Origin of the sequence: Pseudomonas sp. SIMBA_068, from assembly GCF_046534705.1 — a bacterium.
GTDB lineage: Bacteria > Pseudomonadota > Gammaproteobacteria > Pseudomonadales > Pseudomonadaceae > Aquipseudomonas > Aquipseudomonas putida.
Genome location: NZ_JAWRYI010000007.1, coordinates 171,812 through 287,154, shown reverse-complemented (window position 1 = coordinate 287,154; position 115,343 = coordinate 171,812). Strand labels below are relative to the sequence as shown.

Genomic DNA, 115,343 nt, shown 5'->3' with positions numbered 1-115,343 from the left:
CTACCTGTCCGGCGGCGGCGTGGCCGCAGGCTCGCTGGGCTTGCCGGACCTGGGCATCACCGGCCTGGACGACGTGCTCACCGATGTGCGCCGCATTACCGACGTGTGCGACGTGCCGTTGCTGGTGGATGTCGACACCGGCTTCGGTGCGTCGGCCTTCAACGTCGCCCGCACCGTACGTTCCATGAGCAAGTTTGGCGCTGCTGCCATCCATATCGAGGATCAGGTGGGCGCCAAACGCTGCGGCCACCGTCCGAACAAGGAAATCGTCAGCCAGCAGGAAATGGTCGACCGCATCAAGGCCGCTGTCGATGCCCGTAGCGATGACAGCTTCGTGATCATGGCGCGTACTGACGCCTTGGCCGTCGAAGGCCTGAACGCTGCCCTTGATCGCGCCGAGGCCTGCATCGAGGCTGGCGCCGACATGATCTTCCCGGAAGCCATCACTGAACTGCAGATGTACAAGACGTTCGCTGATCGGGTGAAGGCGCCGATTCTGGCCAACATCACCGAATTCGGCGCCACGCCGTTGTACACCACCGAAGAGCTGGCCTCGGTCGACGTGTCGCTGGTGCTGTACCCGCTGTCGGCGTTCCGTGCCATGAACAAGGCCGCCGAGAACGTGTACACCGCGCTGCGCCGCGACGGCACCCAGAAAAACGTGATCGACACCATGCAGACCCGTATGGAGCTCTACGATGCCATCGGTTACCACGCCTTCGAGCAGAGCCTCGACGCGTTGTTTGCCCAGAAGAAAGGCTGAGCAACACCCCGAATTAGCCAGAATAAATCCATAACAAATTCAAGAAAGGAGAAACACCATGGCCGAAGCGAAAGTACTCAGTGGCGCAGGCCTGCGTGGCCAGGTGGCCGGCCAGACCGCACTGTCGACCGTTGGCCAGGCCGGTGCCGGGCTGACCTACCGGGGTTACGACGTGCGTGACCTGGCGGCAGGTGCCGAGTTCGAAGAAGTCGCTTACCTGCTGCTGTACGGCGAGCTGCCAACCCAGGCCGAGCTGGCCGACTACAAGCTCAAGCTCAAAGGCCTGCGTGACCTACCGCAAGCATTGAAGGAAGTGCTGGAGCGCATCCCGCGTGACGCCCACCCGATGGACGTGATGCGCACCGGTTGCTCGGTACTGGGTACCCTGGAGCCCGAGCTCACCTTCGAAGCCCAGCGCGACAAGACCGACCGCCTGCTGGCGCTGTTCCCGGCAGTGATGTGCTACTGGTACCGCTTCACGCACCATGGCGTGCGCATCGATTGCACCAGTGACGAAGACACGCTCGGCGGCCATTTCCTGCACCTGCTGCACGGCAAGAAGCCGAGCGAGCTGCACGTCAAGGTCATGAACGTGTCGCTGATCCTGTACGCCGAGCACGAGTTCAACGCCTCCACTTTCACCGCCCGCGTTTGCGCCTCGACCCTGTCCGACCTGTACTCCTGCGTCACCGCTGCCATCGGCTCGCTGCGCGGCCCGCTGCACGGCGGTGCCAACGAGGCGGCGATGGAGCTGATCGAGCGCTTCCAGAGCCCGCAGGAAGCCACTGCCGAGCTGCTGCGCATGCTGGAGCGCAAGGACAAGATCATGGGCTTTGGCCATGCCATCTACAAAGAGTCCGACCCGCGCAACGAGGTGATCAAGGGCTGGTCGAAGCAGCTGGCCGACGAAGTGGGGGACAGCGTGCTGTACCCGGTTTCAGAAGCCATCGACAAGACCATGTGGGAGCAGAAGCGGCTGTTCCCCAACGCTGACTTCTACCATGCCTCGGCGTACCACTTCATGGGTATCCCGACCAAGCTGTTCACCCCGATCTTCGTCTGCTCGCGCCTGACCGGCTGGGCGGCGCATGTCTTCGAACAGCGTGCCAACAACCGCATCATCCGCCCGAGCGCCGAGTATGTCGGCGTCGAGCAGCGCCAGTTCGTGCCGATCGAGCAGCGCTGAAACCGAACCTGTGGGGTGGCCTGTTCCGGCGATGAGGCCGGAACAGCCAACACAGGACAGCAATTAGAAAGCTATCCACGACCGTACCGTGACCGAGCCTGATAACGATATGAACACAGCATTCCGCAAGCACCTTCCAGGCACCGACCTGGACTACTTCGATGCCCGTGCGGCGGTCGAGGCGATCAAGCCCGGCGCTTACGACGGCCTGCCTTACACGTCCCGCGTGCTCGCCGAAAACCTGGTGCGCCGCTGCGACCCGGCCACCCTCGACGCCTCGCTGGGCCAACTGATCGAACGCCAGCGCGACCTCGACTTCCCGTGGTTCCCGGCCCGCGTGGTGTGCCACGACATCCTCGGCCAGACCGCGCTGGTCGACCTCGCCGGCCTGCGCGATGCCATCGCCGACAAGGGTGGCGACCCGGCCGCCGTCAACCCGGTGGTGCCGGTACAACTGATCGTCGACCACTCGCTGGCAGTGGAGTGCGGTGGCTTCGACCCGCAGGCCTTCGAAAAGAACCGGGCCATTGAAGACCGCCGCAACGAAGACCGCTTCCACTTCATCAACTGGACCAAGAAGGCGTTCAAGAACGTCGACGTGATCCAGCCGGGCAACGGCATCATGCACCAGATCAACCTGGAGAAGATGTCGCCTGTCATCCACAACGACCGCGGCGTGGCCTACCCGGACACCTGCGTCGGCACCGACAGCCACACCCCGCATGTCGACGCCCTGGGCGTGATCGCCATTGGCGTTGGCGGCCTGGAAGCCGAAAACGTGATGCTCGGCCGCGCTTCGTGGATGCGCCTGCCGGAAATCGTCGGCGTCGAGCTGACCGGCAAGCTGGCACCGAACATCACCGCCACCGACCTGGTGCTGGCCCTGACCGAATTCCTGCGTAAACAGAAAGTCGTCGGCGCCTACCTTGAATTCCACGGCGAGGGCGCCCGCGCGCTGACCTTGGGTGACCGCGCCACCATTTCCAACATGGCCCCGGAATACGGCGCCACCGCCGCTATGTTCGCCATCGACCAGCAGACCATCGACTACCTGCGCCTGACCGGCCGCGAAGAGCAGCAGGTCAAGCTGGTGGAAACCTACGCCAAGGCGACCGGCCTGTGGGCCGACAGCCTGGGCGGCGCTGTCTACGAGCGCACCCTGAGCTTCGACCTGTCGAGCGTGGTGCGCAACATGGCCGGCCCGTCCAACCCGCACGCTCGCGTGGCTACCACCGACCTGGCAGCCAAAGGCATTGCCGGCAGTTGGGAAGAGGTGCCGGGGCAGATGCCGGACGGTGCGGTGATCATTGCCGCCATCACCAGCTGCACCAACACCAGCAACCCGCGCAACGTGATAGCCGCTGGCCTGATTGCACGCAATGCCAACAGGCTTGGCCTGGCCCGCAAACCGTGGGTCAAGTCGTCGCTGGCGCCAGGTTCCAAGGCTGTGCAGCTTTACCTGGAAGAAGCCGGGCTGGAGAAGGAGCTGGAGCAACTCGGTTTTGGTATCGTCGCCTTCGCTTGCACCACCTGCAACGGGATGTCTGGCGCGCTGGACCCGGTGATCCAGCAAGAAATCATCGACCGCGACCTGTACGCCACCGCCGTGCTGTCGGGTAACCGCAACTTCGACGGGCGTATCCACCCGTATGCCAAGCAGGCCTTCCTGGCTTCGCCGCCGCTGGTGGTGGCCTATGCCATTGCCGGCACCATCCGCTTCGACATCGAGAAGGATGTGCTGGGCGTGGTCGATGGCAAGGAAATCCGCCTCAAGGACATCTGGCCGAGCGATGAAGAGATCGACGCCGTGGTGCGTGCCGCGGTCAAGCCAGAGCAGTTCCGCAAGGTGTACATCCCGATGTTCGCCATCGAGGAAGACCGCGGGCCGAAAGTGGCGCCGCTGTATGACTGGCGCCCGATGAGCACCTACATCCGCCGCCCGCCGTATTGGGAAGGCGCGCTGGCCGGTGAACGTACCCTGCGCGGCATGCGCCCATTGGCGGTGCTGCCGGACAACATCACCACCGACCACCTGTCGCCGTCCAACGCCATCATGCTCGACAGCGCCGCCGGTGAATACCTGGCGAAAATGGGCTTGCCGGAAGAGGACTTCAACTCTTACGCCACCCACCGCGGCGACCACCTGACCGCCCAGCGTGCCACCTTCGCCAACCCCAAACTGTTCAACGAAATGGTGCGCAAGGAAGACGGCAGCGTGAAGCAGGGCTCGCTGGCGCGTATCGAGCCGGAAGGCAAGGTGACCCGCATGTGGGAGGCGATCGAGACCTACATGCAGCGCAAACAGCCGCTGATCATCGTGGCCGGCGCCGACTACGGCCAAGGTTCGTCCCGCGACTGGGCGGCCAAGGGCGTGCGCCTGGCGGGTGTCGAGGCCATCGTCGCCGAAGGCTTCGAGCGCATTCACCGCACCAACCTGGTGGGCATGGGCGTGTTGCCGCTGGAGTTCAAGCCAGGCACCGACCGCAAGACCCTGGGCCTGGACGGCAGCGAGACCTATGACGTGCTGGGCGCACGTACGCCACGGGCGACCCTGACGTTGGTGGTTACCCGCGCCAATGGCGAGCGCCTGGAAGTGCCGGTGACCTGCCGCCTGGACACCGCCGAGGAAGTGTCGATCTACGAAGCGGGCGGGGTGCTGCAGCGCTTTGCCCAGGACTTCCTCGAAGCGACCGCCTGAGCATGAACGGGGGCCGCTTTGCGGCCCTTTCGCGACACAAGGCCGCTCCCACAGCGTCACGCGATCCCTGTAGGAGCGGCCTTGCGCCGCGATGGGCTGCAAGGCAGCCCCAGAGGCCATATGCATTTCAGACAGGACAGCACATCAATGGCACACGTACCGCAAATAAAAATCCCCGCCACCTACATCCGTGGCGGCACCAGCAAAGGCGTGTTCTTCCGCCTGCAAGACCTGCCCGAGCAGGCGCAGATCCCCGGCCCAGCCCGTGACGCACTGCTGCTGCGGGTAATCGGCAGCCCCGACCCCTACGGCAAGCAGATCGACGGCATGGGCGGTGCGACGTCCAGCACCAGCAAGACCGTGATCCTGTCGCAAAGCATCAAGCCCGGGCACGATGTCGACTACCTGTTCGGCCAGGTCAGCATCGACAAGGCGTTCGTCGACTGGAGCGGCAACTGCGGCAACCTGTCTGCTGCGGTCGGTTCGTTCGCCATCACCAGTGGCCTGGTCGACCCGGCGCGCATTCCGCGCAACGGCATCGCCACGGTGCGGATCTGGCAGGCCAATATCGGCAAGACCATCGTCGCCCAGGTCCCGATCACTGAAGGTGAAGTGCAGGAAACCGGCGACTTCGAGCTGGACGGGGTGACCTTCCCGGCGGCCGAGGTGCAACTGGAATTCCTCGACCCGGCGGCCGACGACGGTGACGACGGCGGTGCGATGTTCCCTACCGGCAGCCTGGTCGATGACCTGGAGGTACCGGGCGTCGGCACCTTCAAGGCGACCCTTATCAACGCTGGCATCCCGACCATCTTCGTAAACGCGGCGGATATCGGCTACACCGGTACCGAACTGCAGGACGCCATCAACGGCGACCCGCAGGCGCTGCTGCGTTTCGAGACCATTCGTGCTTATGGCGCCGTGCGCATGGGCTTGATCGACAATGTCGACCAGGCTGCCGGGCGTCAGCACACACCAAAAGTGGCGTTCGTTGCGCCACCGAGCACCTACACTGCGTCCAGTGGCAAGGTGGTACAGGCAGGGGATGTCGACCTGTTGGTGCGGGCCTTGTCGATGGGCAAGCTGCACCATGCCATGATGGGTACGGCGGCGGTGGCGATCGGCACCGCAGCGGCCATTCCGGGCACGCTGGTCAACCTCGCCGCTGGCGGGGGCGAGCGCAGCGCTGTGCGTTTCGGCCACCCTTCGGGCACCTTGCGGGTCGGGGCCGAGGCGCGCCGGGTGGAGGGTGAGTGGACAGTGACCAAGGCAATCATGAGCCGCAGTGCTCGCGTGCTGATGGAGGGCTGGGTTCGCGTGCCTGGCGATAGCTTCTAAAGCACCACTGGCGCTCGGCTTTAGTTCGTTGGGGCTGCACAGCAGCCCCGGCAATTCTGAAGGGAGCTGGATATGAGCGCCAACGTAGACCTCAACGACCGCCCGGACTACGACCGGGTGTTGCAGACCCTGGCCGACTACGCCCTCGGCTACCGGGTCGATTCCGCCGAAGCCCTGGCCACCGCGCGCAACTGCCTGATGGACACCCTCGGCTGCGGCCTGCTGGCCCTGCGCTTCCCCGAATGCACGAAACTCCTCGGCCCTCAGGTAGAGGGCACGCTGGTGCCCAATGGCGCCCGTGTTCCCGGCACCGCCTACCGCCTCGACCCGGTCAAGGCTGCCTGGGACATCGGCTGCACGGTGCGCTGGCTGGACTACAACGACACCTGGCTGGCCGCTGAATGGGCTCATCCCTCGGACAACCTTGGCGGCATCCTGGCCGTGGCTGATCACCTGTCGCAGAAGCACGTCGCAGCGGGTGAGGCGCCGCTGCTGATGCGCGATGTGCTTGAGGCAATGGTCATGGCCCATGAGATCCAGGGTGTGCTGGCACTGGAAAACTCTTTCAACCGTGTCGGCCTCGATCACGTGATTCTGGTGAAGGTGGCCTCAACCGCCGTGTGTGCCAGGCTGATGGGGGCCAATCGCGAGCAGATGCTCTCGGCCTTGTCCCACGCCTTCGTCGACGGCCAGGCCCTGCGCACTTACCGCCATGCGCCCAACGCCGGTTCTCGCAAGTCCTGGGCGGCGGGCGATGCTTCCAGCCGGGGCGTGCGCCTGGCCGATATCGCCCTGCGCGGCGAGATGGGCGTGCCGGGCGTGCTCACGGCGCCGCAGTGGGGGTTCTACGACGTATCGTTCAGTCATACCAACAAAGACTTGGCGCTCAAGCCTGCCGGGCAGTACGAGCTGCGTCTGCCTCAGGCCTTGGGCAGCTATGTGATGGAAAACGTGTTGTTCAAGGTCAGTTTCCCTGCCGAGTTTCATGCCCAGACCGCCTGTGAGGCGGCAGTGACCCTGCATCCACTGGTGCGCAACCGTCTGCATGAAATCGACCGCATCGTGATCACCACCCAGGAGTCAGCGATCCGCATCATTTCCAAGAGCGGCCCGCTGGCCAATGCTGCCGACCGTGACCACTGCTTGCAGTACATGGTGGCGGTACCGCTGATCTTCGGCCATTTGGTGGCAGAGCACTATGAAGATGCTTTCCATGCCCACCACCCGAGCATCGATCGCCTGCGCGAGAAGATGGAAGTGGTGGAAGACCTGCGCTTCAGTCGCGAGTACCTGGAGCCAGACAAGCGCTCGATCGCCAACGCGCTGCAAGTGTTCTTCAAGGATGGCAGCAGCACTGACCAAGTGGTGGTGGAATACCCGATCGGGCATCGGCGGCGGCGAGGGGAGGGCATACCGTTGCTGGAGGCCAAGTTCAGGGCAAACCTGGGGACGCGTTTTGCCCGTCAGCGGTGTGCGCAGATTGTGGAGGTGTGCAAGGACCAGCAGCAGCTGGAGGGGATGGTGGTGCACAGGTTTGTGGATTTGTTTGTGATCTGAGGTTGCCTGTACTGGCCCAATCGCCGGCAAGCCAGCTCCCGCAGGTACTCCAAAGTTCTCAAGACCTGTGGAGTACCTGTGGGAGCTGGCTTGCCGGCGATTGGGCCGGTACAGGCTAAAACAAAAAGCCCCGGCATCGCTGCCGGGGCTTTCTTTACTGCCTGTAACTCAGCTTAAGCCTGAACCACCGGGATCTTGGCGTTGGCTGCCGCTTCGCGGAACTCGGCGATCTGGTCGAAGCTCAAGTAGCGGTAAACGTCGGCAGCCATGCTGTCGATGTCTTTCGCGTACTGCATGTACTCTTCGACGGTCGGCAGCTTGCCGATGATCGAAGCGACAGCAGCCAGTTCGGCCGATGCCAGGTACACGTTGGTCGCGTCGCCCAGACGGTTCGGGAAGTTACGGGTCGAGGTGGAGACCACGGTCGAACCGGTCTGCACACGTGCCTGGTTACCCATGCACAGCGAGCAGCCTGGCATTTCCATGCGCGCACCGGCCTTGCCGTAGATGCCGTAGTAGCCTTCTTCGGTCAGCTGGTGAGCATCCATCTTGGTTGGCGGAGCCAGCCACAGACGGGTAGGGATGCCACCCTTGACCTTCTCCAGCAGCTTGCCGGCAGCGCGGAAGTGGCCGATGTTGGTCATGCACGAACCGATGAACACTTCGTCGATCTTCTCGCCCTGTACCGAAGACAGCAGGCGGGCATCGTCCGGGTCGTTCGGCGCGCAGAGCACAGGCTCTTTGACGTCGGCCAGGTCGATTTCGATGATTTCAGCGTACTCGGCATCGGCGTCAGCCGACAGCAGCTCAGGGTTGGCCAGCCAGGCTTCCATGGCCTGGGCGCGACGCTCCAGGGTACGTGGGTCGCCGTAGCCTTCGCCGATCATCCAGCGCAGCAGGGTGATGTTGGACTGCAGGTACTCGGCGATGGCCTTTTCCGGCAGCTTGATGGTGCAGCCGGCAGCGGAACGCTCGGCCGAGGCGTCGGACAGCTCGAATGCTTGCTCGACGGTCAGTTCGTCCAGGCCTTCGATTTCCAGGATGCGGCCGGAGAAGGCGTTTTTCTTGCCCTTCTTCTCGACGGTCAGCAGGCCCTTCTGGATGGCGTAGTAAGGGATGGCATGTACCAGGTCACGCAAGGTGATGCCCGGTTGCAGTTTGCCCTTGAAGCGCACCAGGATCGACTCTGGCATGTCCAGCGGCATGACGCCGGTGGCGGCGGCGAAGGCCACCAGGCCGGAACCGGCCGGGAACGAGATGCCGATCGGGAAGCGGGTGTGCGAGTCGCCACCGGTACCGACGGTGTCAGGCATCAGCATGCGGTTCAGCCAGCTGTGGATGATGCCGTCGCCTGGGCGCAGCGACACGCCGCCACGGGTGCGGATGAAGTCTGGCAGGGTGTGGTGGGTGGTGACGTCGATCGGCTTTGGATAAGCCGCGGTGTGGCAGAACGACTGCATGACCAGGTCGGCAGAGAAGCCCAGGCACGCCAGGTCTTTCAGCTCGTCGCGGGTCATCGGGCCAGTGGTGTCCTGGGAACCGACGGTGGTCATCTTCGGCTCGCAGTAGGCACCTGGGCGCACGCCCTGGCCTTCTGGCAGGCCACAGGCACGGCCGACCATTTTCTGCGCCAGGGTGAAGCCCTTGCCGGAGTCGGCAGGCTGCTCTGGTTTCTTGAACAGGTCGGAAGCACCCAGGCCCAGCTCGGCGCGGGCTTTTTCGGTCAGGCCACGGCCAACGATCAGCGGGATACGGCCGCCAGCGCGGACCTCGTCCAGCAGCACTTCGGTTTTCAGCTCGAAGTTGGTGACCAGCTCGTCGCTTTCGTGGCGGCGTACTTCACCTTTGTACGGGTAAACGTCGATGACGTCGCCCATGCCCAGGTTGGTGCAGTCGAATTCGATCGGCAGGGCGCCGGCGTCTTCCATGGTGTTGTAGAAGATCGGGGCGATCTTGGTGCCGAAGCAGAAGCCACCGGCGCGCTTGTTCGGCACGTACGGAATGTCGTCGCCGAAGAACCACAGTACCGAGTTGGTAGCGGATTTACGCGAGGAACCGGTACCTACCACGTCACCTACATAGGCAACCGGGAAGCCCTTGGCCTTGACGGCTTCGATCTGTGCCAGCGGGCCGACCGAACCAGGCTGCTGCGGCTCGATGCCGTCGCGGGCCATTTTCAGCATGGCCAGGGCGTGCAGCGGGATGTCAGGGCGCGACCAGGCGTCCGGAGCAGGCGACAGGTCGTCGGTGTTGGTTTCGCCTGGCACCTTGAACACGGTCAGGGTGTACTTCTCGGCGATGGCCGGGCGGGCGGTGAACCACTCGCCGGCAGCCCAGGAGTCCAGCACGGCCTTGGCGTGAGCGTTGCCGGCCTTGGCTTTTTCGGCCACGTCGTGGAAGGCATCGAACATCAGCAGGGTGTGCTTGAGCTGTTCGGCCGCGACGGCGCCCAGTTCGGCGTCATCCAGCAGTGCGACCAGCGTTTCGATGTTGTAGCCGCCCTGCATGGTGCCGAGCAGTTCGGTGGCGTGCTTGCGGTCGATCAGAGGCGACTGGGTTTCGCCCTTGGCAACAGCAGAAAGGAAAGCAGCCTTGACGTAGGCAGCTTCGTCGACCCCTGGTGGTACGCGGTTGGTGATCAGGTCTACGAGGAAGGCTTCTTCGCCGGCCGGCGGGTTTTTCAGCAGCTCGACCAGGCCTGCGGTTTGTTCGGCGTTCAGCGGCTGGGGCACGATACCCAGGGCGGCACGCTCTTCGATGTGTTTGCGGTAGGCTTCAAGCACAGTTATTTCCCTCATCAGTGGTCCCTAAAGGGGGTCCGGGACGCTTATCCAGCATTCGATGCACCCATGCGCTGCCACGGCTTTGTGGGCCGCCCAGCCAGAGTCGCAAAGAATCCTTACAGAAGCTGCTTTCAAAGTTTTACGCCTGCAGAACGGGGAGCTGATGAGGGCTGGCGCGGGCATGCGAGGGATGCATGGCCCGGGCCAACGCCGTTCTACCGGATTAACTGTGCTCGTGACGCTTTGAAAACAGCTTCCAACGGACATTGTTGCCTTTGAAAAGGCCGGATGATTCTACGGCAAAAAAAGCCCGAAAGTAAGGCGCAGAAGATGACTTTAACGAGTGACCCTGGTTAGACAAAGGGCTAACATGGGCCCGTGTTCCTCCGCCAAACTGTTGTTTTTCATGTCCAACAAGTCCATCAAGACCCCTTGCGTCGGCCTGTGCTCCACGGTTTACGGAGACACGGTGTGCCGTGGCTGCAAGCGTTTCCACCACGAGGTGATCAACTGGAACGGCTACGACGACGCGCAGAAACGCGCGGTGTGGCTGCGCCTTGAGCAGTTGCTGGTGCAGGTGATGATGGCCAAGCTGGAGGTGTTCGACAAAAGCCTGTTGCGTCAGCAACTGGAGCAGCGCTCCATCCGCTTTGTCGAGCAGCAGTCGGAATATTGCTGGGCTTACCAGCTGATTGCCCGCGGGGCGCGGATGATCCGTGACCTGGAGGCCTACGGCATGGTGCTGCTGCCGGAGTTTCGCGACTGGGAACTGCCGCAATTGCGCGATGCCATCGATCGCGAGTTCTTCCTGCTTTCAGAAGCGCATTACCAGCGCTACATCGCCCCCAGCTTCCTGCGCGATGCCATGGGCAGCACGCAGGGCCAGTAGCGCGGGCGAATCAGTCGCCGGTATATTCGCAACCGCTGGTGCAGGTTTCGTGGATGCGCACTTTCGACAGTTCCGGCATCAGCGGCTTGACCTGGTCCCAGATCCACTTGGCGATCACTTCGCTGGTGGGGTTCTCAAGGCCCGGGATGTCGTTCAGGTAGTTGTGGTCCAGTTGCTCGTAGATCGGCTTGAAGATCGCCTTGACCTCGGCGAAGTCGCGGATCCAGCCGGTGTGCGGGTCGAGCGGGCCGGTCAGGTGCAGGCCGACCTTGAACGAATGGCCATGCAGGCGGCCACATTTGTGCCCTTCAGGGACGTGGGGCAGGCGGTGGGCCGATTCGAATGTAAATTCCTTGAAGATTTCCACGCTGTCTTAACTCTGTGTGAATCAATAATGCGCGCATTCTACCAGCATGGCCGTTACAAGGCTTGCAGGCGTTCATGCAGCCGCCCGGTGGCGACCAGCTCCAGCAACTCGTCGCCCAGGCGCTGGCTTTCAGCGATAGCCTTGTACCAATAGCGCTTGCGGCCTGGCGCATCACCCATGAAGCGCTTGAAGTCGTTGCGGTCCGGCAGCTTGCCGTAGGGCAGGGCGGCCAGGTACTGCGGCGAAGGGGTCATCAGCAGCACGTTCTGCAGGCGGGTGGCATCGCCTTTGCGCCAGGGCAAGGCTTTGTCGAACCAGCCCGGTACCACCTTGTCGGTGAAGTGCGGGTACAGCACCAGGTCGTCGCCGCGATAGGGCAGGTCGAGGTGGTAGTCCAGCAGGCCGCCGTCGCGGTAGGTGCCAGCGCCCACGCCGGGGATGTCTTTCACACCCTGCATGACCATGGGGATCGAACCCGAGGCCAGCAGGGCGTGGCGCAGGTTGGCCAGGTCCAGCGGCAGGTAGCGTGAGGGGAAGTCGGTCAGTGCGTCGAGCGGCGGCGTGGCGCGCCCATCGTGCAGGATGATGCGCTCGAAGTGGCGCGCCAGGCGCGAACGGCCGAGCAGGTTGCTGGCCACCACCGAGCCCAGGCCCAGGCCCAGGCGGCCACGATGGTCGTGGGCAAGCTGGCCATGGCTTTTCACTACCAGGATATTCAGGTGATAGTGCGGGTTGGCCAGCAGCTGGCCGTCGCGGCCCTGCAGCAGGTCGTCGAGCATGCGTTGGCAGCTGTGGCTGATTTCGGCCGGGGTGGCGCCCTTGGCGAAATCCAGTTCGGTGTACAACTCGCCCAGGCGACGCAGACCCGCGATGGGGTCTTCGAGGCAGGCGCTGGCGAAGCGCCAGGCACCGATCGAAGCGCCAATCAGGGCGCGCGGGCGCGGTGCCGAAGGCAGCCACTCGCCGAACAGTGCCAGGTCCAGGCCCTGGATACCCAGCGGCTTCGGGCCACCGGCCGCACCTGGCAGCACCCCGACATCGGCCGCCTGCAGGCCGCGCTCGCGGATGAGCCGCAGGGCACGGTCACCGGCCTTGAAGGTGAGGGCAGGGTACTTGATGTGTATGGCGCTCATGGCGGATCTCTTGGGTTTGTAGGAGCAGTCTTGTGCTGCGAAAGGGCCGGTACAGACTACACAACTGTTGTGCCTGCACGGGCCCTTTCGCAGCACAAGGCTGCTCCAACAGGAGGCCGAGTCTGGCTGGCGGTGTAACTGCGCTATCATGCCGCCAGCTGTTTTCAGGTTGAATTAAGGACCGGTGGTTAATCTTAACCCCGTAGACAACTTACACAGTTCTCAGGAGAGAAGAACGATGAAAACCTTGACTGCCCTGTTCGCCGCCGCCGCCCTCGCCCTGGGCGCCAATGCCGCTTTCGCCAAGGATGTACAGCCTGACGAAGTGGTCAAGCTGGTCAACGCCAAGACCATCAAGTCGCTGGACGAGCTCAAAGCCACCGCCGTGGCCAAGCACCCCGGCGCCACCGTCACCGACTCGGAGCTTGAAGACGAGTACGGCCGCTACATCTACAAGGTCGAGTTGCGCGACACCCAGAACGTCGAGTGGGATGTTGACCTGGACGCCAAGACCGGTGAAGTGCTGAAGGACGAGCGGGACAACTGATGATCCACTTACCGCGGCCGGCGCGCTACCTCGCGCTGGCGCTGCTGGCCGTGTGCTCCCTGGCCGCAGCCCGCGACCTTGACCAGGACGAAGCCCTGAAGCTGCGGCAGAAGGGCGTCATCCTGCCGCTCGAGCAATTGCTGGAAACCGCCCTGGGGCGTCACCCTGGGGCGCGCCTGCTGGAAGCCGAGCTGGAAGAAGACGACGATCGCTACGAATATGAGGTCGAACTGCTGACGGTTGAAGGTGTGGTACGCGAGATCAAGCTCGATGCCAGCACCGGCGCCCTGCTCAAAGACGAGGAAGACGACTGAATGCGCCTGTTGCTTGTCGAGGACAATGTACCGCTGGCCGATGAGCTGACCGCCGGCCTGCAGCGCCAGGGCTATGCCGTGGACTGGCTGGCCGACGGCCGCGACGCGGTTTACCAGGGCCAGAGCGAACCCTACGACCTGATCATTCTCGACCTTGGCCTGCCGGGCTTGCCGGGCCTGGATGTGCTGGCCCAGTGGCGTGCTGCCGGCCTGGCCACGCCGGTGCTGATCCTCACCGCCCGCGGCTCGTGGGCCGAGCGCATCGAGGGGCTGAAGGCCGGGGCTGATGACTACCTGAGCAAACCGTTCCACCCGGAAGAGCTGCAATTGCGTATCCAGGCATTGCTGCGCCGTGCCCGGGGCCTGGCCAACCAGCCGAAACTGGAGGCAGCGGGGCTGCACCTGGATGAAAGCCGTCAGTGTGTGAGCCGTGACGGCATGGATGTGCAGCTGACCGCCGCCGAGTTCCGGCTGCTGCGTTACTTCATGCTGCACCCGCAGCAGATCCTGTCCAAAAGCCACCTGGCCGAACACCTTTACGACGGCGAAACCGAACGGGACTCCAACGTGCTGGAAGTGCACGTCAATCACTTGCGGCGCAAGCTGGGCCGCAGCGTGATCGAGACCCGGCGTGGGCAAGGGTACATTTATGCAGGGAGCGCCGAGTGAAGTCGATCCAGGCGCGCCTTAGCCTGGGCCTGGTGGCGGTGCTGGTGGTGGTCGGCGTGGTGCTGGCGCAACTGACCTTGTGGCTGTTCGAAGCTGGCCTGCAACGCTACCTGGAAAACGGCCTGCGCAAGGAAAGCGAGAACCTGCTGGTGGCGTTGGTACGTGGGCCGTCCGGCCTGCAGCTGGATGAGCGGCGTATTTCGGCGGCCTACCAACGGCCTTTTTCCGGGTACTACTTCCGCATCGATTTTGACAAAGGTACCTGGAGGTCTCGTTCGCTGTGGGACCTTGACATGCCCAAACCATCGGCGCCCGGGCTTTCCGATAGCCATGAACTCGGCCCGGAAGGGCAGCAACTGCTGGCCCTGCGCGCCGACTACCGGCGCCTGGGCCAGGACATTTCGATCAGCGTGGCACAGGACTATTCGCCGGTGCGCGAAGGTTTCCGGCGCATGCAGCAGATCGGCCTGGGCATGGGCCTGGTGGCGCTGATTCTGGTTCTGGTGCTGCAGCGCATCACGGTTACCCGCTCGTTACGCCCGCTTGAGCGGGCACGCCAGCAGATCGCCCAGCTGCAGCAGGGCCAGCGCTCGCAGTTGGATGAGCAGGTGCCCAGCGAGTTGGCGCCGCTGGTGGGGCAGATCAACCACTTGCTCAGTCATACCGAAGACAGCCTGCGCCGTTCGCGCAATGCCTTGGGCAACCTTGGGCATGCACTCAAGACGCCGTTGGCGGTACTGCTGAGCCTGGCCTCCAGCGAGCGCTTGAAGGACCTGCCCGAAGTCCACGCGCAGATGCGTGAGCAACTGGAGCAGATCCAGCAACGGCTGGCACGCGAGCTGAACCGTGCGCGGCTGGCAGGGGATGCGCTGCCGGGCGCGCAGTTCGACTGTGACGCCGAGTTGCCGGGGTTGCTCGGGACATTGGGCATGATCCACGGCGAGGGCCTGCTGCTGGCAAGTGATGTGCCGCCCGGGCTGTTATTGCCATGGGACCGCGAAGACTTCCTGGAGCTGCTGGGCAACCTGCTGGACAACGCCTGCAAGTGGGCAGACAGCGAGGTGCGCCTGGGCATTGAGCCCAATACCGAGGGCTTCCAGCTGTGGGTCGATGACGATGGCCCAGGCATCCCTGAGAACCAACGGCTGCAGGTGCTGGAGCGGGGCTCGCGGCTGGACGAGCAGGTGGACGGGCATGGGTTGGGGTTGGGCATCGTGCGCGATATCGTCGACGCCTGGGGCGGGCGACTGGCCTTGGAAGAGAGCCCGCTGGGCGGATTGCGTGTGAGCATCGACCTGCCGCGCAAGGCTCGGTAATGCCGGGGCCGCTGTGCGGCCCATCGCGACACAAGGCCGCTCCCACAGGTGTGCCCAATCCGCCGAGGCCGTATCAGTACTGCAAGAAAATTGCAGTACAGCCGCAGTTTTTTGAATTAGCCCAATTTCCCTCCACCCGGCAAAATCCCTCTCACGAAACCCTGCGGTTTCCATCTCTCCATGGAAGGAGCCCCTTGGGTATTGCACGCGCAATACGAGGCCCAGGCCAGCTCGGCTGGGCTTTCTTTTTAATCTGAAAAAACCAAAGACCCCGATTACCCAATGTCTGCCTCGCGTTCCGAAAACCACCTGCAGCGCCTGTTGCCGGCGCCCCTGAATACCTCTCCAAAAGAATGGTTGCGTGCCGGTATCGGTGCGTTGCTCGGTCTGTTCCTCGCTGGCTGGCTGACCAGCATGGCCTATGGCCCCGGCATCGCCTTGCACCTGCTGGGCCCGCTGGCGGCCACGGCAGTACTGGTGTTCGCCGTGCATTCCGGCCCGTTGGCCCAACCTTGGCCAGTGCTGGGCAGCTACGCGCTGGCCGGCGCGGTCGGCCTGGCCATGCGTCAAGGTTTCGGCCCGGAGCTGTGGGTGGCCGCAGCGGCCCTGGGCGTCTCGATCCTGGTGATGTGCCTGCTGCGCTGCCTGCACCCGCCGGGTGGCGGGGTGGCAGTGAGCGCAGTGCTGGCTGATTCGGGGCTGACCGCCATGGGCGATCACCTGCTTGAGCCCATCCTGCTCAACGCGCTGATCCTGGTGAGCGTGGCGGTGCTCTACAATCGCCTGACCGGTGTGCGCTACCCGAAAGGCGTAGCGCCGCGCAAAGATGTGCACCATACCCACGACCCCCTGCCCAGTGAGCGGGTCGGCATCCGTGGCGAGGACCTGGATCAGGCCCTGGAAGAGCTGGGTGAGTTCGTCGACGTCACCCGTGACGAGCTGGAACGCATCATCCTCGCCACCGAGCAGCACGCCCTGCAGCGCAGCCTTGGCGGTATTACCGCGGCTTCGGTGATGTCGCGCGATGTGCAGTTCGCCACGCCCGAAACCACCCTTGAGCAGGCCTGGAAAATGCTAGCCAGCCACCACCTGAAAACCCTGCCGGTATTGCAGCAGGGCAAGCTGGTGGGCATCGTCAGCCTCAGCGACCTGGTCGGCCCGGCCATGCAGCGTGGCCGCTTCAGCTGGCGCGGGCTGTTCGGCCGCAAAGCGGTACGCATGGAGCAGGTGATGAGCCGCCGGGTGGTCAGTGTCAGTAGCCAGCATCCGCTGGAGCGCCTGTTGCCGCTTCTGTGCGAGCAGGGCCTGCATTGCCTGCCGGTGCTCGATGCCGGCAAGCTGGTGGGGGTAATCACCCAGACCGACCTGATTGCTGGCCTCAAGCGCCAGCTGCTCAGCAACGGCGAGGCTTCAGATAACCGGGTCCCAGCGTTGTGACCAGTCGCTGGCGCCGGCGGCTACCAGCCGGCGCAGGATGGCGAAGGCCTGTTGCAGGGCTTCGCTGTCGCGTTTGCGTGGGTACACCAGGAAGGTCGGGTAGGTGAATTCCGGCGCCTGCGGCACCCGTTCGAACACGCCGCTGTCCAGGTACGCCTGCACCACCCGCGTGCGGAAGTAACCGCTGCCGCCCTGGTCGAGAATAAACTGCAAGGCCAGAGGGCCCAGGTTGAAACTGAGCGCCGGGCGGGCGCAGTCGGGCAGGGCGGCATCGTGCTGGCGGCGAAAGGCCTCGCCCCAGTCGATGTAGATGTAGGGCTCTGGCTGGTCGACCCGGCGCACGCGGATCAGCTTCTCTTCCATCAACTGTTCCACCTGCAGGCCCGGCCCGTAGGTCGGCTGGTACACCAGCGCGGCGTCCAGCAAACCCATCTCGACCTTGCGCAGCAGCGACTCGCCGTCACTTACCTCGCTGCGGATGGCATGGCTGGGCAGCTCACGGTGCAGGGCACTGATCCAGTCAAGCATCATCGGGTTGCCCAGGCTCACTTCTCCCCCCACATGCAGCACTTGCTGGCAGCCCTCGGGCAGCGGCAGGTCGCGCCGCGCCGCTTCCCAGGTTTGTACCAGCTGGTTGGCATAACTGACGAATGCTTCGCCGTCGCTGGTCAGGCTGGCGCCGTTGCGGCTGCGCACAAATAGCTGGCAGCCCAGTTGCTGCTCCAGGCGCTGCACTCGGGCAGTAATTGCCGTCTGTGACACGAACAGGCGTTCGGCGGCGGCGACCAGGCTGCCGCAACGCACGATTTCCAGGAAGGTTCGGGCCTGATCGATATCCATGGGCTGCTCGGTGGCTGAAGGGTGGCCTATTCTAGAGGCTTTGCACCGTTATGGGGCGCTTTTGCGTTGTCTGCAAATTTGCAGGTCGGTTGTGACTTTAGTCCCATGGCGGCGCGGGTGTAGCGGTCCATACTCAGGTTTCGCCCTTCAATAACAACAAGTACCGGGTTCCCTTCGATATGAGCTACCAGCACAGCTACGCCCATTCCATTTCCGACCCTGCCGCTTTCTGGGCGGAACAGGCCGCGCACCTGGCCTGGCACCGCAAGCCTGCCCTGACCCTGCAAGACAATGCCGACGGTACCCACCGCTGGTTCGCCGATGGCCGTCTGAACAGTTGCTACCTGGCCCTCGACCACCAGATCGAGCTGGGCCGTGGCGAGCAGGTGGCGCTGATCTACGATTCGCCGGTCACCGGCGTGCAGCAGGCCTACACCTACAACCACTTGCGCGACGAAGTGGCGCGCCTGGCCGGTTTGCTGCGCCAGCTGGGGGTGGAAAAGGGCGATGGGGTGATCATCTACATGCCCATGGTGCCGCAAGCGGCCATGGCCATGCTGGCCTGCGCGCGGATTGGCGCGGTGCATTCGGTGGTGTTCGGCGGCTTCGCCGCCAACGAGCTGGCCCTGCGCATCGATGACGCCCGGCCCACGCTGCTGCTGACGGCATCCTGCGGGCTGGAATTCGACAAGGTGATTGCCTATAAGCCGCTGGTCGACCGCGCCTTGCAGCTGGCCCGGCACCAGCCGCGCAATGTGCTGGTGCTGCAACGGCCGCAGGCGCAGGCGCAGCTGCAGCCAGGCCGCGACCTGGACTGGCAGGTAGCCTTGGTCGGCGCCCAGCCGGTAGCACCGGTCGAGCTGGATGCCGGCGACCCGCTGTACATCATGTACACCTCTGGCACCACCGGCAAACCCAAGGGCATCGTCCGCGAAAACGGCGGCAATGCCGTGGCGCTGTGCTATGCCATGCGCCATATCTACGGCATGCAGGCCGGAGACGTGTGGTGGGGCATTTCCGATGTGGGGTGGGTGGTCGGCCATTCGCTGATCGTCTATGGGCCGCTGATGAGCGGCTGCACCACGGTGTTCTACGAAGGCAAACCGATCCGCACGCCGGACGCCTCGGCTTACTGGCGGGTGGTGGAGCAATACAAGGTCAACGCGCTGTTCTGTGCGCCCACCGCGATGCGTGCCATCCGCAAGGAAGACCCGGAGGGCGAGCTGATCCGCAAGCACGACCTCAGCTCGCTGCGCCAATTGTTCCTGGCGGGTGAGAAGCTCGATTCCAGCACCCATGAATGGCTGGAGCGGGTCAGTGGCAAGCCGGTGCACGACCACTGGTGGCAGACCGAAACCGGCTGGCCGGTCACCGCGCCCTGCGTGGGGCTGGACGGCAGTGCGGCGAAACCGGGCTCAAGCAACCGGGCGGTTCCGGGCTATCACGTGCGTGTGGTGGATGACGAGGGCCATTTGCTGGGCCCTAACCACCAGGGCTCGATCGTCATTGCCTTGCCATTGCCGCCTGGGTGCAGCCAGACCCTGTGGGGCGATCACGAGCGTTATTTGCAGGCTTACCTGCGCACTTACCCGGGGTATTACCACACGGGTGACGGTGGCTTTCTGGATGATGACGGTTTCGTCTACATCATGGGGCGCACGGATGACGTGATCAACGTCTCTGGCCACCGGCTGTCCACGGGCGAAATGGAGGACCTGGTGGCCTGCCACCCGGCGGTGGCCGAGTGTGCGGTGATTGGCGTGCACGATGAAATCAAGGGGCAAGTGCCGTTGGCGCTCATTGTGCTCAAGGACGGCGAGGGCATTGCCGAGGCGCAGTTGCTGGTAGACCTGGTGGGCAGCGTGCGCGAAGCGATTGGCCCGCTGGCCTGTTTCAACCGGGTTCGGCTGGTGAAGCGGCTGCCCAAGACCCGCTCGGGGAAAATCTTGCGCGCGGTGCTGCGCAAGATTGCCGACGGGCAGGACTATGTACCGCCTTCGACTCTGGATGACCCGGCGGTGCTGGGGGAAATCGAGGCGGTGCTGGCGGATTTGCCCAGGGCGGGTTGATATTTTGACCATCAGGCCGGGGCGGGCAATGCAGTGCTAAGGGGCTACCTGGTGCAGTTGCCCCAACCGGCTGCGGGTACGCATCAGGTCGGCAAGCGGCCCGCCCAGGCTCTCTTCCAGCGGCCGCTTACCAACCACTGTCACCTGTCGGTCCTGGTCATACAGCACATCTACCAGGTTGACGAAGCGCTGCTGCGCCGCCAGCGAACACTGCGCCAGGTCATCCAGCCCATCGATGATCCATTCATCGTACTGCTGCGCAAGCGCCAGGTAGTCGATCACCGCCGTGGCCTTTTCGCACAAGTCGTCAAAGCCAAGCACCACCCGCCGGCCATCGATGGCCAGTGCGCGCAGCGGGCGGTTGTTCACTTCAAGCATTACCGGCTGCTCGTCCGGCATGCCCAGTGCCTGGCGCTGCGCTGCCGTCCCCGGCCATACATAGTGGCCTTGGGTAAACCGCTGGTGCTCGCGGTTGGCCGGCAAGCTGCGAAAATCGGTGTCGCCACCCACTTCCAGAACCTGCATGCGCCCGTTGATCAGGCGGATCACCGGCAGGAAACGCTCGTGGTACAGCGGGTTGGGCAGCAGCCCTTCGGGCGCGTAATTGGAGGTCACCAGCAGGAACACGCCGCGGACGAACAGGGCGTTGAACAGGCGGGTAAGCAGCATGGCATCGCCGATGTCATGCACGTGGAATTCGTCGAAGCACAACACCTGGCAGCCACCTACCAGTTCGTCGAGGGTTGCGCCCAGCGCATCGTCCAGCGCCCGGTGGCGGTGCATGCCCTGGTGCAGGCGGGCAAAAAAATCATGAAAGTGCAGGCGGCGCTTGGCTTCAACCGGCACCGCCTGGAAGAACCCGTCCAGCAGCCAGCTCTTGCCGCGCCCCACCGAACCGTACAGGTACAGGCTGCGTGGCTGCCCTTGTTCGAGCAGTGCCAGTTGTTCGGCCATGCAGTGGATCACCCGTCGCTGGCCGTCACTCAGCTGGTAACCGCGGCTTCGGGCTTTGTCCTCGAACCAGTCGAGCAGTTCGCTCTGGCCGGCGGGGGCGCCGCGCAGGCGCTGGCCAAGCTGGCGCAGTGGGGCAGGGATCCAGGCAGACAAAAGCAAAGCTCCTTGGGCGATGACGGGGCAGCGCGCAGCTTGCCCGAGGGCAGCCATTTTGACTAATACAGAAAGTGATCGGCAATGATCACCTGATGCGATAGGTCTGGCTGCACACCTGCATTGCCTAGGCTTTACGTTCCAGTTGGCGCTCGATCATGTATTTCACCGCCAGGCGGCGCTCCTTGAGGTGGCGCAGGTCTTCGTCAACAAAGTTGCCCGCCGAGATCGATTCGGCGGCCAGCACCTGGTTGTCGATGTCCATGTACTCGTCCAGCAGCCGGTCCAGCGCTTTGTCCTGCTGGCGGCGCTGCTGGACGATTTCGCGCGGGTAGTGCAGGTCCTGGTACAGGTCGTGAGAGACAGGCATGGGGTCCTCCTTGGTGAATGCAATTGGCTCAATAGATTGGAAGGGAGGAATGCGATTGTGTTGAAGCGAAGCGGGGGGAAAGCGACGGATGGTCACTGTATAAACCGCTGAAATGACTAACTCGCTGTTTTTTGACAATTTTTTTTCATCAGGGGGTTCACAGATCAAAACTTTGTTGTTAAAGTGCCGCGCATTCCAAGACAACAACCCAGTTGTCACTCAGTTGGAATTGTCAGAGCAGCGAATGCTGCATCCGATACAGGGGCGTCGCCAAGCGGTAAGGCAGCAGGTTTTGATCCTGCCATGCGTTGGTTCGAATCCAGCCGCCCCTGCCATTTTCCAGTTTCAAACGTATATCGCCCGGTGCTTAGAAAGATAAGCGCTGGGTTTTGTCGTTTCCGTATTTTTGATTCCGTCACACGATTCTTGCAGGAGCGGCCTTGCCGGGCCGCTCCTGCAAGGGTTTTGCTTTCCCGAATTACCCGGCAATGCCCAGCATCTCGTTCAGCACCCTGGCGAGTTCATCCGCTTGCGCCGGCTTCTGAACCACCACGCTGCCCGGCAACTCCAGCCCCTGCAACTCCGCATAGCCAGTCAGGAACACCACCGGCAAGCGCGGGTACCGTTCGCGTGCCGCTAGCGCCAGTTGCGCGCCGTTGAACTCGGGCATGGCGAAATCGGTAAGCAGCAGGTCGATCTCGTCGTCCAGCAAGGCCAACGCCTGTTCGCCGCTGTGCGCCTGACGCACTTGGTAGCCATATTGGCGCAACACATCGCCAAGCAGGTCCCGCACCAGATGGTCATCATCCACCAGCAATACCGTGCGGTTGCGGCCGCTGTCGCTGACCGGCTGGCCGAGCGTCGGGATCACCGGCTCGCTCACGATATGGTCCTTTACGGCGGGCAAGTACACCGCCACCTGCGTGCCGCGGCCCGGGGTGGTATCGATGCGTACACCACCCCCGGACTGCTTGGCGAAGCCGAACACCTGGGCCAAGCCCAGGCCCGAGCCCTTGCCGATGTCCTTGGTGGTAAAGAACGGCTCGAACACCTTGGCCAGCACGTCTTCGCTCATGCCGCAGCCGGTATCGCGGATGCTCAGCATCACGTACTCGCCCGGGTCCGGGTCTTCCGGGCGTTGCGGGCGGTTGTCAATGCGGGTGTTGCGGGTGGTCAGGGTCAGCTGGCCGCCGTCAGGCATGGCATCGCGGGCATTGATCGCCAGGTTGAGGATGATCATCTCAGTCTGGGTGGGGTCGGTCAGTGCGTGCCACAGGGCCTGGTCCAGGTCCAGGCGCACCGAGACGTTGCCACCCAGTGTGCGGCGCAACAGCTCTTCCAGGCCGGCCAGGGTCTGGTTGAGGTTGAGCGCTACCGGTTCCAGGCGCTGGCGGCGGGAAAATGCCAGCAGCTGCGAGGTCAGCTTGGCGCCACGCTCGCCCGCCTCGCGGATGTGGGTGAGACGCGTACGGGCCTTTTCCAGGTTGGCCTTGGCCAGGTCGCGCTCAAGAAAGCTGGCGCCGGTAAGGATCACCGTCAGCAGGTTGTTGAAGTCGTGGGCCACGCCAGCGGTCAGCTGACCGACTGCTTCAAGTCGCTGCATCTGCTGCAGCGCCGCCTCGATGCGTTCGCGTTCGTTGATCTGTTCGCGCAGGCGGGCGTTGGCTTCTGCCAGGCCCAGGGCGGCTTCGCGCTCGCTGGTGATGTCGCGTGCCACCACATACAGCAGGGTGTCTTCCGGCACCACCACCCACGATAGCCAGCGCTGCTGGCCGCCGGCATGCAGGATGCGGCCGACGAAACGTACGCTGGTACGGCCATGGGCGAGGGCAGCCAGTTCGGTCAGCAGCAGATCCTGGTCGGCTTCGGGCAGCAGATGCAGCAACGACGACTGGCTCAGGCGCTCGCGGGAGAAGCCCAGGCTGGCTTCCCAGGCGGGGTTGAGTGCGACTGGGGTCAGGTCCTTGTTCAGCACGGCCAGCAGGTCCTGCGACAGCTCCCAGGCACGGTCGCGTTCGCGGGTGCGGCGTTCGACCCTTTCCCCGAGCATCTCGTTGAGCTGACGCAGCGCCTGGGTGGCCAGGCGCTGGGTGTGGATGTCCTGCAGCACACCGGAAAAGCGCACGCACTGGCCATCGACGAACTGGCTCTGGCCGCTGCTGAGCAACCAGCGCGGCTCCAGGCCGTTGGGTTGCGCGATGCGAAATTCGACGCGGTAGCGGCCGCCGCTTTCCGGGCGCATGGCGTATTCCACCGCCTCACGCACCATTGGCAGGTCATCGGGGTAGATGCCACCGAGGAACACCTCAAGGCTCATTTCGGTGCTGGTAGGCAGGCCGAACAAGGTCTTGCAGCGGTCGTCCCACACCAGCAGGCCTTCCTGCGGGCGCAGGTCCCAGGTGCCCATGCCGGCGGCGTCGATGGCGATACGTGCCCGCACCTCGACGTCGATCAGAGCCTCTTCGGCGCGGCGCCGGCGCTGGCGTTCCTGCACTTCGGTCAGTGCCCGGCGTACCGCCTTGGGCAGCAGTGGCAGGTTCTTCTTCAGCACATAGTCGGTGGCGCCCAGGCGGATCATTTCCACCGCGTGCTCTTCGCCGTAGATGCCGGAGAGGAAGATGAACGGAACGTCCGGTGCCAGGCGTTGGGCAACGGCCAGCACCTCGGTGCCAGACGACCCCGGCAGCACGCAGTCGCACAGGATCAGATCGTAGCGGGCCTCGCGCAGGGCATGGTCGACACCCACATGGTCGAATACCAGCTGGGACTGCACATGCAGCCCGCTGCGCTCCAGGCGCATCAGGGTAAGCTCGGCGTCCATCGAGCTGTCTTCGACCATCAGTAGTTTCAACGGCGTTTGCTGCATCGTTGCGGCGGCCTCAGTTGCTACCGCGACGATTCAGCCGCAGTGAGCCGGGTGGCGGTTCGTTAAGCACTGCCCAGAATACCCCGAGGTCAGAGATGGCGGCGACGAATTCCTTGAATTCCACCGGCTTGACCACGTAGGCGTTGACCCCGAGTTCATAGGCGCGCAACAGGTCGGGCTCCTCCCGCGAGGAGGTCAGCATCACCGTGGGTATGCTGCGCAGTTCGGCGGTGGCGCGCACTGCCCTGAGCACTTCAAGGCCGTCGACCTTGGGCAGCTTCAGGTCTAGCAGCAAGACGGCGGGGTTGCCGTCGTCGCGGTCGGCATAGGTGTTGCGGCGCAGCAGGTAGTCAAGTGCCTCGGCGCCGTCGCGCAGCACGATGACCTCGTTGGCCAACTGGCTGCGCTCCAGGGCCAGCAGGGTAAGTTCCAGGTCCCGGGGGTTGTCTTCGACCAGCAGGATGGGTTTGAGCATGATGGTAGCGGTGCCTCAGGTAGCAGTGTTTCGGGGGAGTGTGAAATGGAAGCTTGCGCCCTGGTCGATCTGGCCTTCGGCCCAGACCCGGCCATCATGGCGCTCGATGATGCGGCGCACACTTGCCAGGCCAATCCCTGTGCCCTCGAAATCTTCCATGCGGTGCAGGCGCTGGAATACGCCGAACAGCTTGTTGGCATAGGCCATGTCGAAGCCCACGCCATTGTCGCGGATGCAGATCTCGGTTTCGCCAGGATGCTCCACGGCACTGATCCCGATGTGGGCAGGGGTACGGCCGCGTGTGTACTTGATGGCATTGGCGATCAGGTTGTGCAGGGCCATGTTGATGAACGCCGGGTCGCCGATCACCTTGGGCAGCGGGGCGATGTCCCAAACGATTGCGCGGCCTTCGTAATCGGGGGCCAGTTCGCTGCGAATGGCCTCGACCAGCGCGTTAAGGTCTACGTCGGACAGGCGCAAGGCAGAGCGGCCCATCTGCGAGAAGTTGAGCAGGTTGTCGACCAGGCTGCCGGCAAAGTGCGCGGCTTCACCAATGTGCTGCAAGAACCGCTTGCCGCGCTCGGTCAGGCCCTGGCCTTCCATTTCACTCAGCAGTTCGGTGTAGCCGGCGATGTGCCGCAGAGGCGCGCGCAGGTCGTGGGAAACACTGTAGGAAAACGCTTCGAGCTCCTTGTTCGAACGGCGCAAATCACCCGCCAGCTGTGCCAGTTCTTCGGCTTTGCGCAGGACTATGCCAAGCACGGCGGTGCGCAGTTCCAGCACGCCGTCGATCACTAACGGGTCCCAAGGCTCGCTATAGCCGCGCAGCTCTTCCTGCCAGCGTTCGAAACTGTGCCGTGGGTCGAGGTTACCCTGCGGCCCGACCTGCTTGGTCGGCTGGCCCGCCCAGTTCACCGTGCGCACCTGTTCGGGCCGGAACCACAGCAGGTAGTGCGAATGGATCTGCGAGATGGCCACCGCCAGAACACCACCGGCGTGGGTGGCCAGCTCGGGCAGGTCAGTGATGTCGCGGCGCACGTTGTCACTGTGGAATACAGTGTCTTCGCCGCGCTGGCCAAGCCAGTGCACCAGCGCGGTCACCTGGGCTTCAGGCGGGGTCTGGCCGATCAGGTCACAGCGTTCAGCCGAGATTACTGCGGCGCCTTGGGCGTCGGCAAAGGCCAGCAACACCTGGGGCAGGTCGCGCAGGCCGTCACTGACGCTGTCGTGGTCGGCCATGGACGAGATCATGCGCACGATGTGTTGGCGCAACGCCAGCAGCTTGCGCGTGCTGGCGTGGGACTCGCGGGACTCGATCTGCAGTGACAGCACACTGGCCAGCAACTCGCAGGCCGTGCGTGTACGCAGGTCCACCGCACGTGGCTGTTGGTGGTGGCAGGAAATCAGCCCCCACAGCTCACCGTCGACCACGATCGACAGCGACATCGAGGCCAGTGTGCCCATATTGCGCATGTACTGCAGGTGCACCGGCGACACACTGCGCAGTGCGGCAAAACTCATGTCCAGTGCCTTGCCGGTGCGCGGGTTGATGACCGGTAGCAGGGGCGAGGGCTGGTAGTTGGCATCCTCGATCACGCGGATGCGGTTGACCCGGTACAGTTCGCGCGCCTGGCGCGGGATGTCTGCAGCCGGGAAGCACAGGCCCAGGTAAGCGGGGTAGCCTGGGTCGGCGGACTCGGCCAGTACCTGGCCGTTGCCCTCGGCATCGAAACGGTACGCCTTGACTCGGCCAAAACCGGTGATGCGCTTGAGCTGCAGCACCGTTTGCTGCAGCAGGTCTTCGAGGCTGCTGGCCAGCTGCAGGCTGCCGACAAAGCTGCGCACGAGCGGGTAATAGTCACCTTGCCCGGTCAGTTCCGGCGACAGCCGAGGGGGTTCGAATTCGGCAATCAGTACTTCGTCGTGGCCGTGCACCAGCAAATGCAGCGGGGTGCTGTACGGCGCACTTTGGCGCAAGCGCACGTCACCGATGTGGAAGGGGAAGACTTCATCTTCGGGCAGCCTTGCGAGCTGCGCGTGCAGGTCAAAACCGTCGCTGACCAGGTTGGCGAAGGGGCAACCGATCAGTTCACGAGCTGGCAAGCCCAGCCAGTGCTCGACGTTTTCACTGGCCTGCAGCACGCAAAGGTCGATGGCGTCCAGCACCAGCAGAAAGCCGTGGGGCTGGATGCTACTCGGCACGTGGATCGGTTCCCGGGCACAGCGCTCCATGGCTTCTGCCAGCGTGGTGTCTGCAGTCATCAATGAAAACGCTCCTGTCATGTCCGTCCATGTATGGCATTGGCGCCCGGCGCTGGAGGAACGTGGTTCACCCTACCAGAAACCAGGCACATTTACCGGCCCTCGGCCATTGGAGGCACGGAGGTGGCCTGGGGTTCTGCGCCGTTCCGGCTTTTTTTAACGCGGTGCTATCGCTTTATCGCTAATACCAAAAAACGGCTTGGGGCCACCACGGTTGCACTGCCTCGCTGCTACGCTCTGTTCAGGACGTTTCGACAAGGATAAAAAGGTGACGGAGCGCTTAATGGCCGCGTTGTTGGGCCTGTTGTTCAGCGGCAGTACCGTGGCAGCGGATTTTCTCGTGGAAGTGCGTGTGCTGGTGCAGCGCGGTTGCATGCTGGTCAACCAGACCCGCGACGCGGGAGCCCAGGCCCTCGGACGCATTGATCTGGGCACGGCGGCACGCCTGGACAGCCCCGGCGCACCGTTGAGCGGCGTTCTGCTAAGCCAGCGCCCACCGCGCCTTGAGTGCAACCCGGACACCCCTTATCAGGTGCGCGTCGATGGCGGCCAGCATGGTGGCGTCGGCGAGCTGCGCTACCTGGCCAGCGACGACCACACGGCTAGGCCCATCCCTTATCGCTTGTACCGCGACGCTGCCTGGCGTGAGCCGCTGGCGGTGGGGGTCGCCCAGTCGGCGAGGGTACCGAGCAGCGGCTCGGTCGAGCTGCCGTTGTACGCTCGCATCGACAAACTGGCCTGGGTGCCGAATGCAGGGGTTTACGCCGACCTGCTCAAAGTCACGGTCACCTGGTAGGGACGCCACCATGCACAAGGACGCCACGCCATGAACCGCACTTCGATACTGTTGCTTACCCTTGGCCCGCTGCTGGTGCCCGGTGGTGTGGCGCATGGCAGCACCACCGGGTTTATCCAGGCGCGGTTGGTGATCAGCGCAGCCTGCCAGATCAGCAGCGACGACACGCAACCGGCTGTGCTGGGCAACCCGGGGCTGCTGGACTTTGGCGAGCGTGGCCCGAACTGGGACCAGCCGCTGCGCAGCCGGGTTGACGAAGCGGGCGGCGCGGGCTCCCTGCAGATCAGCTGCACGCCCGAAGTAAGGGCCTTCAATGTGCGGATCAATGGCGGCCTGAATGGCGACGACGGCGTGCGCCGGCTGAGCAACGGCCGGGAGCTGATCCCTTATCAACTGGCGGTCGACCCGGGCGGCAACAGCCGCTACGCCATCGGCCAGGCGCGTGCTTTCACCATCAACAGCACCCAGCAAGTACCAATCCCCATTTACGGTGTGCTGGTGGCGCAACCGCGCGCACTGCCGGCCGGGCTGTACAGCGACACCCTCAGAGTGACCCTGGACTGGTAACCACGCAAGGAGACCCCGATGCGACCGAACCTTTCATGCTGCATGCTCGCAGGTCTGGGCCTGGCACTGGCTTCCCAAGCCCAGGCCGCCACGGTGACCGGCAGCATCAACTCGACCCTGACGCTGATCTCGGCGTGCCAGGTAAATGGGAGTTCTGGCACGTCGGGGCTCAACTTCGGTGCCTTGAACTTCGGTACCCAGGATGCCTTGTTCGTCACCGCCAATGCCCAGGTGCTGGGAGGCGGGGGCGGTGCCATGAGTATCCTGTGTTCGGCGGGTACGGTACCCGCGATCAAAGTGCGCGCAGGCCTGCATGACGGCCAGTCGAGCGGTGGCACGCGTGCGCTCGCCGATGGGGCCGGCAACTTTGTGCCGTATGACCTGTACACCGACACCGGGCGTACGACGCTGCTGGCCATCGACGGCACCATCACCCTGCCCACCAGCACTGGCGTGGCCCAGACCGTCAACCTTTACGGCAAGGCCGTGGGCAAGGCGGGCCTGCCCGCAGGGGTCTACAGCGACACGATTTCGGTCGAACTGTCGTTCTGAGCCATGCGCGGCTGGCTGGCGGGTGGGCTGACCGGAATCGGCATGCTGTTGGCTGCCCCGTTGGGGGCGGTGACCACCAGTACCTTCACGGTAACGGCGCAGATTGTCGCCGGGTGCCTGGTGGTGGGCGGTGTCAGCAGTTACGGCACGCTCGATTATGGCTCGCAGTCGGCACTGTCCAAAGCGTTGCTCAGCACCTCGCTGGGTGGCTCGACAGTGACCTTCCAGTGCACGCCGGGCGTGGCCATGAGCATGAGCGTGGACGGCGGGCAGAACAGTGCCAGTGGCACACGCAACCTGAAACGCACCAGCGGCACGCAAGTGCTGGCTTACCAGTTATACCGGGACGCGGCGTACAGCCAGGTCTTGGGGATCGGCCAGAGCGTGGCCGTGAGCTATTCCGACCCGACGGCGATCAAGCTGCCGGTGTACGGGCGAGTCCAGCTGACCGGCGTGCTGCCGGCAGGGACCTACACCGATGTGGTGCAAGTGACGGTGACCTGGTGAAGGCCAGCGCACCAAAGACAAGTGTCTAAGGAGAGCTGCATGCGGGCAGGCGCGAAGTGGGCGCATGGATTGATCGGATTGTTGTGGCTGGCAAGCCTGCCGGCCGGGGCGGCCACCTCGGTGCTGATCTGGCCGATCGACCCGGTGCTGGAGGCCGACCAGAAGGCCGGTGCACTGTGGCTGGAAAACCGTGGCACTGAGCCGGCCAATTTGCAGGTACGGGTATTCGCCTGGCGCCAGGGTGATTACCAGGAACAGTTCCAGGCGCAGCGCGAGATCATCGGCAGCCCGCCGGTGGCCAACATTGCCCCCGGGCAGAAGCAGCTGATCCGCCTGACCCGTACCGGCCCTTCACCTGCCGGCCAGGAGCAGGCCTACCGCATCATCATCGACGAGATCCCGCCCGCCATCCCGGTCGACAAGGCCGAGCCCGGCGCTACTGCGGCCATCCGTTTGCAGATGCGTTATTCGGTGCCGCTGTTCGTCTATGGCGAGGGGCTGTTGGGCAAGGCCGACCCTGAAGGCAAACGCAATGCCGAAGGCGTGGGCAAGCCGCAGCTCAGCTGGCGGCCGGTGACGGTGCAGGGCAAACCTTACGTGGAACTGCGCAACACAGGCCCCGTGCATGCGCGGCTGACCGATGTGGTGGTGCAGCAAGGCAGCCAGAGCAAGCCACTGGCCGAAGGCCTGCTGGGTTATGTGTTGCCGGGCGCCAGCATGCGCTGGCCTACTCCCGTGGCCTCCACCAGCGGCAGCGTGCTGAAGGGCAGGATCAATGGCCAGAGTGCAGCGGACGCCATCCGCCAGGGCCAATGAGTCAACGACTGTATACAGTGCAGGGGCCAAGGAGGACCCGGCAATGGTTGGAAACCGTGTGTGAAATGGCTCTCGGCGACGACGCGCCGCTGGTGCCTGGGGCTGGTCATGACCAGCCCTGTGCTGGCGCTGGCCGACGACCTGCCCCCGCCGCCCACGGAGATGTCCGCCATCGCCGACGCTACCCTGTACCTGGACCTGGTGGTGAACCAGATGCCCAGGGCTGAACTGGTGCCGGTGCAGCAACGGGCCGGGCAGTTGTACCTGGGCAGCGACGTGTTGCGGGCAGCCGGTATCTCGTTGCCGGGCAATCCCCAGGGCGAGGTGGCCCTGGAAAGCATCGCAGGGCTGCACACCGACTACGACACCCAGAACCAGCGCCTGCTGCTGCAGGTGCCGCCGGCCTGGTTGCCAGACCAGCAAGTGGGTGACCGCAACCTGTACCCGGCCAGCGATGCGCGCAGCAGTTTCGGCGCCTTGTTCAACTACGACCTGTATCTGAACGACACCGATGAGGGCGGCACCTACCTGGCCGCCTGGAACGAGCTGCGCCTGTTCGACAGTTGGGGAACCTTCTCCAGTACCGGGCAATGGCGCCAGTCATTCACTGGCGCACAGGCGGACGATACCCGCCAGGGCTTCATGCGTTACGACACCACCTGGCGCTTCACCGACGAGCAGCGCCTGCTCACCTACGAAGCCGGTGACTTCGTGACCGGCGCCTTGCCCTGGAGCAGTTCGGTGCGGGTTGGCGGCCTGCAAGTGTCACGCGACTTCGCTGCACGCCCCGATCTGGTCACTTACCCGTTACCGGCGTTCGCCGGCGAAGCTGCGGTGCCGACCTCGCTCGACCTGTTCATCAACGGTTTCAAGTCCAGCACCACCGAGCTGCAGCCTGGGCCGTACACCCTGACCAACGTGCCGTTCATCAATGGCGCGGGGGAGGCGGTGGTGGTCACCACAGACGCCCTTGGCCGGCAGGTGTCGACCACCTTGCCGTTCTATGTCACCAGCAGCCTGCTGCAGAAGGGCCTGTCCGATTACTCGGTGGCCGCCGGTAGCCTGCGCCGTGATTACGCGGTGCGCGATTTCAGCTATGGGCCCGGGGTTGCCTCGGGCAGCCTGCGCTATGGTCTCAGCGACATGTTCACCCTGGAAACCCACGCCGAAACTGCCGAATCGCTGATGCTGGGCGGCTTGGGCGGCAACATGCGCCTGGGCAACTTCGGCGTGCTCAACGCCGCCCTTGCGCAAAGCCGGTTCGACGGTGACAAGGGCCACCAGGTCGCCTTGGGTTATCAGTACAACAGCCAGCGCATTGGCTTCAGTTACCAGCGCCTGCAACGCCACGGCGACTACGCCGACCTGACCCGGGTGGACTCCCCGGACATGCAACTGAGCAAAAGCAGCGAACAGGTCACCCTCAGCCTCAACCTGAACGAGTACGGCAGCATCGGCGCCGGTTACTTCGATGTGCGCGCCGGTGACGGCACGCGCACTCGGCTGATCAACCTGAGCTACAGCAGGCCGCTATGGGGCAGCAGCAGTGTGTACCTGTCTGCCAACCGTGAAGTGGGTGACAGCCAGTGGGCCGTGCAGGCGCAGCTGGTGATTCCGTTCGACCTGCACGGAACCCTGGCCCTGGGCATGGAGCGCAGCAACGAAGGCGAAAGCCTGCAACGAGTTAACTACAGCCACGCCGTGCCGGTAGGTGGCGGTGTTGGTTACAACCTGGGCTATGCCGCAGGCAGCGACCGCGATGACTACCGCCAGGCCGACGTCACCTGGCGCTTGCAGTCGGTGCAGTTGCAGGCCGGTGTGTATGGCAGCAGCGGCGCGATGACCCGCTGGGCCGACGCCAGTGGCTCGCTGGTGTGGATGGATGCCGGCGTATTCGCCGCCAACCGCATCGACGATGCCTTCGTGGTGGTCAGTACCGGCGGTTACGCCGAGGTGCCGGTGCGCTACGAAAACCAGGATGTCGGCCGCACGGATGCCAAGGGGCACTTGCTGGTGCCGTACAGCAGTGGCTATTACCGCGGCAAGTACGAGATCGACCCCATGGACCTGCCACCGGACATCCTTGCAGCGGAGGTGGAGCAGCGTGTGGCCGTGCGCCGGGGTAGCGGCTACTTGCTGGAGTTCCCGCTCAAACGCGTAATGGCGGCCAGCATCGAACTGGTCGATGGCAACCAGCAAGTGCTCAAGCTGGGCAGCCGTGTCACTCATGAAGAAAGTGGCAGCCAGGCCGTGGTGGGCTGGGATGGCCTGGTGTATCTGGAAAACCTGGCGGCGCACAACCGCCTGCTGGTGGAGCTGGAAGGTGGTGGCCATTGCGAGGTGACGTTCGATCTGCCTGAGGCACAAGGCTCGATCCCCTTGGTCGGCCCCTTGGTGTGCAAATGAAGGCCTGGTGGGGCGGGGTGTGGGCGTGCGCCGTGCTGCTGTGTGCGGGCCCGGCCTGGGCCAAGTGCACGTCAGTGGCGACTTCGGCAGCGGCATTTGGCTCGCTCAACTCGACCCAGGTACGAACCACGGTGCAGACGGCTTCCAGTGCCAACTCGGGTTTGCAGTGCAACGGCTCGGTGCTGAGTGTGCTGAGTAGTACCGATTCCTTCGTGGTGAAGATCACCTCGGCCACCAACGGCCTGGTAGGGCCCACCGGAGATGTCATCCCTTACACGCTGTATGCCGACGCCACCACTACCTATCCGATCACGCGCGGCACGGGCTTCGAATTCAGGACCACCGGCATCCTCGACTTGCTGGGGCTGCTCAACGGTACGCCCAAAGCCGTGCCGATCTACATGCGCACTCAGATCAACGCCAACGTGGCGGCGGGGCTCTACCAGGAAACCCTCAATGTCGAGTGGACATGGAAGTACTGCGATGGGATTGGGTTAGGCGGCATTTGTATCGGGACTGACCAAGGCACGGGCACCAAGCCGCTGACGGTGACCCTGACGGTGACCAACGATTGCCAGATCACCACACCCAACATCAGCTTCGCCAGTGCGCCTGTGGTGGCAGGGTTTGGCACGGTGAGCCAGGGCATAAACGTGTCGTGCACCAAGGGCAGCAACTACACGGTGGGGCTGGATGACGGGCAGAACGTGTCGGGCGGGCGGCGACGGATGAAGTCGTCGGCCAACAACTACCTGGCCTATGACATTTTCAAGAGCGCAGGGGTGGTGCGTTGGGGTTCATCGGGGGCTGCCAGGCGTTCCAGCACGGATGCCGACGTAAACCCCGGTGCGGGTACCGGCACGGGTAGCCAGGTGTTCAACTACAACGCCAAAGTCTATACCGACCAGCCTACGCCGCCGGCAGCAACCTATTCCGACAGCGTGATACTGGATGTGCAGTTTTGACTGAACCCCATGCCTACCACGGTCCCCCTGTAGGAGCGGCCTTGCCGGGGCGCCGGACCGGCCGGATGGGCTGCGCAGCAGCCCCAGGATGGCAGACCCAGCACAGATTGCCGGGGCCGCTATGCGGCCCATTCGCGGCACAAGGCCGCTCCTACAGGGACCGCGTGAGGCAGGGCTCAGCGCAAATCGTCCGCCATTTTTGACAGGGTCTCCAGCACCGCCCCCGCCAGCGCCTTCGAACGTGCACCCGACCACCCGGTTACCGGATCGGGCGCGTCGTCGTGGTCCTTGAACGGCATCTCCAGCGTCAGCGACAGGCAGTCATGGGCCATGCCCACGGCATTGCACGCCAGCGTGGTGTTGGCCTGCCCCGGCTCATCACGTGTGTAGCCATACTTCGTCTGGAAGTCCGGCGTAACGCTGCACAACGTACTGCGGAACTGCTCCTCCAGCTTGGCCAGCCGCGGCGTATAGCCAGGGTTGCCTTCGCAGGCCGCCGTGAACACATGCGGGATTTCCTCATCCCCATGCACGTCGATAAACGCGTCCACCCCATATTGCTTCATCTGCGCCTGGGCAAAGAACACCTCCGGGCTCAGCTCGACACTAGCATCCTGCCAGGCTCGGTTGAGGTCTTTGCCCTTGAAGTTGGTGCGAAGGTGGCCAAGGAATGCGCCATCGGGGTTCATGTTGGGGATCAGGTACAAGTCGGCTTTAGCCAGCAGTTGCTGAACGACGTCATCGTTCGCTTGCAGCCGATCGATCACACCCTCCATGAACCACTCGGCCATGTGCTCGCCCGGGTGCTGCTGGGCGATCAGCCACAGCTTGCGCTTGCCTGCGCCACCGTTGCCGGCGCGCAGCAGGGGGATGTCGCGGCCTTGCACGCTGCGGCCATGGGCCAACAGCTCGACCCCTTCGATTTGCTGGGCACGTTCGATCAACTGGTTGTGGCGCGCGCGTGGGTAGGGCTCGAAGTAGGCAAACCAGATCTGCTCCTGCTCGGCCTTCACTTCAAAGGCCAGTGCCTTGCCATCGAACTGGCTGGGCACACGGAACCAAGTGTGCTGGTCGTAGGAGGCCACGGCGTTATAGCCGGCCCAAGCGTTCTTGTAGGAGGACTCGCTGGCGTTGTCCAGGCTGAAGCGATGAACCTGACCGGGGGTGAGGCCGCTGACCTTGAAGTGGAACCACTGGAAGTGGCCGCTGTGAGTGTCCGGGCGGATGGCCAGGTGCACCTGGGCAGGGTTGCTGGCGTCCAGTACCTGGATGTTGCCGGAATCGAAAGCGCAGTCGATCTGCAGGGGGGATAGCGTCACGGTCATGTGCCGGGCTCCTTTGCGGGCGTTGTTGTAGGGGTACTGTACACGGCTTGGCAGGTTCGCTGCCTCTTTAACGCGGTTGTCATACGGGCATGGCAGCATCCGGGTCCCCCTTTGCACAGGTGAACCTACAGTGCATTCCGGCATGACCCGCAAGCCGTTCATCCTCCGCTCTCGCGACATGCGCAGCGATGACTTTGGTGCTTTGTTCACCCAGATGTTCGGCAACCTGTATGCCGACATGCCGCCGCTGGCCGAGGGCATCAGCATTGGCGGCGTATATGGGCGCTTTGAAGGCATGAGCGTGCGACGCCTGCAGTATGGTGGGGATTTCAGCATCACCCTGCCCACGCCACAGGACGAGATCACCTTCGTGCTGTCTACTGCTGGCAAGATCATTTTCGATCACCGAGGCGAATCGGTTGGTGATGCCCAGGTGGGGCTGGCGGTCGACAAACGCGATATTCGCACGGTGCGCTTTGCCGAAAACCATGCCCAGTGCGGCATGTCGATACACCGCGGGTTGTTTGCCGAGCGCCTGTCCCTGTTGTTAGGCCAACCCTTGGCGGCACCGGTGTGTTTTGCCCCGGTGGTGGACCTGGCGTTGCCGGTGTTCCAGGGCATACGTGCGTTGCTGGAAATGGCCACCGGTACGCAGTTCGACCAGCTGATCAATACCGGCGTGCTGATGCCGACCCGCCTGCAGGAAATGATGGTGGATGCGGTGCTGGAGGCCTGGCCGCACAACTATAGCGATGCCCTGCGCAGCCCTGCGCCCGGGTTGGCGCCGCGCCATGTGAAGCTGGCGATGGCGTACCTGCACGAGCACCCGGCGCGCTTGGTCAGTGGCACCGAGCTGGCGGGGTTGGCCAATGTCAGCCTGCGCGCCTTGCAGGATGGCTTTCGCCGTTTTGCCGGGACCTCGATTGCCGGGTATCAACGGCAGGTGCGGCTGGAAAGTGCGCGCCAGGTGCTGGCGCGCGGGGAGGGCGGGTCGGTGGCCGAAGTGGCCTTGAGCCATGGGTTCAGCAACGCGGGGCGTTTTGCCCAGTACTTCCAGCAGGCGTTCGGAGTAAGCCCGTCTGAATTACGGCGCAGTGGTTAGCGCTGCCGGGCACCGGCAAAGCCGGTGCCAGCGGTTACAGGATCAGAACGCGTAGCTGGCCTTGAGGCTGCCACTCACCCCGTGGCTGTCGCCTCCGCCCATCGCCGCCACTTCGCCGCCGACACTCAATGCACCCAGGTTGGCCATCAGGCTCACCCCGCCAGTGAACTGATCGCGGTTGTCAAATGCCGCACGTTGCTCGATATCCAGCCCCAGCAGATGCCCCCGGCTATCCACCTGCTGATCACCCAGGGCATGCTCGTAACCCACTTCCACTCCCGGCACCAACCGCCAGCTGCCTACCGGAATCGGCGCGAACGACGCCTTGAGGTTGGCCACCGCACTTCGACGGGTTTCTTTCAGGTCGTCCACTTGCAGGGCCAGTTCGCTGCCTTTCTCGGTGAAGCCGTTCAGGTCGACGTGGCTGACCCGCACGCCAAGGCTTGGCTCCAGCACCACGCCATGGGTGGGCAGGCGATAACCCAATGCCAGGCTGGCACCCGCCAGGGTGCCGTGGCTGTCACCTTTGGCCGTGCCCAGGCCGCCGCCCAGTTCGCGCTTGCTGGAGTAGTCGAGCCAGCCGCCGCTGATGACGGCATCGATGAACAGCCCGTGCTCCAGGCTCCCCGGGGCAAAGCGTGCCCCCAGGCTGAGGAAGGTCAGGTCAGTGTCGGCCTCGCCACCGGCACCGCCCACATTGCCGCGGTTGTAGCCAAAACCGGCATGGCCGCTGAGCTGTTTGGAGAAGCGCTGGGTCATGCCCACCATCAACCCTTGGCTGTGTTCGTTGCTGCTGGCCGCATGGGCTGAGCCGTCAGTGCCCAGGTAGCCGGCCAGCGCCGTGCTCCACAGGCGCGCCTGGCCGACCTTGACGTTGCTGGCGTCGGCAAAGGGCGAAGCCGCGCGCGTGACCATGGCGCCTTGGCGCAACAGGTAGCTGGCGGCATCCGCGTGCACCTGGCCGCCAACCGTCGAGGTCACGCCGCCGAGTGTGCCGGCATCGATGGCCGATTGCAGGTAGTAGTTGTAGGCGCTGTAGCTGCCCGACAGCGAAGTGTCCTGCAGCTCACGCAACAATTGCGCGCCGGCGGCAGCGTTGCCCAGCAGGCCAGCCTCGCCGGGCAGGGAACCATAGCGCACCATCTTGCCGCGCAGCACGTAGATCGTTTCCTCGCTCAGGCCCAGGCCCTGCTTGAGGTAGTTTTCCATGTTGCCGTAGTCGGCGCTGATTTCATCGAGGCCAGCCTGCAGGTAGCTGGCTTCGACCCCCAGTAACGGTGCATAGATTTCGGCCATGCTCGCCGGCATCGCCGCCAGGGTGGCAGCCACTCGGGCGGCGGTGTAGTCGTTGGTTGCCAAGTAGTTGCTCATGATGGTGGCCTCGTCCACCCCGGCGATGCTCAGCAGCACCGCTGCCGTCCAGCCGGTGCGGTCCTTGCCCGCAGTGCAATGGAACAGCGCCGCGCCATCGGCAGCGGCCAGTTCGTTGAACAGCACGGCAAACTGGCCACGCATGCCGGCGTCATTGACGAAGGCGCGGTTGGTCTCCTGCATCATCGCCCGCGCCTGTTCTGCGCTGCTGAAGGAAATATTGGTGATGTTGGAGCCCGATGTGGTGCTGCCAATGATGTCGATGTTGGTGTAGCTGGCGCTGTCCGGCAGGGTATCGGGGGTGCTGGCTGTTTCGCTTGGGGTGCGCAGGTCGTACACATCGCCGATACCCAGGCCATTGAGGGTAGCCAGGTCGGCGGCGATCGGGGTAAGGGCATTGGAGCGGTAGAACACGCCCGCCCGCATTGTGCCGTCATGGCTGGTGGTGTAGGCACTGGTGGTGCCGGCAATGTCGCGGAAATTGTCCATGCCGGCCAGGCGCGGGGTGTCGAGCGCTTCGGCAGCGTGGGCGGTGGAAATGGCAAGGGTGAGCAGGGACAGGGAGCAGAGCACACGTTGCAGCACGGATCAGGCCTCAGGCAGTGGTTTGGGCTGTCTACTGTCCTGGAGCAATATGAAACTGAATGTTACAGGTTGCAGTGATGTGTAAAAGCTTGCGCGATCTGTCCTGTTTTTGCGTGTTCTGTCCGGCGACAGGGGCGCAAAGCGCTCCCATCATCACCCACTGGTTACGACGAGGATTATTCGCGCTCAATATTTTTTGCATATTAGCTTATTACTTTAATCACTTTTATTTATTTGATGCGGCCCGCTACATTCGCAGTTCTTCCAACCTGCAAGGAACTGCGGATGTCCATTCGATCTCGCCTGCTGCTGCTCGCCGCTGTCACACTGCTGGCCACACAGGCATTTGCCAGTGACCGCCTGACCCTGCGCATCGGTGACCAGAAAGGCAATATGCGCGCCCAGCTGGAGGCCGCCGATGCCCTGCGCGACCTGCCTTACGACATCCGCTGGGCAGAATTCCCCGCTGCCGCGCCGTTGGCCGAAGCACTGAATGCCGGCGCGATCGATGCCGGCATCATCGGTGATGCGCCATTGCTCTTCGTGCTGGCCTCCGGTGCGCCGGTCAAGGCCATTGCCGTGGACAAGTCAGACCCGTATGGCACGGCGCTACTGGTGCGCCCTGATGCTGCGCTGCACAGCGCGGCCGACCTCAAGGGCAAGCGCATCGCCACTGGCCGTGGCTCCATCGGCCATCACCTGGCGCTGAAGGCGCTGGATCAGGTCGGGCTCAGCGAAAAAGACGTGGAGTTCCGCTTTCTCGGCCCGGTCGACGCCAAGATCGCACTGGCCAATGGCTCGGTGGACGCCTGGTCGACCTGGGAACCCTACACCGCGCTGGCAGAGCTGAGCGGCCAGGGCAAGGTGCTGGTTAATGGCCGCGGGGTGTCCAGTGGCAACAGTTTTCTGGCGGCCACCGACAAGGCGCTGGATGACCCGGCGCGCAAGGCCGCATTGCAGGATTACCTGGCCCGTTTGGCCGCCGCCCAGGTCTGGGCGTACCAGCACCTGGACAGCTATTCGCAAACCCTGGCCGCGATCATCGGCTTCCCGCAGGACGCTGCCCGGCTGCAATTCGAGCGCCGCCAGTTGCGTTGGCAGGCCATCGACGCGAAGACCATCGGCGAACAGCAGGAAACCGCCGACTTCTACCACGCCCACGGCCTTATGAACCAACGCCTGGACGTTGCCCCGACCTTCGCCACGGGCTTTACCGTGCCCGCCACTGACTCGCTGGCCCAACATTGACCTGGAGACACCCCATGCTGCACCGTAGACATCTGCGTCACCTGGCCCTGGGCCTGCTGCTCGGTGGCCTGCTGCCGTCGCTTGCCAACGCCGAGCAGACCCTGCGCATCGGTTACCAGAAATCCTCCACCCTGCTGACCCTGCTCAAGGCCCGTGGCACGCTGGAGCAGCGCCTGCAGGCCGAGGGTATCCGCGTCAGCTGGCACGAGTTCCCCAGCGGCTTGCCGCTGCTGGAGGCGCTTAACCTGGGCAATGTCGACCTGTCTGCGGATGTGGCCGACACCGTGCCGGTGTTCACCCAGGCGGCCGGTGCCAAGCTCACCTATTTTGCTCGTGAGGCGCCATCGCCCTCGGCCCAGGCCATCCTGGTACCAGCCAGCTCGCCGCTCAAGACCCTGGCCGACCTCAAGGGCAAGCGGGTGGCGGTGACCAAGGCGGCGGGTAGCCATTACCTGTTAATCCAGGCCTTGGCCAAGGCCGGCCTCAGCTTCAAGGACATTACCCCGGCGTACCTGATCCCGGCCGATGGCCGGGCGGCGTTCGAGAATGGCAAGGTCGATGCCTGGGTCACCTGGGACCCCTACGTGGCCAGCGCCCAGCGCCAGCAGAATGCGCGCGTTCTGGCTGATGGCAGCGAGCTGGCGAGCTACCAGCGTTACTACCTGGCCGGCAGCGATTACGCCAAGGCGCACCCTGAAGTGCTGCAGCAGGTGTACCAGGCGCTGCGCGAGATCGGTGCCTGGACCAAAGCCAACCCCGCAGCGGCTGCCCGGGTGCTGGGGCCGCTCTGGGGCAACCTGGACAGCGCCACGGTGCAGCAGGCCAATGGCCGACGCAGCTATGACGTGCAGCCGGTGCAGTTGGACAACCTTGGTGAACAACAACGCATTGCCGATGCCTTCTACCGCGAAGGGTTGCTGCCCAAGCCGGTGGATGCGCGAGCGGTGACTGTATTCGAGCCCAAGGCTGCTGACTAAGGCTGCCCTGCAGCCCGTTCGCGACGCAAGGCCGCTCTTACAGTTGATCGCGGTGAAAGATCAATACCCGGCTCGCTTCAGAATCATCGCTCGTGCCTGGCCATCCAGCGCAGCAATGCAGCGATCGGCACGCTGCGGTGAGCCTCGTGCCGGTACGGTTTGCCTTCGGCGGTGTAGCGTTCGCGATAGCGGCTGAGGACCAGATTGCGGCCGTCGGCGGACACCCGAGCCTCCAGTTCGTGCAGCAACAACGGTTGCCGGGCGGCGCCTTCCAGGCGCCGGAACACCAGCATGGCCGCTTGCGCATCATTCATGGCCGGTTACCTGCGAGCAATTGGCTTGCCACGTTCCGGGCTTGCCTGCCTTGCCTTCTGCTACGAGGTTGTTGCGTTGCTGCGCGGTGTAGTCGCGCAGCGCCAGGTAATAATCGGGCCAAGTTTGCAGCCAGGCCGTCAACGGTAGCGCGGCGGCGCGGCTGTCCACGACATGCCCGGCAGTGGCCACGGTACTGAGGGTGACCGTATCGCTATTGTCGCCGAACGGGTCCACCGCCAGGCTCAACACGCTGCCCGTTGCGTCGCGCAGGTTGTGCGTACCCAACAGCGGCAGTTCGACGGTGGGGCCATTGGCGATGCCCCAAACCCCGAAGGTCTGGCCAAAGTCTGACCTGTGCTGGCTCAAGCCCATTTTGCCCGCCACATCGATTACGCCCGCCACACCCAGGGTGGTGTTGAAGATGACGCGTGCGAGGCTGGTCATCGCCCGATCGCCATTACCCTGCAGCAGGTCATTGACGAATACCTTGGGCTCGCCAAAGTTGTTGGCAAAGTTGTGCACGCCTTGCCGGGCAAAGCCGGGGAGCATGCCATAGCCCCGGGCGACAGGCGCCAGCAGATAGTCGTCGACCGTGCGGTTGAAGGCGAATACCGCGCGGTTGGCCGGCTCCAGCGGGTCACTGACCTGATAGGCGAGGTTGCCGCAGGCGCTGGTGGCGTGAGCGCGTTGGCTGCAGGCTCCGGCCGCGAGCAGCGATAACACCAGCGCAGCAGAGCGCGCCGTAGGGGAGGTGGATGATGAACGGGACATAGACACATTCCTGGCAAGAACTGGCGGCGATGCTGCGCAATGTTCGTTGCCCGGTAATGTCCGGATCGTCTCGGCACTGACACTTTGTTTCCGGGTTGAAATATATGACGACCGCAGGGGCATGGCCTTAAAGTACGGCTTGTTTACCTTGTCTGTGGTGCGTTTTCGTGAGCCATTTGCTGATAGTCGACGATGATGTCGAGGTGCTTGACCTGCTGCAGAAGTTTCTTCGCCAGCATGGTTACGAAGTGGACGTGGCCCAGGATGGCCAGGGGCTGTGGCAGGCGCTTGATCGGCGGGTGCCTGACCTGGTCATCCTCGATGTAATGTTGCCCGGCGACAGCGGCCTGGTGTTGTGCCAGCGGCTGCTGGCCGAACACAAGGTGGCGGTGATCATGCTCACGGCCATGGGCGAGTTGAGCGACCGGGTTGTGGGCCTGGAACTGGGGGCTGACGACTACGTGACCAAGCCGTTTGCTGCCCGTGAACTGCTGGCGCGGGTGAGGGCAGTCTTGCGTCGGGCCGGCGAAAAGGCAGTGGGCACGGCGGGCCACACCAGTAATAGCCTTGAGTTTGCCGGCTGGCAGCTGGACATGGTGCGGCGCGAATTGCGCTCGCCGGACAACGTCATGATCCCCTTGTCCAATGGCGAATTCGAACTGCTGCTGGTGTTTGCCGAACACCCGCGTCGGGTGCTTAGCCGCCAGCAATTGCTGGACATGGCCCGTGGTGATGCCTACGACGCTTATGACCGCAGCATTGACGTGCAAGTAAGCCGGCTGCGCCGCAAGCTTGAAACCGACAATGGGCATGAGCCCCTGATCCGTACACTGCGCAACGCCGGTTACCTGTTCACCCCCATGGTCGCGAAGCGATGAGCCTGGTTGCCCGGTTTCGCCAGGCCCTGCCGCAGCCCAGAATCACCATTGCCCGATGGATTGCGTTGACCACGCTGACAGCGATGCTGTTCCTGCTGCTGCTCAAGGGGCTGTTCAGCCTGCTGCTGAGTGTGTGGGCGCAACCACCGCTGCTGGAGAGCGGGGTGATCGAGAAGGTTGCAGCGGTGACCCGCATCCTCGATGCCGCGCCCATGGCGCAGCGTGCCAATATCGCCATTGCGGCAGGTGACGGCTCCTATTCCGTGCGATGGTTGCGACGCCATGACGAGGCGGGAGTGCCTGCGTTGGTCGATGCCGAGTTCCGCGAGGGCACGCCTATCCTGCGTGCGCTGCTCAAGCGCCCGGATGCCAGGGTCGAGGCGTTCGAGCCGTCCGATATGCCGGAATACACCTCTGAGCGTGGCTATGCCTTGATGATCGAGCTGGCCGACAAGTCGTGGGTGCTGTTTCGAGCCACAGACCGCAGCTGGGGCTTGGAGGAGCTGCCGCGCAACCTGGTCGTCCTGGTGTTGATGCTGGTTTCCAGCCTGGTCGTCGCACTGTTGGCTACACGCTATCTGGCCAAGCCGCTGGAGCGCTTTGCCCAGGGGGTGCGGCGTTTTGGCAAGGACTTCAACGCCCCGCCGATTCCGGTGGTTGGCCCGCACGACCTGCGCCAGGCCATTCTTGCGTTCAATGCCACCCAGGCCCAGCTCAAGCATTACCTGAACGACCGTACCCAGATGCTGGCGGCAATCTCCCACGACTTGCGCGCACCGCTGACGCGCATGCGCTTGCGTGCCGAGTTCATCGACGATGCCCAGCTACAGGCCAAGTTGTTCAAGGACGTGGATGAGATGCAGGCGATGGTCGACGCCGCGCTGGCGTTTTTCCGTGATGATGCGCGGCTGGAGCAGACGACCGTGTTCGACCTGGGCGAGTTGCTGCTCACGGTGGTGGACGATTTCAAGGATGCGGGTGTCGAGGTCGGCCTCAGCGGGCCGCGCCGTTGTGTGTATACAGGGCGGCCGGTGGGTATCAAGCGGGTGTTGGTCAACTTGATCGACAATGCCGCCAAGTACGGTCGCGAGCCATCGGTGGTGTTGGCGCTAAGTGCCAGGCAGATCGAGATAACCGTGCAAGACCGCGGCCCGGGCATCGCGCCGGCGCTGCTGGAGCAGGTATTTGTGCCGTTTTACCGTATCGAAGGTTCGCGCAATCGGGACACGGGTGGAGTGGGGCTGGGCCTGCCCGCAGCACGGGCCATCGTGCTGGAACAAGGCGGCAGCCTGACCCTGAGCAACCGCCCCGGTGGCGGTTTGCAAGCAAGGGTCGTGCTGCCGCTGGGTTGATCAGAGGCCCAGTTAGGGGTATAGGCGAGTGCATCTTTGGCCGGGTTGCGGCCGTTCCAGCCATCAGTCCCAGGCAGGCGCCAGGCCGTCAGGGCTGACCTCGCGGCCATTGCGTTCCAGCGTGGCGATGCGTGCCATGTCGTCGGTGTCCAGCTTCAGGTCGCGGGCAAGCAGGTTGCTGGCCAGGTTTTCGCGTTTGGTCGAAGACGGGATTACCGCGTAGCCCAGTTGCAGGGCCCAGGCCAGGGCAACCTGGGCGACGGTGGCCTTGTGCTTGGCCGCGATGTCGGCCAGCACCGGGTCTTTCAGGACCTTGCCATAGGCCAAGGTCATGTACGAGGTGACGGTGACGCCTTGGTCCTTGAGAAACGCGGCCAGCTTGCTGTTCTGCAGGTACGGGCTGAGCTCGATCTGGTTGGTGGCAATTTCGCCCTTGCCAACGATTTCGATGGCCTGGCGAGTCAGTGCGATGTTGAAATTGGACACACCAATCTGTCGGGTCAGGCCCAGCTTCTTCGCTTCGGCCAGTGCGGTCATGTATTCCGGCAACGCTACGCCGTTGCCTGGGGCTGGCCAGTGGATCAGCAGCAGGTCGACGTAGTCGGTGCGCAGTTGCTTCAGGCTTTCGCGCAGGCTTGGGACCAGCTTGTCCGCCGCGTAGTTGTCGACCCAGATCTTGGTGGTAATGAAAAGCTCGCTGCGCGGTACGCCGCTTTCAGCGATGGCTTGGCCGACTTCCGCTTCATTCTTGTAGATCTGTGCGGTGTCGATGGCCCGATAGCCCAGCTCAAGGGCCGATTTGACCGAGTCGTTGACGGTCTGGCCAGTGAGTCGGAAGGTGCCGAGGCCGAAGGAAGGAACGCTCATGGGCTTACTCCTGGGAAGTGGGGTTGGATCCTGTGGCAGCCTGTGTGCAGGTTCGCAGGGCAACGAATAACCGGCTGCTGCGTCAAAGTCCTTTGACCTGCGGGCAAGAATCGCGTTTCACCCTGGCCTTCATTACATAAGTAACGCCAGAACGGGGTGAGACCTTGGTCAGCTAACGCTTTTATCAAGCGGACACACTGCCCATGACCCCTTCTGTGATACCTGCCGATTCCATCGATGCACTGATTGCCAGTCATCTGCCTGGCTGGATAAAGCGCGCTCGCGTCGAACACCTGACACTGTTGCGCGCAGCTTCATTGCGTCAGCAGCGGGCGCAGGAGCAACTCCACGCCAGGTTGCAGGCCCTCAAGCCTCTGGACGAGTTCGCCGAGGCGCTGCTCAAAAGTGCGCTCGCGGCGCGCTCCATCACACAGGTAGACCTACGCCTGGCCAGGGTCAGATGGGTGACCCTGCGGGCAAATCCGCCGATATCGCCTGCTTTGCCAACTTCCTCGACGCGGATCGAAAGTACCCAGTCGCTGCTTTCGGCGGCACTGCACAACTTCCACGAAAATGAAACTCGACCGGGCTGGTTCGCCACAGGGTCACAGCTGGTCAATGCCAGTGGAAAGAGGCTGCCATTGAGCGTTGAGGTCTTCGCCCAGCTCTGTCGCAGCCTCGATATCGGTCGACATTATCAACGCCATCTGCAATCGCAGCTGCAAACCGAAAGCATGGCCGGTATGCAGGTCGAGGCCATCATGGAGGAGGCATTGAGCGCCAGGCTGGAGCTTGACGCGGTTGTCGCCAGGGTCAAGGGTGAAATTGACGAGTTGACGTATCAGCGTATCCGCCATGTTGTCGAAGCATCATCAGGGCCTGCCGAGGACACCGTTGTGAGGTGCCACACCCTGAGGCTGCTGGGCAAGAAGATCATTGGCGCACTGGCGATCGAAGTGCGTCAGAACGCCCGCCTGGTTGGCGTTATCGCATGGTTGCCTGAGGACCGGTACGCCGCAGTGAGCTGGCATGCCAACTGGGAACTGCTGTACCTGACGCTGGGTGTACGCATGCGTGACGAAGCGTATCGCCAGTTCTTTCAGCGCTTTGTCGCAGAGCGGGATCGCGTTGCTTTCTACACGGCCCTGAACGCGCTGCTGAGGCAGGGCAATACTGTTTTACCGCTTGAGCTGGATGGCCGCTGCTTTGCGGTCGAAGGCGACGTGTTCACCGCGCTGCGCAAAGCGCTGCTCGACAAGATGCTGGATGATGCACGGGTACTGGCGGTATCAACGGAGGATGAGGATATCGCCGACCGCCAGGCCCGTCTGCAAGGCTATCTTGACTTGGGGCTCAGCGTGGCAGGCCTGGCAGCGCTGTTTGTGCCCGGGTTGGGCCAGGCCATGCTCGGGCTCACGGTCGCGCAGTTGGCGGGCGAAGTCTACGAAGGGTACGAAGACTGGCAGCTAGGTGATCGCAACGCTGCCTTGGGCCACCTGTTCAACGTGGCGGAGACGGTGGTGACAGGGGCGTTGACGGCTGCAGGGGCGGTGGCTCTCGGCAAGCTCGCCCAGCGCGTGGCACGCGTGGATGCGCTGGTGCCGGTACGCCTGGCGGATGGCCAGTTGCGTCTGTGTGATCCGGCTTTGCGAGGCTATCAGCTAGCGGGCATCGACCTGCCGCCAGGGCAGGCCATCAATGAAAATGGCCGTTCGCTGAGGCGCCTGCACGATGCCGCTTATGAGGTAAGTGAAGGCGACGATGGAGCATGGCGCATTCATCATCCGTCCAGGCCGGGGGCCTATTTACCGGCACTCGAGCACAATGGTGCCGGGGGATGGGTGCATGAGTTCGAGCAACCGCAGCGCTGGCAGGACGCCGCCTACATGGTTCGCCGGCTTGCCAGCCGCACAGCGGCTATTTCCGACGAGGCGGCAGCCTTTGGCGTGCAGGTTACAGGTTACGGCGCTGACCAGCTGCGCCGGTTGGTTCTGGAGAGCGCAGCACCACCGGCGCGTTTGCTCGATGCCATCGAGCGCTGGCACCTGCACAATGAGTTTCCGACTCTGCGGGGTGAGGCATTCGAGGAATTGTTCAATGAGCGGCAGGTCAACCCGAACGCTGCGGACCAGGTGCTGATGCGCGACTTCCCTGGCCTTTCCCATCGCTGCGCACGAGAAATTGTCGAGCAGGCCAACAGTGTCGAGCTCGAGCGCCTGAATGATGCGGGGCGGGTGCCGCTTACCCTGGCGGAGCGAGCACGTTGGGCCGTACGTGACAGCCGAATTGATCGCGCCTTGGCAGGGTTGCGTCAGCCTGCTGCGGTAAATGCTGATACCGAAAGGCTCGCGCAGGGCGGGCTGGGCGATGCCCTTGGCGAGCGGGAGGCGGCGGCCCGAATGATTGGGCTGGCCCCGGTGGGGCAAGGCGTTCGCCCCCCTTTGCGGTTGTTCGATGGGCGCTTGGGCTACCCGCTCAGTGGCCACCTGTCGGGGAGCCGCCAGGCGCTGCGGCGCACTTTGAATCATGTGTTCCCGCTGATGACCGGTGAAGAGTTGCAGGCATACCTGCAAGACCTGGCTCGGCGGGGTGTAGAGCCGTGGAACCATGTCAGCCAACTGTTACAAGCCAAGGTCAGCCTCAAGCAGGCATTGCACGCCTGGCGGAGTGAGCCAGGGCTGAACCTGGTTCGCCGCTGGCGCCGGATCAAGGTTGCCAGGCGAATCATGATGAGCTGGCAGCGCGCGACGCCGGGTGATGTAGCGGGTGATTACCACCTGAGCATCGTGGGTGAGCGGGTGGGCAATCTGCCGTCCTTGCCTGAGCATGTGTCTTTCGACCACATCACACACCTCACATTGCGCGATATGCGGGTGACGAGCGTCGAGGCGGGTTTCCTGGTTCGCTTCAGCAACGTGCGTAACCTGGATTTGCGGGGCAACCAGCTGACCCGGCTTCCGGCAGGCATCGAGCAACTGGGCGAATTGAGAAACCTGCGCCTTGCTGACAACCAGATCGTACTTACCCGCGACGACAACCTGCGCCTCAGCCAGCTCGAGGGGCTACGCCGCCTCGAACTGAACGGTAACCCGGTAGGCTTGCTGCCGCCATTGGCATCGTTCCCGCTGATGCGCCGGTTGTCCTTGCGCAACACCGGGCTGGGCGAATTGCCCGTTGATCTGGCCAGGCACGGCAACCTGGAATTGCTGGACATGCGTGACAACCAGATCCAAACGCTGCCTGAGGCACTGTCTGCGCTGCCGCTTCGCTTGTTGCAGGGCCTGGAGCTGCACGACAATCCACTCTCGGATCAGACCGTGCAGCGCCTGCAATTGGCCAGAGCGTCCGCCGGGTTATCTGCACGTCGGCTCGCACCTCACCCATCGTCGGGCCCGAGCGCTGCATTACCTTGGCTGTCGGGGTTTTCCACGGCGCAGCGCGAGGCGCGACTGGCGCTCTGGGCCCGCTTGTACCGGGAGGACGGTGCGAGTGATCTGTTCCGGTTCATTTCAGACTTGCAGGGCCTGCGTGAATACCACGCACAGCCCCGCGATTTTCAGTTGCGGGTGTGGCACATCCTTGATGCCTGCGAGCAGCACGCTGAAGTGCGTGCGAGCCTGTTCGAGCAAGCTAGCCGGCCGCGCAGTTGCAGTGACGAGTTGCTGCTTACGCTCAGCGAACTGGAGATTGGCGCGATGGTCGCCAGGGCTGGAACAGCTGGCGATGGGTTGCACAAGGAGCGGGCGCTGGTGATGCTGGGGCGTTCTTTAGCCCGCCTGGACAAAGTCAACGCAATTGCGGCCCGGCATATTGCTGAGCAGCATTCTATCGATCCCGTCGAGGTGTATTTGACCTATCGCGTAAAGCTTGCGGATAGCCTCGACCTCCCTGCGCAGCCTGACAAACTGATGTACCAGAGTGTCAGCGGGGTGGGCCCTGACGAGCTGGACGCTGCACGCAACGAGGTTCTGCGAGAGGAAACACCACAAGTCTTGGCGCAGGCCCTGGCAGATCGAACCTTTTGGCAGGCCTACCTGCACGAACACCAGGCGGCACGCTTCAGCCAGATGGAGGTGCCTTTCCAGCAGCGCTTGGATACGTTGTTCATGCAATGGAAAACACTGAGTGACGGCGACTATCTCGCGCAAATCGAGCAAATCTGCACTGAGCGCGAGGCCGTGCGAAACCAGCTTTTGCTGGCGTTGAGCCGGGAGGCAATGCAGCGCCACGGCCTTTAAACGAAACAGCCCGCCGAGGGGCGGGCTGTTCGCTGGAGCGGGACGATCAGCGGCGGCGGAACAGCGGCAGCGGTTCGTCAGTCGCGGCCTGGTAGGTCACCGAGAAGTCCTTCAGGCTTTGCAGCGCGTCTTCCGGGTCCTTGTCGGCACGGATGGCGAACGCATCGAAACCGCAACGGGCCATGAAGAACAGCTGGTCGCGCAGTACGTCGCCGATGGCGCGCAGCTCGCCTTTGAACTTGTAGCGGTCACGCAGCAGGCGCGCATTGGAGTAGCTGCGCCCGTCGGTGAAGGCCGGGAAGTTCAGTGCGATGACCTGGAAGTACTGCACGTCTTCGCCGATTTCTTCCGCTTCTTCGTCGCTGTCCAGCCACACGCCCAGGCCGCCGTCGCGGGCCTTGAGCACGTGGGCATGGTCACGCCACAGCTGCAGCGGCACGATGTAGTCGTCGCAGTTGGTCAGCTCGTCGAACGAGGTTTCCTTGGGCAGCAGGTGCCAGGTTTCGTCGACGATCTGGTTGTTCTTAATGATTCGCTGCATAGACGCGTTCCTTGAAGGGGTCGATGCCGATACGCTGGTAGGTGTCGATGAAACGCTCTTCCTCGGTACGTTGCTCGACGTACACGGCGATCAGCTTCTCGATCACATCGGCCATGGCATCCTGGGCGAAGGACGGGCCGAGGATCTTGCCCAGGCTCGCGCCGCGCGCGGCATTGCCGCCCAGCGATACCTGGTAGAACTCCTCACCCTTCTTGTCCACGCCGAGGATGCCGATGTGGCCCACGTGGTGGTGGCCGCAGGCGTTCATGCAGCCAGAGATGTTCAGGTCGATCTCGCCGATGTCGAACAGGTAGTCCAGGTCGTCGAAACGGCGCTGGATGGACTCGGCGATCGGGATCGACTTGGCGTTTGCCAGCGAGCAATAGTCACCACCCGGGCAGCAGATGATGTCGGTCAGCAGGCCGATGTTCGGGGTGGCGAAGCCGCCTTCGCGCAGTTCCAGCCACAGCGCGTGCAGCTGGCGCTGCTCGACGTCGGCGAGGATGATGTTCTGCTCGTGCGAAGTACGCAGGAAGCCGAAGCTGTAGCGCTCGGCCAGGTCGGCCACGGCGTCCAGCTGCTTGTCGGTCAGGTCGCCCGGGGCAACGCCGGTAGGCTTCAGCGACAGGGTTACAGCGACGTAGCCAGGGCGCTTGTGGGCACGGGTGTTACGCGAGCGCCAACGGGCAAAGCCTGGGTTTTCGGCGTCCTGGGCGGCGTAGTCGACGTTTTCGAGGGCCAGGTAGTCCGGGTCGACGAAATGGCGCGATACGCGCTGCACTTCGTCTTCGGTCAGGGTGGTGCTGCCGCCGCGCAGGTGGGCCATTTCGGCCTCGACCTTCTCGGCGAACACTTCAGGCGTCAGTGCCTTGACCAGGATCTTGATCCGCGCCTTGTACTTGTTGTCACGGCGACCGTAACGGTTGTACACGCGCAGGATGGCGTCCAGGTAGCTGATCAGGTCCTGCCACGGCAGGAACTCGTTGATGAACGAGCCGACCACCGGGGTACGGCCCAGGCCGCCGCCGACCAGTACACGGAAGCCCAGCTCGCCAGCAGCGTTGCGCACCGGCTCCAGGCCGATGTCGTGCACTTCAATGGCAGCGCGGTCTTCCTGCGAGCCGTTGATGGCAATCTTGAACTTGCGCGGCAGGTAGGCGAATTCCGGGTGGAAGGTGGTCCACTGGCGGACGATTTCGCACCACGGGCGCGGGTCGATGATTTCGTCTGCGGCCACACCGGCAAACTGGTCGGTGGTGGTGTTGCGCAGGCAGTTGCCACTGGTCTGGATCGCATGCATCTGCACGGTGGCCAGTTCGGCGAGAATGTCCGGAATGTCTTCCAGTGCCGGCCAGTTGTACTGCACGTTCTGGCGGGTGGAAATGTGCGCGTAGCCCTTGTCGTAGTCGCGAGCGATCTTCGCCAGGGTGCGGACCTGGCGGGCGCTCAGCTGGCCGTACGGCACGGCGACACGCAGCATTGGCGCGAAACGTTGGATGTATAGGCCGTTCTGCAGGCGCAGAGGGCGGAATTCTTCTTCGCTCAGCTCACCGGCCAGGTAGCGGCGGGTCTGATCACGGAACTGCTTGACGCGGTCCTCGATGATCCGCTGATCGTACTCGTCGTATACGTACATAAAAGTCCTGTCTCAGGCATGCAGCTATTCGCGCGCACGGCCGCGCACTCCGGTACGGAGCCGGGGAACGATATCAGGTTGCGGTTATGCGCTAAAGTGATGTTTTTGCATATGAAAAGAACCAAATGAACTATGTGAGACTGACTGCCATTTATACGCTGGCGGTAGCCAGGCGTTTATAATCCGGGGTTTGCTTCGCAGAGATGTGACCCCATGCTCAAGGCCCTGTGCCAAAGCTTGTGTCTTGCCCTGCCACTGGCGGCAAATGCGCAGCCGGCCTCGGTGGTGTTTCTCAATCCGGGGCTGTCCACCGAGACGTTCTGGACCAGCTACACCCGCTTCATGCAGGCCGCTGCGGACGAACTGGGCATGTCCCTGCGCGTGGAGTACAGCGAGCGCCGCGCCGACCTGGCGCTGACCCAGGCCAGGGCGATCCTGGGTGGGGCGCATCGGCCGGATTACCTGGTGTTGGTCAACGAGCAGTACGTGGCACCCGAAATTCTGCGGTTATCGCGTGGCACCGGGGTCAAGCTGTTGCTGGTCAACAATGGCCTGACCCCCAGCCAGGCCCGCAGCATCGAGACCCAGCCCGACAAGTATGCCGAGCCCTTGGGTACCTTGATGAGCAATGACGAGCAAGCGGGCTTCCAGATGCTGCACCTGATGGTTGCGCAACTGCCTCGTGACGCAGGCCCGGTGGACCTGGTGGCCTTTGCCGGGCTCAAGACCACACCGGCTTCGCAGCTGCGCGAGGAGGGCATGCGCCGCGCCCTGGCCGACTTCCCTCAGGTCCGCCTGCGCCAGGTCGTATACGGCGGCTGGAGCCGCGAGCGCGCCTACGAGCAGGCGCAGCAATTGCTGGAGCGATACCCGGCCACTCGCCTGGTGTGGTCGGCCAATGACGAGATGGCCTTTGGTGCGATGCAGGCGTTCGAGGAGGCCGGGCGCACACCGGGGCGTGACGTGCTGTTCGGCGCCGTCAACAGTTCGCCCGAGGCCTTGCGTGCGCGCATCGACGGGCGCTTGAGCGCGCTGATGGGGGGGCACTTCACCCTTGGCGGTTGGGCCATGGTGATGTTGCACGACGATGCCCAGGGTGTCGCGCTGAACCGCGACGGCCAGCGCGTGCACAGTGCCCCGGTACTGCAGGCAATCGACCAGGCCAAGGCCAGGCGCTGGCTGAAACTGCTGGAACGGCCCGACTATGGCGTCGACTTTCTGCATTACAGCGCCGAAGGGCGGCCGGCCAGCTACCAGTACCCGTTTCTGACGTCACCGGTCGACTATTGAAAGACCTTGCTTGAGGGAAGGGCATTGCTCGTCTTAACTGCTGGTTGTGAAGTGCATTCCCATAACCACTACAAGAGGCAATGCAATGGGAAACTCAACCAAGGTCCGCAAAGCTGACAGCAGCGTCGATGCTTGGGCGATCCTCTGCCTGATCGTCCTGGTGGTGGTCACTGCCGTGTATTGGGTCAGCCACCAGTAGACTTTTCTTTTAGACCGTGATGTAGCCAGAGCGCCTGCGGGAGGGAATCCCGCAGGCGTTTTCATTTCTAGCGGGCGGTAAGGTGCAGGGCCAGCTGCACCAACCCGATCAGCACCATAATGAATATCAGGGTGAAGAGCGTGCCCAGTGCAATGAAATGGCTGGCTTTGCCGTGGGTGAAGTCGCGAGCGCGGTTCTTGCCGCTTTGCACGCCAAAGGCGGCGGCGAGGATGCTGTGCAGCATCTGCCAGAAGGTTGGGGGTTTGCCTTGGCTGGAATCGTCCATGGTGGCTCCTGAAGAATCAGAGGCAATCAAGGACAGTGTAGGTGCCCATTGGGGCTGCTGTGCAGCCCCAATAGTCTTAGTTGTCGTACCCGAGGTTCGGCGCCAGCCAGCGCTCGCTCACGCTCACATCCTGGCCTTTGCGGGCGCTGTAGCGCTCGATCTGGTCCTTGTCGACCTTGCCCACGGCAAAGTACTGCGCCTGCGGGTGGGCAAAGTACCAGCCGCTGACCGCCGCGGCCGGGAACATCGCAAAGTGCTCGGTAAGGAACACGCCGCTCGGCCCGGTTTCGCCGATGGCGGTGCCGTCGAGCAGGCGGAACAGGGTTTCTTTCTCGGTGTGGTCGGGGCAGGCCGGGTAGCCCGGGGCCGGGCGGATGCCGCTGTACTGCTCCTTGATCAGCGCTTCGTTGTCCAGGTGCTCGTCGCGGGCATAGCCCCAGTGCTCTTTACGCACCTGCTCGTGCAGCCACTCGGCGCAGGCTTCGGCCAGGCGGTCGGCCAGGGCCTTGACCATGATCGAGCTATAGTCGTCGCCTTTGTCCTGGTAGGCCTTGGCCACTTCTTCGGCACCGATGCCGGCAGTGGTGATGAACCCGCCCACATAGTCGGTGACGCCGCTGGCTTTTGGCGCGACAAAGTCGGCCAGCGACCAGTTGGGCTTGCCGTCCGGCTTGATGGTCTGCTGGCGCAGGTGGTGCAGGGTGGCCAGCGCCTTGCCGTCCTCTCCGTACACCTCGATGTCGTCATCGGCCACCTGGTTGGCCGGCCAGAAGCCGAACACCGCGCGGGCGCTGATCAGCTTTTCGTCGATCAGCTTGTCGAGCATCTCGCGGGCGTCCTTGTACAGCGAGGTGGCAGCTTCGCCAACCACTTCGTCGGTGAGGATGCGCGGGAACTTGCCGGCCAGGTCCCAGGAGATGAAGAACGGGGTCCAGTCGATGTATTCGGCCAGGGTGCGCAGGTCGATGTCTTCCAGTACCTTGACGCCGGTGAAGGAGGGCACCGCTGGCTGGTAGCCGGCCCAGTCGTACTGCGGCTTGGCGGCGATGGCCTGGGCGTAGCTCAGGCGCTCGGTGCGGGCACTGCGGTTGGCGGTGCGCTCGCGCACATCCACGTACTCCAGGCGGGTCTTCTCGACGAAGCCCGGCTTGAGCTCCTTGGACAGCAACTGAGTGGCCACGCCAACCGCACGCGAGGCGTCGGTGACGTAGATGACGGCGTCGTTGCTGTACTTCGGTTCGATCTTGACTGCGGTGTGCGCCTTGGAGGTGGTGGCGCCGCCGATCATCAGGGGCAGTTCGAAGCCCTGGCGCTGCATTTCGCGGGCAACGTGGACCATCTCGTCCAGCGACGGGGTGATCAGGCCAGACAATCCGATGATGTCGCACTTCTCGTCGCGGGCGGTTTGCAGGATTTTCTCGGCAGGCACCATGACACCGAGGTCGACGATGTCGTAACCGTTGCAGCCCAGTACCACGCCGACAATGTTCTTGCCGATGTCGTGCACGTCACCTTTTACCGTGGCCATCAGGATCTTGCCCTTGGCTTCTGGCTTGTCGCCTTTTTCTGCTTCGATGAACGGAATAAGGTGCGCCACTGCCTGCTTCATCACACGCGCCGACTTGACCACCTGGGGCAGGAACATCTTGCCTGCACCGAACAGGTCGCCCACCACGTTCATGCCGCTCATCAGCGGGCCTTCGATGACCTCGATGGGGCGTGCGCATTGCTGGCGGCACTCCTCGGTGTCCTCGACGATATAGGCGGTGATGCCTTTGACCAGTGCGTGCTCCAGGCGCTTGCCGACCGGCAGCGAACGCCAGGCTTCGTTTTCGACTTCCTTGGTGGCGCCGCCGCCTTTGTAGTCGTCGGCAATGGCCAGCAGGGCATCGGTCCCTTCCGGGGTGCGGTTGAGCACCACGTCCTCGACCTTCTCACGCAGCTGGGCCGGGATTTCGTCGTAGATCTCCAGCTGGCCGGCGTTGACGATACCCATGGTCAGGCCGTTGCGGATGGCGTGGAACAGGAACACCGAGTGGATCGCCTCGCGCACCGGGTTGTTGCCACGGAACGAGAACGACACGTTGGACACACCGCCCGAGGTCAGCGCATGGGGCAGGTGGTCACGGATATAGGCACAGGCCTCGATGAAGTCGACGGCGTAGTTGTTGTGCTCTTCGATGCCGGTGGCGACGGCGAAGATGTTCGGGTCGAAGATGATGTCTTCCGGCGGGAAGCCCACTTCGTTGACCAGAATGTCGTAGCTGCGTTTGCAGATTTCCTTCTTGCGCGCGGCGGTGTCGGCCTGGCCGACCTCGTCGAAGGCCATCACCACCACGGCGGCGCCGTAGCGCTTGCACAGGCGGGCGTGGTGCTTGAACTGCTCGACGCCTTCCTTCATGGAAATGGAGTTGACGATGCCTTTGCCCTGAATGCACTTCAGGCCGGCTTCGATCACTTCCCATTTGGAGGAGTCGATCATGATCGGCACGCGGGAAATGTCCGGCTCGCCAGCGATCATGTTGAGAAAACGGACCATGGCCGCCTGGGAATCGAGCATCCCTTCGTCCATGTTGATGTCGATCACCTGGGCGCCGGCCTCGACCTGCTGCAGGGCGACTTCCAGGGCTTCGGTGTAGTTCTCTTCACGGATCAGCCGGGCGAACTTGGCGGAACCGGTGATGTTGGTGCGCTCACCGACGTTGACGAACAGCGACTGGCGATCGATGGTAAACGGTTCCAGGCCCGACAGGCGACAGGCCTTGGCGATCTCCGGGATCTCGCGAGGCTTGTATTTGGCCACGGCTTCGGCAATGGCCTGGATGTGGCCCGGGGTGGTACCGCAGCAACCACCGATGATGTTGAGGAAACCGCTGGCAGCGAATTCCTCGACTACTGCCGCCATTTCGGCCGGGGTCTCGTCGTACTCACCGAAGGCGTTCGGCAGGCCGGCGTTGGGGTGGGCGGAAACGTGGGTATCGGCCTTGGTCGACAGCTCTTCCAGGTACGGGCGCAGGTCCTTGGCGCCGAGGGCGCAGTTCAGGCCCACGGAAATCGGCTTGGCGTGGCGCACCGAGTTCCAGAACGCTTCGGTGGTCTGGCCCGACAGGGTACGGCCGGAGGCGTCGGTGATGGTGCCGGAGATCATGATCGGCAGTTCGACAGCGTCCTCCTCGAACACCTGCTGCACGGCAAAAATGGCCGCCTTGGCGTTGAGTGTGTCGAAGATGGTTTCGATCAGGATCAGGTCGGCGCCGCCCTCGATCAGGCCACGGGTGGCCTCGATGTAGTTCTCTACCAGCTCATCGAACGTGACGTTGCGGTAGCCGGGGTCGTTGACGTCCGGGGAAATCGAGCAGGTGCGGCTGGTAGGGCCGAGCACGCCTGCGACGAAGCGCGGCTTGTCGGGCGTTTCCAGGGTCTTGGCATCGGCTACCTGGCGGGCAATGCGCGCGCCTTCCACGTTCAGCTCATAGACCAGCGATTCCATGCCGTAGTCGGCCTGGGAAATCTGTGTGGCATTGAAGGTGTTGGTTTCAAGGATATCCGCCCCGGCATCGAGGTAGGCTTTCTCGATGGCAGCAATCACGTCCGGGCGGCTGAGCAGCAACAGGTCGTTGTTACCCTTCACATCGCTTGGCCAATCGGCGAAGCGCGTGCCACGATAGTCGTGTTCCTCGAGACGGTAGCTTTGGATCATAGTACCCATGCCGCCGTCGAGGATCAGGATGCGCTCTTTGAGTGCGTTCTGGAGTGCTTGGAGACGAGCGCTGCGGTCGGACATAGGAACTACCTGGTCGGGCAAATATCAGAAGGTGCGGAATCATATCAAAGTTGCGCGGTTCTTAGGCGCATCGCCCATTTGCATGAAAACCGCTCATGTTGATGGCACGGTTAACAGCACCCGGCACGACCAGGCAACAAACGTGATGGCTTTTTGAAATCAGGACTTTTCGCACATGGTGCATCGTATCCTTGCCGGCGCCTTCGCCCTGCTCATCAGCGGCGCGGTGTTCGGGCAAGCCCCCCAGTCGAGCCCGGCTATTTCGTACACCCGGGACATTCAGCCGATCTTCACCGAGAAATGCGTGGCCTGCCATGCCTGCAACGACGCCGCCTGCCAGCTGAAGCTGGAAAGCCCCGAAGGTGCGGTACGTGGGGCCAGCAAGGTCCCGGTCTACGAGGGCGACCGGAGCAAGGCGGTGCCCACCACGCGGCTGTTCTACGACGCCCACAGCGAAGAGCAATGGCGCAAGAAAGGCTTCTACTCGGTGCTCGACAACCAGGGCAGCCAGGCCGCGCTGATGGCGCGCATGCTGGAGCTGGGGCACAAGACCCCGCTCACGCCCAACGCCAAGCTGCCCGAAGAAATCGTCTTGGGCCTGAGCCGCAACAACATGTGCCCGTTGCCTCATGAGTTCGACGCCTATGCGGGTGCGCACCCCAAGGAGGGCATGCCGCTGGCAGTGACCGGGCTGACAGACAAGGAATACGACACCATGCGCCGCTGGCTGGCGGCCGGTGCGCCGGTGGAGTACCAGCCGATCAAGCCCAGTGATACCGAAGCCAGGCAGATCGCCGACTGGGAAGAGCTGCTCAACCGCCCGGGTTCCACCGAGGCGCTGGTTGGCCGCTGGCTTTACGAGCATCTGTTCCTGGCGCACATCTACTTTGTCGGCGGCGAGCAGGGCCACTTCTTCCAGTGGGTGCGTTCACGCACGCCCAGCGGCCAGCCGGCCGACATTATTGCCACGCGTCGCCCCAACGACCCACCGGGCACCGACTTCTATTACCGCTTGATCCCGGTGCAGGGCGTGATCGTGCACAAGACGCACATCACCTACCCGATGGGGCCGCAGAAGCTCAAGCGGGTGAAGCAGCTGTTCTACGCCGGCGACTGGCATGCCGCCGCGCTGCCAGGCTACGGCCCGCGTCACCGGGCCAACCCGTTCGAAACCTTCGAGGCCATCCCGGCAGTGGCGCGCTACCAGTTCATGCTGGATAACGCCGAGTACTTCGTGCGCACGTTCATCCGTGGGCCGGTGTGCCGCGGGCAGATCGCTACCGACGTGATCCGCGACAACTTCTGGGCATTGTTCCAGGAGCCGGCCTTCGACCGCTACATCACCGACGCCAAGTACCGTGGCGAGGCCACGCCGCTGCTGGCCATGCCCGGGCAGATCGATGACGTGGGCAGTGTGCTGAGCCTGTGGCACGCCTATCGCGACAAGCGCAACGCGTATGAAAAGCTGCGCCGCGACGCCTACGCCGACATGCCGGCGCCGGGCTGGTCGACCTTGTGGGCCGGTAACGACAACGCGCTGCTGAGCATCTTCCGCCACTTCGACAGTGCCTCGGTTACCAAGGGCCTGATCGGTGATGTGCCGCTGACCATGTGGTTGTTCGACTATCCGCTGTTCGAACGCACCTATTACCAACTGGCGGTCAACTTCGATGTGTACGGCAATGTTTCGCACCAGTTGCAGACGCGCCTTTATTTTGACCTGATCCGCAATGGCGCCGAAGTCAACTTCCTGCGCCTGATGCCGGCCGAAAAGCGCAAGGACATCCTCGGCGACTGGTACCAGAACAGCGGCAAGGTGAAGATGTGGATGGATTATGAAGACATCGATACCGACACGCCCAGCGGCATTTCGCTGGACGCGCGTAACCCCAAGCGCGATTTTGGCCTGAAATTGCTGCAACGCACCGGCAGCCTGAACGCTGCGCCCGACCCGATAAACCGCTGCCAGGGGGCCTTCTGCTCACGGCCGCAGGTGAGCGAAGAGTTCCGCAATGCCGAGCAGTCGCTCAGCCGCCTGGTGTCGCGCCCGGCTGCCGGATTGAAAGTAATCAACCAGTTGCCCGAAGCGACCATGCTGCGCATTGAAGGGCAGGGCGGCCAGCGCCAGGTGTACAGCCTGCTGCGCAACCGCGCGCACAGCAACGTGGCGTTCCTGCTGGGCGAGGCGTACCGCTACCAGCCGGGGCTGGATACCCTGACCCTGTACCCAGGCGTGCTCAGCAGCTACCCCAACTTCATCTTCAATGTTCCAACCAACGATGTGGCGGAATTCGTCGAGGACATGGAGTATTCGAAAGACGATGCAGCCAGGTTCGAGCGCATTGTCATGCGTTGGGGTGTGCGCCGCAGTCACCCTGACTTCTGGCGCTACTTCCATGACCTGAACAGCTTCATCAAGGAGACCACGCCGGTCGAGGCGGGTGTGCTGGACATGAACCGCTATGAGAACCTCTGATCGGGTAGGCTGACCTTTCCGAGTACCCTGCGGTCGGAAATGGTGGGTGGTCCGGGAGCTGCTATGCAGCCCGATGGCCGGTGGGCGCGGTCCCTGTGGGAGCTGGCTTGCCGGCGATGGAGCGCAAAGCGCTCCCGAAGGCCTCAATACACCGGCAAGCGCAGGGTATTTCATGCTGTATTCGCTTCAGGCACTGCGGGCGTTCGCCGCCTGGGTGGTGGTGTGCCACCACTTCATGCAGATCTTCTTCGACTTCCACGCCACCGGCCCCATCGGCCAACTGCTTACTGACCGTGGCGCCGTGGGGGTCGACATATTCTTCGTCATCAGCGGGCTGGTCATCTACCTGTCGACCCGCGACAAAACCATCGAACCGCGCCAGTTCCTGCTCAACCGGGTGCTGCGCATCGTCCCTGCCTACTGGTTCTACACCGCATTGATGGCCGCTTTGCTGCTGGCCTTCAGCCCATGGATGCCGCACCAGGAATTCGACTGGCATCACCTGTTCCTGTCGATGCTGTTCATCCCGGCGGAAAACCCCGGTGGCTATGGCCTGTACCCGACCCTGAACGTGGGCTGGACGCTGAACTTCGAGATGTTCTTCTACCTGCTGTTCGGTTTGGCCTTCCTGGTACGCCAACGGCATCAGCTGCTGCTGGTTACCGTCGCACTGTTACTGGTCAGTGAGGTGCTGGGCCGGCTGGGTGTGCTCAGCCGCTTCTACAACAACGACATCATCTACGAGTTCCTGCTCGGCATCGGCCTGGGTGTGTTGTACCGCCGTGGCCTGATCCGCCAGGGGCGTTGGCTGCCGCTGGTGGTGCTGGGGGTGGCGGGCCTGGCCATCTATCACCTGGATGCGTCCCAACGCTTGCTGCACTGGGGCGTGCCGAGCGCGATGATCGTGCTGGCCTTCATCGCCCTGGAACCGGCCTTCCAGGGCAACCGGCTGCTCAAGGCCTTGGGCGACTGTTCGTATTCGGTGTACCTGGTCCATGTGCTGGTGCTGTACGCCGGCTGGTTCGCCAGCGAGCGGCTGCATTTGAACCCATACCTGGTGTTTGCCCTGTGCGTACCGTCCATTGGACTAATGTCGTGGTTCAGCTACCAGTGGCTGGAGCGCGGCCTGTACCGGCGCATGCAGGCTTGGCTGGCGGCGCCACGGGGGCAGGCCGCGGAATATGCGCTTTCCCGAGTCAAATGCTAGGACTTTGTTCGAGGAGCCGGTTGGCGTACACTTGGCGGCAAGTCTGTGAGGAACCTACATGAGCGATATAACCATTACCGACGCCGCCCATGACTACCTGGCCGATCTGCTTTCCAAGCAGAACACGCCTGGCATCGGCATTCGAATTTTCATCACCCAGCCGGGCACTCAGTACGCAGAGACGTGCATTGCCTATTGCAAGCCGGGCGAAGAGAAGCCTGACGACACCGCCGTGGGTCTGAAGAGCTTCACCGCTTACCTGGACGCAGTCAGCGTGCCGTTCCTGGAAGACGCACTGGTCGACTACGCCACCGACCGCATGGGTGGCCAGCTGACCATCAAGGCACCGAACGCCAAGGTGCCGATGGTCAACGAAGACAGCCCGATCAACGAGCGTATCAACTACTACCTGCAGACCGAGATCAACCCCGGGCTGGCCAGCCACGGTGGCCAGGTCAGCCTGGTGGACGTGGTCGACGACGGCATCGCGGTGCTGCAGTTCGGTGGTGGTTGCCAAGGCTGCGGCCAGGCCGATGTTACCCTGAAGGAAGGCATCGAGCGCACCTTGCTCGAGCGTATTCCGGAGCTGAAGGGCGTGCGTGACGTGACTGACCACACCCAGAAAGAGAACGCCTACTACTAAGGCTGACGCACCTGCATGGCTTGTGTAAGGGCGGCTCTCATAGCAATAAACTGTTACGGTTTCAACCCCTGCGACAACAGGCCGCAGCCCGTATTCAAAGGGCTGCAGGCCATACCCGCGTTCGTCGGGTAGAACCGCTTTGGGTGTCATGCAAGAATGCCCCGGTTTTTCAGCCGGCCCGTCCCGAGGGCCGGCACCTTCCCTGTAAAGGATGGTTTCATGAATGATCTATTTACCCGGCGCGCGGTTGTCGCCGGGATGGGCGTTCTCGGGCTTGGCCTGCTGGCAGGCTGCAGCCCGGCCCGCGGGCTCGAGTTCAAGTACGGCAAGAACATGAGCAACGAGATCCTTGGGCGCAAGTTCCGCCTCAAGGACCCGCAAGGCAATGTGCGCACCCTGTCGAGCTTCTACGGCAGTATGCCGATGATCTTCTTCGGGTTCACCCAGTGCCCGGCGGTTTGCCCGACTACCCTGGCGCGCGCGGCACAAATCCGCAAATTGCTGCGCGGCCGTGACCGCGACCTGTTCCAGGTGGTGTTCATCACCCTGGACCCGGAGCGCGACACCCCCGAAGTGCTCGATGCCTACGTCAAGGCCTTCGACCCGTCGTTCACCGCACTCACTGGCACCCCCGAAGAAATCGCGGAAGTGGCCAAGGAGTTCAAGGTGTTCTACGAGAAGGTCCCGGCCGTTGACACCTATACCATTTCTCACTCGTCCACCAGCTACGTCTACGATACGCGTGGCACCCTGCGCCTGAGCCTGGGCCATTCCCTGAATGCCAAGGAATGCGCCGAAGACCTGGTCACCCTGATGGAGATCTGCTGAATGTCGATGCAACCGATCAAACGCGGCCTGGCTGCCCTGGCACTGATGGGTCTGGCCCTGCCGGCCCTGGCCCAGACTACCGTGAGCGATGCCTGGGTCCGTGCCAGCGTGCCGCACCAGCAGTCCACCGGTGCCTTCATGACCCTGACCGCCAGCAGCGATAGCAAGCTGGTGAGCGTGGCTTCGCCCGTGGCCAAGACCGTGCAGGTGCACGAGATGACCATGAACGGCGACGTGATGGGCATGCGTGAGGTGAAGGCTGTCGAGTTGCCGGCCGGTAAGGCCGTGACCCTGGACCCCAATGGCCTGCATGTGATGCTGATGGGCCTGAACGATCAGGTGAAGGAAGGCGATAAAGTGCCGCTGACCCTTACCATCGAAGATGCAAAAGGGGCCAAGGAAACACTGGATGTGCAGGCAGAGGTGCGCCCGCTCAACGCCGAGGCTGGCGGTGGGCATGACCACATGCACATGAAGCACTGACAGACCAAAGGGCCGCGCTTAGCGGCCCTTTTCTTTTTCAGCGGCGCCTTTCAGCTACGAAAGCGCGGCAGCGGCCTGTCGAGCGTCAGCGAGGTCAGGGTCTTTCGAACCTGGGCCTCATCGGCCTCCAGTGCCTTCAGGCTGGCGCGGATCTTGCCGGCGGCGGGCACATCGCCCTGCCGGTCGATCCAGTCGGCAATCTCCTTGCAGGCACTGTTCAGGCAGGCCTGGCGCTGGTTCATCAGCGACAGGAGGGTGGTGAGCTCTCTTTCGGACATGGCAGGATCCTCCATTCAGCCATGTCAGTGTAGCAGAGGGTTGGCGCAGCTCCGCTGCCTCTGCAGCAGTTGCCGAAGAGGCGAAAATGAACGCTCCATTTCCCAAGTAACAGCGAGTTACTGTTTTGGGCGAATAAACACAGTGTTTAAACCGATGCCGCTACGCGGCATGGGGTATCAACCTTAACTGCTTGATCTGGTGTGCTGCATCGTTCTGTCATGCAGTTTTGCAGACCTAGGCCCGCTTTCGGCATCGGTTAAAGCGTGTAGGAATATTCTCAGCCTGATTCTTACTACGCTGGCCGTGCCCGCTATGGTTACAACTTCAGCGTTGAGCCCGGTGGTGGATGAACTCTAAAGTCAGTCGACCTAAACCGCTGGCTCAGGAATACAGCCATTATGCAGGCGTTGAGTCGTAACCCCGGAACACGTTCTCTGGCGTTGGGCTATTGCTTTTCCAAATGTGGTGAATTTGCCTTCGAAGCTGCGTTTGCCGTGGCAATCGTGTCCATGACCGAGGCGGATCTGCTTTTGATTGGCATCGCCTATTTCTTCCGCTACTTGCCGAGCATGGTGTTTTCACCCTTGGGGGGCTGGCTGGCGGATAACGCAGACAAGAAACGAACACTATTTGCGGTCGAGGCGGCCAAAGGCCTGCTGGCACTTGCCTTCTTTACCTTGTTCAGCTTGTCCTCACCCGTGTTGCCCGTACTGGTCGGCCTTGCGATGCTGATGACAGCGCTCGAATGCCTTTATGTGCCTGCGTTTCGCGCGTACTTTCCGGACCTTGTCGAAAAGGCCCAGCTGGCCTCGGTGAACAGCGGTATCCAGGTGATCGAGGATGCTGCCTCGATTATCGGGCCGCTGGTGTTTTCGGCATGTGTGTTACTGCTGACTCGCGAAGCAACCTTCTTGTTCTTTGCGGGGTGCCTGGTATCGTCGGCCATTTCCATCGCGACCCTGGGGCCTGCCAGGCAGGGCGCCCGGCAGGCATTCGATGGGCGCGCCATAGTCCGGGATGCGGCGCGCAGTGTCAGTCAGCTCAGGGTCAGCAATGCGCCTTTGTTTGCTGTTATTGGCTGCACCACGCTCTGTGCGATGTTCGCCACCTCGGTGATTCGCTTCATCCTTCCTGCGTCAGTGCTGGAACACTTCGCCTCTGAAGCGGCGGTGGGCTACGTATTCTCACTGCTTGCGGCAGGCACTGTGTTGGGTGGCGTGCTCTACACACGCTTCAACCCGCGCACCACCGCACGATTGGTGGTGCGTTACTGGGTGCTGTACGGTGCACTGTTTTTTGCTGCAGCCGTGGCACTGCAATTCAACAACTGGCTGTTCCTGCTGATGTTGTTCCTGGTCGGCTTCATGGGTGCATTTGTCGATATCGCTATCGTGACCAACATCCAGTGTTTGTCGAGCGAGCATGAAGTTGGCAGGAATTTTTCCCTCTACTACTTTACTGCCGTCATTGGTGACGCCGTTTCAGGGCTGGTTGCCAGCCTGGTCTTTGTGCTTGCGGGGCCGGCCACGTTGGTCTGGATGACGTTCATGCTGTTCATCGCGCCAGTACGCTGGAACCTGAAAGCACATTCCCTGGATGGCGACAATCGTGGATAGCCCGACGCGCGCTGTGTCGCATGGGGCAAGCTTGAGTTGGCTTCAGGCGGGTAATACAGATTGAGCGCATGCCTGCCGATACGCCCCCGGCGTCACCCCATAGGCTTGCTTGAACTGCCGGCTCAAATGGCTCTGGTCGGCAAAACCAAGGTCGAACGCCACCTCCGAGGCGGCCAGGCCGCTCTTCAGCATTTCCCGGGCGCGGGCCAGGCGCCGCTGCTTCAGCCAGGCGTGCGGCGGCTGGCCGGTGGCTTGGCGAAACACTCGGGCGAAGTGGAAGGGTGACAGGTTGACGGCCGCCGCCAGCGCTTCGAGCGAGGGCGGGTCGGCCAGTTGGCTTTCCAGCAGTTCGCGGGCGCGGGCCACGGCCAGTGGTTCGCGGCCTGGGGCGGAGGGTTCGGCGCATTGCCCGTGGCGTTGCGCCAGGGCCAGCACCGCCTGGCGCCAGGCGGTCTGTTGCTGCAGGGCGCTGGCGCCGTTTTCGGACAACTGATGCAGCTGGCTGAAGGCGATGGCCAGGGCCGGGTCGTGGATCACGCTGTCCTTGAAGCTGGGCATGCCGTGGCGGCCCAGTTCCAGTTCGTCCAGTACACCGGTGACCCGCTCGTGCTCGGGGTAAAAGCCGCGATAACGCCAGCCCGCCTCATGGGCGGTGGCGCCGGTATGCAGCTCGTCGGGGTTGATCAGCACCATGCTGCCGACCGGCGCCAGGTGCTCGCTGCCGCGGTGCCAGAAGCGCTGGGCGCCGGATTCGATCACCGTGAACACATAGCCTTCATGCACATGCGGGGCGAAGCGCTGCTGGAAGTAGCGCGCGTGCAGCATCTCGACGTCGCCCAGGGCCGGCGCCTGCCAGAGGTGTGTCTGCTCGCGCAGGGGCGTGGTCATGCCAGCCAGCTGCGCAGAAGGAAGAAGATCAACATGCTCACCAGCATGCTCAGCAACACGCTGCGGGTCAACAGGACCAGGGCGATGGCCACCAGTGAACCGAGCAGGTAGGGGTTGAGCAGGCTCAGGTTGAGCTGGTGGTCGGGCATGAAGATGATCGGGCCGCAAATGGCGGTGAGCATGCCGGGCACGGCAAAGCCGAGGAACTGCCGGGCATTGGAGCTCAGGCGCAAGGGCAGGCGTGGCTCAAGGAACGCGTAGCGGTTCAGGAACACAATGGCGCCCATGGCGAAAATCAGGATCCAGGTCATGCGCGGGCTCCGGCAAATTTCTGGCAGATGAACCCGGCGCTCATGCCCAGCAGGCCTGCAGCCACCAAGGCGGCCTCCCAATGCCAGTAGCTGAACAGCACCGAGCAGAACAGCGACACGGCTACGCACACCACGGTAGCCAGGTTGCGCACCAGCGGCGCGATCAGGGCGACGAAGGTGGCGACGATGGAAAAGTCCAGGCCGAGTTGGTCGAGGTGGGGAATGTTCTGGCCCAGCAGGATGCCGGCCAGGGTGAACAGGTTCCAGGCAACGTAGAACGTCAGGCCTACCCCCAGGGCATACCAGCGGTTGAATTGCTGCTGGTCGTACTTGCTGGTCAACGCGAAGAACTCGTCGGTCAGCAGGAAGCCCAGGCTCAACCGCCAGCGCAATGGCTGGCTGGACAGCACCGGGCGCATCGACAGGCCATAAAGCAGGTGCTGGGAGGTCAGCAGCAGGGTGGTGAGCATGATCGACGCCAGGTTGGCGCCGCCCTTGAGCATGCCAATGGCAACCAGTTGCGCGGCACCGGCGAAGACGATGGCTGATAGCCCTTGCCCCTGCCAGGCACTGAGGTTGGCCTCGATGGCCATGGAGCCGGCCAGCAGGCCCCAGGGGGCGACGGCCAGGGACAACGGCATGATGGCGATGGCGCCGTGGAGGAAGGCTTGGCGAGCGATGTGGGGCATGATGGCTGCAATGCGTGTACGAGGCAGATCAGCATGCCAGACGGGGCGGGGGATGGCTTGAACGATCTTGCTGATCGGGTTTGATTTCAAGGCAAACACAAGCCCTGTAGGAGCAGCCTTGTGCTGCGAAGAGGTCATGGCAGCCGAAAACAATCTTTAGCCTTACCGGCCTCTTCGCAGCACAAGGCTGCTCCTACAGTGATCGCGCGGAATCCAAAGTTTGAGTGAGACAGTTGCCCAACAGGGACCGCGTCTGGCAGAGGATCACGGGTGGCGGGTCAGGTGTTGTTGCGCCGTCACGCAGCCGTTGATGTCCACGGCTTTCTGCAGCAGGCTCAGGCGGTGCGGTGGGTCCAGGTCGCCGAGCAGGCGGTACACCTCGGCCTGGTAGTCGCGCTGGCGCCCCCACAACATTTGCAAGCCTTCTGGCCGGCTGCGGCTGCAGGCCAGGCGGGTGGTCGGTTGCGGGTAGTAGGGGGCGTACACGGTGGCCATGCTGGGGATGGCCTCCAGCGCGGCACGGTATTCGCTGCTGGCATTGTAGGGCTGGCACCAGGTGGCGATCGCTGGCGCGGGTGCGGCAAACCCCTGCTTGAGACTGGCTTCGAGCAACGGGCAAGCGGCATCCGGAATTTGCGCGGCGGGCAGGTAAGTCATGTAGTACAGCGCCAGGCGGTACTGGGCGACCGGATGGCCCAGCTCTACCGACTTTTTCAACAGGGCAACCGCTGTCGGCAGCGTATGGGCCATGGCCTGGCCCTGGCGGCTGAGCTCGGGATCGCCGCCCAAGGCGGTGCGCAGGGTACTGGTATCGTCGCCCTGGTTATCGGCCTGCTCCAGCAGCGGCAAGGCCTGGCGATAGAGCAGGTCGGCGTGAGGGTCGATGCGCACCTCCAGCGCGTGCGCAGCCAGCGGCATCAGGGCGGCCAACAGCGGGGGCAGGCGTCGCATGCGGCTCACAGGCAAGCCCCGTGGGCGGCCAGGCAAGGATGGGCGGCTTCGATGTTAATGGCGGTCAAGCGTACGCCTCTGGAAAATCGGAACGACGGCCTATTCTAGCCACCCAATGGGGGTGGCCGGAAGACCAGTCGACAACTGTCAGACGAGCTTGATCGGCGTGACCTTGCGTTGAGCGTGTTTTTCCTGGGCCAGGCCAAGCTTGGCGGTAATGACCTTGGCCAGGGCGTTGTTGCCCAGGTCGTTCAGGTGCAGGCGGTCGATGAACAGGTCGGCGCCGAACACTGGCGAGCTGCTGAGCATGCCGTTCATGTCATAGCAGGGCACCGGGTCGGCCTGGCTTTTGATGCGGCGGAAGAAGGCCGAGTGCAACTGGCTGTCGAATGCGCCGTCCAGCAGCCGGTCGAAGTTTGCCGGTTGTTGTTCCAGCGCGGCCAGCATGGCCTGCTCGCCAGCGGGCAGGGTGTCCCGGCACCAGGGCAGCAACGGCTGCAGGATGAAGGTGAGGGTAGCGTGGCTGTCTGCCAGCAGCCGGTCCCACTGACGCAAGGTGCGGCCAATGCTGTCGGCCGCGCGGGCCAGTCGTTTTTCCGGGGGCGAAAGCGGCCAGATGACCGGGGCTTGGGCCGCAGGCGTGGTCAGGGCCTGGCCGATGCGCCGCCACAGTGACGGCCTGCGGGGTGGTGCGGCAGGCTGCAGGCCTTCGCTGAAACTGTTGAGAAAAGCCTGGTAGGCCTTGGCGTGCAGTGGGTCGTTGGGGCTGCCGAGCACTTCACACAGCGCTTCGTGGGCCAGGCTGTTGAGGCCGCTGAGCACCACCACGTGGCCGAGCTGGCCAAGGCGGTGCTGGTGAGTCAGGAACATCAGCAGTTCCTGGCTGGCATTGAGCCCGCAACCGGCCAGGCTCAGCCAGACCTCGCCGGTGAGTGCCGACAGGTGCGAGGCCACCGTGTGTTCGTCGGAGCTGGCGCCGATGCCCAAGGCCGTGGAGCCGCCGACCAGCAGGTTGATACGTGAAGCGCCGCCGCGTTCGGCCGCCGAAAAACGCTTCCCGGCGCAATGGCTGTAGCGCAGGCCAAGGGCATCGGTGTTGATGGTGCCGGAGCGGTAGCCGGTTTCATGCACGTGCACAGTGTGCGGCGCACGGCGGCTGCCCAGCAGCAGAAAGCGCTGGTAGTCCTGTTGCAGCGGCGAAGGAGTCGGGCTCGTATCAGTCGCTGTCATGGTTTTTCCTTCTGTTGCAACGGGCACTTCGCATCAGGGTCAGGCCGCCAGTTCGTTAATGTTGTACAGCAGGCCGCCGGCGGCGATCAGCAGCAGGGCAACGCCCGAAGCCAGGCTGATCACGCGGTTGCTGCGCTGCGAGGCGATTTTGCCGATGGCGAAGATGTACAGGCTGAGCACGGCGAAATCGATGGCCACCCACAGCAGCGACAACACCACCATGCTTTTGCCGAACGACTCGGTGATCTGGATGAACTGTGGGAAGAAGGCGATGAAGAAGATGATGTCCTTGGGGTTGGAAATACCCACCATGAAGCCTTGCAGCAGCCCGCCACGCGCGGCCTTGGGCGCCTCGCTCGCCGCCTCCGGGGCCGGCGCCTGCAGGGCGTCCCTCAGCGTGCCCACGGCGATGTAGCCGATGAACAGGCAACCCAACAGGCTCATGGTGCTGAGCCATGCCTTGTCGATCGCGGCGCTGGTGAGGATGATCCAGGCTGCGGCGCCGATCAGCACCAGTGAGGCCCAGTTGGTGCCAACGGCGGTGAACATGGCCTTGCGCGAGCCGGAGGCAGCCGCAGTGTTGACGATCAGCGCCACCACCGGGCCGGGGGTGGCGATGAGCAGCAGGACGGTGAGGGCATAGGTGAAGGTGAGTGCGGTATTCACGGTCAGTTCTCGATCAGTAAGTCGGGTGTCGCAGGGTGTGCGGCATGTGCGTGGAACGGGCAGCGCGACGGGTTGAGCGAGCCTGTCTCCTGCAGTTGGTATTGCTTCCATTCGTAGTTGTCGGTATCGCCGAAAAAGCCAAGGGTGTCGGGCATGACGCCGTCGTTGTAGTGGTGCACGCGCTCGCGTATGCGCTCGCGGATGCGTTTGCCACTCTCGGTGTTGGCGTTGGCCACTTCGTCGAAGTTCGCCCGTGGATTGATGACGAAGGTGATGTGATGCCCCAGGTTGCGGCTTTTCATCTGCTGGTGGCCAGGGAAGTTCATGTTGATGAACAAGGGCATGCCGGCATAGCAGAACGACCAGCCGTTGTCGTCGGGGTCGGTCGGCATGCCCTGCGGCCAGGGGTGCGGGTCGCGCGCATGCACGCCACGCAGCACCTTCCAGGCCAGCGCCTGCTGTTCGGCCAGGGTGTAATCGGCGGCGGTTTCGAGAAACACCACCAGTGGGCTGCCGATGCGCTGCTTGGGTGTGATCGGGGCGATGGTACCCACGTAGTCGGCCAGGCCCTGGGCGATGTCATCGGCCAGTTGCTCGGCGCGGGCGAAGAGGATGTGGCAGGTTTCGCCATTTACCGCCTTGCGGCCGAACAGGCAAGGGAAGTCGGGGTTGGCGAGGATACTGCGAAAGTGTTCTATGGTTTTGAAGGTCCAGTGTTGCGTATTGCATCCATGTTCAACGGCCTGCTCTAGCGCATCCAGGCGATAGCAATTTCCATATCCCGTAAACATGATTTCCCCAGGCGTTGATTAAGTGAACGTTCCAGTCATATGCAGGCAGGATCTTGGTTATGTTTATTATTTACCTGCATTTTCCGAGACGCTCTCGACGTTGTAAAACGCGTGGAACTATGACCTACTATTAGTCTTGTTCATGCTCGGGACGTCGCCATGTCGGAACGGATTCAGGCCTTGCACGCCCTGCGTGCCTTCGAGGTGGCCTCTCGCTATGGCTCTTTTACCCGTGCGGCGGAAGAACTGGCCCTGACCCAGGGTGCGGTCAGCCATCACATCAAGACCCTGGAAGCACTGTTTGGCTGCGACCTGTTCGAGCGGCGTGGCCCGAAACTGAGCCTGACCGAGCACGGGCGCCTGCTGTCGCAAGAGCTGAAGGTTGGCTTCAAGATCATCGAAAATGCCTGCGCGTTGCTGCGTCAGGACCGCTACGGCCTGCGCCTGAAGGCGCCGTCCACGCTCACCATGCGCTGGCTCTTGCGGGCGCTGGATGCGTTCAAGAAGGCCGATGACAACTGCAGCGTGCAACTGTCCAGCGTGTGGATGGATATCGACAGCGTGGACTTCTATTCCGAGCCCTACGACTGCGCCATCCTGTTGGCCAGCGGGCGTTTCCCCGCGGATATCGAGAGTTTCAAGCTGTTCGATGAATGGCTGATCCCGGTGTGCCAGCCCGATTACATGCCACAGGCTCAACCGGCCCTGGCGGACCTGGCCCAATGCGAGTTCCTGCACCCGTCACCCGACCGGCGCGACTGGCGGCGCTGGCTGGCGCGGATGGGCGCACTGGAAATCAGCATCGACCAGGGGCAAGTGTTCGATACGCTCGACCAGGGCATTTCGGCTGCCCAGCAAGGCCTGGGTATTTCGGTGGTCGACCTGGTGCTGGCCAGTGCCGACCTGCAGGCCGGGCGCCTGGCCACGCCGTTCAAGCATGCAGTGGCCACAGGTGACGGGTACTACATGACCTGGCTAAAGGCCAGCCCAAAAGCGCGGCAGATGCACAAGCTGCGCGATTTCCTGCTGGGCCAGGTGCCACCGCTGGCCTACAAGGACATCAATTACCTGTACGGTTGAACACCCGCTCGAGCATGAAATCGATGAACACCCGCAACTTCGGCGGCATCTGCCGCCCGGACGGCCACAGCAGGTAGAAGCTGCCGCGCCGTTCCATGAAGTCGTCGAGGACACTGACCAGGGAGCCATTGCCCAACTCACGACCCACGTTGAAGTCCGGCAGACAGGTAATGCCGCGGTGGTTCAAGGCAAAGCAGACGCGTGTTTCGACGTGGTTGCAGACCATCGAGATGGGGATGTCATAGGCTTGCTCGGGATGCTCCTGGCGCAGCGGCCAGGTTTCCAGCTTGCCGTTGCTGGGGAAGCGATAATGCAGGCAGGTATGCACCGCCAGGTCGCGTGGGTGCAAGGGGGTGCCGCGTTCGCGCAGGTACTCGGGCGAGGCCACCAGGCGGTGCTGAAAGTGGCCCAGGAATTTGGCGCTGAGCCGGGAGTCCACCGGCTGTCCGCCGCGCATCACCACATCGAAGCCTTCGCCGACGATATCCACCATGCGGTCGGAGAAGTCCAGGTCCAGTTCAACCTGTGGGTACAGTGCCATGAACTCGGCCAGTGCCGGCATTACCAGTCTGGTCACCTGCGGCATGCTCACCCGCAGGCGCCCGCGCGGCGTTTCGCTGGCCTGGGACAGTTCCTGCTCGGTGGCCTCTATTTCGGCAAGGATGCGGCGGCTGCGCTCGAGGAACATCGAGCCTTCGGCGGTGAGGGTAATGCTGCGTGTGCTGCGGTGGAACAGGCGCACGCCCAGGCGGTTTTCCAGGCGCGCCACGCGTTTGCCCACGGCCGAGGCAGTGATGCCCAGCGACTGGCCGGCGGCGACGAAGCTGCGGGTTTCGGCCACCCGATTGAAAACCACGAAGCCGCTGAGGCTGTCCATGTTGCATTCCTGATTGCGGACATAAATGTCCTGGGTGAGCGGCATTGTAACCGTCTTTTTCCGCATTGGCCTTGCTTGCAGACTGTCCGCCTTGTTTTCCCACTCAAGGCAATTGCAATGTCCCAGACATCCTCCCCACCGTTGCTGGATGCCAGTAGCGAACGCCTGCCCCTCAGCGGGCTGCTGGCACTGGCCATGACCGGCTTTATCGCCATCCTCAGCGAAACCCTGCCGGCGGGCTTGCTCGACCAGATCGCCGACGGCATGCACATCAGCCAGGCCATGGCCGGGCAATGGGTCACGGCCTATGCCTTGGGTTCACTGTTGACAGCCATCCCGCTGGTGACCTTGACCCAGGGCTGGTATCGCCGGCGGGCCCTGTTGCTGGCGATCCTCGGTTTTGTGCTGTTCAACGGGCTGACGGCCTTGTCGGGCTCCAACAGCCTGACCCTGGTGCTGCGCTTTTTCACGGGGGCTGCGGCCGGCCTGGCATGGGGCCTGATCGCTGGCCATGCCCGGCGCATGGTGCCGGCACCGTTGCAGGGCCGGGCCATGGCGTTGGCGATGCTCGGGCAGCCGATTGCCTTGTCGCTCGGGCTGCCCATTGCCACCTGGCTGGGCGCTGGGCTGGGCTGGCGTGCAACGTTTGTGCTGGTCACCCTGGTGGCGTTGCTACTGGTGGTGTGGGTGCTGCGCTCGGTGCCGGAGTACCCGGGGCATGCCGCTGGCAAGCGGCCCGCGGCCATGCAGGTGCTGCGCACGCCGGGGGTGTTGATCGTGCTGCTGGTGATCCTGACCTGGATCCTTGGCCACAACATCCTCTACACCTACATTGTGCCGCTGCTGGCGGCGGCCGGCATGGCTGGGGAAATTGGCGCGGTGCTGATGGTGTTCGGCCTTTCGGCGCTGGCCGGGATCGGCCTGGTGGGGATGCTGGTCGACCGACACCTGCGCAAGCTGGTGTTGCTGAGCCTGGCCGGTTTTGCCTTGGCCACGCTGGCATTGGGGCAGGCGTCGTCGTGGTTGATGTACCTGAGCATCGCCCTGTGGGGCTTGACCTACGGTGGCGCACCGACCCTGCTGCAGACCGCCTGTGCCGATGCGGCGGGCGAGGGCGGGGATGTGGCGCAATCGATGCTGGTGACAGTGTGGAACAGCGCTATCGCCTTGGGCGGGATCGTGGGTGGCGCGTTGCTCGTCGGGGGCGGGACCGAGGCTTTTGGCGGGGTGGTGTTGGCATTGATCGCGGTGGCCTTGTTGTTGACCTGGGCAGCGCGCAGAAGTGGCTTCGTGGCGGGGGCTCGCTAGCGTAGAATTGCGTTTTTCAGCAGAGGTCGACGCAGTGGAGTTGCAGCAGGGTTTTGTGCTGACCCGTCATTGGCATGACACGCCCGAAGGCACCTGCGTGGAATTCTGGCTGGCAACCGATCAGGGGCCACGGCAGCTACGTCTGGCGCCACAGGTCTCGGTGGCGTTCATTGCGCAGACGCATGAGGCGCATGCGCGGGTGTTGCTGGCCAACGAGCCCGGCGTCGAGCTGCGGCCACTGGGCCTGAAAGACTTCGACCAGCGCCCGGTGCTGGGGTTGTACTGCCGGCAGCACCGGCAACTGATGCAGTTGGAGCAACGCCTGCGTACGGCGGGTGTCGAGGTGTTCGAAGCGGATATCCGCCCACCCGAACGCTACCTGATGGAGCGGTTCATCACTGCCCCGGTGCAGTTCACCGGCCAACCCGATGCCCAGGGCGTCCTCTGCGATGCCCAGCTCAAACCCTCGCCCGGTTATCGCCCGCCGCTGCGCCTGGTGTCGCTGGACATCGAGACCAGCGAGCGTGGCGAGCTGTACAGTATCGCGCTGGAGGGCTGTGGCCAGCGCCAGGTGTACATGCTCGGCCCGGCCAACGGCGATGCCGCCGAGCTTGACTTCGACCTGGAGTATTGCGCTGATCGCGCCGCTTTGATTACCCGGCTCAACCAGTGGATGGCCAGGCATGACCCGGACGCGATCATTGGCTGGAACCTGGTGCAGTTCGACCTGCGCCTGCTGCATGAGCATGCCAAGTCGTTGCAGGTGCCACTGACGCTGGGGCGCAACGGTGCGGCCATGACCCTGCGCAGCCATGCCGGTGGTGGCCACGTTTTTGCCGATGCGCCGGGGCGTTTGCTGATCGATGGCATCGAGGCGTTGCGTTCGGCTACTTGGAGTTTTCCCTCGTTCAGCCTGGAGAACGTTGCCCAGACCCTGCTGGGCGAAGGCAAGGCCATCGACACGCCGTACCAACGCATGGACGAGATCAACCGCCGCTTCGCCGAAGACAAACCGGCTCTGGCGCACTACAACCTGAAGGACTGCGAACTGGTCACGCGCATTTTCGCCCATACCCGGCTGCTCGACTTCCTGCTTGAGCGTGCGTCGGTGACGGGGCTGGCCGTGGACCGCAGCGGTGGGTCGGTAGCTGCGTTCTGTCACCTGTACATTCCACCGATGCACCGCCTTGGGTTTGTCGCGCCCAGCCTTGGCAGCCGCCCTGACGAAGCCAGCCCCGGCGGTTTTGTCATGGATTCGCGGCCGGGGCTTTACGATTCGGTGCTCGTGCTGGACTACAAGAGCCTGTACCCGTCAATCATCCGTACCTTTCTCATCGACCCGATCGGGCTGATTGAAGGCCTGCGTCTGCCTGACGACGCACATTCGGTCGAGGGTTTTCGCGGTGGGCGTTTTTCACGCACACAGCACTGCCTGCCAGCCATCGTCGAACGGGTGTGGCAGGGCAGGGAAGCGGCCAAGCGCGAGGGCAATGCGCCGCTGTCGCAGGCCTTGAAAATCATCATGAATGCCTTCTACGGCGTGCTGGGTTCCAGCGGTTGCCGTTTCTTCGATCCGCGCCTGGCGTCGTCGATCACCATGCGCGGCCACCAGATCATGCGCCAGACCAGGTCCCTGATCGAGGCGTGTGGCTACGATGTGATCTACGGTGATACCGACTCCACCTTTGTCTGGCTCAAGGGGGCCCATGCCGAGGAGGACGCGGCGCGCATCGGCCGCGAGCTGGTGGCAAAGGTCAACCAATGGTGGCAAGCCCATCTGCACGAGACCATGAACCTGCAGAGCGCCCTCGAACTGCAGTTCGAGGTGCATTACCGACGCTTCCTTATGCCCACCATCCGCGGTACCGATGAAGGCAGTAAAAAGCGCTATGCCGGCATGGTGCAGCGGGCCGACGGTTCGCAAGAAATGGTTTACAAGGGCCTGGAATCGGTGCGCACCGACTGGTCACCGCTGGCCCGGCAGTTCCAGCAGGAACTCTACGGCCGTGTGTTCCGCAGCGAGCCCTACCGAGATTATGTCCGCGAGTACGTGCGGCGAACGTTGGCCGGCGAGCAGGACGAACTGCTGGTTTATCGCAAGCGCCTGCGTCGCCCGCTGGCCGATTACCAGCGCAACGTGCCGCCGCATGTGCGTGCCGCACGCCTTGCCGACGAGTACAACAAACGTCTGGGGCGCCCTTTGCAGTACCAGCGTGGGGGCTGGATCAGTTACGTGATCACCACCGCCGGCCCTGAGCCGCTGGAAAACCTGCAGGCACCGATCGACTACGATCACTACATCAGCCGTCAGCTATTGCCGGTGGCCGACGCCATCCTGCCTTTTGTTGGCGATGATTTCGTTCGCCTTACCGACCATCAGTTACTGCTGTTCTGAATGGGTGGTAGATAGCTAGGCGTCAGCATCACGCTGCAGTCTTCAGACTCGGACCTCCATGCTACCGCGGAGGCAGAGATGCACAACACGAGCAGTCAACCATCGGCTGCGGTCGATACCCTTGCCATGGCACAAGCATGCCAGGACCACTACATCGCACGGCGGCTGCCGGCCTGGATGAAGCGGCTGAGCATGGCCGAATTCACCCTGTTGAGCGGGGCATTGCCTGAACTGCTAGCCTGTCGCGCAGGCTTGTCCTCAGCGCTGGCGCGGCTACGCAACCTGAGTGCATTCACCCAGCCCTTGCTGCAGCAAGCGCTGGGTACCCACGGCAGCCTTGATGTAGATCGCTTGTACTTTCGCCAGTGGTATACCTTCACGTCGCCGACGATCAATTATGTAACCAGTCGGCTTCCGGTTGTCGCCAACGACTACTACGACATTCCTCTGCTCGAGGCCGCCTTGGGCAATTTCACCGCGCAACAGCAGCGCGACCAGCCGCCTGGTAATTGCCTGGTCGATGCGCATGGCGAAAAGCGTGCTGAACTATCTGCAACGGCCTTCGCCAGGCTGTGTCGCACGCTGGACCTCGGGCAGAAATACCAGGCGCACCTGGATGACGTACTGCAGCCCGAGGTCAAGGGGTTGCTGACACGACGGCAACGCTACAGCATGCTGGTGGATGCCTTGCAAGCCAGGGCGCAAGGCGTATTGAGCGCAGCCGAACTGCAGTGGGTGGTCGCGCTCTGCCTTGAGGACACGCTCGGCAAACTTGAAGGTGCACCGGTTCGCGTGCGGCAGTTGGCGTTGTTCGGTTGCCGCCTGCAGCAGATCGTCGTGCTGGACGTGATCGACGATGGCGTGTTGTTCGACACCAGCAAGCGCGTGCTGGTCTATGTGCCGGGTGACCCGCATGGCCCCTGGAGCGTGCGCAGCGACCTGGATGAGTATGCCCGCCGGGTGCTTGGCAAACGCCTGCGCGAAGATGACTACCGGCGTTTCTTCAACCGCTTCGTGCGCCGACGCGACAGCCAGCGATTTTTTTCGGCCGTCAGCGAGCGGCTGGATGACGTGGCCGGCTGGGCGACCAGAGACCTCGATGAGCAGACCTTCGCATATCGCCTGCCCCTGTTCGAACACCTTGCGAACGACTGGGTCGCGTGGATCAAGGACGATGCTGCCGTCATCGCCCCGCCCGTGGCCTTGCTTGATCGCGAGGTCCAGGCCGAACACGCCCGCCGTTTGCGTGCTGAAGGCTGGACGCTGTTGGGTGTTGCAGGGCTTTTCGTTCCGGCCATCGGCGCGGTGTTGTTGGGGGTGATGGCCTGGGAACTGCTACAGCAGACCTTCCAGGCGATAGGGGACTGGCAGGACAACGAACGCAATGCGGCACTTGCGCACCTGCTGAATGTTGGCAAAGGGCTGCTGGCTGTGGGGACAACCGTTGCCGTGGTCGCCACCGCCCGACGCGCCTGGAGCGTGGTCGACAGCCTGGTGCCGGCGCAGCTGGAAAGCGGGGAAGAAAAACTGTGGAACGCAGACCTCAGCCCCTATCGCGGCGAAAGCCCGCCAGCTACGGCAGTGCTGGACATGCAGGGTACGCACCGCTTTGGCGAGCGCCGCTGGATCAGCATGGACGGGCACTGGTATGAGGTGAGCTGGTACGACGCCGATGAGCAGTGGCAACTGCTCCCCTATCAGGGCTATGCGCCGCCGCTGCGCCACAATGGCGCCGGTGCGTGGCGGCTGTGGTGCGAGCAGCCCGCCGAGTGGGACGACACACGCCAGTTGTTCCGCCGCCTGGGCGGGCCATTCAGCGACCTTGACGATGCGCAGATCGACCGGTCGCTGGCGATCCATGGCCTCGATGATCAGCACCTGCGGGCATGGCATGTGTATGGACGACCAGCGGAGGCAGCGCTGGTCGACACCGTCGCACGCGTGCGGCTCGCCGGCAGGATTGGTACGTTGATCAACCAGTTGCGCGAGGGAGGGGTAACCGCAGACCCGCTGCTGATGGCGCGGGTCATGCGCCTTCCACAGGCGCCCGGGAAGCACGGGCCAGCGTTGGCCGATGTGGCTTGGGCCGGGCGACGGGAACTGCTGCAGACGGTATACGACGAGCAGAACCCCGACACGGAAACCGGCCGCCTGTTACGGCAGGATTTCACCAGCCTGCACCGTTTGGCCGCGGATGAGGTGCTGCGCAATGCCAGCGAGGATGACGTGCAGCTGTTGCGTGAAACGGGGCGTGTACCGTTGCTGATGGGCGAGGCTGCAAGGTTGCAGGTAGCGCGAATTCGAATGGCGCGGGTGTATGAGGCGCTGTGCATCGACACGCCGCAAAACCTCGACCTGGCGCGGGTAGTATTGAACCTGCTGGTGCATGTGCCAGGCGCTGGCGGCCCGGGCTGGCGGTTGTTCGATGCAGATGCCAGCGAGCCGTTACTGACGGTCCAGGGATCGGGGCAGACGTTTGACCTGCTTCATCGCCATGGGCTGTTCCGCCTGCGCGCCCGAACGCCCAGCGTTGTCGGTGAGACGGGCGAGTTATTCGAAGCTTTGGCCGGAGCCTATGACGACGCAGCACAAGCGGCCATCGGCCAGGGTCAGCCTTTTGTGCCTGCGCTGCGCCAGGCGTTGACCAACGTTGCTTTCGACCGACGCCAGGCCGTGGTGAACCTGCTCAGGCTGGAACAGCCCAGCGGCTCGTTTCTTGCGCCGCAGCGGCTTGCGGATGGCCGGATTGGTTACCCCATGGCTGGCGGCAGGCTATGGGGGGCGCTAGGGCGAAACAGGCCTAGGGCGTTTCAGGCCCGGTTGCGAGACCTGTACCCGGCCTTTACCGACGAACAGATCGAGCGCTGGTTGGCCTCAGGCGACGCGCAGGCCAGGTTAAATAGGCTGGAGCAGCAATATGGGGTGCTGAAGAGATACTTGACCAAGTGGGCACGCAGTGCCTTGCTATCCTCGGAGCTGGTCGCACGGCGTGAATTCAGAAAGGGCCTGATCGACTGCTGGCGCTCTCTTGTGCCCGAACTGCAAGCGCAAGCGGCACTGGACGACGGGCGCTTCATGCTGACCCAGACGATCAGCCGCTTGGGCCACCTGCCGGCCCTGCCTGCGCAGGTGGGCTTTCCCCACGTCTCCATCCTGGCCCTGCGCTCCATGCGCGTGGAGCATGTTCCGGATGAGTTTCTGCAGGCATTTCCCAACTTGCGCAACCTCGAAATCACCAATTGCCGACTCAGGCGTTTGCCATTGCCGCTGGGGCTTGTCCAGAAGCTGGAGGTGCTCGACTTGTCTGGTAACCAGATCGCGCTCGACCAAGGCCAGGCATTGGTCCTGGCAGATTGCCGGTCCCTGGTATACCTGAACCTTTCGAACAACCCGCTGCGCAGGGCATTTTCTGTCCTCGCAATGACCGAGCTGAATGCTCTTTACCTGACCAACACACAGATACCCGAGTTTCCCTACGGGCTGATGGACGCGCCAGAACTGCATACCCTGAATCTCAGCGGCAACCGTATTGCGGAACTGCCAGAGGGCTTTCATCGATCGCAGCTGTGGCGCTCGGGCAGGGTCGAGCTTTCCGGCAACCTGCTGGAGGGCGCTCAGGATGGGTTATCAACCTGGCATTTGCTTGAGGCCAGTCGCGTACCTTACCGGTTGCGCATTCTGGATGCGTTGCCTGGCGAACGTCGGGATGAAATGGCTGCACTGTGGGCCCATCTGGAGGCCGAGGAACAATCGGAAGAGTTCTTCAATACCCTGTCGATGCTGACAGAGTCGGGCGCCTTCAGTTTCTCATCGACCGCATCCGCGCTGGCGGCCCGGGTGTTCGACATGCTCCAGGCGATGTCGGAGCATGATGCCCTCAGGCAGGAGCTGTTCGAGCACGCTGCGGCGACCGGTTGCCAGGATAACGCCACCGCGCGTTTCGCCGACCTGGAACTGCGAGTGATGATATGGCGCACAAGGCATAGCGGATCCGCCCGGCCTGAACGGGCCTTGCTGAAGCTCGGTGCCCGGATGTGGCGGTTGGCGGTGCTTGAGCAAATTGCCGCTGAACATGCTCAGCGGGTGGGGGCGGGGGCTGAATCGATCGAATTCGCCTTGGCCTATCGAATTGGCTTGCGCACGTCGCTGGACTTGCCTGGCCATCCCGATGAAATGCTCTATGCAGGTATCCCTGCCTTGGGTAAGCAGGACCTTCTCCAGGCCCGTGAAAGGGTTCTGGCGCGCCAGACCCGGGAGGGCATTGCTGATTACCTGTCACGCCAGTGGTTCTGGCAGGATTACCTGCGCAAGACCTCTGCGGTTCGCTTGCAAGTGCCCCCATCCATGCACGCTGAGCTGGAGCGGCTGATGGCGCTGGGGAACCGGGACGAGGAAATCGCACGGCTGCAGATCCGCAATCAGCAACGCGAGCATGCGGTGTTGCTGCAGTTGACGCTGGAGGCGCTGGACCGGAATACGGTGCAGCGTGTGCTCAGCTAGCGGGTGGCCGGTTGTCTGGCCGCAGGCATTAGTTATATAGCGCCTGGCGGGGAGCAGGCGACTTAGTCTGGCTTCTTTTCATGAAGAGGCCCCTAGCCATGGACACCACTGTGCCGTCAGATGCGCAGGCCGCCATCGATGCTTTCCAGGACGGCATCATCGGCAGGCGCCTGCCACCCTGGTTGCGTCATGCACCGGCTGAGCAACTGCCAGAGATCGGCAAGGCATTGGCAAACAGTCTTCGCTGCCGTGAGCAAGTGAATGCCGTGCTGCGAGGTATCGAGGGCCTCGACAGTTTCGTCGCATCAGCCTTGGGAAAGGCCCTCGACGAGCGTTACGGGCTTGGCCGTAACCCGTACTTGCTCAGGTTTCTGGAGGGCCGCCGGGAGCCTGTGATCAACAGTCAGCCGGTAGGCGCGCACCTGACTGACGTGGTGTATGAAGAAAAGCCGCTGCTCGAAGTGGCATTGCGCAACTTCACGGCCGCGCAGGCGCAGGAAGGTGGTCAGCCACGCGGTAACCGGCTGCTGCTTCCACGCCACGGTACGGTCAAACCCCCTACGAGCATCGAATTTGCCGGACTGTGTCGTGAGCTGGACCTGGGTGAGCGCTATCAACGTCATCTGGATGCCATCCTCAAGCCCGCTGGCAGTGGCGAGTACGTGGTGTCCCGGCTTGTGGATGCCATGCGCTACAGCATGCTGGTGGACGCCTACAAGGCCCGGCAGGAAGGAACGCTGGATGACAGCGAGCTCGGTTTGATGGTGGCTGTGTGCGAGAAGGGGAAGCTGCTGCGTCTGGCGGGGGACCTTGTCCAGGCCATGCAGCTGAAGTTGCTGGGTTGCAAGATCGAGCAGGTGACAGTGTTCGTCGTGGTTGAGCAGGGTGTGCTGTTCGACACTACGCGTCGGGTGTTTCTATACGTACCTGGGGACCCTGGTTCGCCTTGGAGCGTGTTCGAGAGCATCGACAAACTGAACCGCCACCTGGGCCGTCGCTTGCGAGACAAGGCCTATCAGCGTTTCTTCAGCCGCTTCGTGCTGCGGCGTGATAGCCAGGCGTTTTTCGCCCAGGTCGCGGAGCTCTTCGATGACTTGGCGGACTGGGCCTTTCGCGATCTCGAACCGCGTTTGCAGGCCTACCCGCATCCGTTGTTCATAAGCCTGGCACAAGCACGCATCCACCAGATCAAGGACGATGCGGCGATGATCGCAGTTCCTGTGGCCAGACTGGATCGTGAGGTTCAGCGCCAGCATGACCTACGCCTTGAAGCCGAAGGGTGGGCGCTGCTCAACCTGGCCAGTTTCTTTCTGCCTGGGCTCGGCCTGGCGCTGCTGGCCGTGACGGCCTGCGAACTACTGCGTGAGGTCTACCATGGCGTCGAGGCTTGGCATGAAGGCGCTCGCCAGGAGGCGCTCGACCATTTGACCCATGTGGCTACAGACCTTGCCGTCGTGGCGACCACGGTAGCCGGGGTGGGTGTGGCTCGACGGATTTGGGCTCGCTCTGCACAGGTCGATGCCATGGTGCCGGCTCGGCTGGAGGACGGCACTGAGAAACTCTGGCAACACGACTTGACCCCGTTTCAAAGCCAGGCCCCCGTTGCGGCCTCAAGCCGGGATGCCTTGGGTATTCGGCGTCAGGACGGGCAGGCCTGGATCGAAATGGACGGGCATCACTATCGCGTGGCAGAGGCGGGTGATGATCAATGGCAGTTGCATCCGGTCGACGGCCACGGGCCGTTGCTGCGCCACAATGGCGCAGGTGCCTGGCGGTTGTGGAGCGAGCAACCGGCTCGGTGGACCGACAAATACCGCATGTTCCGGCGTTTGGGTGAACCCTTCAATGGGCTGAATGACGAACAGATCGATCAGGTTCTACTGTTCCATGGCCTTGATGGCGACGACGTGCGGGGCTTGCATGTACACGCCCAGGCACCGAGCCCCGGGATGATTGACAGTGTGGAGCGGGTCAGGCTTGACCAACGCATCCGCAGCATGATTGGCCGTTTGCGCAGCGGCGAGCCGGTAGAAGATGCAACAGTGCTCGATCATGCTCGGCGCTTGCCAGGCGCGAGTGGCCTGACAGATCAGGCCCTGGCCGCGCTGGCATGGACGCAGCGCCGAACACTGCTGCAGCACCTTTTCGAAGCCTTGCAGCCCAGCGACACCCCTGGCAGCGCAGCGTTGCGCCGGGTCTTCCCTGGGCTGAGCGTGCGCGGTGCGCAAGCATTGGTACAGGCTGCCACCAGCGTTGACCGCACACGGTTGCTATCCAGCGGCAGGGTTGCACTGGGGCTTGCCGAGGCGGCGAGGGGCAGTTTGCTGGTTACCCGGCAGGCTCGGTTATTTGAAGCGCTGTACCTTGATACGCCGCAGCATGCAGACCTGGCACGGGTAGCCGTGGGCTTGTTGCGGTATCTGCCTGGGGGCGAGCGAGGGGTGTGCTGGCGGGTGTACGAAGGTTGGCTGGGCGGGCCGATGCTGGCGAAGACCGAGCAAGGGCAGGGGGCGTTCGACCTGGTGCACCTGGAGGGTTCCTTTCAGCTGCATGACAGCCACGGCAGGGCGTGTGGTGAGGCAGGTGAGTTGTTCGACGTCATGGCGCCAGCCTATACCGATGTACAACGGGAGGCGATGGGGATCGGTGATCCATTCTCGCACAACCTCAGGGTGATACTGGGGCGCGAAGCGGTACGCCATCGTGATGAGATCAGTCGTTTGCTTGGCGCGGTACGCCCGGGTGCTGTTCGAGGGCCGATGCGCTTGGCCGATGGACGTATTGGCTACCCACTGGGTGGTGGTGGAGTGGGTGGCTTTGCATCCAGGGGGAGTGCCCTGAGGGCAACGTTGCGCGAGCTCTTCCCGTGGTTGAGTGATCAACAGGTCGAAACCTTCGCCGATGACGCCAGGCGTTCAGGGCACCAACTGGAAGAAGTACTGACTAGCCTTCACAATGAGTTCGCGATGCTTCGCAGGACCATGAATACCTGGGTGGCACGAGGGCGGGGCGATGTCATGGATGATCGCGAAGCGTTGCGCCAGACGTTGTTCAATTGCTGGAGGCGGTCGGTGGGTGTGGGGGAACTGCAAATCAATGCCCAGGAAAACCTCCACGTCATGTTCTGTAATTTCAGGCCGGGCGGCTTGCCCAACATTCCCGTGCAGGTCAGCTTCAGGGGCGTTACCAGCCTGTCTCTGTTGCACCTTGACCTACTGGAGGTGCCAAGCAGCTTCCTGCTGGCTTTCCCTAATCTGCAAACCCTCGACCTGGGAGGGAATCTTCTGACGCGTCTTCCGCAACCTTTGCTGCAGATAGAGCAGCTGCGGCATCTGAGCCTGACCAACAACCGTATCGTCCTGAACATTACACAAACCGCCACACTGGCCAGTTGCGCCGGCCTGCAGTCACTCGACCTGTCCCATAACCCCTTGGGCAGCAGGTTCATGCTGGCGGGTTTGGCTGAATTGCGTTGGCTGAACTTGCGCGACACACAGATCTCACAATTTCCACTGGGCGTGTTCGACAACACTCAATTGCTGTCCGTTGACCTGCGGGATAACCGGATCCGGCTCGTTCCAGAGGGTTTCTACCAGTTGCCTGTGTGGCATCGGCGGCGATTTCGTCTGAATGCGAACCCCCTCGGCGAAGCCCAGACGTTACGCTTGCAGGCTGCGTTGAATAGTAATGGTCCTGACCTCGACGAGGAGCAAGTGCAGCTACGGATGAGTCATGCGCGTGAAATATGGGGGGATGCAGTGGCCCCGGAGCATCGCGGCTTGATGCTTGCTGCCTGGGACTCGCTGGATTCAGGGCAGGACGCCGAGCGTTTTTTCCGTGTGCTTCGCCAGTTGTTGCTGTCCGAAGATTTTCGTGTCAATGCGCGTGCAATGGGCAATCGGGTAATGGCGGTATTGCAAGCGATGGCCATTACGCCGGAGTTGCGGCAGAACTTGCTTTCAGTGGCCAATGATGAGTGGGGGTGCCAGGATGGTGCAACCTGGTGCTTGAGCAACCTTGAACTGAATTTGCTGGTTTGGCAGGTTGAGCACGCGGCTCAGGGAGAAAGCGAGCGCGCTTTGCTAGACCTGGGCAGACGTTTATGGCGCCAGGATGCAGTCGACATGTTCGCTACCCGATGGGCGTTACAGCATGGCAGGACACTGGAAGGAAGCGAGGTGGGGTTGGCTTTCAGGATCGGGCTGAGGGAGCGTCTCGACCTGCCATTGCAGGTGGGCGAAATGAGCTTTCTTGCGATCTCGGGCGTCCTGGAGGCGGACCTTGCAGAGGCAGAGGCTGTGGTGCGGGATGCAGAAACGCCGGAAGAGATTGCCCGCTCCATGGTTGACCGTGAATTCTGGCAGGCGCACCTGGAGCGTTCCCATCCTGAGCGATTCGCGGCGGTCGACCTGCCGTTCAGAAGGCAGCTTGAAACCGTGCTTGACGACGAAGCGCTGACCGAAGGGGCCATGATCGACCAGGCGGATGCCATTCGTGATGCTCAGCGCGCTGCACGCAGAGGGCTGATGCTGGATATGACGATTCACGCGATGGAAGTTGCACCCATGGGGCCAGCGATCGATGTGCGTTGACCAGCGCTCAGATCAAGGGCTGCCTGGCCCTGCCAAAGCGGCTTTGGGCTATGCTCAATCGTGCTGACAGTGGTTTGTACCAGCGCCGTAGTCTTGGCTTCAGGTGGCTCGGAAATCGACAGTTACTTTTGCACACCCCGTTCTGGAATGAAGTGGTTTAGGCTCCCTGTCGGATTTTTCTCCGTGATCTGTAGTCATTGGTATATCGAGACAATAAGGAGATACGCATGCTTGTCCGGTCACTGACCCTCGCAACCTTGCTTGCTGTTGCCGGCCCCCTGTTTGCCGCAGACAGTGATGCGCCTCTAGCCAAGGAACTGGGCAAGGCCAGACCATTGGTGGTTATCGCTCCCAGCAGTGCCGACCCAACGTTGCGAGGGCTGAACAAGGCGCTTGAGGACCCGGCCACCCAGGCTGCGTTCAAGGAGCGCAATCTTGTCCTGTACAGCGTCGCCAACATGATGGGCAAGCGAGAGGACAAGAACCTCGAGCAGCAGACGACAATGGCCCTGATTCGGGAACTGAAGCTGGGTGCGAGCAAGGGGACCAAGGTGATTCTGGTGGGCAAGGACGGTGAGCGGCACATGCTCAAGGACGACGACACCGGCGAGGCCATCGACCCACAGGTGATCCTCAAAGCGGTCGATGAACTGCCTGCCAGCGAAAAGGCGGTGGCGGCGCCCGAGCCCGTAGCGGCGGCCCCGCAAGCCAAGGACAAGGACAGCAAGTCGGCCAAGCCTGCCAAGCCCGCCAAGCCAGCGGCCCCGCCCAAACCGCTGGAAGACTGATCACGCCTCAGGGCTCCAAGGCACCTTGGGGCCCGTTGCCGGGTGGTGTGTATCGCACTGTATCTGCCTGTGCTGCAGACCTACTGCCATACAAAAGTGCGCCTGGCACGATACATCCACGACAAACCGCAACGGCCTAATGGCTCCACTTTCCAACCCCAGTGGAGCTGCATCATGACTCAAGCAAAAAACACCCTCGGCCTGCTCGGCGCCGCCCTGATCGGCAGCATGGCAATGAGCAACAGTGCGTTCGCCGTCGAGCCGCTGGCTCAAGGTTACCAACTGGCCTCGGCCAAAGTTGCCGGCGAGGGCAAGTGTGGTGAAGGCAAGTGCGGGGGGAGCGGCAAGGCTTCCCAAAGCGAAGGCAAGTGCGGTGAGGGTAAATGCGGCGCCGGCGCCAAGGCCGGGGCTGAGGGCAAGTGTGGTGAAGGCAAGTGCGGTGACGCCTCGTTCGCCAAAACCGACAGCAATCACGATGGCAAGGTCTCGCGCGATGAGTTTCTGGCGGTGGCCAAGGATCGTGCCCGTGAGTTTGACGCGATCGACCGCAACCATGACGGCTTCATCTCCGAGCAGGAAGCGGCGGATCACCTCAAGGCGATTTATCAGGCCAATGGCAAAGCCATGCCTGATGGGTTGTTCAGCCACCTGACCGGCAAGCCCTGACTTTCTACCCCATGAAACGCCACAACGCTCCTCCTGCTGGCCAGGTGGGGCGTTGTGCTGGTTGGAGAACTTTTATGTTTCCTGCAATGTTGAACATCGGGTTAGGCTTGCGTCGTGGCCTGTTGCCGGAACTGCTGGCCATGGAGGCGGGTGCAGTGGACTTTCTGGAGTGTGCGCCGGAAAACTGGATTGCCGTGGGCGGTGCCTATGGCAAGGGCTTGGCCCAGTTGGCGGAGCGCTTTGCTGTCACCTGTCATGGGTTGTCTTTATCGCTGGGTGGCAGTGAGCCGCTGGACCGCCATTTCCTTGAGCAGACCCGGCAGTTTCTCGATCGGTACCAGGTGCGGCTGTACAGCGAGCACCTAAGCTACTGCAGTGATGACGGGCACCTGTACGACCTGATGCCCATCCCGTTCACCGAGGAAGCCGTACACCATGTGGCCGCGCGCATACGTCAGGCTCAGGAGCAGCTGGAGCGGCGCATTGCCGTGGAGAACATCAGCTACTACGCCGCGCCGTATCAGGCGATGAGCGAACTCGACTTCATCCGGGCGGTGCTCGAAGAAGCGGATTGTGACCTGCTGCTGGACGTCAACAATGTTTATGTCAACGCCTGCAACCATGGCTACGACGCCCAGCAATTCCTTGCAGGCTTGCCCCCGGCGCGAGTGACCGGGATGCACGTTGCCGGGCATTACGATGAAGCGCCGGACCTCAAAGTGGATACCCACGGGGCAGCCGTGAAGGAGGATGTCTGGACCCTGTACGCCAGCGCTTGCGTGCGCTTTGGCGTAAAGCCGACGGTGCTTGAACGTGATTTCAACTACCCGCCCTTGGCCGAACTCTTGGCCGAGACGGCGCGTATGCGTGCTGTGCAATGCGCTGCCGGAGGGCAAGCAGATGGATGAGACCCTGCGTACGCAGCAGTATGCCCTGGCCCGTCACCTGCGCGACCCACAGCGCCATGCCCCGCCGCCCGGCGTCGAGGCCCGGCGCCTGAAGGTTTACCGTGAATTGTTCTATGGTGCCATCGAAGGGTTGCTGGCTGGCAGCTTCCCGGTCATGCGCCAGGTGTTGGGCGAGCAGCGCTGGCACGCCCGAGTACGTGACTTCTACGCCAGTTACCGTTGCCAGACGCCATTGTTTACCGAAATTGCCGAGACGTTCGTCGACTACTTGCAACGTGTGGCGCTGGACACCCCTTGGCAACTGGAGCTGGCGCACTATGAGTGGGTCGAGGCGCAACTGTACCTGAGCGATGCCGAGGACCCGGCGCATGACCCGGGAGGTGACCTGCTGGCTGGAGAGCCGTTGTTGTCTTGTGTGGCGCGGGTGCTGGCCTATCGTTGGCCGGTGGAAAGCATTGGCATGGACTACCAGCCAACGGCTGCCCCAGCATCGCCGAGCTTGCTGCTGGTTTATCGCGATGCCCGGTTGCAGGTGCGTTTTGCCCGGTTGGCACCTATGGCGTACCGGTTGCTGGTGGAGCAGGGGACTGGAAGAGCGCGGCTGCAGGCATTGGGCGGGGATGTGCAGCAAGGGTTGGTATTGTTGGAGGCATTGCGCGAGCAGGGCGTCATTGTCGGAACAGTTTGAAGGCATTGGGGGGCTGCGCAGCAGCCCCCGACCCTCATCTGCCGAACCGCATGCCAAGCCAATGATCGAGGCTAAGGCGCCCGGCGCCCTTGAGCAGCAGGGGTAGCAACGCCACCAGGTAGATCAATGGCAACTTGTAATTGCCGAAGCCCTGGTCGGTAATGGCATAGCCTTGGGCCAGCTCCGCCAGGCCCGACCAATGCGCCGGCCAGTGCACTGCCGCTATCGCTACAACGGTTACCACCATCAAACCCAACGATGCCAGCCGGGTACCCAGGCCCAACAGCAGCAACGGCAGCACCAACTCGGCCCACATCGACAGCTGCCAGTTCAGCTCCGTGGGCAGCAGGTTGAAGGGGAACGGGAAGCTGGACTGCAGGTCGGCGAACCAGTTGCTGCCGTTGAATTTCTCCAGGCCGGACTCGAAAAACTCCCACGCCAGAAATACCCGTAATGGCACGTCGGCACTCCAGCTACCGAGGCGATCAACGGTGGTCAGGGTACGGGTCAAGGTCGTCATTTGCGGTTCTCTCTTCAGGCAAGGGCGCGGGTGCTGCGGCGTTGTTTACGGGCCACTTTGGCGGTGAGCTTGACGGCGATGGCGCTGAACATCAGGGCGAACGCTAGCGGGTACCACCCCCCCATGGGGATGCGTTTGTAGAACGACAGGCAGAACACGGCAGCCAGTACCCACATGCCGCTGCTGTGCAGCGCTTGCCAGGCACGGCGGCCCAACAGCCGCATCGGGGCCTTGAACGAGGTGGCGGTGAGCAGCATCAGGAACAGGTAGCCGAATGTGCCGGGCAGGCTGGAGGTAAATGTGCGGCCGGCCCAGAACAGCTCGGGGAATTGCTGGGCGTAGCGATAAATCAGCACGCCGTGCACGGTGTGGGAGAACGCGAATGCCAACCCCAGGTAGCGTCGCTCCTGAAGGATGCGGCGGCTTGAGGTGCCAGGCAGCAAGGTCACCAGCGACGAGGCCAGGAACGCCAGCAGAAACAGTGCGAACGAGCTACGTGCGGTGGCACGAATGGCACTTCGCAAGCCGTCCGGGTCAGGTTGGCTGGCCAGGACTACGGCGGTCATCGCCAAGGTCAGGCCGGCGAGGACGGCGAACAGCTTCCAGCCGGAGGGTAAAGTGAGGGCTTTCATCAGGGACTCCCGGGGTGTGGTTGTGTGACCGGGAGTGTGTCGAGGCGGGGTATCTGCAGTGTGTCAGGGGGATGCAGTTGTGTATCTGTTTGTAGAGGCGACCTCGCGTTTTACAGGAACGGCCCGATCCAGATCCAAGGCCGTTCCTGCCAACTATCGCAGATGCACTTCAGGAGAGTTCGATCTGCGCGCACAATCCGCCCTGTTCGCGGTTGCTCAGGGTCAGCCGCCCCCCCATGGCCTGGATCAGCTGGTGGGCAATGGCCAGTCCCAGGCCGGTGCCACCCGTGCTGCGATTGCGTGAACCTTCCACCCGGTAGAACGGCTTGAGCACGTCATCGAGCTCGTCACCGGGTATCCCCGGCCCGTTGTCGAGCACGCGGATTATGGTGGTACTGCCCTCGCGTGATACTTGCAGCTCGGCAGCACCTGCAAACTTCAGGGCGTTGTCGACCAGGTTCACCAGTACCCGGCGCAGCGCATGCGGGCGGGTCTCCAGCAGGGCACCGCTGCTGCCGTGGCGTTCAACCTGGGCGCCGCTGTCCTGGTAGTCGAATACCAGGCTGTCGAGAAAGGCATCAAGGTTGACCCGGCAGGTCGCTTCGGTGCTGCTGTCCATGCTGCGGGCGTAAGCCACGCCTTCGCGCACCAGGTGTTCCATTTCATCCAGGTCGCTTCCGAACTTGTCCTTTTCGACCCCCTCATCCATCACTTCGACCCGCAACTTCATGCGAGTGATCGGTGTTTGCAGGTCGTGGGAGATGGCTGCCAGCAACTGCATGCGTTCCTTGAGGTGGGCAGCAATGCGCGCCTGCAGGGCGTTGAAGGCCACGGCAGCGTAACGCACCTCACGTGGCCCGCTTTCATCCAGTTGCACGCCGGGTTGGTCCGGGTCGAGGTTGTCCACTGCCTGGGCCAGTCGGGTGAGCGGGCCGATGGCCAGGTGTACCGCCAGCCAGGTACACAGCATCAGCACAGCCAGCTGAATCAGCAGCACCACGGGCAACCAACGGGCTACCGGGACCGGTGCGGGTGTCACGTCGATGGTCAGTGGCGCGCCGTCGGCCAGGTTCAGGTGCGCCTGGAAGTGCGCATTGGGCCCCGGAATTTCCTGGAAGGTCAGGCGGTAGTCGCTGCCAATGGCCTTGACGATCGACGCGGCGGCCATCGGTGGGTCACTGCTGGCCATCGCTTCGCCTGCCAGGCCCTGGTCGAGGCGATAGCGGTAGGTGCGCCGTTCCAGGCGGGGCAGCCAGGCGGCACGCTCGGCTGCAGGCAGGCGATCAAGGATGGCAACCGAAGTCGCCACGTCCTGTTCGAGGTTGCTGAGCATCATCGAGCGGCTGCTGATATAGCGCTCGTAGGCCTGCAGGCCGAACGACAGACCATAAGCCAACACCAGGCCGGTGAAAAAGATCATCGCCAGACGCGAGGCCAGGGTGCGCGGCCATTTCATGAGGGGGACTCGAGCAATTGCACCGGCAGCGAAAACACGTAGCCCTCGCTGCGCACGGTCTTGATGCAGCTGGGCTCGCGGGCGTCGTCGCCCAGGCGCTGGCGCAGGCGGCTGACCAGCAGGTCGATGGAGCGGTCAAAGAGGTCAGCTTCGCGGCCTTGTGTCAGGTTGAGCAACTGTTCACGGCTGAGCACCCGCTGCGGGTGGTCAAGGAACACCCGCAACAGGCGGTACTCGGCGCCACTCAGGGCCACCAGGGTGCCTTCGTTGTCGAGCAGGTGGCGCGCGGTGGTGTCCAGCCGCCATTGGCCGAAGCGCAGCAGGCGGCTGCTTTCGCTGATGGTGAGGTTGGGTGGCAGCATGCGCGTGCGGCGCAGCACGGCATTGATACGGGCCAGCAGCTCGCGGGCAGAGAACGGCTTGGTCAGGTAATCGTCGGCGCCCATTTCCAGGCCGATGATGCGGTCGGTTTCATCGTTGCGGGCCGTCAGCATCAACACGGGGGTGTTGCGGTGCTTGCCGGCGCGCAATTCGCGGCACAGCAGCAGGCCGTCGTCGCCAGGCATCATGATGTCGAGCACGATCAGGTCGACGCTGTTGGCTTCGAGAAAGGCGCGCATCTGCCGGCCGTCGGCGACGATGCTGGTGCGCAGGCCGTTCTTCTTGAGGTAGTTGCCGACCAGTTCGCGGATTTCGCGGTCGTCGTCGACGATCAGGATGTGATCGACGTGTTCCATGCGCAGCGTTCCTGTTCGAGTGGGGTTGGCGCAGTGTACCCGGCGCGTTTGCGCTTGCCTGCGGGGGTTTGTATTGCAGTGTATCTGGCAGGGAAGCCGAACCGTGCCCGGGGCTGGTTGAAGCGGCCCGCGGCCAGCCAGCCCAGTGCTGGCCATTGACCGCCTGGCCGATAAAAGCCGGGTACGCGGCGGGTTCCGAGCCTGATAGCACTACAGAGCGTACAATGATCGTTCGGGTAACTGTATTTCAGTGGCTCATTACCGAGTAGCCTCCATGCATCAGACATACCCCGGCACAGCCCAAAGAGCCCACGAACGCCTTTGCGAGCAAATCGAAACGTTCCTCCAGCATGGCGGCCATATCCAGCACGTAGCCAGCGGTGTCACCGGTACCCCGTATGGCGTAGCCAAAGCTCAGTGGGGCAAGGAACGTACAGCCAAGCCTTGATGGCCTGCCTTTGCTGCCTGAACCGACCACCATTCGAGCGCTTCAATACCGATTTTTGAAGGGGCACGCCCGTGAGCGAAGAGCCGAGCGACTGCGTAATTGCCGTTTGCATAGGTATTTCTGAACAACAAGTGACCCAATACCGACGGGAGAGCTTTTTGCTGGGAGACGGGTCATGGCTGGTGCATTTCGCTTTTGTCATGCCCAAAGAGCTTCGTCATCAACTCACCGGCAGTTTTACACTCCTGTTGAAGGCCTCACGAGCGCGTGGCGATACCCGCCAGGCCGACGAGCTTGGATCATGAAGCGCTTTAAATACTGCAACAGTGCGCAAAGAATATCGTTGTTATTTTCCTGTTCATGAAGCGCGGCTTATAGATTGTGTCCGGTGGTCTGATACCTGCTTCTTGTTTTCAGGCAGGGCGCATACTCAGTAAGCTCAGAATATCTGGGCCTATGAGAGGTGCTTATGTACGGTAAAAACCAGACAGGGCAGGGCTCGCCGGAGAGTGATCCGGAAATTGATCAGGATCGCCAACTGTTGCGCAATGATCGGCTTGTTCAGTCTCCAACTGATGATCGGGAAAATTACATCGATCCTGACCCTGTTACTGAGGTCGAGCCAGTGCCTGCAGCAAAGCTATTGGCCTCGAATGCACCGAGATTCAGCCGCCATTCGGACGGCCCGGATACCCCGTGGAGACGCGCCTGGCTGCACTAGCCCTGTGCTGATAGATCGCATGACAAAGCATGCTTTTTTCCAGCGTTCCACATCCTGAAGAACAATATGAGCCATTGAAACAGGTGGCTCTATCGAGGTTTTTATGAAAGATAAGCAAACCGTTCAAAGCGGTAGTTGCTCGGGTGATGGCGACAATAAATCCACTCAGCGTTCCAGTAAAGGTGAAAACAGAGGACCGCTGACAGAACGTGCATCGAGGGCTGAGTTATACAGCCGTCACGATAAAGTTGAACCTGTGAGTGATAACAAGCGTTAGGTTGTAACTAATTTAATCTATTGTATCCGTTTGTACAGCCGGGGCGCCCTTCATGGGCGCCTTCTTTTTTATAACTACCTGCTTGCGAAGGGTTTTCCATGATTTTGCGATGTTTTTCCGAAAAGGATGCAGCTACAGGCGGACGCACATCCCGGGGTTGAGTGACACAGACGGGATACTTGGCAGGCGTCAAATGGCTCTCGACCGGGGAACAATACGCCCCACTGCCAAGCGTTTCACAGGAGAGATGCCATGAACTTCAAGACTTTCGCCAGCGCCAGCCTGTTCGCCGTGCTCAGCTTTGGCACCATTGCGGCCCAGGCCGCCACCGCACCCATGGGCGAGGCCGGTGCCATGCAGTACCGCTACGGTGAACACCTGGATGTGAAGAAAGTGCTGTCGGTGCAGGACGACCAGAGCAACGCCTGCGGCCTGGTGAACACCCGTATGGACTACCTCGACTCCAACGGCCATCAGCAGAGCGTGCAGTACCGCACCTATGCCACCGGTGGTTGCCATGAGAATTGATCGCCGCCTGATGCTGAAGGTGGGTGGTATTGCCCTGGCGCTGACGGGGCTGGGGTTGGCGGGGCACCTGATGGCCCGTGACAGCTACGGCGCCATGCCGTCGCTGTCGGGGGCCAGCGAGTGGATCAATTCGTCCCCGCTGGATGGGCCAGCGCTCAAGGGTAAGGTGGTGCTGGTGGACTTCTGGACCTGGGACTGCATCAACTGCCAGCGCAGCCTGCCTCATGTGAACGACTGGGCGCGGCGTTATGCCGAGCAGGGGCTGGTGGTGGTGGGCGTGCATACGCCGGAGTACGACTACGAGCACGATGTGGGCACCCTGCGAAACAAGGTGGCAGGGCTGGGTATCGGTTACCCGGTGGCGGTGGACAACGACCATAAGGTGTGGAATGCCTGGGGCAACCAGTTCTGGCCGGCGCATTACTTTGTCGACCGTAAGGGGCAGGTGCGCCATGTGCACTTTGGCGAGGGGGATTATGGCGGGCAGGAACAAGTGATACAGGCGTTGCTGGATGAGCGCGGGTGATTCGCCTGTACCGGCCTCTTCGAGGCGTCGAACCGCCGCGAAGAAGCCAACACTTTTCTATCAGGTGAAACTGGCAAAGTGCGCCTGCATCCGCGCCGCATCCGCCTGGCGCCCGCTGAACAGCTCGAACGCCTTTACCGCCTGGAACACCGCCATGTTGCTGCCATCCAGCGTGCGGCAACCCAAAGCCCGAGCCGCACGCAGCAGTTCGGTCTCCAGCGGGAAGTAGATGATTTCCGCAACCCATAATCCCGCATGCAGCAGCTCGACCGGCAGCGGTGTGCCTGGCAGCTTGGCCATGCCGACCGGCGTGGTGTTGACCAGCCCGTCCGCCTCGGCCACGGCTGCGGCCAGGTCGGTGCCGAGCACGGCACGGCCAGCGCCGAAATGGCCATTCAGGTTGTCTACCAAGGCCTGCGCGCGGGCCGCATCCACTTCGAACAGCACCAATTGCTCGACCCCTTCACCCAGCAGGGCGTGGGCCACGGCCGAACCGGCGCCACCGGCACCCATCTGTACCACCTGGCGTCGAGCCACGTCGGGCAGGCCGCGGCGCAAGCCTTCGGCAAAGCCCAGGCAGTCGGTGTTATGGCCAACGCGTTTGCCGTCCTTCAGCACCACGGTATTCACCGCGCCGATGCCACGGGCTTCGTCCGACAGTTCGTCGAGCAGTGGCAGGATCGACTGCTTGAACGGGTAGGTGATGTTCAGCCCGGTGAAGCCTGTGTGTTGCGCGGCGTCGAGCAGGCCGGGCAGGGCGCTGTCCTCCAGTTGCAGCTGGTCGGCATCAATCAGCCGGTACAGGTAGCGCAGGGCCTGGGCGTCACCTTCGTGTTCGTGCAAGGCAGGGGTACGCGACAACTGGATGCCGCGGCCGATCAGGCCGGCGAGGATGGCGTGCTGGCTCATGCCGTGCGCTCCTGGAACATTTCGGCAAAGTGGCTGAGGGCCATGCGGTAGCCATGGCTGCCCAGACCGCAGATCACGCCCACGGCGATGGACGATACGAATGAGAGGTGGCGGAACGGCTCGCGCTTGTGCACGTTGGACAAGTGCACTTCGATGACTGGCACTTCGCTGGCCACCAAGGCGTCGCGGATGGCCACCGAGGTGTGGGTCCAGGCGCCGGGGTTGATCACGATACCGGCACAACGGCCGCGGGCGGCGTGGATCCAGTCGATCAGTTCGCCTTCGTGGTTGGTTTGGCGGAATTCGATTTCCAGGCCGTTGGCATGGGCAGTATCGGCACAACTCTGGGCCAGGTCAGCAAGGGTTTCGCGGCCGTATTGGGCAGGCTCGCGGGTACCCAGCATGTTCAGGTTGGGGCCGTTGAGCACGAGAATAAGGGGCTTCATGACGAGCATCGCTTTGTTGTTGTTGGATGCATCTAGTTTTGTACCGCCTGGTTAGTTTAGTCAATTGCACTAAAACGCTGCGCCCGGAAAGTGGGCGATTATCGAACCCTCAGCATGTACATACCCCCTGTAGGAGCAGCCTTGTGCTGCGAAGAGGCCGGCAATGCCATTACATCTGCTGTGGCATTGCCGGCCTCTTCGCAGCACAAGGCTGCTCCTGCAAAGAGAAATGCAGCTGGATTACAGAATTGTAATTTTCCCGCCACCACCTCGATAACCACGGCTTCCTACAGTGCTTCGCCTACACGCGTCGACGAGGAATCTGTTCGTGCCCATCCCCCGCAAGATCGCCTTGCTCTGTCTGGTGCTGGCCAGTGCCAGCAGCGCCCAGGCCAGTCAGAGCCTGAGCCTGCCCCAGGCGCTCGCCGCCGCCTTTGCGCAAAACCCGGAGCTGGCCGCAGCCGGCCGGGAAATCGGCATTGCCGACGGCGAGCGGCGTCAGGCCGGGTTGATCCCCAACCCAGAGCTCTCCTGGGAGGTCGAGGACACCCGCCGCGACACCAGCACCACCACCGTCACCCTCAGCCAGCCGCTGGAACTGGGCGGCAAGCGCGGCGCACGTATTGCCGTGGCCGGTACCGGCCAGGCCATTGCCCAGCTTGGCCTGGAGCGCCAGCGCAATGGCCTGCGTGCCGATGTGGTGCAGGCGTTTCACGCCGCCTTGCGCGCGCAGACTGCGCTGGAGCTGGCGCAGCAATCACAGGCATTGACCGAGCGCGGGCTGCGCGTGGTGCAGGGGCGGGTGACCGCTGGCCAGTCCTCGCCCGTGGAGGCAACCCGTGCCCAGGTGCAACTGGCCCAGGCCCAGGCTGAAGTGCGCCGCGCGCAGACCCAGCGCAGTGTGGCCTACCAGGCTCTGGCACGCCTGACCGGTAGCCCGTTGGCAAGCTTCGACCCGTTGCAGGCCGCCAACCTTTCGCCTGGCATGGCGCCCAGTGCCGACGCCTTGCTCGACCGTGTCGAGCAAACGGTCGAATGGCGTCTGGCTGCTGCCCAGGTCGAGCGCGGAGACGCGTCGCTGGGGTCGGAAAAAGCTCAGCGTATTCCCGACCTCACCGTCAGCCTCGGTAGCCAGTACAGCCGCGAGGACCGCGAGCGCGTGAATGTAGTTGGCCTGTCCATGCCATTGCCACTGTTCGACCGCAACCAGGGCAACGTGCTGGCGGCTGCACGCCGTGCCGACCAGGCGCGTGACTTGCGTAACGCCGTGGAGCTGCGCCTGCGTAGCGAAACCCGCAGCGCCGTCAGCCAGTGGCACACGGCGATGGAGGAGGTGGATGCCTACGACCGCACCATCCTGCCCTCTGCGCAACAGGCCGTGGACACCGCCACCCGTGGTTTTGAAATGGGCAAGTTCGCGTTCCTCGATGTACTCGACGCCCAGCGCACGCTGATCGAGGCCCGCGGGCTGTACCTGGAAGCTTTGGCTGCGGCGACCGACGCGCGGGCGCAGGTCGAGCGGATCTATGGCGACCTCGATGACCTGAGCACCCCCTTGAACAGCAGGAGCAACAATGACTAACCCACGCAAAGTAGCCCTTCTGGTCGCCGCCATCGCCGCGCTCGGCCTGGGCGGGCTGGCTTGGACCGGCAACCTCGGCCAGGCGTCGAATGCGCAGGCCCGGCACGACGACCATGGCGAAAACAGCCACGGCCATGGTTCCGAGAAGGCGGCCGAAGGCCATGCCGAGGAAGGGCACGGCGAAGAAGAGGGCCAGTTGCACCTGTCCATCGCCCAGATCGAGGCCGCCGGTGTGCAGCTGGCTGCCGCCGGCCCTCGTGAGTTGGGCACCGCCTTCAGCTTCCCGGGGGAAATCCGCTTCGACGAAGACCGCACTGCTCACGTGGTGCCGCGTGTACCCGGCGTGGTCGAGGCGGTGCAAGCCGAACTGGGCCAGCCGGTCAAGCGTGGCCAGGTACTGGCGGTGATCGCCAGCCAGCAGATTTCCGACCTGCGCAGCGAGCAACAGGCCGCCCAGCGCCGCCTTGAGCTGGCGCGCCTGACCTTCCAGCGCGAACAGCAGCTGTGGCAGGAACGCATCAGCGCCGAGCAGGATTACCTGCAGGCGCGCCAGGTACTGCAGGAGGCCGAGATTGCCTTGGCCAACGCCCGGCAGAAGGTCGCCGCCGTAGGCCCGGCCGGCGCTGGCAACCGCTATGAGCTGCGCGCACCGTTCGATGCAGTCGTGGTGGAAAAGCACCTGACTGTGGGCGAGGTGGTCGACGAGACCAGCAACGCTTTTACCTTGTCTGACCTGAGCCGGGTCTGGGCCACCTTCGCCGTGGCCCCGCGTGACCTGGACAAGGTGGTGACCGGCCGCAATGTCACGGTCAGCGCGCCGGACCTGGGCGCTCAGGTCGAAGGCAAGGTCAACTACGTCGGCAGCCTGCTCGGCGAGCAGAACCGCGCCGCCACGGTCCGCGCCACCCTGGCCAACCCCAACGGCGCCTGGCGCCCCGGGCTGTTCGTCAATATCGCGGTCAGCGTCGAGCGCTTCAATGCCGCCGTTGTGGTGCCGGAGAGCGCCCTGCAAAGCTGGGAAGAACAGACTGTTGTGTTTGCCCGCACCGAGGAAGGCTTCGAAGCCCGCCCGGTGAAGGCCGGCCGCCGCGACGCCGGCCATGTGGAAATTACCAGCGGCCTGGCGGCCGGTACCCAGGTGGCCGCCGCCGGCAGCTTTGTCCTCAAGTCGGAACTGGGCAAGGGCTCGGCCGAGCATAGCCATTGATCACGGGGACACCTGCATGTTCGAACGCCTGATCCAATTTGCCATCGAGCAGCGCCTGGTGGTGATGCTGGCCGTGGTCCTGATGGCCGCGGTGGGTATCCACAGCTACCAGAAACTGCCGATCGACGCTGTACCGGACATCACCAACGTCCAAGTGCAGATCAACACCGCCGCGCCTGGCTACTCGCCGCTGGAGACCGAGCAGCGCATCACCTTCGCCATCGAGACCGCCATGGCCGGCCTGCCAGGGCTGAAGCAGACCCGCTCGCTGTCGCGTTCGGGCCTGTCGCAGGTCACGGTGATTTTCGATGACGGCACCGACCTGTTCTTCGCCCGCCAGTTGGTCAACGAGCGCCTGCAAGTGGCCCGTGAGCAATTGCCCGAAGGCATAGAAGCGGGCATGGGGCCGATCTCCACCGGGCTGGGCGAAATCTTCCTGTGGACCGTGGAGGCCGAACAGGGCGCACTCAAAGAGGATGGCACCCCGTACACCCTGACCGACCTGCGGGTAATCCAGGACTGGATCATCAAGCCGCAGTTGCGCAATGTACCGGGGGTGGCCGAAGTGAACAGCATCGGTGGCCATGCCAAGCAGTACCTGATTGCACCGGAGCCCAAGCGGCTGGCGGCCTACAAGCTCACCCTCAACGACCTGATCGCGGCCCTGGAGCGTAACAACGGTAACGTTGGCGCCGGTTACATCGAACGCAATGGCGAGCAGTTGCTGATCCGGGCACCGGGCCAGGTGACCTCGGCCGAAGACATCGCCAATATCGTCATTTCCAGTGTTGATGGCACGCCGATTCGCGTCAGCCATGTGGCCGAGGTTGGCCTGGGCGAAGAGCTGCGCTCAGGCGCGGCCACCGAAAACGGTCGGGAAGTGGTGCTGGGCACGGTATTCATGCTGGTTGGCGAGAACAGCCGCACAGTGTCCCAGGCCGTTGCCGCCAAACTGGTCGAGATCAACCGCAACCTGCCCAAGGGTGTGGTAGCGGTGACCGTGTATGACCGCACCAACCTGGTGGAAAAAGCCATCGCCACGGTGAAGAAGAACCTGATCGAAGGCGCGATTCTGGTCATCGCCGTGCTGTTCCTGTTCCTGGGCAACATCCGCGCCGCACTGATCACCGCCATGGTCATCCCGCTGTCGATGCTGTTCACCTTCACCGGCATGTTCAGCAACAAGGTCAGCGCCAACCTGATGAGCCTGGGGGCACTGGACTTTGGCATCATCGTCGACGGCGCCGTGGTTATCGTGGAAAACGCCATCCGCCGCCTGGCCCATGCACAGCAACGCCACGGCCGCATGCTGACCCGCAGCGAGCGCTTCCATGAAGTGTTCGCCGCCGCCCGCGAGGCGCGTCGGCCACTGATCTACGGGCAGTTGATCATCATGGTGGTGTACCTGCCGATCTTTGCCCTGACCGGGGTCGAGGGCAAGATGTTCCACCCCATGGCCTTTACCGTGGTCATGGCCCTGCTCGGCGCCATGATCCTTTCGGTCACGTTCGTGCCGGCGGCCATCGCCCTGTTCGTCACCGGCAAGGTCAAGGAGGAGGAAGGCCTGGTGATGCGCACGGCGCGTCAGCGCTATGCCCCGGTGCTGGCCTGGGTGCTGGGCCGGCGCAAGCTGGCGTTTGCCGCCGCGGCTAGCTTGGTGGTGCTGTCCGGGGTCATGGCCAGCCGCATGGGCAGCGAGTTCATCCCCAGCCTCAGCGAGGGCGACTTTGCCTTGCAGGCCCTGCGCGTACCGGGTACCAGCCTGTCGCAGTCGGTCGACATGCAGCAGCGCCTGGAGCAGGCGATCATCGCCCAGGTGCCGGAAGTGGAGCGGGTGTTCGCCCGTACCGGTACTGCCGAGATCGCCTCCGACCCGATGCCACCGAACATCTCCGACGCCTATGTGATGTTGCGCCCGCGCGAGCAGTGGGTAGACCCCGGCAAGCCGCGTGACGAACTGATCGCCGAGGTACAACGTGCTGCCGCCAGCGTGCCGGGCAGCAACTACGAGCTGTCGCAGCCGATACAGTTGCGCTTCAACGAGCTGATTTCCGGGGTGCGCAGCGATGTGGCGGTGAAGTTGTTCGGTGATGACATGGATGTGCTCAACCGCACCGCCGCGCAGATCGCCAGCAGCCTGCAGGGGGTAGCGGGTGCGTCCGAGGTGAAGGTCGAGCAGACCAGCGGCCTGCCGGTGCTGACCATCGACATCGACCGCGACAAGGCGGCTCGCCATGGCCTGAACGTGGGCGACGTGCAGGACGCCATCGCCATTGCCGTGGGTGGCCGCACCGCGGGCACGCTGTATGAAGGTGACCGGCGCTTCGACATGGTGGTGCGCTTGCCGGAAACCTTGCGCACGGATGTGGGCGGGCTTTCCAGCCTGCTGATTCCGGTACCGGCCAGTGCTGCAGTGGGCGCTGCGCAAATCGGCTTTATCCCGCTGTCGCAGGTGGCCACGTTGAACCTGCAACTGGGGCCTAACCAGGTCAGCCGCGAGGATGGCAAGCGGGTGGTGGTGGTCAGTGCCAACGTACGGGGGCGTGACCTGGGCTCGTTCGTGGAGGATGCCGAGCAGACTCTGATCCAGCAGGTGCAGATTCCGCCGGGTTACTGGACGCGCTGGGGTGGCCAGTTCGAACAGCTGCAATCGGCAACCGAGCGCCTGCAGGTGGTGGTGCCGGTGGCCTTGCTGCTGGTCATGGCACTGCTGCTGATGATGTTCAACAACCTCAGGGACGGCCTGCTGGTGTTCACCGGGATTCCGTTTGCCCTGACTGGCGGGGTGCTGGCGCTGTGGCTGCGGGATATTCCGTTGTCCATTTCAGCGGGCGTGGGGTTCATTGCCTTGTCGGGGGTGGCGGTGCTGAACGGGCTGGTGATGATCGCCTTTATCCGTAGCCTGCGCGAAGAAGGGCGCCCGTTGCGGGTGGCGGTGGAGGAGGGCGCGCTGACGCGCTTGCGGCCGGTGCTGATGACGGCGCTGGTGGCTTCGCTGGGGTTCATTCCGATGGCGTTGGCGACGGGGACCGGGGCTGAGGTGCAGCGGCCGTTGGCGACGGTGGTGATTGGCGGGATCTTGTCTTCTACCGCGTTGACGTTGCTGGTGTTGCCGGCGTTGTATCAGTGGGCGTACCGGCGCGAAGAGGCGCAGGAGGGCTGATAACTCGGGGCCGCTTTGCGGCCCTTTCGCGGCACAAGGCCGCTCCTACAGGGTCCGCGTCATCCCCTGGCTGACACGGTCCCTGTAGGAGCGGCCTTGTGCCGCGAAAGGGCTGCAAAGCAGCCCCAAAAATCTCAGACGGTACTTCGGACTCCAGCCCGTACAGCGTCCGAGCCCACCTCATCATGCAACGAAATCCGCGAAGTCTCCGGCAACGCCAACCCACCCACCAACGCCACCAGCGCAATCACCACCAGGTAAAACGCCGGTGCCAGGCTGCTGCCGGTCTGCCCGATCAGCCAGGTCGCCACCAGCGGCGCGGTACCGCCAAAAAGGGTATAGGCCACGTTGTAGGTAATCGCCGAAGCGGTATAGCGGGTGCGGGTGGGGAAGCTCTCCGACAGCAGCGCTGCGGTCACCACGCCACTGCACAAGGCCCCCACCGCCAGCAGGATCACCCCCAGCAGTGCGCCGGACATCGAGCCCGAGCTGGCCAGCCAGTACGCCGGGAACACGCACATCATCACCCACAGGCAGGTAAAGCCAATGGTCTTGCGCCGCCCCACCCGGTCCGAGAATGCCCCGGCCAGTGGGCAGCCGACAGCGGCGAACAGCAGCGCCACGGTGGTTACCAGCAGCGACTGCGCGCGGGTCAGGTTGCCCACCAGTTGGAGGTACGTGGCGAAGTAGGTGGTGAACATATAGAACGACAGCGCGGTCAGCGAGATGAAAGCCCCCAGGTTGCGAATGACCCGGCCATGGTGACGCAGGGTGTGTTTGAGCGGCGAATGCTCATGCTCCTTGCCTTGGGCGACGGCTTCGCGAAAGGCCGGGGTTTCTTCCATGCGCCAGCGCAGGTACAGGCCAACCAACCCCAGCGGTGCGGCGATCAGGAACGGAACGCGCCAGCCCCAGGCATTCATCGCCTCGGCCGACAGGCTGGCTTCCAGCCCATAGGCGATCACGGCGGCGCAGGCGAAGGCGGAAAAGGTCGAGACCGGCACGAAGCTGCCGTAGAAGGCACGCCTGTCGTTGGGCGCGTGCTCCATCAGGTAGGCGCAGGCCCCCGCGTACTCGCCACCGGCAGAAAACCCTTGCAAGCAGCGCGCCAGGGTCAGCAGCACGGGGGCTGCCAGGCCGATGCTGGCGTAGGTCGGCAGCAGGCCGATCAGGGTGGTGGAGCCGGCCATCAAGAGGATGGTCAGCGACAGGATGCGCTTGCGCCCCAGGCGGTCGCCCAGCGCGCCGAACACGATGCCGCCCAGCGGGCGAAGGGCGAAGGCCACGGCGAACACCGCGAACGTCTTGAGCAAAGCCACGCTGGCGTCTTCGCTGGCAAAGAACTGGCTGGCGATCAGTGTGGCGAGAAAGCCATACACGGCGAAGTCGAACCATTCGACGAAATTGCCGATGGCCGAGGCGGCGATCACCCTGCGCAGGGTGGCGGGGGATACCTCATGAGGTGCGGACATGCGGGTGCTCTCCGGTTCCATTGGCAGCCATGATGAAAGTGGCACGGTCGGGCCGCGCCATCATTGTTGTGCTTGCCAGTAGATAACCGGGCGCAGGCCGGTGCTTTGTCGAGGGCGACCTCGGGATACCTGATTCAACCGCTGTTGCGGTTTACAGCCGGCCCACCTTCCAGGGGGCGTATTCCATTTCACTGTAACCCTTGGCCCGGCCGTGCTCGTCGGCGCTGAAGCCTGGTAGCTTGCTCAGGTCAAGCGCCATGCAGCGGCTGTTGACTTCGGCCTGCAGCTTGCCATCGAGACGAAAGTCATCCGGCCGGTTCGGGTGGGGATAGATCTGCACCAGGCAGCCTTGGACCTTGCCCTGCGCATTCGCATCATAGTAGAGCGAGGCCCTGCCGATGCTGTCCACCGGCAGGTCGCGGAACAGGTGCTGCCAGAAAAATTCACGTTGTGCATTGGCTTTGCGCCGCGGCGTTTCAGGCGCCTGGGCCGCAGCGGGCAGCACCACGAACAGGGGCGCACGTACTTCCACCGTGCCGTCTTCGTCGCGCAGCGACTTGGGCACCACGGGGTAGATGGTCTTCCAGCATTGCGCCTCGACTACGCTGGCCAACGCCTTGAAGTCCGAGCGGGGCAGGTCGGCAGGCAGCACGGTTTCATACTTGATCGGTGCCTTGCTGGCTTTGCAACTGACGGGCGCGGAATGCTGGTCGAGTTTGACATCCAGCATGACCACGCCGATCTGCTTGTCCGTGTCTGCTGTCGCGATGCCCAGCTTCAGGGCTTGTTGCATGTCGCTGACGAATGTCTGGCGCGCCTGCTTGTCCGCCTCGGAGGCAGGCCGGCTTTGGCAACCCGCCAAGGCGATGAGTGCGGTAGCCACGAGTGCCGGAGACAACGATCTGAACACAGAACCTTCCTTGATGTGATTGAGCCGGCCCTCATGCCGGCGGTGACAAGAAATTATCACGCGAAATGCGTGAGGACTGTGTGTGGTTTTTGTGGAGAAATGTGGGACCGACTATTTTCCACCATCACCCAAGCTACCACTCACCCGGTAGGAGCAGCCTTGTGCTGCGAAGAGGCCATTGCAGCACAAGGTGATATTTAGCCCTTCCGGCCTCTTCGCAGCACAAGGCTGCTCCTACAGGTGTTGGGCCCGCTGCCGGGAGTGGGTAACCGAGCTGAAGGTTAGAAGCGCATGTCCAGTGCCAGTTCGAAGGTGCGCGGCGGCCCCATGTAGTACTGGCTGTTGTAGGCCTGCTTGGCATATACCTCATCGGTCAGGTTGCGCACCCGCCCGGTCAGCGTGGTGTGTTCATCCAGCCGGTAGCGGGCGAACGCGCCGAACAGGGTGTAGGCCGGGGCCTTGAGGCTGTTGGCGTTGTCGGCATACACCGAGCCCACGTAGCGCCCGTCCGCGCCCACCGACCATGCCGGCGACAGGCTGTAGGTCAGCCACAGGTTGGCGACGTTGGCCGGCACGTTGGTCGGCGCATTACCCTTGCGTGACACCGATTTGCCGTTGACCGCCTCGTTGAACTCATCGTACTGCGCATCGACATAGGCATAGTTGGCCTCGGCCAGCAGTTTCGGCGTTACCTGCAAGCGCCCGGACAGTTCGACGCCGCGTGAGGTCTGCTGCCCGGCCTGGACTGTGAGGTTGGCGTCGTTCGAGTCGCGCACGGCAAAGTCCTTGCGCACGATCTGGTACAGCGCCAGCGTGGCCGCACCGCGCCCGTCGAGGAAGTCGAACTTGCTGCCCACTTCCCACTGCTCGCCCTTGGACAGGTCGAACAGCCCGACGTTGGAGTAGGTCGCCGCTGCCAGCGAACCGGCCGGTAAATCGGCCGAAGAGCTGTACTGCACGTACACGCTGGCCGAAGGTGTCAACGCATAGGTCAGGCCGATGCGCCCGGACAGCGGTTCCCAGCGTCGTTCGAAATAGGCTGGCGAGGTGGGCGTTACCGCGCCGTAGTTGGTCACTTCCATGTCCAGGTAGTCGTAGCGCAGGGCGGTCAGCAGGGCCAGGCGCTCGGTCAGCTGCAAGCGGTTTTCGGCGAACACTGCGCGGTTGATGACCTCGTGGTGGCGTTGCTTGGTCAGGCCGGCATTCACCCCGGGGATGTCATCGAAGCTGCCGGGGTCGAACTGCTCGGCGTCGACCACGTCGCTCCAGCTGCTGGAGGTGGGGTAGAGGGTCTGGCGCATGCGCGAGTACTCCAGCCCCAGCGACCATTGGCTGGCCAGGCCGAGCAGCTGGTTATCGTGGCGCAGCTCGATGCGGTCGCCCAGCAGGTTCTGGTCGTGGCGCTGCAGGTAAGGGCTGCTGCGCTGCACCTTGCCATCGCTGGTATAGGCGTAGCGTTCAAGGTTGCGGTAATCGCGCTGGGCGTTGTAGTGGTACAGGGTGTTCTGCACGCTGGTGCTGTCGCTGATCTGGTAGTCGAGGATCGAGCGTAGCCAGCGCACCCGTTGCTCATAGCGGCCGTCGGCTACGTTGTAGTTTTCGAAGCGGCGGCTGTTGTCGATCTTCATCGTGCTGCGCCCGGGCAGGATCGGTGAGCCCCAGTAGGGGCTGTCTTCGCGGTCTTCCTGATACTCCAGCGCCAGGGTGTGGGTGAGGTTGGGTGCCAGGTCGCTGAGCAGCGAAAAGGCCAGGCTGTCGGTGTGCCGTTCGTTGCGGTCGACGAAGCCGTTGCCATGCCCGCGGCTGAAGTCCAGACGCGCGAAATGGCGGGCATCGGCGGGGTTGCTGGCCAGCGCCTGGTTGATACCGAATGCCACCTCGCTGTCGTCGAAACTGCCATAGCGGATACGCCCGTCAATGATCTGCTGGTCGCGGCTGGCGAGCTTGGTGATGTAGTTGATCGAACCGCCCACTGCGCCCGCGCCATGCAGGAACGAAGACGGCCCTCCAATCAGCTCGACGCGGTCGAGTACCCAGGCGTCCACTGGCCGGGTGGCGCTGCTGTAGCCCAGGTTGATGCCGTTGTACAACTGGGTGACCTGGTTCTGGGTAAAGCCGCGATAGGCGACGAAGCCGCCAAAGCCTGGGTTGGCGGAGGCGTTGACACCGGTCATGGCGTTGACCACGTCCTGGCTGTCTTTGGCGCCGCGTTCTTCGATCAGGCGGCGGTCCGAGACGCTGACCGAGGCGGGCGTTTCCCGCGCGGTCAGGCCAAGGCGCGAACCGGTCCGGATCGGCTCGTCCAGCTGCACGCCGCTGGCGGCGTCGCGTTCGCCGTCGATGGTGGTGGCGCCGAGTTCGACAGGGGCGGTTTCAGCGCAGGCAAAGCTGCAGGTGCCCATGAGGAGCACCAGGGAGGTCTTGCGAAGCATGTTTGTGTGTCTTCCACGCAAAGGTCATGGCTGACGGCGAACGCGCGCAAAGGCGCGCCCGGCTGAAGTCAGGCGAAATGAAGTACGGCTGCGGGGGAGACGGCGGGGGAGGCGCGGGGGTTGAGGGCGGGGCGTTGGTAGCGCGGCGGCGGTTGTGCCCAGCTGCGCACCACGATGGGCGAGGTGGCCACGACTTGCGCCGGTGTGAACGACCAGCCGCCGCTGCTGAGCGGTACGGCCAGGCCAAACGAGGAGCACACCGGGCAGTCGAGCTGGGCCATGTGCTGGTCACCGCCGGCACCGTCCAGGTCGATGGCCACGCCGTGTTCGCTGTTGACCGAGCAGAAGCCGCCTTCAAGGCCGGCCAGGCGCAGGCCACCCATCTGGCCATGGTGCAGGCCGCACAGCAACAGGCTGAACAGGACGCTGGCATAGAGCGTCCAGGCAGTCAGCGTGCGAGTGTGCCGGGTGGTTTTCATGGCGGCGAATCTACCACCCTGATGAACGGTCGGGTAGTGCTTTTACTGCAAGTTTCCGGGGCGCAGAGCGCTCCCCGTTCTGTCAGGCCGCCCGCTCCAGCGCATCCAGCAAATCGACAAACTCCATCGCCAGCTTGTGCCGTGGCGCCAGGTGCACCAACGGCACTGACGCCTGGTGCGATTCACGCATCTTGATCGAATTGCTCAGGTACACCGGCAGCACCGGCAGGCCTTCGCTGCGCAACTGGTCGACCAGGGTCTGGTGCAGGGCGGTGCGCCCGGCGAACTGGTTGACCACCACACCTTCTACCTGCAACGCCGGGTTGTGGTCCTGGCGCAGTTCCTCGACCTCGGCCATGACACTGTGCAGGGCTTGACGCGAGAAGCTGTCGCAGTCGAACGGGATCAGCAGGCGCTCTGCCGCAACAAGCGCGCTGAAGGTGTAGAAATTGAGGGCCGGCGGGGTGTCGATGTAGATCCGCTCGTAATCCTCGCCCAGTTCCACCAGCAACTTGCGCAGCTTGTTGATCTTGAACTTGCTCTCCAGCTTGCTTTGCAGGTCGCTGAGGTCGGGGCTGGCGGTGACCAGGTGCAGGTTGCTGTAGCGGGTTTCGGTGATCGCCACCCGGTGCTTCTTGCCAGCCGCCGTGACCGGTGACAGGGTCTGGCGGAAGAAATCGGCGATGCCGGCAGGAATGGCGTCGTTGACCAGGCCGGTCAGGTAGTAAGTGGCATTGGCTTGCGGGTCGAGGTCGACCAGCAAGGTCCGATACCCCTCGGCGGCACTGGCAGCGGCGAGGTTGCAGGCGATGCTGGACTTGCCGACGCCACCTTTCTGATTGAAAACCACACGACGCATGAGACGCTCATCCATGAAATGAAAATGTCAGGTTGTGGTCAATCCTATGACCGGAACACGACAGTTTTATGACAAAGATTGTTACAACAATCACTTTCATCGTTGGCTGTACCTGCGCAGAGGCGGGTTCAGGCAATAGCTACCCGGTTACGCCCCTCCTGCTTGGCCTGGTAAAGCGCCCGGTCCGCCTCGCTCAATGCGTCCATGGGCCCGCTGCCAGCCTCGCCATCCCAGCGTGCCACCCCCAGCGAAACCGTCACCGCGCCCACCGGCTGCACGGGCGTATCCTGCACCGTGACCCGCAGCCGCTCGGCCACCACGGCGGCCACGTCCAGGCTGGCCCCCGGCAGCAGCATCAAGAATTCCTCGCCGCCGGTGCGGCACAGCAGGTCGCCCTCGCGGCAGCAGCGGCGCATCAGCTCTGCCAGGCGGCGCAGTACCTGGTCGCCGACCTCGTGCCCATGGTTGTCATTGACCTGTTTGAAATGGTCGATGTCCAGCACGATGGCGGCAAAGGCCCGGCCTTCGGCTTCCAGCAATGACAGGCTGAATTCCAGGCTGCGGCGGTTGCCCAGGCCGGTCAGCGGGTCGGTCTGGGCGTCGCGGTTGAGCCGGCCGATGCGCTCCTGCAGCAGGTTCAGCCCGATCAACAGGGCGCGCTTGAGTTCGGCTGCCTCGAAGTACCAGGCCCGCACGCGATGCAAGCGCTCGGCGGTGCCAGCACGGTCCATCGCTCGGGCACCGGCAGCCAGTTGCCACAGCGGCCGGGCGATGGTCATGGCCAGCCACCACAGCAGCAGGCAGCCCACCAGCGCCAGGGGCGCAGAAGTGCCCACCACGCTGAGGATCAGGTGGTTCAGTGGCATCACCGTCTGCGTCAGCGGTTGCTGCGCCACCACCCCCCAGCCGGCGCTGGGCACAGTGGCAAACCCGGCGAGCATTTCCACACCCTGGCTGTTGGTCAGTTGCCGGGTACCGTTGTTTAGGGTCGCCAGCTGGTCGATCAGCGCATTGCCCTCCACCACTGTGCCGACCCGTTCGCTATCGGGGTGATACAGCAGGCGGCGGTTGCGGTCGACCACATACAGGTACGAACCGTCCTTGTAGAAATGTTCGCCCAGCAAGCTGTTGAGGATGTTGCGTTCACGCAGGTACAGGCTGCCACCGACATACCCCATGTAGCGACCGTTGCTGTCGAAAACGGGTTGCGACAGCGCCACCACCAGGTTGTCGGCCGCCGAAAGGTAGGGTGTGGAAACCAGCGGGCGGCGTTCTTGCAATGCTTCCTGAGCGCCGGGCGACTGTACGTGGCTGCCGACCAGGTGCCGTAGCGGGGCAGGGGATACTGCCAGCAGCACGCCGTTGGCATCGATCACGAAGGTGGAGTTGAAGGCCATGCTCTGGCTCAATACACGGTCGGTCTCCACCAGCAGCGCAGCGGCATCGCCCAGCTGCCGGCCTTGTACGCCGGCGCTGAAGGCCAACTGCTGCTGGGCGTTGCCGATGAAGGTTTCGGTGATGCTGGCCAGCTTCATCGCATACACCCGGTTTGCTTCCAGGGCGTGGTCGATCAGCAGCTGGCGCTGCACCCGGTAGCTGGCGAAATAGCTGGCGCACAGCATGACCAGGGCGGTGAGGGCGCAGAGCACCAGAATGAGTGTGCGTAGATCCAGGCGCAATCCGTGCTTGGCGTGTGGCAATCCTGACCTCGGGTGATTGAAAGTAGCGACGACCTTTCGCGCTAGGGGGGATGGGGCGCCGTGTTCAGGAACCAGGCCTGTCCAGTGCGTTCAGCTCGTCTTCCACCTGCTGCATGCGCCGCTCCACCAGCGCTTGCACCTTGACGTCGCGGGCGGTTTCGCGCATCAGCGCGGTGAGTTTTTCGCTCAGGCGCTTGCCGGCTTCGGTGTCTTCCAGCGCCCTGGCCTTGGCGGGGTCCTGGGTGGCGGCAACGATGGTGGCAAATTCGGCGTCGCTGAAGTTCTTTTCGCTGTACAGCCTGAACAGGTCCTGGCGCTGGTCCTCGACGGTCAGGTACTTGCGCAGTACATCCTGGATGGTGGCCTGCGACAGCTGCGGGTGAGTGCGGCCCAGCAGCGTGGCCATGCGCTCGATGTTGTGGGTGTAGGCATCCTGCAGCGGCAGCTGGGCGAGGATCTGATCTTCGCGGGAGGGCTTCTGGTCGCAGGCGGTGAGGGCGGCAGTCAGCAGCAGGGGCAACAGCAACTTCTGGAAGCGAGGCATGGCGTGGCCTGGTCGGGCAGTGAAGACTGCCGATTATACCGATGTCCGCCTGGCCACGACGAGCTTTGTGATTTGCCTTGAACGGCGCGCTGAGGTAGAACCGTGCCCTCCAACCACTGCCAGCAGCCCCATGCCGAACTGGACCCTGCAACCTGTGGCGCGCGTCGCCATTGCCGAAGTCGTGGCGTTTGTCGATAACGCTCGCCGCGAGATGTTCCCGATGCTTGCGAAGGCGCCATTGCCGCACGACCTTGCGCATTTTGCCGACACCTACCTGGACGGCGCGGGATGCTTTCTTGAGGCCCGTGATGACGGGCGGCTGGTCGCGGTGATCGGCTACGTGCCCTATGACCACCGCTTTGCCCAGCTTGATTATCACGCTGAGCGGGTAGTCGAAGTGGTACGCCTGTTCGTGCTGCCGGCCTACCGCCGGCATGGCCTGGCTGCCGCGTTGTTCGGCGCGTTGCGCGAGCGGGCGGAGCAGGCAGGCATCGGCTGCCTGTACCTGCATACGCATCCGTTTCTGCCGGGTGCAATTGCGTTCTGGGAGCGGCAAGGGTTCGCGGTGGTGGATGTGGAGCAAGACCCGGTCTGGCAGACCACGCACATGCACTTGCGATTGCCCTGACCTGTGGGAAATCGCCTACAACGGCGCCTTTGGCGTGATCCACGTGTTCATTTCAAAACCGGCCCGGCTTGCTTACCTTCCCCTGTGCACGGCTTGCTCACTGCACCCGAGGGAGACTCACGATGCCATACATGGCCCTGTACAAACTCAAGCTGCTGGACGAATTTGAAGAGCGTATTGACCGGTGGACCTTTGCGGATTTTGAAAAAAGGCTGATAGAACTGTGGCGGGGGGCGACCTACCATGACGCCAAGGGCATCATCAATGCGGCGCACAAGGAACGCCGTTGGCCGAGGGTGGTGAAGCGGTATCTGCTGACCAATTACAAGGTTTTTGGAAACGTCAGTTCAGAGCTGGAACGGGCGTTGGCCGAGGTGCTGGTCGCGATGAATGAACAGGAGCGGATGGAGTGGGGGTTGTTGCCTGCGGGTAGCTCGCTCGCATGATGGAGCCTGGGTGGCTCCTACAGGCGTCGCGCAGTCCGGGCTTTTCGCGATCCCTGTAGGAGCGGCCTTGCGTCGCGATGGGCTGCAAAGCAGCCCCAGGCTCCATCAGGCAACTCGGTCTATCAGAACCCCCCGGACAACGGCCACTCCACCGCCAACCGTATCTGGTCCCCGTCCAGCTCAGCCTGCGCTGTGTTCCCACGGTGCACGTTATGCCTCACCGAGAACGTCGTCCCCTTGGCCTTGCCGCTCTGCACCACATACCGCGCCTCCAGGTCGCGCTCCCAATGCTTGCCACCCTTGCCATACCCCAGGTACGCATACCCGCCATTGGGGTCGACATGCGTGCCGTCGATATCGAACCCCCGCACATACAACGCCGTCAGGTTCAAACCCGGCACCCCATAGGCCCCCATGCTCAGGTCATAGCGTGCCTGCCAGGACTTCTCGTTCGGTGCGTTGAAGTCCGACATCTGCACGGCGTTGGCAATGAAGATTGCCCCTCGCGTCACGTAGTCGAACGGGGTGTTGCCGTCGACCTGCTGCCAGCCAAGGCTGAAACCGTGCGGCCCCTGGCTGTAGCGCGAGACCAGGCTCCAGGTGGTGTTGTCGATGCGCCCGGACAGCGCCTTGCCAGTGTCTGTGGTGCGGTACAGGTTGAGGTCCAGGCTGATGCTGCGTCGGTCATCCAGCGCATGGCTGAGGGTACTGCCCAGGTAGTGCTGGTTCCAGCTGTCTTCGTAGCGCGAGGTGTACAGGCTGCCGCTGAAGGCTGCGCCGGGGTTCCACACTACGCCGGCCAGGTCGAAAATGTTGCCCTGTTTGCCGTTGGAGTAGTTCACCACGAAGCCCTGGTCGTGGCTGGAGGCATTGCGGTCGGTGCTTTCGTTGAAGTGCCCGGCCAGCAGCTTGAGCGTGTCGAACTCGTTGCTGGTGAGGAAGAACCCTGTAGCGGTCTCGGGCAGCAGGCGGCTGTCGGAAGAGCTGAATACCGGGGTCTTGACCCGTTGCTCGCCATAGGAGAGCACGGTATTGGACGCCCGCAACTTCAGCGCTGCCCCTGCACGGCTGTATTCGTTTTTCGGGTGCCCATCGTTATCCACCCCCAGCAGGCGCGCTTTGCCCGTCCGCCCGCCGCCACTGTCGAGTTGCACGCCCAGATAGGCATGGGCATCGACGCCAATACCGATCAGGCCTTGGGTGAAGCCGGACTGAAATGTCCCCATCAAACCGTAGGCCCATTCCTCAGCCTTGCCATTACGTTCGCTGCGCGGTTTGTAGGCATTGCGCGCGGCACTGTTGCGCCCACCGTGCTTGTAGTCGCGTTGGTCGAATACGCTGCGGTTGAGCATGTTCCAGCTGCTGTCTTCGACAAAACCGTTGCTTTGCGACTGGGCGGCGTCGGCCAGGGCAAAGGTCGACAACCCCAGCAACGGCAGCGCCAACAACAGCCGGTTCATCGCGCGGCCTCAAGCTTCTGCAACTGGGCCGCGAAGCGGGCTTGCGCCCGTGCAGGCAGGCTGGCTGGCAATCCGGCAGCCGGCGCATCACCCACCTGGATCAGCATTACCATGCCCATCGCCAGGTGCGGAATGCATTGGATGCCGTATACGCCCGGCACGCTGAAGGTCTGCTCGAACGGCTGGTTCAACTTGCTCTTGAAGGGCTCGGCCCCGGTCGGTAGCAGGCCGGTCACGCTGGCTGCATTGTGCCCGCTCTGGGTGGGCAGAAAGCGCACCGTGTCGCCGGGGGCAATGCGCAGGTGGTCCGGCTCGTACACCATGGCGCCCTCGCTGCCGCGGTTGAGCATTTTCACTTCATGCACCTCGGCCAGTGCGGCGGGGGCAAGCAGGGCGCTGGCAAGCAGCAGGGCGACAGGGCGCAACAGCATCAGTAGAACTTCCTGGTTCAGGGGGCGCGAAAACGCAGGATGCGGGCGCCATCGAAGGGATCGGTGAGGTAACGTGCATGCACGCCGAAGGTGCACAGCAGGCGCTCTGGCGTGAGGACTTCGAACGGTTTGCCGAGGGCGACCAGGCGGCCGTTGTCCAGCACCGCGACGCGGTCGCAGGTGAGTGCCTGGTTGAGGTCGTGCAAGGCCACCAGCGTGGTCACCGGCAAGGCTTGAACCTGCTGCAGCAGGCTTAGCTGGTGCTGAATGTCCAGGTGGTTGGTCGGCTCGTCCAGCAACAGTACCTGTGGCCGTTGCGCCAAGGCGCGGGCGATGTGCACGCGCTGGCGCTCGCCACCCGACAGCGAACCCCACAGGCGTGTGCGCAGGTGCAGGGCGTCGAGGTCAGCCAGGGCCTGCTCGACGATGGCACGGTCCTCTCCAGAGAACGGTGCCAGTGCCGACAACCAAGGCGTACGGCCCAGGGCAACGGCATCGAACACACTGATCGCATCGAGGGTGTCAGCCTGTTGCTCAACCAGCGCCAGGGCCTGTGCAACACGGCGACGGGGCAGCTGTGCCAGCGGTTCGCCCAGCAGTTGCACGCTGCCGCTGGCCGGCTTGCGCAGCCCGGCCAGCAGCTTGAGCAGTGAGGATTTGCCGGAGCCGTTGGGGCCGACAATGCCCAGGGTTTCACCTGCCACAACGTGCAGGTCGATATCGCGCAGCACGGTATTGCCGGCCAGTTGCAGCCCCAGGCCCTGGCAGCTCAGTGGCGCAAGCTGTGCAGCGATCATGACCGTCATGAGTGCCCTCGGCGGCTGACCAGAATCAACGCGAACACCGGTGCACCGATCAGTGCGGTTACCACGCCCACGGGAATCACCTGGCCTGTGATCAAGGTGCGCGAAAGTACGTCGGCGGCAATCAGGAACAGTGCGCCGCCCAGTGCGCTGGCGGGCAACAGGCGGCTGTGCCCGGGGCCGAGCAGCAGGCGCAGGGCATGCGGGATTACCAGCCCGACAAAGCCGATGGCGCCGACGATGGACACCATCACCGCCGTGACCAGTGCCGTGCAACTGATCAGCAGTAACTGGGTGCGCCGCACCGGGATGCCCAGCGATGCAGCCGAATCGGCGCCGAAGGTGAAGGCGTCCAGCGCGCGGCGGTGCAACAGGCACACCACCAGGCCGAACAGCGCCACCGGCACAGCCAGCCACACGGAAGGCCAACGCACGCCGCTGAGATTGCCCAGTAGCCAGAACAGGATGCCGCGTGCCTGTTCGGCGGTGGCCGACTTGGTGATGAGAAAAGCGGTGAGGGCGGTGAACAGTTGCGAGCCGGCGATGCCGGCGAGGATTACCTGCGCGTTGTTGCTGCCTGGGCCGGCCGCGCGGGCCAGTAGCAGCACCAGGGCGAACGCAGCCAACGCACCGATGAAGGCGCCACCGGACATGCTCAGCGCCAGGCTACCGAGGCCCAGCAGGCCGACCAGCACTGCACCGGTCGAGGCGCCGGCCGACAAGCCCAGCAGGTACGGCTCGGCCAGCGGGTTGCGCAGCAGCGCCTGGAGAACCACACCGCAGGTGGCCAGGCCGGCACCGCAGGCTGCCGCGACCAGGGTACGGGTCAGGCGGTAGTTCCAGACGATGCCGGCGTCGATCGGGTCAACCGGGTAGCCGGCCTGCCACAGGTGGTTGGCCAGCACCTGGCCGACCACGCTGGGTGACAGGTTGGTCTCACCGATGGCTGTGCCGGCCAGCAAGGCGGCCAACAGTGCCGCCAAGGCGATTGCGATGCAGGGTAACAGGCGAATCATCACTGGGCCGCTTTACCGCTGGCGAAGGCTGCCGACAAGGTTTGCAGGCCACGGAACAGGCGGATGCCGGCCTGCATGGCGTCGGCGTCGAGGACGATGATGCGGTTGTGCTTCACCGCGTCCATGTTGCGGGTTACCGGGTCGTTGCGCAGGAATTCCAGCTTTTTCTGGTAGTCGTCGGCGGGGAAGCGGCGGCGGTCCATGCGAGCGATGATCAGCCAGGTGGGGTTGGCCTTGGCCAGGGTTTCCCAGCCTACGGTCGGCCACTCCTCGGTGGACTCGACCACATTTCGCACGCCCAACGTGCGCAGCATGAAGTCAGCGACCCCTTGACGGCCCGCCACGTAAGGGTCGATGTCGAGGTCGGCGCTGGAGAACCAGAACAGTGCCGAAGTGGTGGACAGGTCCTTGCCGGCCAGTTGTGCCTTGGCGCTGTCCAGGCGGCCTTTCAGCTCGGCGTTCAACGCAGTGCCTCGGTCCTGCACATCAAAGATCTCGGCCAGCTGGCTGACGCTGTTGTAGATGCTGCTGACCTGAAACGCCTGCAGGCGGGTGCCGTCGGCGCCGACCAGGTTGTCCTTGCCTTCGCAGTCCGAAGGCAGCAAGTAGGTGGGGATCTTCAGTTCATCGAACTGCTCGCGGGTGCCGACCACACCCTGGGCGCCGACCATCCATTCGAACTGCACCGTCACCAGTTGCGGGCGCTTGCCGACCACGGCCTCGAAGCTGGGGTCATTGTCGGCCAGGCGCGGCACCTTGTCGTTCTGCGCCTGGTACTCGGGCAGCACGTTGTTGAACCACAGCGAGGTGCCCGCCAGCTTGTCGCCAAGCCCGAGTGCGTAGAGCATCTCGGTGCCTGCCTGGCCGATGGTGACGGCGCGCTGCGGCGCCTGGGCGAAGGTTTGCGGTTTGCCGCAGTTCTCGACCGTCAGCGGGTAGTGGGTGGCAGCGGCCTGGGCCAGGCCAGTGAGGCCAAGGCCGGCAAGCAGGGTGGCGAAACGGGGCAGCATGCTGGGCGATCTCCTATCGGACAGTTCGGGTGAGGAACGCACGGACAGGCATCGCCGAGCCCCGCTGATGGCAGGGGCAACACTGATGGCCAATCCCGGACACCCCGCCGGTTGGTAAATGTAGGCCGGCAGGTCTCCTGACTGGTGCGTCATGGCCCGGCTCCGGCCTTCCCGGGCGCGTGGCCCAGTGGCATCGATGGAGCAGGCTCGGCACCTACAGTTGCGGGGGCAGTTCCGTTTGGCCCGTATTGACGGGCCTGGGATTCCCTATTAATTCCGTGGTGGAAACCGGCGGCCCGCATGGTAGACCATCGCGCCGCCGGGTGAAAACGCTTTTCAGAAGTACTTCAGCCAGGTGATGTCGCGGCGGCGCGCTTTCAGGCGGGCGAACCCGCGCACCGGCAGGTACAGCGAAACCGCCAGCGCCGCTGCGCCCAGCCACACCGCCGTGATGCCGTCGAAGCCGAAATAGTCGCCATGGTTGAGGCCGAACAGCGCCACGCAGGCCAGGTACAGCAGTTTCAGCACGTACAGGTGCAACAGGTAGAAGAACATCGGTGCTGCGCCAAACACTGCCAGCGCGCTGATCCACCGGGCCTGGCCGGCGCGCTCGAAGGCGCGCAGCAACAGCAGGCCGCAGCCCAGGGTCAGGGCCAGGAACAGCAGTGACGGCGGGTATTTGGTGATGTTGAAGAAGCTCATCACGGTTTGGGTGAGGGTCGGGTAACCGCTCCACGGCGCCTCGCCATAGCCGTTGAACAGGCGCAACAGGACAAAGCCC

Annotated in this window: 96 protein-coding genes, 1 tRNA gene and 1 riboswitch (2 of these 98 running past the window's edge); of the genes, 51 read left to right on the top strand and 46 right to left on the bottom strand. The window is 63.3% G+C overall.

The features are described 5' to 3' along the window. The 5 genes from prpB to prpD all read left to right on the top strand — a co-directional run. Positions 1–763, top strand: partial view of a methylisocitrate lyase gene (gene prpB / locus SB756_RS18040; RefSeq protein WP_016485912.1) — the 3' portion only. 128 nt of this gene lie to the left of the window's left edge; only the last 763 of its 891 coding nucleotides appear in the window; its start codon lies off the left edge, out of view; it ends in the stop codon at positions 761–763. A 58-nt stretch (positions 764–821) separates the two neighbouring features. Then, positions 822–1,949: a 2-methylcitrate synthase gene (prpC, locus tag SB756_RS18035; protein ID WP_410911289.1), complete on the top strand. Its 1,128-nt coding sequence runs from the start codon at positions 822–824 to the stop codon at positions 1,947–1,949. A gap of 109 nt (positions 1,950–2,058) precedes the next feature. After that, a complete protein-coding gene (gene acnD, locus SB756_RS18030; protein ID WP_341798158.1) occupies positions 2,059–4,647 on the top strand; it encodes a Fe/S-dependent 2-methylisocitrate dehydratase AcnD in 2,589 nt (862 codons plus the stop codon). Between the two features lie 147 nt (positions 4,648–4,794). Continuing rightward, on the top strand, positions 4,795–5,985 hold the full coding sequence (gene prpF / locus SB756_RS18025) for a 2-methylaconitate cis-trans isomerase PrpF (RefSeq protein ID WP_410911288.1): 1,191 nt from the start codon (positions 4,795–4,797) through the stop codon (positions 5,983–5,985). Positions 5,986–6,057: 72 nt separating this feature from the next. Continuing rightward, positions 6,058–7,542: a 2-methylcitrate dehydratase gene (gene prpD / locus SB756_RS18020; RefSeq protein ID WP_410911287.1), complete on the top strand. Its 1,485-nt coding sequence runs from the start codon at positions 6,058–6,060 to the stop codon at positions 7,540–7,542. Between the two features lie 173 nt (positions 7,543–7,715). Here prpD and acnB read toward each other — a convergent pair whose 3' ends face one another. Next, positions 7,716–10,325: a bifunctional aconitate hydratase 2/2-methylisocitrate dehydratase gene (acnB, locus tag SB756_RS18015; protein ID WP_341798868.1), complete on the bottom strand. Its 2,610-nt coding sequence runs from the start codon at positions 10,323–10,325 to the stop codon at positions 7,716–7,718. Positions 10,326–10,731: 406 nt separating this feature from the next. Between acnB and SB756_RS18010 the strand changes: the two genes are divergently transcribed. After that, positions 10,732–11,214: a DUF1289 domain-containing protein gene (locus tag SB756_RS18010; RefSeq protein WP_151326450.1), complete on the top strand. Its 483-nt coding sequence runs from the start codon at positions 10,732–10,734 to the stop codon at positions 11,212–11,214. 10 nt (positions 11,215–11,224) lie between these two features. Here the strand turns inward: SB756_RS18010 and queD are convergent, their stop codons facing one another. Then, positions 11,225–11,581, bottom strand: a complete 357-nt coding sequence (gene queD / locus SB756_RS18005) for a 6-carboxytetrahydropterin synthase QueD (protein ID WP_012271598.1) — start codon at positions 11,579–11,581, stop codon at positions 11,225–11,227. 53 nt (positions 11,582–11,634) lie between these two features. Beyond that, positions 11,635–12,714 (bottom strand): patatin-like phospholipase family protein, encoded by a 1,080-nt coding sequence (locus SB756_RS18000; RefSeq protein WP_229609435.1) that lies wholly within the window; start codon positions 12,712–12,714, stop codon positions 11,635–11,637. Positions 12,715–12,952: 238 nt separating this feature from the next. Here SB756_RS18000 and SB756_RS17995 point away from each other — a divergent pair, with 238 nt between their 5' ends. The 5 genes from SB756_RS17995 (at position 12,953) to SB756_RS17975 (ending at position 16,997) form a co-directional block, all read left to right on the top strand. After that, complete coding sequence (locus SB756_RS17995; protein ID WP_410911286.1) at positions 12,953–13,261, top strand: PepSY domain-containing protein; 309 nt, start codon at positions 12,953–12,955, stop codon at positions 13,259–13,261. After that, on the top strand, positions 13,261–13,575 hold the full coding sequence (locus SB756_RS17990; RefSeq protein WP_016500524.1) for a PepSY domain-containing protein: 315 nt from the start codon (positions 13,261–13,263) through the stop codon (positions 13,573–13,575). Before SB756_RS17995 ends, SB756_RS17990 begins: the two co-directional genes overlap by 1 nt. Continuing rightward, on the top strand, positions 13,576–14,244 hold the full coding sequence (locus SB756_RS17985; protein ID WP_028613463.1) for a response regulator transcription factor: 669 nt from the start codon (positions 13,576–13,578) through the stop codon (positions 14,242–14,244). Then, on the top strand, positions 14,241–15,560 hold the full coding sequence (locus tag SB756_RS17980; RefSeq protein WP_410911285.1) for a sensor histidine kinase: 1,320 nt from the start codon (positions 14,241–14,243) through the stop codon (positions 15,558–15,560). The genes SB756_RS17985 and SB756_RS17980 overlap by 4 nt, the downstream gene beginning before the upstream one ends. 282 nt (positions 15,561–15,842) lie before the next feature. Then, a complete protein-coding gene (locus SB756_RS17975; RefSeq protein WP_410911284.1) occupies positions 15,843–16,997 on the top strand; it encodes an HPP family protein in 1,155 nt (384 codons plus the stop codon). On the opposite strand, the gene SB756_RS17970 is transcribed toward SB756_RS17975, so the two are convergent. Continuing rightward, positions 16,971–17,837 (bottom strand): LysR family transcriptional regulator, encoded by an 867-nt coding sequence (locus SB756_RS17970; RefSeq protein WP_341798164.1) that lies wholly within the window; start codon positions 17,835–17,837, stop codon positions 16,971–16,973. The two genes, SB756_RS17975 and SB756_RS17970, sit on opposite strands and share 27 nt — an antisense overlap. A gap of 179 nt (positions 17,838–18,016) precedes the next feature. Here SB756_RS17970 and SB756_RS17965 point away from each other — a divergent pair, with 179 nt between their 5' ends. Then, the gene (locus tag SB756_RS17965; RefSeq protein ID WP_229609433.1) at positions 18,017–19,906 is read left to right on the top strand and encodes a propionyl-CoA synthetase; all 1,890 of its coding nucleotides are present in this window, start codon (positions 18,017–18,019) and stop codon (positions 19,904–19,906) included. 36 nt (positions 19,907–19,942) lie between these two features. Here SB756_RS17965 and zapE read toward each other — a convergent pair whose 3' ends face one another. Both zapE and SB756_RS17955 read right to left on the bottom strand, forming a co-directional pair. Continuing rightward, complete coding sequence (gene zapE, locus SB756_RS17960; protein ID WP_410911283.1) at positions 19,943–21,013, bottom strand: cell division protein ZapE; 1,071 nt, start codon at positions 21,011–21,013, stop codon at positions 19,943–19,945. A gap of 127 nt (positions 21,014–21,140) precedes the next feature. Beyond that, positions 21,141–21,383: a hypothetical protein gene (locus SB756_RS17955; RefSeq protein WP_012271609.1), complete on the bottom strand. Its 243-nt coding sequence runs from the start codon at positions 21,381–21,383 to the stop codon at positions 21,141–21,143. A gap of 260 nt (positions 21,384–21,643) precedes the next feature. On the opposite strand from SB756_RS17955, the gene SB756_RS17950 reads away from it, so the two are divergent. Next, positions 21,644–21,718: transfer RNA gene (locus SB756_RS17950), tRNA-Gln, on the top strand. A gap of 143 nt (positions 21,719–21,861) precedes the next feature. Here SB756_RS17950 and SB756_RS17945 read toward each other — a convergent pair. Genes SB756_RS17945 through SB756_RS17935 form a run of 3 tightly spaced genes read right to left on the bottom strand, consistent with a single transcriptional unit; the run spans position 21,862 to position 26,986 of the window. Next, the gene (locus tag SB756_RS17945; RefSeq protein WP_341798166.1) at positions 21,862–24,249 is read right to left on the bottom strand and encodes a response regulator; all 2,388 of its coding nucleotides are present in this window, start codon (positions 24,247–24,249) and stop codon (positions 21,862–21,864) included. A 13-nt stretch (positions 24,250–24,262) separates the two neighbouring features. Beyond that, on the bottom strand, positions 24,263–24,724 hold the full coding sequence (locus tag SB756_RS17940; protein ID WP_016500516.1) for a response regulator: 462 nt from the start codon (positions 24,722–24,724) through the stop codon (positions 24,263–24,265). A 15-nt stretch (positions 24,725–24,739) separates the two neighbouring features. After that, positions 24,740–26,986, bottom strand: coding sequence for an ATP-binding protein (locus SB756_RS17935; protein WP_410911282.1), 2,247 nt, complete (start codon positions 26,984–26,986; stop codon positions 24,740–24,742). Positions 26,987–27,254: 268 nt separating this feature from the next. Here SB756_RS17935 and SB756_RS17930 point away from each other — a divergent pair, with 268 nt between their 5' ends. The 7 genes from SB756_RS17930 to SB756_RS17900 all read left to right on the top strand — a co-directional run bounded on the left by SB756_RS17930 (position 27,255) and on the right by SB756_RS17900 (position 33,595). Then, a complete protein-coding gene (locus SB756_RS17930; RefSeq protein WP_341798168.1) occupies positions 27,255–27,782 on the top strand; it encodes a spore coat U domain-containing protein in 528 nt (175 codons plus the stop codon). Positions 27,783–27,812: 30 nt separating this feature from the next. Beyond that, positions 27,813–28,349, top strand: a complete 537-nt coding sequence (locus SB756_RS17925) for a spore coat U domain-containing protein (RefSeq protein ID WP_341798169.1) — start codon at positions 27,813–27,815, stop codon at positions 28,347–28,349. 18 nt (positions 28,350–28,367) lie between these two features. After that, positions 28,368–28,901, top strand: a complete 534-nt coding sequence (locus SB756_RS17920) for a spore coat U domain-containing protein (RefSeq protein WP_410911281.1) — start codon at positions 28,368–28,370, stop codon at positions 28,899–28,901. 3 nt (positions 28,902–28,904) lie between these two features. Next, a complete protein-coding gene (locus tag SB756_RS17915) occupies positions 28,905–29,408 on the top strand; it encodes a spore coat U domain-containing protein (protein ID WP_341798171.1) in 504 nt (167 codons plus the stop codon). Positions 29,409–29,447: 39 nt separating this feature from the next. After that, positions 29,448–30,224 (top strand): molecular chaperone, encoded by a 777-nt coding sequence (locus SB756_RS17910; RefSeq protein WP_410911280.1) that lies wholly within the window; start codon positions 29,448–29,450, stop codon positions 30,222–30,224. 108 nt (positions 30,225–30,332) lie between these two features. Beyond that, on the top strand, positions 30,333–32,630 hold the full coding sequence (locus tag SB756_RS17905; protein WP_410911279.1) for a fimbria/pilus outer membrane usher protein: 2,298 nt from the start codon (positions 30,333–30,335) through the stop codon (positions 32,628–32,630). After that, on the top strand, positions 32,627–33,595 hold the full coding sequence (locus SB756_RS17900; protein WP_341798174.1) for a spore coat protein U domain-containing protein: 969 nt from the start codon (positions 32,627–32,629) through the stop codon (positions 33,593–33,595). The genes SB756_RS17905 and SB756_RS17900 overlap by 4 nt, the downstream gene beginning before the upstream one ends. A 176-nt stretch (positions 33,596–33,771) precedes the next feature. Here SB756_RS17900 and SB756_RS17895 read toward each other — a convergent pair whose 3' ends face one another. After that, complete coding sequence (locus tag SB756_RS17895; protein ID WP_410911278.1) at positions 33,772–34,920, bottom strand: M14-type cytosolic carboxypeptidase; 1,149 nt, start codon at positions 34,918–34,920, stop codon at positions 33,772–33,774. 130 nt (positions 34,921–35,050) lie between these two features. On the opposite strand from SB756_RS17895, the gene SB756_RS17890 reads away from it, so the two are divergent. After that, positions 35,051–36,022: an AraC family transcriptional regulator gene (locus tag SB756_RS17890; RefSeq protein WP_410911277.1), complete on the top strand. Its 972-nt coding sequence runs from the start codon at positions 35,051–35,053 to the stop codon at positions 36,020–36,022. A 42-nt stretch (positions 36,023–36,064) separates the two neighbouring features. On the opposite strand, the gene SB756_RS17885 is transcribed toward SB756_RS17890, so the two are convergent. Beyond that, positions 36,065–37,978, bottom strand: a complete 1,914-nt coding sequence (locus tag SB756_RS17885; RefSeq protein ID WP_410911276.1) for a tyrosine-protein phosphatase — start codon at positions 37,976–37,978, stop codon at positions 36,065–36,067. 285 nt (positions 37,979–38,263) lie between these two features. Between SB756_RS17885 and SB756_RS17880 the strand changes: the two genes are divergently transcribed. Both SB756_RS17880 and SB756_RS17875 read left to right on the top strand, forming a co-directional pair. Continuing rightward, positions 38,264–39,226 (top strand): ABC transporter substrate-binding protein, encoded by a 963-nt coding sequence (locus tag SB756_RS17880; protein ID WP_410911275.1) that lies wholly within the window; start codon positions 38,264–38,266, stop codon positions 39,224–39,226. A 14-nt stretch (positions 39,227–39,240) separates the two neighbouring features. Continuing rightward, positions 39,241–40,203: an aliphatic sulfonate ABC transporter substrate-binding protein gene (locus SB756_RS17875; RefSeq protein ID WP_341798179.1), complete on the top strand. Its 963-nt coding sequence runs from the start codon at positions 39,241–39,243 to the stop codon at positions 40,201–40,203. Positions 40,204–40,286: 83 nt separating this feature from the next. Here SB756_RS17875 and SB756_RS17870 read toward each other — a convergent pair whose 3' ends face one another. Beyond that, a complete protein-coding gene (locus SB756_RS17870) occupies positions 40,287–40,517 on the bottom strand; it encodes a hypothetical protein (RefSeq protein ID WP_410911274.1) in 231 nt (76 codons plus the stop codon). After that, positions 40,510–41,289 carry a VacJ family lipoprotein gene (locus SB756_RS17865; RefSeq protein ID WP_410911273.1) on the bottom strand — a complete coding sequence of 260 codons (780 nt, stop codon included), beginning with the start codon at positions 41,287–41,289 and terminating at the stop codon, positions 40,510–40,512. The genes SB756_RS17870 and SB756_RS17865 overlap by 8 nt, the downstream gene beginning before the upstream one ends. Positions 41,290–41,456: 167 nt before the next feature. On the opposite strand from SB756_RS17865, the gene SB756_RS17860 reads away from it, so the two are divergent. Together SB756_RS17860 and SB756_RS17855 are read left to right on the top strand one after the other, a co-directional pair. Then, on the top strand, positions 41,457–42,167 hold the full coding sequence (locus tag SB756_RS17860) for a response regulator (protein ID WP_410911272.1): 711 nt from the start codon (positions 41,457–41,459) through the stop codon (positions 42,165–42,167). Further along, positions 42,164–43,519 (top strand): ATP-binding protein, encoded by a 1,356-nt coding sequence (locus SB756_RS17855; protein ID WP_410911271.1) that lies wholly within the window; start codon positions 42,164–42,166, stop codon positions 43,517–43,519. Before SB756_RS17860 ends, SB756_RS17855 begins: the two co-directional genes overlap by 4 nt. A 63-nt stretch (positions 43,520–43,582) precedes the next feature. On the opposite strand, the gene dkgB is transcribed toward SB756_RS17855, so the two are convergent. Next, positions 43,583–44,386 (bottom strand): 2,5-didehydrogluconate reductase DkgB, encoded by an 804-nt coding sequence (gene dkgB, locus SB756_RS17850; protein WP_410911270.1) that lies wholly within the window; start codon positions 44,384–44,386, stop codon positions 43,583–43,585. Positions 44,387–44,589: 203 nt separating this feature from the next. Between dkgB and SB756_RS17845 the strand changes: the two genes are divergently transcribed. Continuing rightward, on the top strand, positions 44,590–48,624 hold the full coding sequence (locus SB756_RS17845) for an NEL-type E3 ubiquitin ligase domain-containing protein (RefSeq protein ID WP_410911269.1): 4,035 nt from the start codon (positions 44,590–44,592) through the stop codon (positions 48,622–48,624). Between the two features lie 46 nt (positions 48,625–48,670). Here the strand turns inward: SB756_RS17845 and SB756_RS17840 are convergent, their stop codons facing one another. Together SB756_RS17840 and SB756_RS17835 are read right to left on the bottom strand one after the other, a co-directional pair. Then, positions 48,671–49,165, bottom strand: a complete 495-nt coding sequence (locus SB756_RS17840; protein WP_016485947.1) for a DUF934 domain-containing protein — start codon at positions 49,163–49,165, stop codon at positions 48,671–48,673. Then, positions 49,149–50,801, bottom strand: a complete 1,653-nt coding sequence (locus SB756_RS17835) for a nitrite/sulfite reductase (RefSeq protein ID WP_341798185.1) — start codon at positions 50,799–50,801, stop codon at positions 49,149–49,151. Before SB756_RS17835 ends, SB756_RS17840 begins: the two co-directional genes overlap by 17 nt. A 213-nt stretch (positions 50,802–51,014) precedes the next feature. On the opposite strand from SB756_RS17835, the gene SB756_RS17830 reads away from it, so the two are divergent. Beyond that, on the top strand, positions 51,015–52,091 hold the full coding sequence (locus SB756_RS17830) for an ABC transporter substrate-binding protein (protein ID WP_341798186.1): 1,077 nt from the start codon (positions 51,015–51,017) through the stop codon (positions 52,089–52,091). A 266-nt stretch (positions 52,092–52,357) separates the two neighbouring features. Here SB756_RS17830 and SB756_RS17825 read toward each other — a convergent pair whose 3' ends face one another. Then, positions 52,358–52,576 (bottom strand): DUF2970 domain-containing protein, encoded by a 219-nt coding sequence (locus SB756_RS17825; RefSeq protein WP_086976649.1) that lies wholly within the window; start codon positions 52,574–52,576, stop codon positions 52,358–52,360. A 76-nt stretch (positions 52,577–52,652) separates the two neighbouring features. After that, positions 52,653–56,360: a methionine synthase gene (gene metH / locus SB756_RS17820; protein ID WP_016500491.1), complete on the bottom strand. Its 3,708-nt coding sequence runs from the start codon at positions 56,358–56,360 to the stop codon at positions 52,653–52,655. Between the two features lie 175 nt (positions 56,361–56,535). On the opposite strand from metH, the gene SB756_RS17815 reads away from it, so the two are divergent. The 5 genes from SB756_RS17815 to SB756_RS17795 all read left to right on the top strand — a co-directional run bounded on the left by SB756_RS17815 (position 56,536) and on the right by SB756_RS17795 (position 61,997). Then, complete coding sequence (locus tag SB756_RS17815) at positions 56,536–58,836, top strand: fatty acid cis/trans isomerase (RefSeq protein ID WP_410911268.1); 2,301 nt, start codon at positions 56,536–56,538, stop codon at positions 58,834–58,836. Positions 58,837–59,008: 172 nt separating this feature from the next. Further along, on the top strand, positions 59,009–60,043 hold the full coding sequence (locus SB756_RS17810) for an acyltransferase family protein (RefSeq protein ID WP_410911267.1): 1,035 nt from the start codon (positions 59,009–59,011) through the stop codon (positions 60,041–60,043). 58 nt (positions 60,044–60,101) lie between these two features. After that, positions 60,102–60,686 (top strand): Fe-S biogenesis protein NfuA, encoded by a 585-nt coding sequence (nfuA, locus tag SB756_RS17805; RefSeq protein WP_016500488.1) that lies wholly within the window; start codon positions 60,102–60,104, stop codon positions 60,684–60,686. A gap of 219 nt (positions 60,687–60,905) precedes the next feature. After that, positions 60,906–61,514 carry an SCO family protein gene (locus SB756_RS17800; RefSeq protein ID WP_410911266.1) on the top strand — a complete coding sequence of 203 codons (609 nt, stop codon included), beginning with the start codon at positions 60,906–60,908 and terminating at the stop codon, positions 61,512–61,514. Further along, a complete protein-coding gene (locus SB756_RS17795; protein WP_043202000.1) occupies positions 61,515–61,997 on the top strand; it encodes a copper chaperone PCu(A)C in 483 nt (160 codons plus the stop codon). 50 nt (positions 61,998–62,047) lie between these two features. On the opposite strand, the gene SB756_RS17790 is transcribed toward SB756_RS17795, so the two are convergent. Then, a complete protein-coding gene (locus SB756_RS17790; protein ID WP_016500485.1) occupies positions 62,048–62,275 on the bottom strand; it encodes a hypothetical protein in 228 nt (75 codons plus the stop codon). A 399-nt stretch (positions 62,276–62,674) separates the two neighbouring features. On the opposite strand from SB756_RS17790, the gene SB756_RS17785 reads away from it, so the two are divergent. Continuing rightward, a complete protein-coding gene (locus tag SB756_RS17785; protein WP_341798190.1) occupies positions 62,675–63,892 on the top strand; it encodes an MFS transporter in 1,218 nt (405 codons plus the stop codon). Positions 63,893–63,934: 42 nt separating this feature from the next. Here the strand turns inward: SB756_RS17785 and SB756_RS17780 are convergent, their stop codons facing one another. From SB756_RS17780 to SB756_RS17750, 7 genes are all read right to left on the bottom strand, one after another. Next, on the bottom strand, positions 63,935–64,780 hold the full coding sequence (locus tag SB756_RS17780) for an AraC family transcriptional regulator (RefSeq protein WP_341798191.1): 846 nt from the start codon (positions 64,778–64,780) through the stop codon (positions 63,935–63,937). Continuing rightward, positions 64,777–65,091, bottom strand: a complete 315-nt coding sequence (locus SB756_RS17775; RefSeq protein ID WP_010953340.1) for an AzlD domain-containing protein — start codon at positions 65,089–65,091, stop codon at positions 64,777–64,779. The genes SB756_RS17780 and SB756_RS17775 overlap by 4 nt, the downstream gene beginning before the upstream one ends. Then, positions 65,088–65,780 carry an AzlC family ABC transporter permease gene (locus SB756_RS17770; RefSeq protein ID WP_410911265.1) on the bottom strand — a complete coding sequence of 231 codons (693 nt, stop codon included), beginning with the start codon at positions 65,778–65,780 and terminating at the stop codon, positions 65,088–65,090. Before SB756_RS17770 ends, SB756_RS17775 begins: the two co-directional genes overlap by 4 nt. A gap of 264 nt (positions 65,781–66,044) precedes the next feature. Then, the gene (locus tag SB756_RS17765; protein ID WP_410911264.1) at positions 66,045–66,731 is read right to left on the bottom strand and encodes a sel1 repeat family protein; all 687 of its coding nucleotides are present in this window, start codon (positions 66,729–66,731) and stop codon (positions 66,045–66,047) included. 147 nt (positions 66,732–66,878) lie between these two features. Continuing rightward, positions 66,879–67,961 carry a hypothetical protein gene (locus SB756_RS17760; RefSeq protein WP_410911263.1) on the bottom strand — a complete coding sequence of 361 codons (1,083 nt, stop codon included), beginning with the start codon at positions 67,959–67,961 and terminating at the stop codon, positions 66,879–66,881. Positions 67,962–68,000: 39 nt separating this feature from the next. Next, on the bottom strand, positions 68,001–68,627 hold the full coding sequence (locus tag SB756_RS17755; RefSeq protein ID WP_341798193.1) for a LysE family translocator: 627 nt from the start codon (positions 68,625–68,627) through the stop codon (positions 68,001–68,003). Positions 68,628–68,629: 2 nt separating this feature from the next. After that, positions 68,630–69,418 (bottom strand): YqcI/YcgG family protein, encoded by a 789-nt coding sequence (locus SB756_RS17750; protein ID WP_341798194.1) that lies wholly within the window; start codon positions 69,416–69,418, stop codon positions 68,630–68,632. A gap of 159 nt (positions 69,419–69,577) precedes the next feature. Between SB756_RS17750 and SB756_RS17745 the strand changes: the two genes are divergently transcribed. Then, positions 69,578–70,498, top strand: coding sequence for a LysR substrate-binding domain-containing protein (locus SB756_RS17745; protein WP_019471102.1), 921 nt, complete (start codon positions 69,578–69,580; stop codon positions 70,496–70,498). Here SB756_RS17745 and SB756_RS17740 read toward each other — a convergent pair. After that, positions 70,479–71,375 (bottom strand): LysR family transcriptional regulator, encoded by an 897-nt coding sequence (locus tag SB756_RS17740; RefSeq protein WP_410911262.1) that lies wholly within the window; start codon positions 71,373–71,375, stop codon positions 70,479–70,481. The two genes, SB756_RS17745 and SB756_RS17740, sit on opposite strands and share 20 nt — an antisense overlap. Positions 71,376–71,492: 117 nt before the next feature. Between SB756_RS17740 and SB756_RS17735 the strand changes: the two genes are divergently transcribed. The 8 genes from SB756_RS17735 to SB756_RS17700 all read left to right on the top strand — a co-directional run bounded on the left by SB756_RS17735 (position 71,493) and on the right by SB756_RS17700 (position 87,220). Then, positions 71,493–72,683 (top strand): MFS transporter, encoded by a 1,191-nt coding sequence (locus SB756_RS17735; RefSeq protein WP_410911261.1) that lies wholly within the window; start codon positions 71,493–71,495, stop codon positions 72,681–72,683. Between the two features lie 34 nt (positions 72,684–72,717). Continuing rightward, a complete protein-coding gene (locus SB756_RS17730) occupies positions 72,718–75,078 on the top strand; it encodes a DNA polymerase II (protein WP_410911260.1) in 2,361 nt (786 codons plus the stop codon). Between the two features lie 78 nt (positions 75,079–75,156). Beyond that, complete coding sequence (locus SB756_RS17725; RefSeq protein WP_410911259.1) at positions 75,157–79,578, top strand: NEL-type E3 ubiquitin ligase domain-containing protein; 4,422 nt, start codon at positions 75,157–75,159, stop codon at positions 79,576–79,578. Positions 79,579–79,676: 98 nt separating this feature from the next. Next, positions 79,677–84,170, top strand: a complete 4,494-nt coding sequence (locus SB756_RS17720; protein WP_410911332.1) for an NEL-type E3 ubiquitin ligase domain-containing protein — start codon at positions 79,677–79,679, stop codon at positions 84,168–84,170. A 227-nt stretch (positions 84,171–84,397) separates the two neighbouring features. Next, on the top strand, positions 84,398–84,958 hold the full coding sequence (locus SB756_RS17715) for a DUF4174 domain-containing protein (protein WP_410911258.1): 561 nt from the start codon (positions 84,398–84,400) through the stop codon (positions 84,956–84,958). Between the two features lie 174 nt (positions 84,959–85,132). Continuing rightward, positions 85,133–85,624, top strand: a complete 492-nt coding sequence (locus tag SB756_RS17710; protein WP_341798201.1) for an EF-hand domain-containing protein — start codon at positions 85,133–85,135, stop codon at positions 85,622–85,624. 74 nt (positions 85,625–85,698) lie between these two features. Beyond that, positions 85,699–86,532 (top strand): DUF692 domain-containing protein, encoded by an 834-nt coding sequence (locus tag SB756_RS17705; protein WP_410911257.1) that lies wholly within the window; start codon positions 85,699–85,701, stop codon positions 86,530–86,532. Next, positions 86,525–87,220, top strand: a complete 696-nt coding sequence (locus SB756_RS17700) for a DUF2063 domain-containing protein (protein WP_410911256.1) — start codon at positions 86,525–86,527, stop codon at positions 87,218–87,220. The genes SB756_RS17705 and SB756_RS17700 overlap by 8 nt, the downstream gene beginning before the upstream one ends. Positions 87,221–87,254: 34 nt before the next feature. Here the strand turns inward: SB756_RS17700 and SB756_RS17695 are convergent, their stop codons facing one another. The 4 genes from SB756_RS17695 to SB756_RS17680 form a co-directional block, all read right to left on the bottom strand. Further along, positions 87,255–87,740 carry a DoxX family membrane protein gene (locus tag SB756_RS17695; RefSeq protein ID WP_410911255.1) on the bottom strand — a complete coding sequence of 162 codons (486 nt, stop codon included), beginning with the start codon at positions 87,738–87,740 and terminating at the stop codon, positions 87,255–87,257. 14 nt (positions 87,741–87,754) lie between these two features. Next, positions 87,755–88,372 (bottom strand): ferric reductase-like transmembrane domain-containing protein, encoded by a 618-nt coding sequence (locus SB756_RS17690; protein WP_174371138.1) that lies wholly within the window; start codon positions 88,370–88,372, stop codon positions 87,755–87,757. 169 nt (positions 88,373–88,541) lie between these two features. Next, entirely contained in the window at positions 88,542–89,828 is a 1,287-nt protein-coding gene (locus SB756_RS17685) for a sensor histidine kinase (protein WP_063427071.1), read from the bottom strand. Next, on the bottom strand, positions 89,825–90,565 hold the full coding sequence (locus SB756_RS17680; RefSeq protein ID WP_019471113.1) for a response regulator: 741 nt from the start codon (positions 90,563–90,565) through the stop codon (positions 89,825–89,827). Before SB756_RS17680 ends, SB756_RS17685 begins: the two co-directional genes overlap by 4 nt. 274 nt (positions 90,566–90,839) lie before the next feature. On the opposite strand from SB756_RS17680, the gene SB756_RS17675 reads away from it, so the two are divergent. The 4 genes from SB756_RS17675 to SB756_RS17660 all read left to right on the top strand — a co-directional run bounded on the left by SB756_RS17675 (position 90,840) and on the right by SB756_RS17660 (position 93,065). Further along, entirely contained in the window at positions 90,840–91,013 is a 174-nt protein-coding gene (locus tag SB756_RS17675) for a hypothetical protein (protein ID WP_353455055.1), read from the top strand. 71 nt (positions 91,014–91,084) lie between these two features. Then, positions 91,085–91,318, top strand: a complete 234-nt coding sequence (locus SB756_RS17670) for a hypothetical protein (protein WP_081238160.1) — start codon at positions 91,085–91,087, stop codon at positions 91,316–91,318. Between the two features lie 945 nt (positions 91,319–92,263). Then, positions 92,264–92,539 carry a DUF2790 domain-containing protein gene (locus SB756_RS17665; RefSeq protein ID WP_063427068.1) on the top strand — a complete coding sequence of 92 codons (276 nt, stop codon included), beginning with the start codon at positions 92,264–92,266 and terminating at the stop codon, positions 92,537–92,539. Between the two features lie 10 nt (positions 92,540–92,549). Beyond that, entirely contained in the window at positions 92,550–93,065 is a 516-nt protein-coding gene (locus SB756_RS17660) for a thioredoxin family protein (protein WP_410911331.1), read from the top strand. 60 nt (positions 93,066–93,125) lie between these two features. Here SB756_RS17660 and SB756_RS17655 read toward each other — a convergent pair whose 3' ends face one another. Both SB756_RS17655 and aroQ read right to left on the bottom strand, forming a co-directional pair. Further along, positions 93,126–93,974 carry a shikimate dehydrogenase gene (locus tag SB756_RS17655; protein ID WP_041167787.1) on the bottom strand — a complete coding sequence of 283 codons (849 nt, stop codon included), beginning with the start codon at positions 93,972–93,974 and terminating at the stop codon, positions 93,126–93,128. After that, on the bottom strand, positions 93,971–94,420 hold the full coding sequence (aroQ, locus tag SB756_RS17650) for a type II 3-dehydroquinate dehydratase (protein WP_049275278.1): 450 nt from the start codon (positions 94,418–94,420) through the stop codon (positions 93,971–93,973). Before aroQ ends, SB756_RS17655 begins: the two co-directional genes overlap by 4 nt. A gap of 328 nt (positions 94,421–94,748) precedes the next feature. Between aroQ and SB756_RS17645 the strand changes: the two genes are divergently transcribed. From SB756_RS17645 to SB756_RS17635, 3 genes are read left to right on the top strand one after another with little or no spacing between them, the layout of a single operon-like run. Beyond that, on the top strand, positions 94,749–96,002 hold the full coding sequence (locus SB756_RS17645; protein ID WP_410911254.1) for a TolC family protein: 1,254 nt from the start codon (positions 94,749–94,751) through the stop codon (positions 96,000–96,002). Continuing rightward, on the top strand, positions 95,995–97,209 hold the full coding sequence (locus tag SB756_RS17640) for an efflux RND transporter periplasmic adaptor subunit (protein WP_410911253.1): 1,215 nt from the start codon (positions 95,995–95,997) through the stop codon (positions 97,207–97,209). The genes SB756_RS17645 and SB756_RS17640 overlap by 8 nt, the downstream gene beginning before the upstream one ends. Before the next feature lie 16 nt (positions 97,210–97,225). Continuing rightward, entirely contained in the window at positions 97,226–100,372 is a 3,147-nt protein-coding gene (locus SB756_RS17635) for an efflux RND transporter permease subunit (protein ID WP_410911252.1), read from the top strand. A 134-nt stretch (positions 100,373–100,506) separates the two neighbouring features. Here SB756_RS17635 and SB756_RS17630 read toward each other — a convergent pair whose 3' ends face one another. The 7 genes from SB756_RS17630 to SB756_RS17600 all read right to left on the bottom strand — a co-directional run bounded on the left by SB756_RS17630 (position 100,507) and on the right by SB756_RS17600 (position 108,768). Beyond that, positions 100,507–101,844 carry an MFS transporter gene (locus SB756_RS17630; protein WP_410911251.1) on the bottom strand — a complete coding sequence of 446 codons (1,338 nt, stop codon included), beginning with the start codon at positions 101,842–101,844 and terminating at the stop codon, positions 100,507–100,509. A gap of 151 nt (positions 101,845–101,995) precedes the next feature. Continuing rightward, entirely contained in the window at positions 101,996–102,754 is a 759-nt protein-coding gene (locus SB756_RS17625) for a hypothetical protein (RefSeq protein ID WP_410911250.1), read from the bottom strand. A gap of 281 nt (positions 102,755–103,035) precedes the next feature. Next, positions 103,036–105,186 (bottom strand): TonB-dependent receptor, encoded by a 2,151-nt coding sequence (locus tag SB756_RS17620; protein ID WP_410911249.1) that lies wholly within the window; start codon positions 105,184–105,186, stop codon positions 103,036–103,038. A gap of 68 nt (positions 105,187–105,254) precedes the next feature. Beyond that, positions 105,255–105,665 (bottom strand): DUF2946 family protein, encoded by a 411-nt coding sequence (locus tag SB756_RS17615; protein ID WP_059395109.1) that lies wholly within the window; start codon positions 105,663–105,665, stop codon positions 105,255–105,257. An 82-nt stretch (positions 105,666–105,747) separates the two neighbouring features. Beyond that, positions 105,748–106,524, bottom strand: a complete 777-nt coding sequence (locus SB756_RS17610) for a ParA family protein (protein ID WP_410911248.1) — start codon at positions 106,522–106,524, stop codon at positions 105,748–105,750. A gap of 128 nt (positions 106,525–106,652) precedes the next feature. After that, positions 106,653–108,224, bottom strand: a complete 1,572-nt coding sequence (locus SB756_RS17605; protein WP_410911247.1) for a diguanylate cyclase — start codon at positions 108,222–108,224, stop codon at positions 106,653–106,655. A 64-nt stretch (positions 108,225–108,288) separates the two neighbouring features. Then, positions 108,289–108,768, bottom strand: a complete 480-nt coding sequence (locus SB756_RS17600; protein WP_016500449.1) for a hypothetical protein — start codon at positions 108,766–108,768, stop codon at positions 108,289–108,291. Between the two features lie 130 nt (positions 108,769–108,898). Between SB756_RS17600 and SB756_RS17595 the strand changes: the two genes are divergently transcribed. Both SB756_RS17595 and SB756_RS17590 read left to right on the top strand, forming a co-directional pair. Further along, entirely contained in the window at positions 108,899–109,396 is a 498-nt protein-coding gene (locus SB756_RS17595; protein ID WP_341798215.1) for a GNAT family N-acetyltransferase, read from the top strand. A 131-nt stretch (positions 109,397–109,527) separates the two neighbouring features. Further along, positions 109,528–109,842, top strand: a complete 315-nt coding sequence (locus SB756_RS17590) for a hypothetical protein (RefSeq protein ID WP_341798216.1) — start codon at positions 109,528–109,530, stop codon at positions 109,840–109,842. Between the two features lie 122 nt (positions 109,843–109,964). On the opposite strand, the gene SB756_RS17585 is transcribed toward SB756_RS17590, so the two are convergent. From SB756_RS17585 to SB756_RS17560, 6 genes are all read right to left on the bottom strand, one after another. Continuing rightward, the gene (locus SB756_RS17585; RefSeq protein WP_410911246.1) at positions 109,965–111,302 is read right to left on the bottom strand and encodes an OprD family porin; all 1,338 of its coding nucleotides are present in this window, start codon (positions 111,300–111,302) and stop codon (positions 109,965–109,967) included. Next, a complete protein-coding gene (locus tag SB756_RS17580; protein ID WP_341798218.1) occupies positions 111,299–111,733 on the bottom strand; it encodes a pseudoazurin in 435 nt (144 codons plus the stop codon). The genes SB756_RS17585 and SB756_RS17580 overlap by 4 nt, the downstream gene beginning before the upstream one ends. Before the next feature lie 17 nt (positions 111,734–111,750). Then, entirely contained in the window at positions 111,751–112,539 is a 789-nt protein-coding gene (locus SB756_RS17575; protein WP_341798219.1) for an ABC transporter ATP-binding protein, read from the bottom strand. After that, positions 112,536–113,552, bottom strand: a complete 1,017-nt coding sequence (locus SB756_RS17570; RefSeq protein WP_016500443.1) for a FecCD family ABC transporter permease — start codon at positions 113,550–113,552, stop codon at positions 112,536–112,538. Before SB756_RS17570 ends, SB756_RS17575 begins: the two co-directional genes overlap by 4 nt. Next, positions 113,552–114,562: an ABC transporter substrate-binding protein gene (locus tag SB756_RS17565; protein ID WP_410911245.1), complete on the bottom strand. Its 1,011-nt coding sequence runs from the start codon at positions 114,560–114,562 to the stop codon at positions 113,552–113,554. Before SB756_RS17565 ends, SB756_RS17570 begins: the two co-directional genes overlap by 1 nt. Before the next feature lie 109 nt (positions 114,563–114,671). Further along, positions 114,672–114,870: riboswitch (cobalamin riboswitch) on the bottom strand. A gap of 28 nt (positions 114,871–114,898) precedes the next feature. Then, positions 114,899–115,343: the 3' portion of a DUF1624 domain-containing protein gene (locus SB756_RS17560; RefSeq protein ID WP_341798220.1), read on the bottom strand. It continues 722 nt past the right edge of the window; only the last 445 of its 1,167 coding nucleotides appear in the window; its start codon lies off the right edge, out of view; the stop codon is at positions 114,899–114,901.

Excerpts from the sequence above, each read along its gene's own strand:
- SB756_RS17750 (WP_341798194.1), bottom strand. The coding sequence starts at position 69,418 with ATGTTTACGGGATATGGAAATTGCTATCGCCTGGATGCGCTAGAGCAG.
- nfuA (WP_016500488.1), top strand. The coding sequence starts at position 60,102 with ATGAGCGATATAACCATTACCGACGCCGCCCATGACTACCTGGCCGAT.
- SB756_RS17870 (WP_410911274.1), bottom strand. The coding sequence starts at position 40,517 with ATGAATGATGCGCAAGCGGCCATGCTGGTGTTCCGGCGCCTGGAAGGC.
- SB756_RS17690 (WP_174371138.1), bottom strand. The coding sequence starts at position 88,372 with ATGAAAGCCCTCACTTTACCCTCCGGCTGGAAGCTGTTCGCCGTCCTC.
- SB756_RS17735 (WP_410911261.1), top strand. The coding sequence starts at position 71,493 with ATGTCCCAGACATCCTCCCCACCGTTGCTGGATGCCAGTAGCGAACGC.
- aroQ (WP_049275278.1), bottom strand. The coding sequence starts at position 94,420 with ATGAAGCCCCTTATTCTCGTGCTCAACGGCCCCAACCTGAACATGCTG.
- SB756_RS17575 (WP_341798219.1), bottom strand. The coding sequence starts at position 112,539 with ATGACGGTCATGATCGCTGCACAGCTTGCGCCACTGAGCTGCCAGGGC.
- SB756_RS17920 (WP_410911281.1), top strand. The coding sequence starts at position 28,368 with ATGCGACCGAACCTTTCATGCTGCATGCTCGCAGGTCTGGGCCTGGCA.
- SB756_RS17825 (WP_086976649.1), bottom strand. The coding sequence starts at position 52,576 with ATGGACGATTCCAGCCAAGGCAAACCCCCAACCTTCTGGCAGATGCTG.
- SB756_RS17790 (WP_016500485.1), bottom strand. The coding sequence starts at position 62,275 with ATGTCCGAAAGAGAGCTCACCACCCTCCTGTCGCTGATGAACCAGCGC.
- SB756_RS17835 (WP_341798185.1), bottom strand. The coding sequence starts at position 50,801 with ATGTACGTATACGACGAGTACGATCAGCGGATCATCGAGGACCGCGTC.
- SB756_RS17775 (WP_010953340.1), bottom strand. The coding sequence starts at position 65,091 with ATGACCTGGATCCTGATTTTCGCCATGGGCGCCATTGTGTTCCTGAAC.
- SB756_RS17675 (WP_353455055.1), top strand. The coding sequence starts at position 90,840 with ATGCATCAGACATACCCCGGCACAGCCCAAAGAGCCCACGAACGCCTT.
- SB756_RS17970 (WP_341798164.1), bottom strand. The coding sequence starts at position 17,837 with ATGGATATCGATCAGGCCCGAACCTTCCTGGAAATCGTGCGTTGCGGC.
- SB756_RS17580 (WP_341798218.1), bottom strand. The coding sequence starts at position 111,733 with ATGCTGTTGCGCCCTGTCGCCCTGCTGCTTGCCAGCGCCCTGCTTGCC.
- SB756_RS17915 (WP_341798171.1), top strand. The coding sequence starts at position 28,905 with ATGCGCGGCTGGCTGGCGGGTGGGCTGACCGGAATCGGCATGCTGTTG.
- SB756_RS17615 (WP_059395109.1), bottom strand. The coding sequence starts at position 105,665 with ATGAAAACCACCCGGCACACTCGCACGCTGACTGCCTGGACGCTCTAT.
- SB756_RS17660 (WP_410911331.1), top strand. The coding sequence starts at position 92,550 with ATGCTGAAGGTGGGTGGTATTGCCCTGGCGCTGACGGGGCTGGGGTTG.
- SB756_RS17640 (WP_410911253.1), top strand. The coding sequence starts at position 95,995 with ATGACTAACCCACGCAAAGTAGCCCTTCTGGTCGCCGCCATCGCCGCG.
- SB756_RS17975 (WP_410911284.1), top strand. The coding sequence starts at position 15,843 with ATGTCTGCCTCGCGTTCCGAAAACCACCTGCAGCGCCTGTTGCCGGCG.
- SB756_RS17840 (WP_016485947.1), bottom strand. The coding sequence starts at position 49,165 with ATGCAGCGAATCATTAAGAACAACCAGATCGTCGACGAAACCTGGCAC.
- SB756_RS17830 (WP_341798186.1), top strand. The coding sequence starts at position 51,015 with ATGCTCAAGGCCCTGTGCCAAAGCTTGTGTCTTGCCCTGCCACTGGCG.
- SB756_RS17955 (WP_012271609.1), bottom strand. The coding sequence starts at position 21,383 with ATGCCTGTCTCTCACGACCTGTACCAGGACCTGCACTACCCGCGCGAA.
- SB756_RS17770 (WP_410911265.1), bottom strand. The coding sequence starts at position 65,780 with ATGCCCCACATCGCTCGCCAAGCCTTCCTCCACGGCGCCATCGCCATC.
- dkgB (WP_410911270.1), bottom strand. The coding sequence starts at position 44,386 with ATGAGCGTTCCTTCCTTCGGCCTCGGCACCTTCCGACTCACTGGCCAG.
- SB756_RS17800 (WP_410911266.1), top strand. The coding sequence starts at position 60,906 with ATGAATGATCTATTTACCCGGCGCGCGGTTGTCGCCGGGATGGGCGTT.
- SB756_RS17905 (WP_410911279.1), top strand. The coding sequence starts at position 30,333 with ATGACCAGCCCTGTGCTGGCGCTGGCCGACGACCTGCCCCCGCCGCCC.
- SB756_RS17995 (WP_410911286.1), top strand. The coding sequence starts at position 12,953 with ATGAAAACCTTGACTGCCCTGTTCGCCGCCGCCGCCCTCGCCCTGGGC.
- SB756_RS17925 (WP_341798169.1), top strand. The coding sequence starts at position 27,813 with ATGAACCGCACTTCGATACTGTTGCTTACCCTTGGCCCGCTGCTGGTG.
- SB756_RS17705 (WP_410911257.1), top strand. The coding sequence starts at position 85,699 with ATGTTTCCTGCAATGTTGAACATCGGGTTAGGCTTGCGTCGTGGCCTG.
- SB756_RS17785 (WP_341798190.1), top strand. The coding sequence starts at position 62,675 with ATGCAGGCGTTGAGTCGTAACCCCGGAACACGTTCTCTGGCGTTGGGC.
- SB756_RS17595 (WP_341798215.1), top strand. The coding sequence starts at position 108,899 with ATGCCGAACTGGACCCTGCAACCTGTGGCGCGCGTCGCCATTGCCGAA.
- SB756_RS17865 (WP_410911273.1), bottom strand. The coding sequence starts at position 41,289 with ATGTCCCGTTCATCATCCACCTCCCCTACGGCGCGCTCTGCTGCGCTG.
- SB756_RS17590 (WP_341798216.1), top strand. The coding sequence starts at position 109,528 with ATGGCCCTGTACAAACTCAAGCTGCTGGACGAATTTGAAGAGCGTATT.
- SB756_RS17760 (WP_410911263.1), bottom strand. The coding sequence starts at position 67,961 with ATGACAGCGACTGATACGAGCCCGACTCCTTCGCCGCTGCAACAGGAC.
- SB756_RS17685 (WP_063427071.1), bottom strand. The coding sequence starts at position 89,828 with ATGAAATGGCCGCGCACCCTGGCCTCGCGTCTGGCGATGATCTTTTTC.
- prpC (WP_410911289.1), top strand. The coding sequence starts at position 822 with ATGGCCGAAGCGAAAGTACTCAGTGGCGCAGGCCTGCGTGGCCAGGTG.
- prpF (WP_410911288.1), top strand. The coding sequence starts at position 4,795 with ATGGCACACGTACCGCAAATAAAAATCCCCGCCACCTACATCCGTGGC.
- metH (WP_016500491.1), bottom strand. The coding sequence starts at position 56,360 with ATGTCCGACCGCAGCGCTCGTCTCCAAGCACTCCAGAACGCACTCAAA.
- SB756_RS17940 (WP_016500516.1), bottom strand. The coding sequence starts at position 24,724 with ATGCTCAAACCCATCCTGCTGGTCGAAGACAACCCCCGGGACCTGGAA.
- SB756_RS17695 (WP_410911255.1), bottom strand. The coding sequence starts at position 87,740 with ATGACGACCTTGACCCGTACCCTGACCACCGTTGATCGCCTCGGTAGC.
- SB756_RS17900 (WP_341798174.1), top strand. The coding sequence starts at position 32,627 with ATGAAGGCCTGGTGGGGCGGGGTGTGGGCGTGCGCCGTGCTGCTGTGT.
- SB756_RS17780 (WP_341798191.1), bottom strand. The coding sequence starts at position 64,780 with ATGACCACGCCCCTGCGCGAGCAGACACACCTCTGGCAGGCGCCGGCC.
- SB756_RS17845 (WP_410911269.1), top strand. The coding sequence starts at position 44,590 with ATGACCCCTTCTGTGATACCTGCCGATTCCATCGATGCACTGATTGCC.
- SB756_RS17855 (WP_410911271.1), top strand. The coding sequence starts at position 42,164 with ATGAGCCTGGTTGCCCGGTTTCGCCAGGCCCTGCCGCAGCCCAGAATC.
- SB756_RS17945 (WP_341798166.1), bottom strand. The coding sequence starts at position 24,249 with ATGCAGCAAACGCCGTTGAAACTACTGATGGTCGAAGACAGCTCGATG.
- SB756_RS17565 (WP_410911245.1), bottom strand. The coding sequence starts at position 114,562 with ATGCTGCCCCGTTTCGCCACCCTGCTTGCCGGCCTTGGCCTCACTGGC.
- prpD (WP_410911287.1), top strand. The coding sequence starts at position 6,058 with ATGAGCGCCAACGTAGACCTCAACGACCGCCCGGACTACGACCGGGTG.
- SB756_RS17765 (WP_410911264.1), bottom strand. The coding sequence starts at position 66,731 with ATGCGACGCCTGCCCCCGCTGTTGGCCGCCCTGATGCCGCTGGCTGCG.
- SB756_RS17720 (WP_410911332.1), top strand. The coding sequence starts at position 79,677 with ATGGACACCACTGTGCCGTCAGATGCGCAGGCCGCCATCGATGCTTTC.
- SB756_RS17725 (WP_410911259.1), top strand. The coding sequence starts at position 75,157 with ATGCACAACACGAGCAGTCAACCATCGGCTGCGGTCGATACCCTTGCC.
- SB756_RS17610 (WP_410911248.1), bottom strand. The coding sequence starts at position 106,524 with ATGCGTCGTGTGGTTTTCAATCAGAAAGGTGGCGTCGGCAAGTCCAGC.
- SB756_RS17875 (WP_341798179.1), top strand. The coding sequence starts at position 39,241 with ATGCTGCACCGTAGACATCTGCGTCACCTGGCCCTGGGCCTGCTGCTC.
- SB756_RS17745 (WP_019471102.1), top strand. The coding sequence starts at position 69,578 with ATGTCGGAACGGATTCAGGCCTTGCACGCCCTGCGTGCCTTCGAGGTG.
- SB756_RS17935 (WP_410911282.1), bottom strand. The coding sequence starts at position 26,986 with ATGACTGCAGACACCACGCTGGCAGAAGCCATGGAGCGCTGTGCCCGG.
- SB756_RS17715 (WP_410911258.1), top strand. The coding sequence starts at position 84,398 with ATGCTTGTCCGGTCACTGACCCTCGCAACCTTGCTTGCTGTTGCCGGC.
- SB756_RS18010 (WP_151326450.1), top strand. The coding sequence starts at position 10,732 with ATGTCCAACAAGTCCATCAAGACCCCTTGCGTCGGCCTGTGCTCCACG.
- SB756_RS17710 (WP_341798201.1), top strand. The coding sequence starts at position 85,133 with ATGACTCAAGCAAAAAACACCCTCGGCCTGCTCGGCGCCGCCCTGATC.
- SB756_RS17585 (WP_410911246.1), bottom strand. The coding sequence starts at position 111,302 with ATGAACCGGCTGTTGTTGGCGCTGCCGTTGCTGGGGTTGTCGACCTTT.
- SB756_RS17880 (WP_410911275.1), top strand. The coding sequence starts at position 38,264 with ATGTCCATTCGATCTCGCCTGCTGCTGCTCGCCGCTGTCACACTGCTG.
- SB756_RS17635 (WP_410911252.1), top strand. The coding sequence starts at position 97,226 with ATGTTCGAACGCCTGATCCAATTTGCCATCGAGCAGCGCCTGGTGGTG.
- SB756_RS17910 (WP_410911280.1), top strand. The coding sequence starts at position 29,448 with ATGCGGGCAGGCGCGAAGTGGGCGCATGGATTGATCGGATTGTTGTGG.
- SB756_RS17965 (WP_229609433.1), top strand. The coding sequence starts at position 18,017 with ATGAGCTACCAGCACAGCTACGCCCATTCCATTTCCGACCCTGCCGCT.
- SB756_RS17795 (WP_043202000.1), top strand. The coding sequence starts at position 61,515 with ATGTCGATGCAACCGATCAAACGCGGCCTGGCTGCCCTGGCACTGATG.
- SB756_RS17600 (WP_016500449.1), bottom strand. The coding sequence starts at position 108,768 with ATGCCTCGCTTCCAGAAGTTGCTGTTGCCCCTGCTGCTGACTGCCGCC.
- SB756_RS17700 (WP_410911256.1), top strand. The coding sequence starts at position 86,525 with ATGGATGAGACCCTGCGTACGCAGCAGTATGCCCTGGCCCGTCACCTG.
- SB756_RS18000 (WP_229609435.1), bottom strand. The coding sequence starts at position 12,714 with ATGAGCGCCATACACATCAAGTACCCTGCCCTCACCTTCAAGGCCGGT.
- SB756_RS17815 (WP_410911268.1), top strand. The coding sequence starts at position 56,536 with ATGGTGCATCGTATCCTTGCCGGCGCCTTCGCCCTGCTCATCAGCGGC.
- SB756_RS17990 (WP_016500524.1), top strand. The coding sequence starts at position 13,261 with ATGATCCACTTACCGCGGCCGGCGCGCTACCTCGCGCTGGCGCTGCTG.
- SB756_RS17620 (WP_410911249.1), bottom strand. The coding sequence starts at position 105,186 with ATGCTTCGCAAGACCTCCCTGGTGCTCCTCATGGGCACCTGCAGCTTT.
- SB756_RS17630 (WP_410911251.1), bottom strand. The coding sequence starts at position 101,844 with ATGTCCGCACCTCATGAGGTATCCCCCGCCACCCTGCGCAGGGTGATC.
- SB756_RS17570 (WP_016500443.1), bottom strand. The coding sequence starts at position 113,552 with ATGATTCGCCTGTTACCCTGCATCGCAATCGCCTTGGCGGCACTGTTG.
- SB756_RS17740 (WP_410911262.1), bottom strand. The coding sequence starts at position 71,375 with ATGGACAGCCTCAGCGGCTTCGTGGTTTTCAATCGGGTGGCCGAAACC.
- acnD (WP_341798158.1), top strand. The coding sequence starts at position 2,059 with ATGAACACAGCATTCCGCAAGCACCTTCCAGGCACCGACCTGGACTAC.
- SB756_RS17985 (WP_028613463.1), top strand. The coding sequence starts at position 13,576 with ATGCGCCTGTTGCTTGTCGAGGACAATGTACCGCTGGCCGATGAGCTG.
- SB756_RS17895 (WP_410911278.1), bottom strand. The coding sequence starts at position 34,920 with ATGACCGTGACGCTATCCCCCCTGCAGATCGACTGCGCTTTCGATTCC.
- SB756_RS17680 (WP_019471113.1), bottom strand. The coding sequence starts at position 90,565 with ATGGAACACGTCGATCACATCCTGATCGTCGACGACGACCGCGAAATC.
- SB756_RS17655 (WP_041167787.1), bottom strand. The coding sequence starts at position 93,974 with ATGAGCCAGCACGCCATCCTCGCCGGCCTGATCGGCCGCGGCATCCAG.
- SB756_RS17665 (WP_063427068.1), top strand. The coding sequence starts at position 92,264 with ATGAACTTCAAGACTTTCGCCAGCGCCAGCCTGTTCGCCGTGCTCAGC.
- SB756_RS17810 (WP_410911267.1), top strand. The coding sequence starts at position 59,009 with ATGCTGTATTCGCTTCAGGCACTGCGGGCGTTCGCCGCCTGGGTGGTG.